Consider the following 111,260-nt stretch of genomic DNA (forward strand, 5'->3'; position numbering starts at 1 on the left):
CTTTGAGATTGGTCAACCGTGCAGATCGGCCAGCCGTGCGGGCTGGATCGTGCCCCTTCCTTGCATGACGGCAAACGCTTCGGCAAGGTTCAGCCGCCAAGGCGCCGCTCCAGGCGTCCTCCGCCGACATTCTCATGCCCTTTTGCGAGTTCGAACCGCGATGTGCCCGTCCGACAGTCCCCCCGAACGTCACGACCCCGGCCATGAGCAGGCCGTCTCGCTGCTCGCGCCGGCCGACAATCCCGTGCTGGTCGAGGTGACGCGTGGCACCATGGTGGAAAGCCGGCATCGCGGTGCTTTCGCGGTCTGCGATACCGAGGGCCGGGTGCTGCTTTCGGCCGGCGACGTGGAGCGCACGATCTACCCGCGCTCGGCGATCAAGCCGCTGCAGGCGCTGGCGCTGGTCGAAACCGGCGCCGCGGAGTCCTTCGCCGTCAGCGATGCCGAGGTCGCGCTGGCCTGCGCCAGCCACGACGGCGAGCCGCTGCACGCCGAGGCCGCGCAGCACTGGCTGCAGCGCATCGGCTTGTCGGTCGCGGATCTGGAATGCGGTGCCCATTGGCCTTACCATGAGCCGAGTCTGCGGACGCTGGCGGCTCACGGCGGAACCCCGACGGCCGCGCACAACAACTGCTCTGGCAAACACAGCGGTTTCCTGAGCTTGGCCCAGCATCTTCGCGCACCGACGGCCGGTTACATCCGCTTCGAACATCCGGTGCAGCAGAGCGTTCTGGGAATCCTCGAAATGATGACCGGCCTCGATCTGCGCGATGCGCCACGGGGGATCGACGGCTGCGGCATCCCGCAGTACGGCATGCCGCTGGGCAACCTGGCGCTGGCCTTCGCCCGCTTCGCCGAGCCCAACGATCAGCCGGAGCGGCGCCAGGCCGCCTGCGCCCGGATCCGCCGGTCGATGGCCGAACACCCGGTCATGGTGGCGGGACACGAGCGCTTCTGCACCAAGGTGATCGCGGCCACGCAGGGCCGCGCCCTGGTCAAGACAGGCGCCGAAGGGGTCTTCGCCGCGGCGGTTCCGGAGCTGGGGCTGGGTGTGGCCGTCAAGATCGACGACGGCCAGAAACGGGCCAGCGAAGTCGTGATGGCCGGCCTGTTGAATCGCCTGGGCCTGCTCGACGAGGGTGCAAGACAGGTGCTGGCCCCCTTGCTGGAGCCGCCCCTGGTCAACCGGCGCGGCGAAACGGTCGGCGTCATCCGCTTGGCCCCCGAGGCGATCACGTAGGCCACAGCGACCGAATACCCAGAAGCAACGACAGGAAAAGCAAAAACATGAAACGGGAGACAGCCATGCGCGCCCTGGTCTGCAGCGCCATCGACGGCGCGTCCGTCGCACCCGGCGACCTTCCCAGGCCGCAGCCGGGTCCGGGCGAGGTTCTGGTGAAGGTGGCCGCCGCCGGCGTCAACTTCGCCGACACACTGATCGTGCGCGGCCAGTATCAGGAGAAGCCGGAGTTGCCCTTCGCCCCAGGCCTGGAACTATCCGGCGTCGTCGAGGCTACGGGCGACGGCGTGACGGAGCCGGCGTCGGGTCGAAGGATCATGGCGCTGACCGGCCTCGGTGCCTTCGCCGAATATGCCGTCGCCAAGCAGAGCGACGCCTTCCCTCTGCCCGAGGAGATGGACTTCGATACCGCGGCCGGTTTTGCCGTGACCTACGGCACGGCGCACGGGGCGCTGCGCTGGCACGCGGATCTGCAACCCGGCGAGACCCTGATGGTTCACGGCGCGGCCGGCGGAGTCGGCCTGGCGGCCGTCGAGTGCGGCAAGGCCATGGGCGCCCGCGTGATCGCCTCGGCTGGCAGTCCCGAAAAGCTGAAGGTGGCCAGCGACCACGGCGCCGACGCGACGATCGACTATCGCCAGGAGGACGTGAAGACCCGCATGCGCGAGCTGACCGAGGGCCGTGGCGTCGACGTGGTCTTCGATCCCGTCGGCGGCCAGGTCTTCGACGCCTCCCTGCGGGCCACGGCCTGGGGCGGCCGGCTGGTGGTCATCGGCTTCGCCGCCGGCGAGGTACAGCAGATCCCGGCCAACATCCTCTTGGTCAAGAACATCTCGGTCCATGGCATGTACTGGGGCTCGAACCGGAAGATGGCGCCGCAACGGCTGGCCGAGCAGTTCGCGGAGCTGTTCGACTGGTACAAGGCCGGCCGGATCAAACCCTACATCAGCCACGCCTATGCGCTGGACGAGGGCGCGCAGGCCTTGGCCGACCTGCGGGCGCGCAAGACCGCGGGCAAGGTCGTGATCCGCCCGTGAGCGACGCCCGCGACCGCGCCGGACGTCGCAAGGGCGATCCCGTCGCGGCGCAGTACGAAGCCTATCCCTATCCGGCCCGCGATCCCGCCGAGGAAGCCAAGCGCCTGATCGCGGGCTCGCCCAGCCGGCTGCTGGAGATCCGCCACTACCTCCGGGCCGGCGCGGCGCTGCCTCAGGGCTTCCGCGCCCTGGTCGCCGGCGGCGGCACAGGCGACGGCACCGTCATGCTCGCGCAGCAACTGGCCGACGCCGGCCTGGCGGACGCCGAAGTGATCTACCTCGACCTCTCCAAGGCCTCGCGCGCGATCTGCGAGGCGCGTGTGCGCGAGCGCGGCCTGACCAACGTCGGCTTCCACAGCGGCGCCATCGAGGACCTGGCACGCCTCGACCTCGGGCAGTTCGACTACATCGACTGCTGCGGCGTGCTGCATCACCTGGCGAGCCCGGCCGAGGGCCTGCGCCGGCTCACCGAAGCCCTGACGCCCTCGGGCGGACTTGGCGTGATGGTCTACGGCCGCTTCGGCCGCAGCGGCGTCTACGAGCTGCAGGGGGCGCTGCGGCACCTCGGACAAGGTCTCGATCTGCTGGCGCGGGTGAAACTCGCCAAAACCCTGCTGCCGAAGCTGCCGGCAACCAACCGTTTCCGGCGTAACCCGAACCTGGGCGATCACAAGCGCAGCGACGCGGAGCTGGTCGACCTGCTGCTGCACGAACGGGATATCGCCTACAGCGTGCCGGAACTGGCGGCGCTCGTCGCGGAGGCCGGCCTTGAGATCGCCGCCTGGATCGAGCCGCTGCGCTACGATCCGGCGACCTATCTACCAGACGAGTTGCAGGACCGGCTCGAGGGGCTAAACCCCTTGGAACGCGCCACCTTGGCCGAGCAACTGGCTGGAAACCTCAAGACACATACGTTGTACCTCAGCCGTCGTACGCGTACGGCCGCGCAGCCGCATCCGGAGGCCTTACCAGCCTGGGTGGAGTGGGACGGCGCCGCCGTTGCCGCCATGGTCAGACGCGAAGGCGCGCTGGCCGGCAGCTTCGACGGTTTGCCGCTGCGCCTGCCCTTGCCGGCCCGCGCCGCCGCCTTCGCCGAGCTCTGCGACGGCCGGCGCAGTCTGGCCGAGATCCAGGCAGCTCTGCAGGCACGCTTCCGCGACCTGCCGGCCGCCCGGCTGGAGCGCGAGATCGCGGCCTGTCTGGAGGTCTTCGGCGGCGTCAACCGCCTGCTGCTGATGGCACGGTCGTGACGACGCCGGTTCTCTACGGTGCCGACTACAGCGTCTATACGCGTATCGCGCGGCTGGCCTTCGCCGAAAAGGGAGTGGCCTACGACTTCGAAACCCTCGACATCTTCGCCAAGGAGACGGCGCCGCCCGCCTGGTACGGTACGCTCCACCCCTTCGCCAAGATCCCGGCGCTGCGCCATGGCGAGCTACAGCTCTACGAGACCCAGGCCATTCTGCGCTACATCGATGCCGCCTTCGCCGGCCCGGCCCTGACACCCGATGCCCCGCCGGATATCGGGCGGATGGCCCAGGTCATGAGCGTCGCCGACAGCTACGCCTACCCCCGGCTGGTCTGGGGTATCCTGGTGCCCGAGCGCAAGGGACGGAGCCTTGCACCCGGCACGCTCGAAGCCGGGGCGCTCTGCCTGACCGCCCTCGACACGCTGCTGGCCGAACCCTTTTTCCTGGGCGAAGCCCTGACCCTGGCGGACCTGCACGTCGCGCCGATGCTGATCTACCTGGCTCTCGCCCCCAGCGGCCCGGCGCTGTTGAGCCGACAGAAGCGCTTGCAGTCCTGGTTGGCGCGCCTGCAGGAGCGCGAAAGCTTGCGAACCACTCGCTATCCGGCGGAAGACGTCGATGGCGCCTGACAGTCTTCTCAGGCCATCAGGTGGCCCTGGCGAATCGATCCATGCGGCGGGCCAGGGAAACGTCCTTTTCCGTCAGGCCGCCGGCATCGTGGGTCGAGAGCGTCACCTCGACCCGGTTGTAGACATTGAACCATTCAGGGTGATGATCGGCGCTCTCGGCCGCCAAGGCGACCCGCGTCATCCAGCCGAAAGCGGCGTTGAAATCCTTGAATTTGAAGGTCTTGGCAATGGCGTCCCGGCCCTCGACCTCCACCCAACCCTCGAGATCGGCCAGCGCTCCCGCGCGCGCCTCTCCCTGCAGCTTCATCGTCATTTCCCCGTGACTCCCCTTGCAGTTCGCGCAAATGCCGTTATGTCTGCCGCGCTATGCCGCGCATACAAATCCTAAGCCGTCCGGCAGGATGGCCGGCCGTCGCAAGGATCGGCACGATCCACCGGACCGCCGGCACCGTCCGATCCCTTCCCGTCCGACCTCTGGACTTGGCGGCGCTTGGCCCCCGGGTCAAGCCGCGCTAGGTTCCGATCCCATGAGTCTCGCCATCATGACCAGAAACGCCCAACTGCAGGCGACTTCGACGCCGCCGAGCCTCGCCGACCTGGAGGCGATGGCGCGCGAGCAGCTTGCCGCGGTCCCGCCCGAACTGCGCCAGCACCTGGGCGACCTGGTTATCCGCGTCGACGATTTTCCCGACGAGGAGACCATGGAGGAGATGGATCTGGAGTCGCCCTTCGACCTGCTGGGCCTCTACCGCGGTGTCGACCTGCTGCAGCGCTCGGTCGGCGACCAGCCTCAGGCGCTCGACATGATCTATCTCTACCGGCGGCCTTTGCTGGACTACTGGTGCGAGACCGAAGAAGACCTGACGCGTATCGTGCGCCATGTGCTGATCCATGAGATCGGCCATCACTTCGGCTTCTCCGATGACGACATGGAGCGCATCGAGCAGGGCGCCTAGGCCCTTTCTCGCTCCGCCGTCCCCCGCTCCCTCAGACGCTTCTCGCCCGCGTTTCCCGATAGAGCACGTAGAGACCGCTGCCGACCAGCAAGGCCGCACCGGCCCAGACCCAGGCATCCGGCAGCTCGCGCCAGATCAGCCAGCCGAGCAGGGTGGACCAGAGCAGCGCCGAGTAGTCGAAGGGCGCCAGCACGGCGGCCGGCGCGCTGCGGAAAGCCAGGGTGATCCAGTAGATCGACACCCCGCCGAGCAGTCCCATCAGCGCGAAGACGGCCATGTCGCCCCAGCTCGGCGTGACCCAGGCGAAGGGCAGGCTCACGCCCGCGACAATCGCGATGATCAGCGCATTCCAAAAGACGATGGCGGCATTGGTATCGCTGCGCGCCAGAACCCGCGTCGTGATCATCGCCAACGCGTAGCAAACCCCGGCCGCCAGGGGCAGAACCGCCGCCCATTGAAAGGCTTCCGAGCCCGGTCGCAGAATGATCATGGCGCCCAGGAAGCCAACGGAAACGGCGGTCCAGCGCCGCCAGCCGACCGTTTCGCCCAGCAGCGGAACAGATAGAGCCGTCACCACCAGCGGCGCGACGAAAGCGATCGCCGTCGCCTCCGCCAGGCCGAGGTAGCGCAGGCTGGTGAAGAAGGCGAAGATCGCGCCCATGCCGGCCAGGGCGCGTACCCCCTGCATCCTGAGATTGCCGGAGCGCAGACTCGGCCAGCCGCCCTCGGCCCAGACCAGCACCAGCGCCGGCAGCAGGCCGAAAGCCATACGGAAGAAGACGATCTGGTTGATCGGGTAGTCGCCGCTGAGCCACTTGGCGCAGGCGTCCATGCCGACCATGCCGACCATGCCCAGCAGCATCATCCCGATACCGAAGCCGATGCGCGAGGAGACCGCCTGGGGCGCGGCAGTTTGCATGCCTGTTCCGCTTTGTCTCTGGGTGAAGGAGCAAGTCGACGCGCCGGCACGCTTGCATAGCGCAAAAACGCGGCTTACCAGAAGGGATGGATTTCACGTCGAGTCGTTCCGTTCCGCAACCGGAAAGGTCGGATAGGGCGTCAGCGGACAGGCGCGGCGAAGCTGCCGCCACGCGCCGGCCCGGCGCGACGCGCGGCCGGCTTCTGGCGCTGCTGGCCAATCTGGGGCCCAGTTCCGCGACACGCCTGGGCGAGGTTCTGGGCGTCAGCGACATGGCAGCCCGGCAGCACCTGCATGGCCTCGCCGCCGAAGGACTGACGAGCTTCGACCTGGCCCGCGGCGGCGTCGGCCGCCCGACCAAGCTCTGGAGCCTGACGCCGAGGGCCGAGGAATTGGCGGCCGGGGACGCCGCGGACGGCCATGCCCAGTTGGCCGCCGAGCTGCTGGCGAGCCTCGAGGCGGCGCTGGGCACCGAGGGTGCGGCGGACGTCCTCACCCTGCGGGACAAGCGGCTCGCCAAGCTCTACGCCCGGACGATCGACCGCAAAGCCCCGCTGCGGACCCGGCTCGAAGCCCTGGCCAGGCGCCGGACGGCGGAGGGCTACCAGGCCTCCCTGGAGGTCTCGCCGGACGGCTGGTACCTGCTGGTGGAAGCACACTGCCCGATCCGCGCCGCGGCCAGTGCCTGTTCCGCGCTCTGCGATGGCGAGACCAGACTGTTCAAGAAGGCGCTGGGCAAGGACGTCACGGTCGAACGCCGCGAACACCGCCTGTCCGGCGACCGCCGCTGCAGCTTCGCCGTTCGCCGGACCTGACGAGCCCGAAGCGCACAGCCCGCGGCTCAGTCTATCCGCGGCAGGCGGCCCGCAGCTTCCGCAGCGCCGCTGGAAAGCCCGCCAAGTCGAAGACCGCCGTCGCCCGGTTCGTGCGAAAAGGCGTCGCCTGAACCGTCAGACGGTCCTGCCCTTCGAGCTCGCCGAGGAAAAGCCCGGCCGCGCGGCCGGTCCAGAACCCCAGGCTGCGGCGGTCGTTGGCGACCGCGAAGTCGCGCCGACGCGCAGCGCCGTCGCCGAGCCGGTAGATCATCGTGGCGCCGCCGGCATGCTCCGAGAAGTAGGCGCCGCCGAAGTGCACCCAGACCTGCATCTCCTCCCCGCGACAGGCGAGATGCAGCGAAGCCCGGACCAGCTCGCCGAAGCGGTCCTCGAAGGGCGCCACCGCGTCGAGGACCATTTCGACCTCGCGCCGGTCGTCCAAGGCGGAGATCGTCTCGGACAAAGCCCAGCGCGGCGTTTCCTGCCCCGGCGCCCGATAGACGGAGTCATAGCAGGCCAGTCGAGCGGCATCGTCCGGAATGCCGGCGCAGTCCGTGGAGGCTACGGCAGGTAGGGGCAGGACCGCCGCAACGAGCGAAGAGAGAACACAGGCGCGTATAAACATCGGGCTCCAAGGGTATCCCCCGGAGCCCGCTTTGAAAGTCTTTTCGCGCCGGCCGGGGCTCAGGCCCGCTGCAGCGTCCCCTCGTTGATCGGATGTTCCAGGCGCTCGACCATCTCCTTCGGGACGACCTGCCAGAACTTGTCGCGTTCCAGCGCCCAATCGATCAGAAGGCGTTCGGCGAAGCGCGACTGGGTCTCGCGCACATGCTCGGCGACCAGATCGCGCAGCAGGGTTTCGTAGTGCTCCGTCTCGACCCGCTGATAGATCACGGACTCGGGGTTGACCTGCTGCGGGAACTGGCCCTCGGGATCGTAGACGAAGGCCATGCCTCCGGTCATGCCGGCGCCGAAGTTGAACCCGACCGGCCCCAATAGCACGGCGGTACCGCCAGTCATGTACTCGCAGCCGTTGGAGCCGCAGCCCTCGACCACCGCCACGGCGCCGGAATTGCGCACGCAGAAGCGCTCACCCGCCTGGCCCGCGGCGAAGAGGGTGCCGCCGGTCGCGCCGTAGAGAACGGTGTTGCCGATGATGGTGTTCTCGTTGGTCGCCAGGGGCGACTTGGTCATCGGCCGGACCGAGATGGTACCGCCCGACAGGCCCTTGCCGACGTAGTCGTTGGCATCGCCGAACACTTCCAGCTTAAGGCCCTGCACCGCCCAGGCGCCAAGCGACTGGCCGGCCGAGCCGCGCAAGCGCACGGTGATGTGCCCCGGCTTCAGTCCGCTCATGCCGAATTTGCGCACGATGTAGCTGGACAGCTTTGTCCCGATCGCCCGCTGGGTGTTCCGGATCGCGTACTGGAGCTGCATCTTCTCGCCGTCTTCGAAGAGCGCGCGGGCATCGGCGATCATCTGGGCGTCCAGAGATTCCGGAACCTCGTTGCGGCCTTCCAGAGTGCAGTAGACCGCCAGGCCGCCGCTGTCGGCGCGCGCCAGCAGCGGGTTGAGGTCCAGGTCGTCCAGGTGCGGCGCACCGCGGCTGACCTGGGCCAACAGATCCTTGCGGCCGATCACCTCGTTCAACGAACGCACGCCCAACTCTGCCAGGATCTCACGCACCTCCTCCGCCACGAAGGAGAAGAGGTTGACCACCTTCTCCGGCGTGCCGGTGAAGCGGTCGCGCAGACGGTCGTCCTGGGTGCAGACACCGACCGGGCAGGTGTTGGAGTGGCACTGCCGCACCATGATGCAGCCCATGGCGACCAGCGAAGCGGTCCCGACGCCGTACTCCTCGGCGCCGAGAATGGCGGCGATCACCACGTCGCGGCCGGTCTTGAGCCCGCCGTCGGTGCGCAGCTTCACACGGTGCCGCAAGCGGTTGAGCGTGAGCACCTGATGGACCTCGGACAGGCCCATCTCCCAGGGCACGCCAGCGTACTTGATCGAGGTCTGCGGGCTGGCGCCGGTACCGCCGTTGTGGCCGGAGATCAGGATCACGTCGGCATTGGCCTTGGCCACGCCGGCCGCAATGGTGCCGACGCCGGAGCGCGCGACCAGCTTCACGCAAACCTTGGCATCCGGGTTGATCTGCTTGAGATCGTAGATCAGTTGCGCCAGGTCTTCGATCGAGTAGATGTCGTGGTGCGGCGGCGGGCTGATCAGCATCACCCCCGGCGTCGCATGCCGCAGCTTGGCGATCATCTCGGTGACCTTGAAGCCGGGGAGCTGGCCGCCCTCGCCGGGCTTGGCCCCCTGCGCCACCTTGATCTCGATTTCGCGGCACTGGTTGAGGTACTCGGCCGTCACACCGAAGCGGCCCGAGGCGACCTGCTTGATCGCCGAGTTCTCATTGTCGCCGTTGGCGTGCGGCGTGAAGCGGCTGGGGTCCTCGCCGCCCTCGCCGCTGTCGGATTTCGCGCCGATGCGGTTCATGGCGATGTTGAGGGTGCCGTGTGCCTCGGGCGAGAGCGCACCGAGGGACATGCCGGGCGTCACGAAGCGCTTGCGGATCGCGGTGATCGATTCGACCTCGTCGACGGAGATCGCCTGGCTGGGGTCGACCTTGAACCCCAGGAGGTCGCGCAGGGAGGAGGGCGGCAGTTTGGCGTTGCCTTCCGAGAACTTCTTGTAGGTCGAGTAGCTGTCGGTGGCGACGGCCGCCTGCAGGGTGTGGATCAGCCCCGCCTCCCAGGCGTGCTGCTCGCCGCCGCGCCGGTAGCGGTAGAAACCGCCGACCGGCAGCGCGATCACGTCCTCGTCCCAGGCCTTGCGATGCAGCTCCAGCACCTTCTGCTGGACCCCCGAGAGTCCGATGCCCGAGAGGCGGCTCGGCATGCCGGGCAGGAACTCGTCGACCAGGGTGCGCGACAGGCCGACGGCCTCGAAGTTGGAGCCGCCGCGATAGGAGGAGATGACGGAAATGCCCATCTTGGACATCACCTTGAGCAGGCCGTCGTCGACCGCCTGGACGTAACGGCGGATCGCCTCCTCCAGCGACATCTCGCCGAACAGGCCGCGGGTGTGGCGGTCGGCGATCGACTCCTGGGCCAGATAGGCGTTGACCGTCGTGGCCCCGACCCCGATCAGCACCGCGTAGTAGTGCACGTCGATGCACTCGCCGGCGCGCACGTTGATCGAGCTGAAGGTGCGCAGGCCCTCGCGCATCAGGTGGGTGTGCACCGCGCCGGTGGCCAGGATCATGGGAATCGGCGCCCGGTCCGACGCGACATCCCGGTCCGAGAGGACAAGGTGCGCCGCGCCGCCGCGCACCGCGTCCTCGGCCGCGCGCTGAACGCGCTCCAGCGCCTCGCGCAGGGCCGTCTCGCCGCCGTTCGCTTCGAAGGTGCAGTCGATGTCGACCATCGCCTCGCCCAGGTGCGTGCGCAGCGCCGCGAAGCGGGCATTGCTGAGGACCGGCGAGTCGAGCTGGACGATGGAGCACTGCTCGGCCCGCTCCGCGAGGATGTTCCCGAGATTGCCGAGGCGGGTCTTCAGGGTCATCACCCGTCGCTCGCGCAGGGAGTCGATCGGCGGATTGGTGACCTGGCTGAAATTCTGCCGGAAGAAGTGGTGCAGACCGCGATAGCGGTCGGACAGCACCGCCAGGGGCGTATCGTCCCCCATAGAGCCGATGGCTTCCTTGCCGGTCTCGACCATGGGATGGAGGATCAGCTCCAGGTCTTCCATCGAGAGGCCGTAGCCGTACTGCCGGCGGCGCAGCTCCGTTCTGTCGAGACCGGGGGCCTCCGCGCCGACCTCGAAGGCCGTGTCGGCCTCGACGATGCCGCTGACCCATTCGCCCCAGGGGCGCCGCGCGGCCTGCGCGTCCTTCAGCTCGCGGTCGGTGTAGAAGCGGCCCTTTTCCAGGTCCACGGCCAGCATCTCGCCGGGGCCGAGCCGGCCCTTTTCGACGATGGTCGCCTCGTCCAACTTGACCATGCCGGTCTCGGAACCGGCGAACAGCAGTCCATCGTCGGTGATGGTGTAGCGCAAAGGACGCAGGCCGTTGCGGTCCATGCCGGCCAGCACCCAGCGGCCGCCGTAACCGCAGATCGCCGCGGGGCCGTCCCAGGGCTCCATGACGGAATTGCAGTAGCTGTAGAGATCCTTCCAGGCCTGCGGCATCGGGCTGTCCGGGCTCCAAGCCTCCGGGATCAGCATGGTCTTGACCATCGGCAGGTCGCGGTCGCCGCGCACCATCAGTTCGGCCACGGCATCCAGCGCCGCCGAGTCCGAGCTGCCGGACTGCACCACAGGCTTGAGGTCGTCGACATGCGCACCGAAGGCGTCGCTGGCCATGCGGCATTCGTGCGCCTTGGTCCAGTTCACGTTGCCGCGCAGGGTGTTGATCTCGCCGTTATGGGCGATCACGCGGAAGGGCTGGGCCAGGCGCCAAGTCGGGAAGGTGTTGGTCGAATAGCGCTGATGGAAGATCGCGAAGTTCGACTCGAAGCGCATGTCCCGCAGGTCGGGATAGAAGATCGATACCTGCTCCGCCAGGAACATGCCCTTGTAGATGATGGAGCGGCCCGACAGCGAGCAGATGTAGAGGTCCTTGATCGATTCCGCTTCGGCCGCCTTTTCGATCCGCCGACGGATGATGTAGAGGTCGATCTCGAAGCGCTGCGGATCGACGCCCTTCGCGTTGGCGATCATGATCTGCTCGATCTCGGGACGGGTGGCGTTGGCCTTTTCCCCGATCACGCTCGTATCGACCGGCACCTGACGCCAGCCGTAGATCGAATAGCCGAAATGCAGGATCTCGCGCTCGACCAGAACGCGGCAGCGCTCCTGCGCGCCGTAGTCGGTGCGCGGCAGGAAGATCATGCCGACGCCGATCTGGCCTGCATCGGGCCGATGGCCCGTCAGCTCGATGTGCTCGCGGAAGAAGGCCTGCGGGATCTGCACGTGAATGCCCGCACCGTCGCCGGTCTTGCCGTCGGCATCGACCGCGCCCCGGTGCCAGACCGCCTTCAATGCCTCGATGGCCTTCTCCACTACGTCGCGTCGTGGCTTGCCGTCGATCGAGGCGACCAGACCGACGCCGCAGGCATCGTGCTCGTCGGCTGGATCGTAGAGGCCGGTCTCTGCCAGCAGGGCGGCTTCGGGAGTCTGAGCGTCGAGAGGCATCTCATCGATCCTGAAAAGTCGGGTTTGCTTCGAAAAACCTACTCGGCGGCCACGGCCGCCGCGCCGAGGGCGCCGCTGGCGGCCTTGGACTGCAGGTAGCCGTCAATCTGGTCGGCGGCATCGCGGCCGTCGCGAATGGCCCAGACCACCAGGGAGGCGCCGCGCACGATGTCGCCGGCGGCGAAGACGCCGTCGAGCGAGGTCATCATGTTCTTGTAGCTGACCTTCAAGGTACCCCAGCGGGTGGTTTCCAGCGCTTCGGCCTCGAACTGGCCCGGCAGGTCTTCCGGATCAAAGCCCAGCGCCTTGATCACCAGGTCTGCCTCCACCGTGTAGGCGCTGTCCGGCAGCACCTGCGGGGCCTGTCGCCCGGTGGCATCGGCGACGCCGAGATGGACGCGGCTGGCGCGCACGCCGGAGACGGTCTCGTCGCCCAAGAAGGCCTCCGGCGCCGAGAGCCAGACGAATTCCACGCCTTCCTCCTCCGCATTGGCGACCTCGCGCTGCGAGCCAGGCATGTTGGTGCGATTGCGGCGGTAGAGGCACTTCACCGAGGTGGCGCCCTGGCGCACCGCCGTACGCACGCAGTCCATCGCCGTGTCGCCGCCGCCGATGACCACCACACGCTTGCCCTCCGCGTTGAGGGTACCGTCGTCGAAGGCCGGAACCTCGTCGCCTAGGCCATTGCGGTTGGAGGCCGTGAGGTAGTCCATCGCCGGCTGGATGTTCCCCAATCCCGAGCCGGGCGCCTGCAGGTCGCGCGCCTTATAGACGCCGGTGGCGACCAGCACCGCATCGTGCTGGATGCGCAGCTCGTCCAGGGTGGCGTCGCGGCCGACCTCGAAATTCAGCTTGAAGGTGACCCCGGCCTCGGCGATCAGGCGCGCCCGGCGCTCGACCACCTCCTTTTCCAGCTTGAAGTTCGGGATGCCGTAGATCATCAGGCCGCCGATCCGGTCGTAGCGGTCGTAGATCGTGACCTGGTAGCCCTTGCGCCGCAGCTCCTCGGCCGCGGCGAGGCCGGCGGGTCCGGCGCCGACGATGCCGACCGACTGATCGCGCTCGCGCGTCGGCCTGACCGCCTTAACCCAGCCCTTCTCCCAGGCCGTGTCGGTGATGTACTTCTCGACCGCACCGATCGTCACCGTTCCGTGGCCCGACTGCTCGATGACGCAGTTGCCTTCGCAGAGACGGTCCTGCGGGCAGATGCGGCCGCAGATCTCCGGGAAGTTGTTGGTCGCCTGGCTGACCTCGTAGGCCTCTTCCAGACGGCCTTCGGCGGTCAGCATCAGCCAGTCGGGGATGTTGTTGTGCACCGGACAATGCACCTGGCAGAAGGGCACGCCGCACTGACTGCAACGCGCCGCCTGCTGCGCCGCCGCGGCCGGATCGAATTCCTGATAGATCTCGTCGAAGTCCGCGCGGCGGGTCTCGACGCCGCGCTTGTGAGGCGTCTTCTGCTCCGTGGTCACGAACTTCAGCATCTGGTTCGGCATGGCCGAGCCCTCTCCCCTTCGAGGATCGTTAAAAATCACGGGCGGACGGCTGCCGCCCTTTCCTTTGTTCGGCGCCGCGGCCGCACCCGCAGCCGGCGCGCTCAGACGCAAAAGCGCGGGCCGCGACGGACGGCTTCGCAAGGGCAGGTCGTCTCGACGTGCGTGCCCACGGATGCGCCCGTGTTACGGTCCGCGCTTTAGACCCCTCCGGTCTCGAAATGCGAACGTGACCAGCGGTTCTCGTCGCGCAGCTATCGAGCGCATTTCCGCGCTCTCGGCTTATATATCTCACCTGGAGGTCGGGGGAAAGCTCATTTTCCGTTAAAAGGTCATATATGCTGACCTTTATTCGGTGGAGCGCTCCGGAAATGCTGCGCCGCACATAGTCTGGGCGCGAGCTTCTCCGCTTATAGTTCCAAATCGGGATTAAATTTCCGGCAGCGGCGACACCGCGGCACTTGCTATCACAGTCGTCACCAAGGGGGGCGCCGAACGCGCGAACCTCGCGCCGGGGAGATCTTCGTCCGTGCCGCTTCTGCTGCTCGCCATCCTGGCCGTCGTCCAGGGTATTACCGAATTCCTGCCGATCTCCTCCTCCGGCCATCTGGTGCTGGTCTGGGAGATCTTCGACCAGACCGAAGCCGCCGGCGTGCGTGCCGCCGAAACGGAGCGCCTGGATCTGGACGTCGCCGTACATGTCGGCACGCTCGCCGCCGTCTGCCTCTATTTCTGGCGCGATATCTGGCGCATGGCGATCGGCCTGCTTCGTCTGCTGACCGGCCGGCGCGACCCGGGCGCGCGCCTGGCGGGACTGGTACTGCTCGCCTCCCTGCCGATCATCCCTGCCGGCTTCTTTGGCAAGGACCTGGTGCTGATCTACTTCCGCGACATCGCGGTGATCGGCTGGACCACCCTGGGCTTTGGGATTCTGCTCGGCCTCGCCGACCGCTTCGGCATGCTGATCAACCGGATCGAGCACATGGGTTGGCTGCAGGCGCTGATGATCGGCTTGGCCCAGGTGCTGGCCCTGGTTCCGGGCACCAGCCGGTCGGGCATCACCATGACGGCGGCGCGCTTTCTCGGCTTCGAGCGCTCGGAGGCGGCACGCTTTTCGCTGCTGCTGGCGATCCCGGCGATCGCCGGGGCCGGCACCCTGGCCGGGCTCGACCTCTATGAGAGCGGCGACCTGTCGCTCGGCCGCGACGCCGCCATCGCCGCCGGCCTGGCCTTCGTCGCCGCGCTGATCGCCATCGCCGCGATGATGGCCTGGCTGCGCCACGCCAGCTTCGCACCCTTCGTCATCTACCGGATCCTGCTGGGCGCGCTGCTGCTCGCCCTGGTCTACGGCGGCGTGATCTAGCCTTCCGGCGTCTGCGCCACGAAGCGGCCGCCGGGACGGTAACGCTCCAGATAGGTCGGGATGATCACCTCCACCGAGTGCGGTGTCTCGATGCCCAGGTCGGCCAAGGTCAAGGCATTGGGCGCCACGACGTTGTCGTGCTCCAGTAGCTTGACCTGGTCGCGGGTCAGCGGCGGATCGGGCAGTTGCTGCAAAAGGCTGCCCTGGACGTAAGCCAGAGCCCAGGGCACCGGAATCAGCAGACGGCGGCGGCGAATGGTCTTGAGCAGCAGCTGCAACAACGCCTTGAAGCTGTAGACGTGCGGGCCGCCCAGCTCGAAGGTCTTGCCGCGCGCGTCCTCCCGCTCCAGCCCGGCCACCACCGCATCGGCGACGTCGCCGACATAGACCGGCTGGAATCGCGTCGCGCCGCCGCCGATCAGGGGCAGCGCCGGGGTCAGCCGCGCCATGGCGGCGAAGCGGTTGAAGAAGCCGTCTTCCGGGCCGAACACGATCGAGGGCCGCAGGATCACGGCTTGGGGAACCTCGGTCCGCACGGCCGCTTCGCCCAATCCCTTGGTGCGGGCGTAGTCGGCCTCGGCGTCCGGGTCGGCGCCGATGGCCGACATCTGCACGAAACGGGTGATGCCCTCCGCGGCAGCCACCTCGGCGATCCGCTGGGCGCCGAGGTGCTGCAGCGCCTCGAAAGTCTGCGAACCGCCCTCGGCCAGGATACCGACGAGGTTGACGACGGCATCGGCGCCCTGGATCGCCGCGGTGACTTCCGCATCGCTCTGCAAACGCGCCCGCAGGGGCACGATCTGCCCGACGTTGCCGAGCGGCCTCAGGAACTGCGCCTGTCGCGGGTGGCGCACCGCCACGCGAACCGTCCAGCCCCGGTCGGCCAAGCGTGCGACGACGTAGCGACCGATGAAACCGGACCCGCCGAAGATGGTCACCGTCTGGCCTGCCATGGTCCGTACCCTCTCCTCACCTTAGCGATCGTCGGCGGGAATCGCCGCCAGGGTCCTTCAGGAGCCCTACCGTGAAACTCCGAAGAGCGCTCATAGCACCGCCGAGCTTGCGTTGACAGCCCGCGACCACCCTATATCTTCGCCTCACCCTTCCCTTGGCAAGCCGCCGCGCCGTCGCAACCCCCTGCAGGCAGCACGGCGGGCCGGCCCGACAGCGCGGACTCGGACTTCATGACGCAAATCACGCTGCACCACGGCGACCTGCCGGACGACCTCGATCTTGGGTCGGTCGTGGCCGTCGACACCGAAACCATGGGCCTGAGGGTTCCGCGCGACCGCCTCTGCCTGGTGCAGCTCTCGTCCGGCGACGGCACGGCCCATCTCGTGCAGTTGAACGACGGCCGCTACGCCGCTCCCAACCTCCAGCGTCTGCTCGGCGACCCGAAAGTGCTGAAGCTGTTCCATTTCGCCCGCTTCGATCTGGCGGTGCTGAAGCACTGGCTGAAGGTCGAGTGCCAGCCGATTTACTGCACCAAGATCGCCAGCAAGCTGGTGCGGACCTTCACGGACCGGCACGGTCTGAAAGATCTCTGTCAGGAGATGCTCGGCGTCTCCCTGTCGAAGCAGCAGCAGTCGAGCGACTGGGGCGCCGCGGAGCTGACCCAGCAGCAACGCGCCTATGCCGCCGCCGACGTCCTGCACCTCCATGGCCTCAAGCAGGCGCTCGACGTCATGCTAGCCCGCGAGAAGCGGGCCGCCTACGCGCAAGCCTGTTTCGACTTCCTGCCGACCCGCGCGGCGCTCGATCTCGCGGGTTGGGACCAGGTGGACATCTTCGCGCACTCTTGAGAGACGGCTTGAAAGGCGTAAACACGCCTCCCTTGTGAGCGTGATGCGAAGGGGTTCGGGAGATACCCCTGTGACACATTAGGGGCCCTTTCGTCCGGTTTGGCTGGCTTCGGTCACGATCGGAAGCGTAAATACGTACTATGGCCATGGCGCAGAGCAGTTCAGAGCAAGCCGGTTCGAAGCCCGTCGAAGGACGGTCACGGCGAAGACGCGTCGCGCCGCCGCGCCTGTCCGGGCGCAGCGCCTACAGCATTTTCGTCAACGCCATGAAGCTGCTGCTGCCCACCGTCGCGGTCGGGCTGGTGCTGCTGATCGCGATTTGGCCGCAGATCGAACGGACTGGGGGCTTCCGCCTCGACGCCATCGAGACCTTCGGCGACACCCCGGTGCCGGAAGAAGCGACGATGATCAATCCGCGCTACGAGGGCATCGACGAAAATCGCCGGCCCTTCATGATCACCGCTGATGTCGCCCGGCAGCTCGATCCGGGCGAAGAGGAGACGATCGACATGCGGCAGCCGGCCGCCGATCTCTTCGACGACGTCGGCAAGTGGCTGGCGATCACCGCCGACCACGGTGTCTATGAACGCGGTCAGGAGGTGCTGTTGCTCGACGGCAACGTGAACATCTTCCACGACGACGGCTACGAACTGCAGACCGACCAGGCGGTGGTCGATCTGGCCGCGGATCTTGCGACCAGCAGCATGCCGACCTTCGGCCAGGGCAGCTTCGGCACGATCACCTCCGAGGGTCTGCGTGTGGAGGAGCGGGGCGCCCGCGTCTTCTTCACCGGACGGGCGCACATGGTGCTCTACCCCAGTGATCAGGATCCTGAGGCAGGAACCGATACCGGAACCAATCCGGCGCCCCAGGACAGCACTCCGTGAAGATGCTGCCGATCCCAACCGCCATCCTGTTGGTCACCGTCCTGCTGACGGCACCGGCCTGGGCCCAAAGCCTGGGCGGACTGGCAACCGGCAGCGGCGCGCCGCTGGAGATTTTCGCCGATCAGGGCATCGAATGGCTGCGGTCCGAACAGAAGTACGTCGCCCGTGGCAACGCCCTCGCCCGCCAGGGCGATACGCAGGTGGCGGCCGACGTCCTGACCGCTTTCTACCGGGACAGCGAAGATCAGCCCGAGACCGGGTCCCCGACCCAAGGCGGCGGCGACATCTATCGCATTCTCGCCGAAGGCAACGTCGTGATCACTTCCCCGAACCAGACGGCCTATGCCGATCGCGGCGTCTACTTTGTCGACGACCAGATCGCCGTGCTGCAGGGGAACGACCTGCGACTGGAAACGGAAAACGAAGTGGTGACCGCCCGGGACAGCCTGGAATACTGGGAAAACTTCCAGGGCACGCCCATCGCGGTGGCGCGCGGCGACGCCTCCGTCCTGACCGACGGGCGGCAGATCGAGGCCGACGAACTGGTGGCGACACTGCGGCCGAACGAGGAAGGGCGGAACGAGATCGCGCAAATCGACGCCTTCGGCGACGTGGAAATCTCCAGCCCCGAAGAATACGCCCGTGGCGATCAGGGCGTTTACTATGTTAAGGAAGAGCGAGCTATCCTGGCTGGCAGCGTGCGGATCACGCAGGGTGAGACGCAACTGAACGGCCAGCGCGCGGAGGTCGATCTTGCAACCGGCGTCAGCCGTTTGCTGCCGACGGCAGGTGGACGTGTCGAAGGCATTCTGATGCCGCGCGAAAACGGCGGCCCATCGCTGCCGCCACAGCCCGGAAACGGCGATGGAACTTCCGAGGCATCGCCGTCCGAAAGGGAGGACGGAGCGCAGTGAGCGAGCCCTTAGACCCAGACCACGGCGGCGAACAGACCGGACAGGCTCCGGAGGCAGCCGGCACGCCTTCGGCAAGCTCCAGTTGGACGCCAAAACTGGTGGCGGACAATCGAGGCCTGGCTGCGGTTTCGGTCGGCAAAGCCTTCAAGAAACGCCCGGTCCTCCGCGACGTCACGGTGGCCGTCGAACGCGGCGAAGCGGTCGGACTGCTCGGTCCCAACGGCGCCGGCAAGACCACCTGCTTCTATATCGTCATGGGCCTGCTGCAGCCCGATACCGGCTACGTCATGCTGGACGGGCACGACATCACCGACCTGCCGATGTATCGCCGGGCCCGCCTGGGAATCGGCTATCTGCCGCAAGAAGCCTCCATCTTCCGCGGCCTGAGCGTGGAACAGAACATTCGCGGCGTGCTGGAGGCCGTGGAACGCGATCGCGACAAGCGCGAACACCGGCTCGAAGAGCTGCTGAACGAGTTCGGTATCGGCCATCTCCGCCGGGCCCCGGCGACCGCGCTGTCCGGCGGCGAGCGGCGGCGCTGCGAGATCGCGCGCGCGCTGGCCAGCCAGCCCAACTTCATTCTGCTCGACGAGCCGCTGGCCGGCATCGACCCGATTGCGGTCAACGACATCCGCGAACTGGTCAGTCACTTGCGAGACCGCGGAATCGGCGTGTTGATCACCGATCACAACGTCCGCGAGACCCTGGAGATCGTCGATCGCGCCTACATCATTCACGACGGCCGTGTGCTGATGGAAGGCCTGCCGGAAGAGATCGTGGCGCACCAGGACGTGCGCCGAGTTTACCTGGGCGAAAGGTTTAGTTTGTAACGCTTTTTGTATGTCCGTCAGCCAACGCCTCGAGGTCCGCCAGAGCCAATCTCTGGTAATGACGCCGCAGCTGCAGCAAGCCATCAAGCTGCTGCAGCTGTCGAACCTCGAACTGTCGGACTACGTCGCGAGCGAAATCGAGCAGAATCCGTTGCTGCGTGCCGACGAACGCGGCCCCGCGAGCGAGGAAGGCGACTGGCGCGAGCGCTCCGCACCGGATCAGAGCGAACGCTCCGCCGACCCTCAGGGTCCGGCGGAGGCGCCGGATAGCGCAGCCACAGCAGCGAGCGACGTCCTGACCGGCGAGCGCGATGCGCCGCTCGACGCGGAGACGACCTACGACGACCTGGGTCCGGCGGACGGCGCGGCCGGCCCGCTGGGCGACACGGCCGGCCTGACCCGGTCGCGTGGCGGCGAGACCGGCGAGTTCACCGACTTCGAGCAACGGCTCGGACAGGCCGAGAGCCTGCGCGACCGCCTGGTCGCCCAACTGCAACTCAGCCTTACCGAAGACGGCGACCGCCTGATCGGCCTGACGCTGATCGACAGCCTCACGGAGTCCGGCTATCTCGGGATCTCGCTCGCCGAGGCCGCCGCGCAGCTCTCTGTCGCCGAAAGCGAGGTCGAGCGGGTGTTGCGGGTCCTGCAGGGCTTCGAACCCACGGGACTCTTCGCGAGAACGCTTCGGGAGTGCCTCGCGCTGCAGCTCGCAGAACGCGACCGGCTGGACCCCTTGATGTCTCGCCTGCTGGAACATCTGGAGATGATCGCGGACGGCGAGACCGCGAAACTGCGGAAACTGCTTGGCTGCGACGCCGAGGACTTCACCGACATGATGGCGGAAATCCGTAGCCTCGATCCGCGCCCGGGAAGCGGCCTGGACAGCGGGCCGGCCGAAGCCGTGGTGCCCGACGTGCTGATGCGGGCCCTGCCGGGCGGCGCCTGGTCGCTGGAACTGAATCCGGACACTTTGCCGCGTGTCCTGGTCGATCGGGCTTACTACACCCGCGTCGCCGGGTCCTGCCGGCGCAAGCAGGACAAGGACTACCTCTCCGAACAGCTTCAGTCCGCGAACTGGCTGGTCAAGGCGCTGCATCAGCGAGCGACCACCATCATCAAGGTGGCCGCGGAACTCGTGCGCCAACAGGACGGCTTCTTCCGGCACGGGGTCAGCCATCTGAAGCCCCTGATCCTGCGCGACGTCGCCGAGGCGATCGAACTGCACGAATCGACGGTCAGCCGGGTCACGGCGAACAAGTTCATTGCCACGCCGCGCGGCACCTTTGAGCTGAAATACTTCTTCACCACGGCCGTCTCGGGGGCGAACGGGACCGAAGTTTCCGCCGAGTCGGTGCGTCACCGAATCCGCGCGATGATCGAGGACGAATCGCCCAAGAAGATTCTTTCGGACGACACCATCGTCGATCATCTCCGCGGCGAAGGCATAGATATCGCCCGTAGAACGGTCGCCAAATACCGGGAATCCATGCGTATTCCGTCATCGGTGCAGCGGCGCAGGCAGAAGGCCATGATGGCTTTCTGAACGGTCGCGGGACCGGGGACGCTTGCAGCCGCAGCGGAGCGCCCCGATATAACCCCGACGGGAAAGGGGTACAGCACCCGCCCAGTTCTATTGACGCCCGTTTGGGCCGTCATTATGGTCCGCGCCTCCGCTGGGGGCAGGTGGTGTTTTCCGGCCGTTAAGCAAGTTTCGGCCGCTCGTGAGCCTCCGAGCAATGACGACATAGGGTTGCCAGTGGACCGCGAGATAAACCTGTCGGTCAAAGGTCGACAGCTTGACCTCGGCGATGCTCTGCGTGAGCACGTGGCCGAAAAGCTCGATGGTGTGTTCGAAAAGTACTTCGGAGACGCAATCGAGGTGGTCGTGACGCTGTCGCGTGAGGGTCACCTGTACCGCAGTCTCGTCCAGGCACATGTCGGGCGTGGCATCCAGATGCAGGCCTCGGCCGACGCCGGCGAGATCTACGCCGCCTTCGACGCTTCGGCGGACCGCTTGGCGAAACGTCTGCGCCGCTACAAAAGGCGGCTGCGCGACCATCATAAGGGAACGCCCCAGCTTGCCGGGATCCCGGCGCTGCAATACGTGCTGGCGGCCCCGGAAGACGACGAGGATGAAGAACCGGCCGGCGGCGACGATGCCGCTCCGCCGATTATCGCCGAGATGGAAGGCGAGGTGCCGGAACTGACGGTGGGCGAGGCGCTGATGCGTCTCGACCTGTCGGAGGAACCGGCGCTGATGTTCCGCAACCGGGCCCATGGCGGGCTCAACATGATCTATCGCCGGCGTGACGGAAACGTCGGCTGGGTCGACCCGCGAGGCAACCGCGGCGCCTGAAGCGCCGACGGCCCACGCCATGTCGAGCCCGTGTCGATCGAGGGTTGTCGAACGATGAATTTGAGCGAGTTGCTGACCCCGCAGGCCGTGATCCCGAGCCTGAAGGTCAACAGTAAGAAACAGGTGCTGCAGGAGCTCTCCAAGAAGGCGAGCGAACTGACGGACCAGCCTGAACGGGCGATCTTCGAGGTGCTGACCGAGCGGGAACGCTTAGGAACGACCGGCGTCGGTCATGGCATCGCCATTCCACACGGCAAGCTGGCAGCGCTGGACCGGCTTTACGGCGTCTTCGCGCGGCTCGAGACGCCGGTGGATTTCGACGCGATCGACGAGCAGCCGGTCGACCTGGTCTTCCTGCTGCTGGCCCCGGAAACGGCCGGCGCGGATCACCTGAAAGCCCTGGCCCGCGTCTCGCGGCTCCTGCGCGACCGCGCAAGCTGCGAGAAGCTGCGCGGCACCGACTCGGCCGACGCCGTCTACGCCCTGCTGACCGAATCGGCCGCCAGCCACGCGGCTTGAGACCGCTACTTGGCTAGATCGGTGACGAGCTGCGGATCGATCCGTTCGTCGAACCAGTTGATCCGCCAGTCGAGATGGGCGCCGGTCGAACGGCCCGTGGAGCCGACAGTGCCGATCCGGTCGCCTTGCGCCACCCGATCGCCGACGGCAACCTCCAGACCCGCCAGATGCAGGAAGGTCGAGCTGACGCCGTGCCCGTGGTCCAGCACGATGGTCCCGCCGGTGTAGTAGAGATCCACCTCGGCGAGGCGGACGATCCCGCCGGCCGGCGACAAGACCGGCGTTCCCTCCGGCGCCGCGATGTCGATGCCGTAGTGGGGCTGGCGCGGCTGGCCGTTGAGGATGCGCTGACTGCCATAGATGCCGGTCACGATGCCCGCGACGGGTTGGCGAAAGGCTGCGGCGAAATCGGGGAGTTGCGTGTCGTGCGCGCGGGCTTCGGCCACCAGAGCCGCATCGCGCCGGATGCGGTCCCACACCGCTTCGGGCGGCGTCACCAGAGTCTGCGGCAGCCCGTCGATCCGCTGGACTTCGTAGTCGCGCTGCACGACCGTCAAACTCACGGTCTCCTCCGCCCCCTCGGGACGGCGAACCGTCAGGGTCGCGCTCGGCGCGGCATCGCGGCCGAAGCCGAGCACGAAGCGTCCCTCGGGACCGACGCGCACGCTGCGGCCCTCGAGACGGACCTGGCTGCCCGGCACGGTCTGCCCATACAGCAGGCCGCCTTGGATCGCGCCGCCAGACAGCTCGAGTGCCGCCGCCGGCGCGGAGAGCGCGAGCAGGAACAGGAGAAACAGCGGGCCGATCACAGCAACTCTCCCTGGGCCGACTTTGGGCTCGCTTTCGGGGGCGCTTTCGATTGCCGTTTGGTCTTGGGCGGGCCGCCACCGCTCTCCCCGCCCGTGCCGGCAACGGCCGCCAGACGCCCGTCCCGGAACTCCAGCTCCAAGGCCTGACCATCGCCGATCTGGGCCGCCCGGGTCAGGACCGCCCCTTCCGCATCCCGAACCGCCACGAAGCCGCGCTCCAGGGCCGAGTGGTAGCTGTAGCTCTCCAACAGGCGTCCCAACTCGCGCAAGGCAGAATCCGCCTCGCGTTGCCGCCCTTCGGTCGCACGGGCAAGCCGGCGGGCCACTTCCAGGCCCTGGAGAACCTGCCGCCGCTGCGGCACCTGCCGGGCGGCTAGGGCCGGCAGCCGGACGGCTGCCTCGGCCAGCTCGCGGCCGCTCCGGCGAACCTGGGCCGCCAGCGCCGTTTCCAGCCGCTCCTGCCGATCCGCCAGAAGCTCGCCGGCACGGCGGAGCTGTTGGCGCGGGTCGGGCAAGCGCGCGGCGAAGCCGATCACTGCCTGTCCCCGCTGCCGCAAGAGTGCGCGGGCGGCCAGATCGAGACGCTCGATTCGCTCGTCGAGCCGCTGGCTCAGCTCGCCGACCAGGCGCACCGGGTCGGGCAGTCCCCGGCCCAGGCCCTCCACCTCGTTGCGGCGATGGGTCAGCAGCCGGCCGGCGGCGCCGGTGACGCGGCGTTCCAGGTCCTGAAGCTGGTCCAGCAGATCGCCGCGCACCGGCACGGCGATCTCGGCCGCTGCCGTCGGCGTCGGCGCGCGCCGGTCGCTGGCGAAGTCGATCAGCGTGGTGTCGGTCTCATGACCGACCGCCGAGATCAGTGGGATCCGCGACTCGGCCGCCGCGCGCACCACGACTTCCTCGTTGAAAGCCCAGAGGTCTTCCAGAGAGCCACCGCCACGCGCCACGATCAGCAGGTCCGGTCGCGCAACGGCGCCGCCGGCTTCGAGCGCGTTGAAACCCCGAATGGCAGCAGCAACTTGCTCCGCTGCGCCCTCGCCCTGGACCAGGACCGGCCAGACCAGCACGTGCCTCGGGAAGCGTTCGGCCAGGCGATGCAGGATATCGCGGATCACCGCCCCGGTCGGCGAGGTGACCACGCCGATCACCCCCGGCAAGAAAGGCAGCGGGCGCTTGCGGTCCTCGTCGAACAAACCTTCGTCGGCCAGCGCCTTGCGCCGCTGTTCCAGCAGCTTGAGCAGCGCGCCCTCGCCTGCAATCTCCAGGGAGTCGATCACGATCTGATACTTGGAGCGGCCCGGATAGCTGGTGATCCGCCCGCTGGCGATAACCTCCAGACCATCCTCCGGCACCAGCGACAGCCGCCCGGCCTGGCCCCGCCAGCAGACGGCGTCCAGCACCGCGTCGCTGTCCTTCAGCGCCATGTAGAGATGGCCACTGGCCGCTCGTTTGAAGCCTGAGATCTCGCCGCGCACCCGCACCCGTTCGAAGCTGCCCTCGAGGGTGCGCTTGATCGCCTGGCTGACCTCCGAGACGGAAAACTCGGGCAGGTTGCTCGGACGGGCGGTGGAGGTGCTGGAATACTCGCTCATGGTCGGGGCCCATGCTACAGGAGCCGCGCGGTGCCGTGAAAGGCACAGGAGCACGGGATCGCTTCGAAATCGAACACACCTTGGGGAGGTCAGCGGCGCATGAAGGTTCTGGTTGTCGGAGGCGGCGGGCGCGAACACGCGCTTTGCTGGGCGATCGCGGGCTCGCCGCTGCTCGATAAGCTCTACTGCGCACCGGGCAACGCCGGCATCGCGCAGGTTGCCGACTGCGTCGACATCGCCGTCGACGATCTGGACGCGCTGGAGGACTTCGCGAAGCTGCAGGACCTCGACCTGGTGGTGGTCGGTCCCGAGGCGCCGCTGGTCGCCGGACTCGTGAACCGGCTGGAGTCCGCCGGCATCCGGGCCTTCGGGCCGCGCAGCGAAGCGGCGGCGTTGGAGGGCTCGAAGGGCTTCATGAAGGACCTCTGCGCCCGCCACGATATTCCGACAGCGGCCTATGCGCGCTTCGACGAGGTCGAGGCGGCCAAGGTCTATCTGCGGGAACGGGGTGCGCCGATCGTGGTCAAGGCCGACGGCCTGGCCGCCGGCAAGGGCGTCACCGTCGCCCAGACTCTGGCGGAGGCCGAAGCCGCGGTCGAGGCGGCGCTCTCCGACGGCGTTTTCGGCGAGGCTGGCGCGGAAGTGGTGATCGAGGAGGTTCTGGAGGGGGAGGAAGCCAGCTTCTTCGCGCTCTGCGACGGCATCACCGCCCTTCCGCTGGCGAGCGCTCAGGATCACAAACGCGCCCATGACGGCGACCTCGGGCCGAACACCGGCGGCATGGGCGCCTACTCCCCGGCCCCCCTGATCACGCCGGAACTGGCCGAGCGGATCATGGCCGAGATCGTGCAGCCCACCGTCGCCGCCATGAAGGCCGAGGGGCGGCAGTATAAGGGGGTGCTCTACGCCGGCATCATGGTCGCCCCGGACGGCACGCCGAAGCTGCTGGAGTACAACGTGCGCTTCGGCGACCCGGAGTGCCAGGTCCTGATGCTGCGCCTGATGAGCGATCTGCTGCCCGCCCTGGTCGCCACCTGCGACGGCCTGCTGCAGGCCTTCGACCTGCGCTGGTACGAGCGGACCGCCCTGACGGTCGTGCTCGCCGCCGAAGGTTATCCCGGCGCCTACGACAAGGGCAGCGAGATCAAGGGCCTGGAGACGCTGAAGGGCGACCCGGATCTCGAAGTCTTCCACGCCGGCACGCGGCAGGATCCCGACGGCAGCCTGCGCGCCGCCGGCGGGCGGGTGCTGAACGTCACGGCCCTGGGCGACGACGTGGCCGCCGCCCGCGACAAAGCCTATGCCGCCGTCGACAAGATCGACTGGCCGGGTGGCTTCTGCCGCCGAGACATCGGATGGCGGGCGCTGAAGCGCTAGGGATGGCAGGCACTGAAGCGCTGGGGGCTGGCGGGCGCTGAAGCGCTGGGGAGCGCCGAAGCGTTGGGGAAACCAACAGCCAGGCTACTGGAGGGCGTCAGCCCATATAGCGCGCCCAGGCGCTGGCCTTGTGCTTCGGCTCGATGATCTGAGGGTGCAGGATCTCCGCCAACAGTTCGGCCGACTCGACCAGGCGTGGGCCGGGGCGGTTGAAGAACTGGTTGCCGTCGGTCACGTAGACCTCGCCCCTCTGCACGGCGCTGAGCGCCTGCCAGCGCGGGTCGGCATCCAGCGTCGCCATTTCCTGCCGGGTGCGCTCCAGATCGAAGCCACAAGGCAGCATGATCAGGACCTGCGGATCGGCCGCCTGAAGCTGGGCCCAGTCCAGGTAGCCGGAGTGTTCTCCGGGCTTGGAAAGGATATCTCGACCACCAGCCGCCGCCACGATCTCGGGCATCCAGTTACCGGCGTCCATGATCGGATCGAGCCACTCGATGCAGCCGACCGTCGGCCGCTTCCGGGCGGACAAGCGCTCCTCCAGCTTGCGCAGACGGCCCTGCAGATGGTCGATCAGGGCTTCCCCGCGCAGCGGTTCGCCGAGCGACTCGGCGACGCGCCGGATGTCGGACCAGACGTGATCCAGCCGGCTGGGCTTGAGCGAGACCAGGTCGGTCCCCGTCCCGATCCAATCGCAGACCGCGGCCTCCACGTCCGACAGGCTGACGGCGCAGACCTCGCAGAGATCCTGGGTCACGATCAGGTCGGGCCGCAGCTCGCGCAGAGCCTCAGCCTCGATGTCGTAGACCGCCAAGGCATCGGTCAGGATGTCGCGCACCGCCCGGTCGATCTCACCGCTCGATGCCGCCGTATCGAGGCGCGCGCGGGTCAACTTCGGCAGGGCCGTGACCTCCGGCGGAAAGTCGCACTCATGGCTACGGCCGACCAGACGGTCGCCACAGCCCAGGGCGCAGATGATTTCGGTCGAACTGGCGATCAGCGAGACGACGCGTTTCGGGGCCGGATAAGGAGGGATGTCCTGGGACGCGGAAGAGTGAGTCATGGCTCAATTCTAGCAAACCGGACGCGGCGGTGCGATTGCAGGCTTGGCGTCGCGCGCTATTTACCTGCAGGACGTCACGCCATCGACCGGAAACGAGCCGCTCATGCCCCGAATTGCCCCGCTGTTCGTTGTCTTGCTGCTGCTGGTTTCGCCGGCGGCGCAGGCCGAGAGCGCCCATGACTTCGCTTTTCAGTCGATCGAGGGCGACCCGCTGCCCTTGAGCGATTTCGCCGGCAAGGCGGTGCTGCTGGTCAACACCGCCTCCTTCTGCGGCTTCACGCCCCAATACGAGCAGCTCCAGGCGGTCTGGGAAGACTATCGCGCGCGGGGCCTCGTGGTGCTGGGCGTCCCCTCCGACGACTTCGGCGGCCAGGAATACGGCGACAACGCCGAGATCAAGGAGTTCTGCGACGTGAACTTCGGCATCGACTTTCCCATGACCGAAAAACAGGACGTCAAGGGCCCGGGCGCTCATCCGCTCTACACCTGGATCAGCGGGCAGCTGGAGCGCAACGCGGAACCGCGCTGGAACTTCCACAAGTTCCTGATCGCCCCCGACGGCCGCGTCGTCGAGGGCTTCTCCACGACCACGCGCCCCGACGCCGCGCCGGTGATCGCCGCCATCGAAGCGGTACTGCCGGCCGACTAGATCCCCGCCAATCGGGTCAATGGCCTCTATCGCTAGAGGATCGAGGCCAGGGAGGTTTCGCGGATCGCCTCCAGCGTGGTCGTCGGCGTGATCGCCTCGGGATCGACCTTCAGGTGCAGCAGCGCCGGACCGCCGCAGGCCAGTGCCGACTCGAAGGCCGGCCCGAACTGTTCCGTGACCTCGACCGTCCAGGCCTCCAGGCCGTAGCTGCGGGCCAGCGCGGCGAAATCCGGATTGTTCAAGGACGTCGCGCTGACCCGACCGGGATAGTCGCGCTCCTGGTGCATGCGGATGGTCCCGTACATGCCGTTGTCCAGCACCAGGAAGACGACGGCGAGGTCGTACTGCGCCGCCGTCGCCAGCTCCTGCCCGGTCATCAGGAAACAGCCGTCGCCGGCCAGCGCCACCACGGGCCGCTCGGGGTGGGTCAGCTTGGCGGCGACCGCAGCCGGCACGCCGTAGCCCATCGAGCCGCTGGTCGGCGCCAGCTGGGTCCGCCAGCGGCGCCAGCGGTGAAAGCGATGGGCCCAGGAGGTGTAGTTGCCCGCGCCGTTGCAGAGGATGGCGTCGGGCGGCAGGACGCGGCGCAGGTCGGCGAAGATCTCGCCCAGTTGCAGCGGTCCCTCGAGTTTGCCGGGTGTCGCGAAGGCCTCGAAGGCTGCGCGCGCCGCCAGGGTCTCGGCGCTCCAGACGGTGGCCGTTATCGCCGGACGTGCCGCCAGCGCCTCGACCGCCCGCGCCGGCGACGCGCAGATCGCAAGGCTCGGGCGATAGACACGTCCCAGTTCCTCGGGATCGGGATGGATATGCACCAGCGTTTGATCCGGCAGCGGCGCCTTCAGCAGCTCGTAGCCCTGCGTGGTCATCTCCCCCAGGCGCGGACCGAGAGCGATCACCAGGTCGCTGGCTTCGATCCGCCGACGCAGGTCCGGCGCCAGACCGATCCCGACATGGCCGACATAGCTGGGATGGTCGTTGTCGATGTAGTCCTGGCAGCGGAAGGACACGCCCACCGGCAAGGCGTTGGCCGCGGCCCAGCGCTCCAGCGTCGCCTTGGCCGCCTCCGACCAGCCGCCGCCACCGACCAGCACGAAGGGGCGCTGGGCCTGCCGCAGCAAGGCCTCCAGGGCATCGAGGTCGAGTGGATCGACACCGGCCGCGGTCGGTACAACAGCTGGCATGTCGGGGGCGGTCGCGCGCTCGACCAGCATGTCCTCGGGCAGCGCCAGAGCCACCGGACCGGGCCGGCCCGAGGTCGCGACCGAAAAGGCGCGCGCGATGAACTCGGGTATCCGGGCCGGGTCGTCGATCTCCGCCGTCCATTTGGTCAGCGGCCCGAGCAGGTGGGTATAGTCGACCTCCTGAAAGCCCTCGCGGCCGCGCAGACCGCGCGACACCTGCCCGATGAAGAGGATCATCGGCGTCGAGTCCTGAAAGGCGATATGCAGACCCGCACTGGCGTTGGTGGCACCCGGACCGCGGGTGACGAAGGCGAGGCCGGGCCGGCCGGTCAGCTTGCCCTCTGCCTCGGCCATGATCGCCGCACCGCTCTCGTGCCGGGTCACGACGAACTGCAGGTCGGGCCGGTCGACCAGCGCGTCGAGCACCGCCAGATAGCTTTCGCCCGGCACGCCGTAGGCCCGGCGCGCACCGTGGATCAAGAGTTGATCGACCAGAATCTCGGCGCCGCTGCGCGCCATAAGCACTCTCCCTAAACTTTGCCGTTCCGCAGCGCCACGATCTGCGCGCGCGCCAAGGCGTCGACCCGCTCGTTCTCGTCGTGGCCGCTATGGCCTTTGACCCATTTCCACTCCACCCGATGGCGCTGAAGCGCGGCATCCAGGCGCTCCCAGAGATCCTGGTTCTTGACCGGCTTCTTGGCGGCGGTCTTCCAACCACGCCGCTTCCACCCGGGCAACCACTCCGTGATGCCCTTCATGACATACTGGCTATCGGTGGTCAGCACCACCGCGCTCGGCCGCTTGAGTGCCTCCAGGCCGTGGATTGCGGCCAGCATCTCCATGCGGTTGTTGGTGGTCTCCGCCTCGCCGCCCGCGAGTTCACGCTCATGACCGTTCCAGCGCAGGATCGCCCCCCAACCGCCGGGGCCGGGGTTTCCGGAGCAGGCCCCATCGGTGAAGAGTTCGACCTTCCGATCGCCCGCGTCGTCGCTCACGCCAACTCCAGTCCATAGGCGCCGGGCCCGCGCACCTCGGCATGAAAGCGGAGCTTCTTATAATACTCCAGCGGGTCCTTCGGCTTCACGAAGGCACCGGGCGGGTGGTTCAGCCAGTCGTAGAGTCGCGTCAAGAGGAAGCGCATGGCCGCGCCGCGCGCCAGCACCGGCAGCGCCTCCAGCTCCGCCCGGCTGACGTCGCGCTCGCCGGCGTAGCTGCGCAGCAGACAGCGCGCCTTGGTCGCGTTGAAGGCGCCGTCCGGCTCGAAACACCAGGCATTGAGGCAGATCGCCAGGTCGTAGGCCAGCAGGTCGTTGCAGGCGAAGTAGAAGTCGATCAGGCCGGTCAGCTTCTCGTGCCGGAAGAAGACGTTGTCGGGAAAGAGGTCGGCGTGGATCACCCCCGCCGGCAGGTCCGACGGCCAGTTCGCCTCCAGGAAAGCCAGTTCGGCCTCCAGGTCCTCCGTCAGGCCGGGCCGCACCTCCTGGGCACGGCCGGCGCAGGACAGAAACAGAGGCCGCCAGGCCTCGACCGAGAGTGCGTTGGGCCGCCGCAGCGCGAAGTCGCCGCCGGCGATGTGCAGGCGCGCCAAGGCGGCCCCCAGCTCGCGGCAGTGCTCCGGATGGATGCGGCGGGGCCAGAGCCCTTCCAGGAAGGAGATGATCACCGCCCGCCGGCCGGCCAGCTCGCGCAGAGCCCGACCGTCGCGAGCCTGGACCGGCAGAGGACAGGCGATCCCGCGCGCGGCCAGATGCTCCATCAGACCGAGGAAGTAGGGCAGATCCTTGGGATCGACCCGCTTCTCGTAGAGCGTGAGGATGAAGTTGCCCCGCTCCGTGGTCAGCAGGAAATTGGAGTTCTCGACTCCCTCGGCGATGCCCTTGAAGGCCAGCACCTCGCCGAGGTCGTACTCGGCAAGGAAAGCCTGGAGTTCTTCGTCGGAGACTTCGGTATAGACCGCCATGCGCACCCGCTGCGCCGAGCCGAAACAGACGCCGAAAAGGTGAAAGACTGATTTGTAACGCTCCGCATCAATGCCACGCTCGAAGAGCGAGCGAAAGAGGGTCGAGCATCTGCTACCCTGCTAGTATCTTGTGTACAAGATATTGCTATGCAAATATCTGCCATATCAAACGCCGAGGCCCTGTGATGGATCGCATCGAAGACTGCATCAGCTTTCTGATCGGCAAAGCGCAGCAGCAGGTTGCCCGCCGCGCGCGAGACAAACTTGCCCCTTTCGGCATCACCCCGGTTCAATACGCCGTTCTGCACGCGCTCTGGCAGCAGGATGGGCAAAGCGGTGCGGAGTTGGGCGCAAGACTTGCGATCGACAGCGCGACCATTACGGGGATCATGGACAGGTTGGAAGCCGCGGAACTGATCGCCCGGCGCCCGGACGAGGCAGGCGACAGGCGGATCAACCGCGCCGCTCTCACCGACCGGGCCCAACAGCTGCGATCCCCTCTCGACCGAGCCATGGACGAGCTGAATGCCGAAGTCGTCGCGGAGCTGGGCCGGCAGGACGCCACCCTGCTCTGGGCCGGGCTGCAACGCCTCGGTCGAGTTGGCGTGGAGGAGAGCGCGTCCAACAAAACAGGGCGTAGAAATCAAGCCGGACGCTGAAAGGAGACAGTCATGTTCGATACGAAAATCGCCTTTGTCGTCCGTGACGATCTGGCCGTCTGGCAAAAGCTGAACGTGACGGCATTTCTCTCGACCGGTGTCGTTGGGGCGGACACGGCCCTGCTGGGCGAACGCTACGAGGACGCCGCCGGTAACTCCTATAACCGCTTGGCCAGGCAGCCCATGATCGTGCTAAGCGCCGATGCGGCGACGATCAAAACGATCTATCGGCGCGCTTTGGAACGGAACGCTCACGTGTCTCTTTACATCGAGGACATGTTCAAGACGGGCCACGACGCCGCCAACAGGGCCGCGGTCAAGCGATACGAGCCGAACGAGATGAGCGTCGTCGGCTTGGCGCTCCACGAGGATAAAAAGGTCGTCGACAAGATCACCAAGGGCGCGAAGATGCATTCATAGGCGGATCACGATCATGCGCGTTCATTTGGTCCATGCTCACCCGGAGCCGGCTTCCTTCGTCGCGGCAATGCGCGACGTGATCCAAGAGCAGCTCCGTGTGCGCGGCGACCAAGTCACCGTCTCGGACCTCTACGCTCAGGGCTTTAATCCTGTTCTCTTGGCGAGCGACTTCGGCGCTCGCCGCAGTTCCGGCCATCTCAATTACGCGCTGGAGCAAAGGGCCGGATATGAGACAGGAACACTTTCAGCCGACATCGCGCAAGAAGTCGAGATGGTCCTTGCGGCGGACGTACTCGCCTTCACCTTTCCCATCTTCTGGTTCAGCGTTCCGGCAATTCTCAAGGGTTGGATCGAGCGGGTCTTTTTGTCCGGCCCCTTTTACGGCGGCAAGCGCATCTACGGTCGGGGTGGCCTCGCCGGCAAGCGGGCCTTCGCGGCGCTGAGCCTGGGTGGACGCGAGCATATGTTCGGTCCGGACGCGATCCACGGCGATCTGGAAACCGGTCTGCTGCGTCACTTCTTCCAAGGCACGCTGGGCTACGTCGGCCTCACGGTGCACCGACCGTTCGTTGCCTATCACACGCCTTATCTGCGGGACGCGCAGCGCAGAACTCTGCTCGAGGACCTGCGAGCGTACGTCCGCTGTCTCGACGAGCAGCCTCATTTCACCATGCCGAATCTAGACGACTTCGACGCGGTCTTCGCCAGAAGACCTATGGAGAAATCGCACTAAACCGTGATCCTAGGCCGCGCCCTGCCGGGAGCGCTGGTCGCCGTCGTCGGTCAGCAGCATGCGCGGCAGCTTGAAGTGGACGTTCTCGGTCACCGTTTCCGAGAGCCGGATGTTGACCTCGCGGCGCTCCTTGAAGGCTTCGATGACCTCCTGAACCAGCACCTCCGGCGCGCTGGCACCGGCGGTCAGACCGACATGCGTCACCCCCTCCAGCTCGGCCCAGGGGATGTCGGCGGCCCGCTGAACCAGGAAGGCCTTGGGGCAACCGCTCTTCTCCGCCACTTCGACGAGACGCTGGGAGTTGGAGGAATTGGGGGCCCCGACCACCAGCAGCACCTCGCAGCGGTGGGCGATGTCCTTCACGGCCTGCTGCCGGTTGGTGGTGGCGTAGCAGATATCTTCCTTCTTCGGCCCGCGAATCTCGGGGAATCGTCGCTTCAAAGCCTCCACCACCGCGGCCGTGTCGTCGACCGACAGGGTCGTCTGGGTGATGTAGGCCAGATTATTCGGGTTCCGCACCTCCAGAGCCTCGACGTCGGAGACCTCCTCCACGAGCTGGATCGCGCCATCCGGAAGCTGACCCATGGTGCCGACCACCTCCGGATGGCCGGCGTGGCCGATCATCAGGATATGGTGGCCGTCCTTGAAATGACGCTCGGCCTCGACATGGACCTTGCTGACCAGCGGACAGGTTGCGTCGACGTAGATCAGGCTGCGGCGCTCCGCCTCGGCGGGGACCGCCTTGGGCACGCCATGCGCCGAAAAGATCACAGGCGCGTCGTTGGGAACCTCGTCCAGTTCCTCGACGAAGACCGCGCCCTTGGCTTCCAGCCCCTCGACGACGAAGCGGTTGTGCACGATCTCGTGGCGCACGTAGACGGGGGCGCCGAACTTCTCCAGCGCCCGCTCCACGATCTCGATCGCACGTTCGACCCCGGCGCAGAAGCCGCGCGGCGTGGCCAACTCGATCGTCACCGCTGCGTCCGGCGTGGCGGGCTTATCCATTCCTGCTCTCTCCCGTCCCTATGCGTTCGGCGATATGCGTTCGACGATGTCCGATCCATCCAACGCCGCCCGCCCTCACCGGCCTCTCGCAGCGACGTTGCGCTCGGGGGTCCGCCCGCGCTATCCATCCTGGCCTAGCATAAGACCGCAAAGCGAGAAAAGCGACATGGCCGAACAGCCGATTCCGGCCCAGAAAGCCCCTTATCAGGCCAAGGTTAAGGCCGGCCGTACCTACTACTGGTGCGTCTGCGGGCGCTCTGCCAATCAGCCCTACTGCGACGGCGCGCACAAGGATACCGGCCTGGAGCCGCTCGGCTGGAAATGCGAGTCGGACGGGGAGGTCTGGTTCTGCGGCTGCAAGCAGACGGCGACGAAGCCCTTCTGCGACGGGACGCACGCCAAGCTGTGAGACGCCTCACCGCACTTCTCGCGCTTCTCCCGCTCGCGGCCTGCGGCAGCCTCGACGGCCTGTTCGCGGGCGAAGACGGCCCGGTGATCGTCTGCCCGCGGATTCTGCCGGTGGTCGAGGCGGAGCAGATGACCCGCTTCGTGGCCGACGGCCGCGATCTGACCGAGGTCGACTTCCGCGCCCGCCTCGCCGATGTGCGCGCCGAGTGCGTCGCCGACGAGGAGGAGATCGAACTGACGCTTCAGGTCATGCTCTCCGCCAGCCGCGGCCCGGCCAACGCCGAGGGTGCGGCCGGCTTCAGCTACTTCGTCGCCGTGGCCACCCGCGACGAGCAGATCCTGGCCCGCGACGAATACCAGGTCGGCATTCCCTTCGAGGGCAACCGCACGACCGTCGGCCTGCTGGACGAGGTGGACGTCGAAATCCCCTTGGCCGAGGGCCAGACCGGGCGCGAGTACCGCGTTTTCCTGGGCCTGGCGCTGACCCCTGACGAGTTGGAATGGAACCGTCAGAACCGCTAGACGGCTGCGGCGACAGACGTCGCCGAGGCGACTTCGAGGGTGTTCCAATTGACTTCCCGGGCTCGATCCTTACTCTCCCTCCTGCGTCGTTAGAGCCTCGCCTGGGAGAGATCGGGCCGCCCGTCATTACGGTCGCGGACCCGACGCCGAAGGAGCAACCGCCCCGGAATCTCTCAGGCAAACGGACCGGGCGAGTCTGACACGGCGCCTCTGGAGAGCGGGTCTGCCCTGTAAGACGGGGGCGGGCCCCACCGAAGGGGTAAAGCCGCCGAGCTTTCGCGCGAGGCGGCCAATCTCTCAGGTTCGGTGACAGAGGGGGCTTCGAACCGCCGGCCACAGAGGCCGGTGGACCTTTCGAGGCTCCTGAAGGATTCGTACCGAACCCGATGACCGATCCTGTTGCGACCGTCACTCAGGAGAGAGCCGAGGCTCTCCCGACACCCCTTCTCGCGCTGCATCGGGAGCTTGGCGGCAAGCTGGTCGATTTCGCTGGCTATCTGCTGCCGGTGCAGTATCCGGCCGGTATCATGGCCGAACACAAGCTCTGCCGGGACTCGGCCGCGCTGTTCGACGTTTCCCATATGGGACAGGTCGAGCTGACCGGAGAGGACGCCGACATCGCCCTGGAACGCCTGGTTCCGGGCGAGCTGCGGAAACTCGGAGTCGGACGGCAGCGCTACGGCTTCTTCACCAACGAGGCCGGCGGGATCCTGGACGACCTGATCGTCGCGCGCTTGCCCGACCGGCTCTTCATCGTGGTCAACGCGGCCTGCAAGACCGCCGATATCGCGTACCTGCGCGCCAACCTGCCGGGCATCTCGGTCACGGAGCTGACCGACCGGGCGCTGATCGCCCTGCAAGGCCCCCAGGCGGTGCAGGCGCTGACCCGCCATGCGCCCGCAGCGGCCGGGCTGAGCTTCCTGTCCATCGCCGAGATGGATCTGGCCGGCGTGCCGGCGCTGATCAGCCGTTCGGGCTACAGCGGCGAGGACGGCTTCGAAATCTCCTTGCCGGCCGACCGGGCCGAGGCGGTGACCCGCGAGCTGCTGGCCGAGCCGGAGGTCGCACCGGCCGGGCTGGGCGCACGCGATTCCCTGCGGCTGGAGGCCGGGCTCTGTCTCTACGGCCACGATCTGACACCGGAGACCACGCCGGTCGAGGCCGGCCTGACCTGGGCCATCGGCAAGCGGCGTCGCGCCGAGGGCGGCTTTCCGGGCGCGGAGATGATCCAGCGCCAACTGGCCGAAGGTCCGCCGCGCCGCCGCGTTGGTCTCAGGCCCGAGGGCCGCGCGCCGGTTCGCGAGGGCGCCAGGCTGTCCGACGGCGAGGGCCAGTTCGCCGGCGTCGTGACCAGTGGCGGCTTCGGCCCGACGGTCGGCGGCCCGGTCGCCATGGGCTACGTCACGACCGCTCTGGCCGCGCCGGGCAACAAGCTTTTCGCAGAGGTCAGGGGCAAGCAGCTTCCGGTCACGGTGGCCGGGCTGCCCTTCGTGCAACAGCGTTACGCAAAGTAATCGGGATCGAGAGGGGGCAAGTCATGAGCGAAACGAAATACACCGGCGACCACGAATGGGTGCGCGTCGAGGGGGAAGCCGCCACGGTCGGCATCACCAACTACGCGCAGGAGCAGCTCGGCGACGTCGTTTTCGTCGATCTGCCCGAGGCCGGCGCGACCCTGGAGCAGGGCGCCGAGGCCGCAACCGTCGAATCCGTGAAGGCCGCCAGCGAGGTCTATGCCGCCGTTTCCGGCGAGGTGATCGAGATCAACGAGGCCCTGACCGACGAACCGGGCCTGGTGAACAGCGCTCCCGAAGGCGACGGTTGGTTCTTCAAGCTGAAGCTCGGCGACCCGGCGGAGCTCGGCGAACTGATGGATGCCGCCGCTTACAAGGACTACTGCGCCGGGCTCGACTGAGCCGGCAGCTTCCCTCTTTCTCCGTCACGAGGATCACGCCTTGCAGGATCAAGCCCAGTCGAGCCGCCAAAGCGCCCGCCCCTCCCTCAGCCAGCTGGAGCAGCGCGACGACTTCGTCCGCCGCCACATCGGGCCGGGTGAACCGCAGATCGCCAAGATGCTGTCCGACCTGGGCCTCGACAGCCTGGAGGCGCTGATCGACAAGGCGGTGCCGAGCCAGATCCGCATGGAGCGGCCGCTCGAGCTGCCACCGGTGCTGAGCGAGCGGGAAGCGCTGCATCGCCTGCGCGAGATGGCCGACCGCAACAAAGTCCTCACCTCGATGATCGGCATGGGCTACTACGGCACCGTCACGCCGGGCGTGATCCAGCGCAACATCCTGGAGAACCCGGCCTGGTACACGGCCTACACGCCCTACCAGGCGGAAGTCAGCCAAGGCCGGCTCGAGGCACTGTTGAACTACCAGCAGATGGTCATCGACCTGACCGGGCTGGAAATCGCCAACGCCTCGCTGCTGGACGAGGCGACGGCGGCGGCGGAAGCCATGACCCTGGCGCGCCGGGTTGCCAAAGCCAAGGGCAGCACCTTCTTCGTCGACCGGGATTGCCACCCGCAGACCCGCGCCGTGGTGCAGACCCGCGCCGAGCCGCTGGGCATCGAGGTGATCGTCGGCGATCCGCTGAGCGACCTGCCCGACACCGGGCTGTTCGGCCTGCTGCTGCAGTATCCCGGCTCCAGCGGGGAGATCCGCGACTACCGCCCGGCGGTCGAGGCGGTCCATGCCCAGAAGGGCCTGGCCATCGCCGCCACCGACCTGCTGGCGCTGACCCTGCTGACCCCGCCGGGGGACTGGGGCGCCGACGTCTGCATCGGCTCGGCCCAGCGCTTCGGCGTGCCGATGGGCTACGGCGGCCCCCACGCCGCCTTCATGGCGACCAAGGACGCCTACAAGCGCCAGACGCCGGGCCGCATCATCGGCGTGTCGGTGGACCGCTTCGGCCGGCCGGCGCTGCGCATGGCCCTGCAGACCCGCGAGCAGCATATCCGGCGGGAGAAGGCGACCAGCAACATCTGCACGGCGCAGGTGCTGCTGGCGGTGATCGCCGGCATGTACGCCGTCTACCACGGTCCCGACGGCCTCACGACCATCGCCCGCCGCGTCCACCGCTTCACCGCGATCCTGGCCGAGGGCCTGCGCCGCCTGGGCTGCGAGATCGAGACGGAAAGCTACTTCGACACGCTGCGGATCAAGGTCCCGAACCGCGCGCAGACCCTGCTGATGCGCGCACGCGACGCCAAGATGAACTTGCGCGAGGTCGACGCCCACACCCTGGGCATCTCCCTGGACGAGACCACGCGGCGGGAGGAGATCGAGGCGCTCTGGCGGGTCTTCGCCGCCGATGCCGACGTCCGCCTGGACATCGAGGAACTGGACGCCGCCGTCGAGGATGCCTTACCGGGGGTGCTAAGCCGCAAGTCCTCCTTCCTCGACCACGAGGTCTTCCACCTCTACCACGGCGAGACGGAGATGCTGCGCTACCTGCGGCGCCTGGCCGAGAAGGACATAGCCCTGGACCGGGCGATGATCCCGCTCGGCTCCTGCACCATGAAGCTGAACGCCAGCGCCGAGATGATGCCGGTGACCTGGCGCAACTTCGCGCACATCCATCCCTTCGCCCCGCTCGACCAGACCCAGGGCTATCAGCAGCTCTTCGAGGAGCTGGAGGCCTGGCTCTGCGAGATCACCGGCTTCGACGCCGTCTCCCTGCAGCCCAACGCCGGCAGCCAGGGCGAGTACGCCGGCCTGCTGACCATCCGCAAGTACCACCGCAGCCGGGGCGAGCCGGAGCGCGACGTCTGCCTGATACCGACCTCGGCGCACGGCACCAATCCGGCCAGCGCGGTGATGGCAGGCATGCGGGTCGTCCTGGTCGACTGCGACGAGAGCGGCAACATCGACCTGACGGACCTGAAGGCCAAGGCGAGCGAGCATGGCGCGCGGCTGGCGGCCCTGATGGTCACCTACCCCTCGACCCATGGCGTCTTCGAGGCGGCGATCAAGGAGATCTGCCAGGCGGTCCACGACCATGGCGGACAGGTCTACATGGACGGCGCCAACCTCAACGCCCTGGTCGGCATCGCGCGCCCGGCGGAGATCGGCGCCGACGTCAGCCACATGAACCTGCACAAGACCTTCTGCATTCCGCATGGCGGCGGCGGCCCGGGCATGGGGCCGATCGGCGTCAAGAGCCACCTGGCCCCCTTCCTGCCGGATCATCCCGTGGTCGCCGGGGTCAATCCGGCGGCGGGCGAGGCGGGTACCATCGGCACGGTCTCGGCGGCGCCCTGGGGTTCGTCCTCGATCCTGCCGATCTCCTGGGCCTATATCGCCATGATGGGCGGACCGGGCCTGACCCGCGCCACCCAGCTCGCGATCCTGAGCGCCAACTACATGGCCAAACAGCTCTCGGCCGCCTATCCGGTGCTCTACAGCGGGCCGGACGGTCTGGTCGCGCATGAGTGCATCATCGACACCCGCGTCCTGAAGGACGAGGCCGGCATCACCGTGGACGACGTAGCCAAGCGTCTGATCGACTTCGGCTTCCACGCCCCGACCATGTCCTGGCCGGTCGCCGGCACCATGATGATCGAGCCGACCGAATCCGAGGCGATGCGCGAGCTGGACCGCTTCTGCCAGGCCATGCTGGCGATCAAGGCGGAGGCCGACGCGGTGGCCGCCGGGCGGCTGCCGGCCGAGGACAACCCGCTGGTCAACGCGCCGCATCCCCTGGCCGAGGTCACGGCGGCGGGCTGGGCCCACCCCTACAGCCGCGCCCAGGCGGCCTTTCCGGTCGACTCGCTGAAGCAGGACAAGTACTGGGCGCCGGTCGGCCGCGTCGACAACGCCCATGGCGACCGCCACCTGGTCTGCACCTGCCCGCCGCTGGAGGCCTACAAGGAAGCGGCCGAGTAGCGTGACGAGCGTTGTAGCGCGAAGACCGGTCAGTTCAGCTTCTTGACCACGCGGACGACCCCCGGGTCGTCGGCGTGGCGCGAGAGGGTGAAGCCCAGCTCCTGGTTCATCTGCAGCATGCGCTCGTTCTCGGAGAGGACGTCGCCCCAGACCTCGCCGATGCCGCGCTCCTCGGCGTAGGCCAGGATGCGCCGCATCAGCAGGTAGCCGAGTCCTCGGCCCTTCAGTTCAGAGCGCACGGAGACGGCGTATTCGGCGCGGGCGTTGTCGGGATCGGCGGCGACGCGCACCACGCCCCAGATCTCGCCGGGCTGGTCGGCCGGCTCGGCGACCAGCGCCATTTCGCGGTTGTAGTCGATCTGGGTCAGCCGCGCCGCCGACTCGTGGTCCAGCGCCTTCATGTAGTGGAAGAAGCGCATGTGCACGTCGTCCGCCGTCATCTTGCTGTAGGTCTCGACCAACGCGGCCTCGTCCTCCGGCCGCACGGGGCGCAGCTTGACCGCCGTGCCGTCGCGCATCTCGCCATCCTGCTCCAGGTGCTTCGGATAGGGCCGGATCGCCAGCCGCCAGGCGGGGCGGCGCGAGGCGTCGGGCGCCGCCTGCACCTTGACCCGCGCGTCCAGCGCCAGCACGCCTTCGGCGTCGGCGAGCAGCGGGTTGATGTCGATCTCCACGATTTCCTGAAAATCGGCGGCCAAGCGGGCGAGGTCGATCAGGGCGCGGGCGATGGCGTCCTGATCGGCCGCCGGCTGGTCGCGGTAGCCCTGCAGCAGGCCGTGGATCCGGGTCTCGCCGATCATCGCGCGGGCCAGGGTCATGTTCAGCGGCGGAAGAGCCAGCGCCTTGTCCTTGATGACCTCGACCGCCGTGCCGCCCGCGCCGAACAGCACGACCGGGCCGAACTGCAGGTCCTCGACGATGCCCAGGATCAACTCGTGAGCGCCGGGCCGCCGCGCCATCTGCTGCACGGTAAAGCCGGTGATGCGGGCGTCGGGCTGGGCCTCCTGGCAGCGGCGCAGCATGCGGGCCGTCTCGCGCTGCAACTGTTCGGCGCTCTCGATGTCCAGCTTGACGCCGCCGACGTCGGACTTGTGGGTGATGTCGGGCGAGAGGATCTTCAGCGCCACCGGAAAGCCCAGCTCCTCCGCCGCGGCCAGCGCCGTCTCGGCGTCGGCCACCTCGCGGGTCTGCACGGTGGGAATGCCGTAGGCGGCCAGGACCCGCTTGGCCTCCGGCTCGGTCAGCCACTCCCGGCCCTCCACCAGGGCACCCTCCAGCAGGCTCCGCACGGTGTCCTGGTCCGGATCGACGTGGGCCGGCACCGAATCCGGCGTCTCCATCAGCAGTTCCTGGTTCCGGCGGTAGCGGACCAGATGCATGAAGGCGCGCACGGCCTGTTCTGGCGTTGGATAGCTCGGCAGGGCTTTTTCGGCGAAGAGCCGCCGCGCCGCCTGCGGCGCGTTCTCGCCCAGCCAGGCGGTGAAGACCGGCTTGCGGCGCCCCCCGGCCTCCTCGATCGCCTTGACCACGGAGGTCGCGGCGTCCAGCGGATCGGCGACCGCGACCGGGCAGTTCATCACCAGCACCGCGTCGACCTGCCGGTCGGCCAGCAGGCCGGCCAGCGCCGCCTCGTAGCGCTCGCCCGGCGCATCGCCGATGATGTCGACCGGGTTGCCCCGGCTCCAGGTCTCCGGCAGGACGCCGTCCAGGAGGGTCAGGGTGTCCGGCGACAGCTCGGCCAGCTTGCCGCCGCCCTCGATCAGGGCGTCGGTGGCGAGCACGCCGAGCCCGCCGCCGTTGGTCAGGATCGCCAGGCGCTCGCCCACCGTGCGGGCCTGGCGCGCGCTGTTGGACAGGGTCTCGGCGGCGTCGAACAGCTCCTCCAGGGTATAGACCCGCAGCATGCCGGCCCGCTTGAAGGCCGCGTCGTAGACGGCGTCGGAGCCGGCCAGGGCGCCGGTGTGGCTGGCCGCCGCCTTCATGCCCTCGGCGTGGCGGCCGCCCTTGATCACGATCACCGGCTTGGCCCGCGCCGCCGCCCGCGCCGCCGACATGAATTTGCGGGCGTGGGTCACGGCCTCGACGTAGAGCAGGATCGCGCGGGTGTCGCGGTCGTTGGCCAGGTAGTCCAGCAGGTCGCCGAAGTCCACGTCGGCCATGTCGCCGAGCGAGACCACCTTGGAAAAGCCGATGCCGCGCGGCGTCGCCCAGTCCAGCATGGCCGTGACCATGGCGCCCGACTGGGTGAGGAAGGCGAGATTGCCGCTCTTCGCGCCGATATGGGCGAAGCTGGCGTTGAGCCCCAGCGGCGGCACCATCATGCCGACGCAGTTCGGTCCGACCAGCCGCAGGGTGTGGGGCTGCGCCGCGTCCAGCACCGCCTGCCGGCGCCGGTGCCCCTCCTCGTCGCCGCCCTCGCCGAAGCCGGCGGTGATCACCACGCAGGCCTTGGTGCCGCGCGCGCCCAGCTCGCCGACCAGTCCGGCCACCGTGTCGGGCGGCGTGCAGATCACCGCCAGGTCCGGCGCGAAGGGCAGCCCCGCCACATCGGGATAGGCCAGCACGCCCTCGACCGCCTCGGCCTTGGGATTGACCGGCATGACCGGCCCGGCGAAGCCGCTGTGGAAGAGGTTGCGGGCCACGACCTGCCCCACCGACTTCTCGCGGTTGCTCGCCCCGATCAGCGCGATCGAGCGCGGGGCGAAAAGCTTGTCGAGATGGCGGACGGACATGAAGGCTCCTTGGGCTCCGGGAAAAACATGCTGCATTGCAGCACGAAAAGCACGGAGCTTAAACTGGGAGTGTTACGGGCGTTTTGCGAGAGGTCGGATCGAGCGTGGGATCTTCGTCGGCCGAAGATCTACCCGGCAGGCTCCGTGGCGTTTTGCGTGCCGCTCGGCGGCTTCCGGATCGGATAGAGCCGCGCGAGATGCCAGAGCAGCAGCAGGGCCGGAATCGCCAGCAGGGTTGTGGCGAGGAAGAAACCCGGCCAGCCGAGCCATTCGGCGAACCAGCCCGCGTTGGCGGCCAGCACCGTGCGGCCGAAGGCCATCAGCGAGGTCAGCAGCGCGTACTGGGTCGCCGTGAAGGCCAGGTTGCAGAGCGACGAGAGGTAGGCGACGAAGGCCGCCGAGCCCAACCCGCCAGTGAAGTTGTCCGCCCCCACCGCAATCGCCAGGGCCCGCAGGTCATGCCCCTGGGTGGCCAGCCAGGCGAAGATCAGGTTGGTCGCGGCCTGCAGCACGCCGCCGATCGCCAGGGCCGGCAGGATGCCGAGCCGCGCCACCAGCAGACCGCCGGCGAATACGCCCAGCATGGTCATGACCACGCCGAAGACCTTGGTCACGCTGGCGATCTCCACCCCGGAAAAGCCCAGGTCGAAGTAGAAGGGGTTGGCCATCGCCCCGGCCACCGCGTCGCCGTACTTGTAGAGCAGCACGAAGGCCAGGATCACCAGCCAGCCGCGCCGTTTGGTGAAGTCGGTCAGGGGATCGACCGCCGCGTGGCGCAGCCAGGCCGCCGGCTGTTTCGGCGGCGGCGGGCGGCGGTTGACCGGCTCCGCCCCGATCAGGGTGCCCAGGATGCCGATGCCGATCAGCCCGGCCATGATCGCGTAGACCCAGGACCAGGCGATGAAGTCGGCCAGGGCCAGCGCGCCCGCGCCCGCGGCCAGCAGCCCGACCCGGTAGCCCGCCTGGGTCATGGCGGCGCCGGCCCCCTGCTCGTGGTCTGCCAGGATCTCGATCCGGTAGGCGTCGATCACGATGTCCTGGCTGGCCGAGAGGAAGGCCATCAGCACCGCCGCCAGCGCCAGGAAGCCGAGCGACTGCGCCGGATCGCCCTGCCCCACCAGCACGATGGAGCCGATCAGCAGAAGCTGGATCAGCAGCAGCCAGCCCCGGCGCAGGCCGAACCAGCGGGTCAGGAACGGCAGGCGCACATGGTCGAGCAGCGGCGCCCAGACGAATTTCAGGCTGTAGGGCGTGGCGACGGTCAGCAGCCCGCCGATGGCCGCCAGCCCGACATCGGCCTCGCGCAGCCAGAAGGACAGGGTGGAAAAGCCCAGCAGCAGCGGCAGCCCGCTGGAAAAGCCCATCAGGAAGATGACGAGCTGACGCCGCGTGCGGTACACGGCTAGGGCCTCGCGCCACCCGCGGGTATCGACGGAAAAGAGTGCGGCCATCGGCGGAGGTTCTAGACTGAAGGCCGGGTTCGGGCCAAACCCCAATGTCGGTTGTCGGAACAAACGGCGGAGTTGTGGCCAAACGGCGAAGTCCGGACTCGCAACCGGACGCCGGGATAGAAACTAGGGAGGATGACGCCGCCGTGTTCGTGCTGGGCCTGACCGGCTCCATCGGCATGGGCAAGTCCACGGCGGCCGCCTTGCTGCGCCGCCTGGGCCTGCCGGTGCATGATGCCGACGCCGCCGTGCATCGCCTGCTGGCCGCCGGCGGCGCGGCCGTGGCCCCGGTGCTGGCGGCCTTTCCAGACGTCGCGGCGCCGGACGGCGGCATCGACCGCCGGGCGCTGGGCGCTCAGGTCTTCCGCGACGGCGCCGCGCTGAAGCGGCTGGAGACGCTCCTGCACCCCCTGGTGCGGGCGGAGGCGCTGCGCTTCCTGGCCCGGCAGCAGCGCCTCGACGCCGCGGTCGCGATCCTCGACATTCCACTGCTCTACGAGACCGGCGGGGAAGCCCTCTGCGACGCGGTGGTCGTGGTCACCGCCCCGGCCTGGCTGCAGGCCCAGCGGGTGCTGCGCCGGCCCGGCATGACGCCGGAGACCTTCGCCGCCATCAAGGCCAAGCAGTTGCCCGACGCCGAGAAGCGCCGCCGCGCCGACGTCCTGGTCCAGACCGGCCTGGGCAAGGCCGATACCTTGCGGCGACTCCGCGGCATTGCGAGACTTGCCGCCACCTATCGGGGCCGCGCCTGGCCGCCCGAAAGCGGGCTGCGCGCGGGGCGCGTGACCGCCGGAGGTCCCGTCGCCGGCCGGCGGCCCATGAAGCCGAATCGAGAGGCCTGAGAGAATGCGCGAGATCGTGCTGGATACCGAGACCACGGGCCTCGACCCGCTGCAGGGCCACCGGGTCATCGAGCTGGCGGCGCTGGAGCTGGTCAACCACATGGCGACCGGCCGCTCCTGGCGCGAGTACATCGACCCCGAGCGCGAGGTGGAGGAGGACGCGCGCCGCGTCCATGGCATCGACAACGCCTTCCTGGAGGGCAAGCCGAAGTTCGCGGCGGTGGCCGAGGGCTTCCTGGAGTTCCTGGGCGATGCCGCCATCGTCGCCCACAACGCCGCCTTCGACCTGGGCTTCCTGAAGGCCGAGCTGCTGCGCCTGGGCAAGCCCGAGCTGCCCAACCCCGTGATCGACACCCTGGCGATGGCGCGCCAGCGCTTCCCCGGCTCTCCCAACTCCCTCGACGCCCTCTGCCGCCGCTTCGAGATCGACAACTCCTCGCGGAGCTACCACGGCGCCCTGCTGGACTGCGAACTGCTGGCCGAGGTCTACCTGGAACTCAAGGGCGGCCGCCAACCCGGCCTCAGCCTCGCCGACGAGCGCGCCGGCAGCCGCCAAGGCGGCGGACCTACGCTGGTGTCACTCGACAGCGCCGGTACGAAGCCGCGCCGCGAGCCGCGCCCCCACGCCGCCACGGCAGAGGAGCTGGAGGCGCACAAGGCGATGCTGGAAGGGATCAAGGACCCGCTATGGGGGCGAGGGTAGAAGTTCACGTCGGCGTGAGAGCGAAACCACGCGCCAACTCTAAGAGCTCAGCTGCCGGATAGCCGCCCAGTCCAAGGCATCTTCCAGGCGGTCGTCGCCCCAGAAGAGTTCCTCGCCGACGACGAAGGAGGGCGCGCCGAAGAGGCCCTTGGTCTTGGCGTCCTCGACAGAGTCTCGGAGACGCAGCTTGTTGACCTCGGCGTTGGCCTGCGTGGTCGCGTCGGCCGGGGCGCCCGCCTGGTCCGCAAGCTTGCCGAGCAGGCCTTCGTCGGAGATGTCGGCGCCCTCGACGAATTGAGCCTGGAAGACGCTGCGGCAGAAAGCCTGCCCCCAGTCCGCGTCCAGGCCGATCAGCGCGAGGCGGGCGGCCTTGAGGCCGTTCTGCGGGAAGGGCACCGAGTCTCCCGGCGCGCGGCGTCTGAAGGGAATGCCGAACTTGGCGGCGCGGCGTTCCATGTCCCGCCACATGTAGGCACCCTTCCCCGGATAGAGGTTGAAGGGCGAGGTAGTCAAACCTTGCTCCGCGAAGATCGGCCCCAACAGCAGGGGACGCCAGGCGACGGAAACGCCCCGGTCGCGGGCCAGATCGCTCAGCCGCATCACCGAGAGGTAGGAATAGGTCGAGGCGAACTCGAACCAGAACTCCATCTTCGGCGCCAAGTCCCCCTCCCGATCCCGCGCGTTCGACCTAACTATCGTCCGGCGCGACTATAGCCGGTCGCGCAGCTTAGCCAGACGCCGAATCTGCCGGACCTGCCCTACTCCCACTCCATCTGCTCGAACACGCGCCCCGCATTCCGGGTCGCCAACTGCTCGAAGGTGTCCAGGTGGGCGAAGGCGGCCTGGTCGACGTAGTAGGCCTCTTTCAGGCTGCCGCCGGCGTCGATCAGTGTGCGGATCTCGCCGCGCAGGTGGACCAGGTAGTCCTTCGTGTAGCGGCGCACCTGGTCCATGTTGGTCGGGTGGCCGTGGCCGGGGATGACGTAGGTCGCCTCCAGCGCCTCGAAGCCCTCCCAGCTGTCCAGCCAGGCGGCGGTGTCCGTGTCCTCGAAGATCGGCAGCAGGCGTTCGTGGAAGGCCATGTCGCCGGAGATGACCAGGCTCTGCTCCGGCAGCCAGACGACGATGTCGCCGGGCGCGTGGGCCGGCCCCAGGTTCTTCACCTCGACCCGAAAGCGGCCCATCTCGATGACTTTCTCGTCCTCGAAGGTCTCGGTCGGACCCTGCAGGTCGGTGCCCTCCGCCTTGTCGCGGTTGTAGTCCTGCATACGCGCCAGGATGTCGCCGCCATGGGCTTCGAACTCGGCGGCGGCGTAGCTCTGCGCCAGGATCGGCACCTGCTGCCCGGCCCAGTAGCTGTTGCCCAGCATGGCGTGGCCCTGGCCGTTCTCGTTGATCACCAGCCGCACCGGCTCGTCGGTGATCTGCCTGATCTCCTCATGCAGCGCCTCGGCGAGCTGGGCGCAGGCGCCGGCGTTGATCACGATCACGCCCGCGCCGGTGACGAGGAAGGAGAGGTTGTTGTTGTGCCCCGAGTTCTCGTAGGTCGGCGGCGCGGTGGCGCCGATCGCCGACCAGACGTGGGGAATCACCTCCACCGGCTTCTGATAGAGGACGGACTGCGGATACTGATCGGCGATCTGCTCGCTGGCCGCGGCCGGGGCGGCGGTCAGAAGAGACGCGGCCAGGAGGGAGACAGCAAGGGGCAGCACGGTTCTGGCGGTCGGGATTTGGAGCTGGATCGGGGCGGACATCGGCGGCTTCCTCGGCAGGGGGCGGGACGAGACCGGTCCGGCGTTCCCGGCCTCTCGACGGGCGATCTCGGGAGGTGAAAGCCGCCGGCCCCACCATCATATCTAGAAATCGGAATGTGAAAAGGCTTGGCGCGCCCGGTTCTGGTGCAAGCGTTCTGGTGCGGAGCCCGCAGCTCCGAAACGCCGCTGCGCGGCCCCTCAGCATGACGGGCCGCGTTTGAGAGCCCTCTTCGTCCCGAGCCTGTCGAAGGGTGGTCCCGCGATAGAAAGCGGGCCGCGCGATGCCTCCAGGCCGCGCACAGCGACACCTCCGCAAGGAGATTAACGTTAAGGTTAATTTTTTGACGGATAAGAATGGCAACCCGAGCGGCACCGGGGGGATCTCCGCTTTCCCCCGGCCCGCGATCTCCAACCCGAGCCAGCCATTCAGGCCCAGCCATCTTGTCCCTGCCCTCCGCCCGGCCCACAGTAGGGTCGGGACGCGATCACGGTCGCGGCGGGACCTCCTGGCGGTCACGGAGGCTCGCGACAACAGGGGCGCACGCGCGCCGAGACGAGAGCATGACCACTCTGTCGGTCCGTCACACGACGGTCTATCGCTATGCACGGCCCGTCCGCTTCGGCGAGCATCGCCTGATGTTCCGGCCGCGCGACAGCCACGACCTGCGGCTGGTCGACACCGCCCTGACCATCTCGCCGAACGCCGAGGTGCGCTGGCTGCACGACGTCTTCTCGAACTCCATCGCCATCGCCAGCTTCACCAAGCCGGCCGCCGAACTGCGTTTCGACTCGCGCATCACGGTCGAGCATTACGGCCTGGAGGGCGTGCCGGAGTTCCCGCTGGAGCCCTACGCCCGCACCTACCCCTTCAGCTATTCCTCGCAGGAGGTGCCGGACCTGGGGCGCACCATCGAGCGGCACTATCCCGATCCGGAGGGCAAGATCGACGCCTGGGTCAAAGGGTTCTTTCACGGGCGCAGCTCGCTCGACACCCAGGTGCTGCTGACCGAGATGAACCAGGCCATCGGCGCCCAGTTCGGCTACCAGCGGCGCTACGCCCTGGGCACCCAGACGCCGGTGGAAACGCTGGAGCTGGGCAGCGGGTCCTGCCGCGATCTGGCGCTCTTCATGATGTCGGCGGCGCGCAGCCTGGGCTTCGCCGCGCGCTTCGTCACCGGCTACCTCTACGATCCCGCCCTGGACCGCCAAGGCACGTCGCGCGCCGGCGGACCCGGCCCCTGCCAGCCGGCGCCGCAAACTCCGCCGGCCGGGCCGGTCCCGGGCGAGCCGACGGCGCTCGCCGAGGCGACGCCGCAACCGCTGCCGATCGAGCCGGCGATCCGCGGCGCCGGCGACACTCACGCTTGGGTCCAGATCTACCTGCCCGGCGCCGGCTGGGTGGAGTTCGACCCGACCAACGGCCTGATCGGCGGCAGCCGCCTGATCCGCGTCGGCGTGGCCCGCGACCCCAATCAGGCGATCCCCCTGCAGGGAACCTACAGCGGCGCGCCCGACGACTTCCTGGAGATGTCCGTCGAGGTTGAGGTCACCCGCGTCGAGAGCCAGCCACCGCAACGCGCGGTGGGGTGAACGCGCGGTGGGGTAAGGAGGGGATGCCGCACGCTTGACCGGCCGATCGGGGGCGGCCCTTCGGCAAGCTCAGGATGAAGCGCCGGGTGTGTGTTGAACCGGCGGCACCCCTCATCCTTCATGGAGAGTGGACCGAACGGACGACTCGCCCTTCATGCTGAGCCCGTCGAACCACGAAGGGCACGGCCCGCAAGGACCGTACCGGCGCTGACACAGAATAGATGGGGCCTGAAAAGGCGACGACCCGCCGGGGGTCGGGACCGGCGGGTCGTCTTCCAGCCTGCTTTGGGGGGCATAAGAGGCCGGCTGGGAGCCTCGACAGAGAGGGGAAGTCTCCGTGACTAGGAATATGGTTCTGGAAAGTGGCTCGTACAGGCCCGAATTAAGGCGATAATGTGTTTTCTGGGCAACAGTCGACAAAAAAATGCGATCTTCGCCTATCTATCTGATTTAAAATACTTTTCCGCCAAGAAATAGACCTCATCGCTCTCTCCCAGGATGAAATCGGCGCCCTCGCCGTCGGCGAAAAGGGCGGTGACGGCCAGATTCGCCTCGGTCATCATTCGGCCCAGTTCGGCGATGGTGAAGACCCAGTGGCTCGCATCGCGGACCATCCGCTCCTCACCGCGCGCCAGGCTGTAGCGGGTGTCGAGGCGGCCGGCCAATGGCAGATAGCGGTTCTCCACCGTCACCGCCACGTCGCCGATCTGCAGCTCCACCCGGGGCGCTAGACCGGGCAGCAGGCACTCAGCCGCCATGGCCGAATGCAGCAGCAGGCGGCCACCGGGCCTTAGCGCGCGTCCGAAGCCCTCCAGCACCGAGCGGCAGCCGTCCGGCGGAAAGTAGCCGAAAGAGTTGCCGAGGCAGACCGCGCCTGGAAACAGGCCTTCGAAGGGAAGCGCACGCAGGTCGAGCTGCCGCAGGTCAAGCTCCAGGCCGCTCGCGGCGGCGGCCGTCCGGAGCTCCTCCAGAGCCTCGTTGCTGAGATCGATCGCGGTGGGCGCATAGCCGCGCGCCGCCAGCTCCAGGGCATGGCGTCCGGTGCCGCAGGGCGCGTCCAGAACGGCGTCGCCCTCGTCCAGGTCCAGCAGGTCGGCGGCCAGATCCACCTCGGCGGCGACGCGGGTATCGGGCACGGCCTGGCGCCACATCTCGACCGCCAGACCGGTGAAGAAGCTGCGATACCACTCGGGATCGGGCGGGCCGGGTGTCTCTAAACCGGCAGCGCCGGGCGTCTCCCGGTCAGTCACGACGGCGGCGGCCGGGCAACGGCGCGAAACCGTCACTCATAGCTGCGGGCGTCCTCGATCACCTTACCGTCGTTGGGCAGCTCGCCGGGATGCAGCAGGGTAACCTCTCCGCGCAGCTTGCAGACCGACTGCAGCGTCTCGCCCAGCTTTTCCGGCAAGCCTTCGTAGGAGGTCGTGACCTCGCAGCGCAGGGTCATGCGGTCGGCCTCGCCCTGGCGGTCGACCACCAGCCGGGCCTTGGCGACCTGGGGGTGGCGGGCGACCACGGCAGCCACCTGTTCGGGATGGACGAACAGGCCCTTGATCTTGGCGGTCTGGTCGGCCCGGCCCATCCAGCCCTTGATCCGCAGATTGGTCCGGCCGCAGGCGCTCTGCCCCGGCAGCAGCGCCGAGAGGTCGCCGGTCGCTAGACGGATCATGGGATAGGCCGGGTTGAAGCTGGTCGCCACCACCTCGCCGACCTCGCCCTCCGCAACGGGATCGCCGGTGCCGGGGCGTACGATCTCCAGGAGCACGCCCTCGTCGACCACCATGCCCTCGTTCGGGCCGCCCGGTCCGCCGGTCTCGTAGGCGACCAGCCCCAGCTCGGCGGTTGCATAGCACTGCCGCACGGCGACGCCGCGCTCGGCGTACTCCTGGCGCAGGGAGGGGAAGAGCGCGCCGCCGGAGACCATGGCCTTGGTGATCGAACTCAGGTCGAGGCTTTGTTCGGCGCCCTTGTCGAGCAGCACCTTCAGATAGTCGGGGGTGCCGCACCAAGCCTGGGGCCGCAGGTGGGCGATGGCCTGCACCTGCTGCTCGGTATTGCCGACTCCGGCCGGAATCACGGCGCAGCCCAGCGCCCGGATGCCCCAGTCCATGATCCAGCCGCCGGGGGTCATGTGATAGGCGAAGCAGTTGTGCACGACCTCGCCGGGCCGGAAGCCGGCGGCGAAGAGCGCGCGCGCGATCCGCCCGTAGTCGCTGTCGCGCGCCTCCATCTCGAAGATCGGTCCCGGCGAGACGAAGATCCGCCCGGCCTCGCCCGGCCCGGCGGCGTTCAGTCCACCGAAGGGCGGCAGCGTCTTCTGCAGTTCGATCAGGTCGTGCTTGCGGGTGACCGGCAAGCGCGCCAGGGCCGTCCGGTCGGTCAGGGTGGCCGGGTCCACCCCCTCCAGCCGCTCGGCCCAGCCGCTCGCCAAGGTCTTGAGGCGCTGGACCTGATCGCGCAGGGCCGCGAAGAGCGCCACATCGCGCGCCTCGGGCGCACGGGTCTCCAACTCGTCGAAGTGGGTGGGCGCGCCCGTCATGCTGTCACGAAATCCTTATGTCTGCGCCGCGGGTCTTAGCTCAGCCAGCGCTTGCGGCGCTTGTAGTGCTTGACGTCACGGTAGCTCTTGCGGCCGGTGGCGGAAAGCCCGAGGTAGAATTCCTTGACGTCCTCGTTCTCGCGCAGCTTGTCGGCGGGGCCGTCCATCACCACGCGTCCGTTTTCCAGGATGTAGCCGTATTTGGCATAGCGCAGGGCCACGTTGGTGTTCTGCTCGGCCAGCAGGATGGTGACGCCCTCCTGCTCGTTGATCTGTTTGACGATCTCGAAGATCTGCTCGACCAGCTGCGGCGCCAGCCCCATCGAGGGCTCGTCCAGCAGCACCACCTTGGGCCGGCTCATCAGCGCCCGGCCGATGGCGGTCATCTGCTGTTCGCCGCCGGAGGTGTAGCCCGCCTGGCTGCCGCGCCGGTCCTTCAGGCGCGGAAAGTAGTCGTAGACCATCTCCAGGTCGCGCTGGATGCCGGCGCGGTCGCCGCCGCGCGTGTAGGCACCGGTCAGCAGGTTCTCCTCGACGGTCAGGTGCTCGAAGCAGTGGCGCCCCTCCATCACCTGGATGACGCCGCGCTTGACCAGATCGTTCGGCGTCATGTCCTGGATGTTCTGGCCCTCCAGCTCGATCGTGCCCTTGGTCACCTCGCCGCGCTCGGCGCGCAACAGGCTGGAGATCGACTTGAGGGTCGTGGTCTTGCCGGCGCCGTTGGCCCCCAGCAAGGCGACGATCCCGCCCTTCGGCACCGCCAGGGACACGCCTTTCAACACCAGGATGACGTGGTCGTAGATGACCTCGATGTTGTTGACCGACATCAGGGGCGCTTCGGCGGAGACGGCCGCCTGCGGGGCACCTTCGGCAGCTAGGCTGGGTTGCGACATGACGGCTGATTCCCTTGTCGGCCTCTAGAGATCCCCTGCGAGACGACCCCCCCGCCGCCGGGCGGCGACAGGGGGGTTCGCTCAGAAACGGCAAGGCCCGCTTGCTGCGAAGCCTGCCTTGCGCGGGCTCACTCGCAGGTGCGCGGGGTGATGCCCTTCTCGGCGGCATAGGCCAGAGCATCGGCCTTGTAGGCCTCCTTCAGCGGCCCGCGGCGCGGCATGTACCAGTCGGAAATGATGTTCCAACTCTCGCCGTCCCACTGCTGAACGAAGGCCTGGCCGCCGCCCTCGTGGTCCTCGCAGGTGATCGCCACCGGCTTGGTGAAGCCGTCCATGCCGAGCGACGCCAGCGTCTCCTCGGTCAGGGTCAGCGCCTCCCAACCGTCGCGGATCTGCTCGCCGGTCAGGGTCTCGCCTTCGCCGTGAATCGCTTGGGCGGCCCGGATCGCCTCGACCTGCATGGCCATCAGGAAGATACCGCGGTTGTAGAGGACCTGGCCCCAGGCGGCCTCGCGCGCCGCCTCGGCATCGCCGCCGTAGACATACTCGACGACGTCCTGCAGCACCTCGTAGTCCTCGCCCGGCGCATGGAAGCTCAGGGCCTTGTAGCCGCTGGCGTCGGCCCCAGCCGGAATCACGTCGGGCTCGGACCCGGACCACCAGATGCCGATGAAGCGGTCCATGGGGTAGCCGACGGCCGCCGCTTCCTTCACGGCGGTCGAGTTCATCACGCCCCAGCCCCACATGGCGACCCAGTCCGGACGGATCTGACGGCCGATCTGCAGCCAGGTGGCCTTCTGCTCCAGGCCGGGGTGAGCGACCGGGAAGAGGAACAGTTCGAAGCCTTCTTCCTCAGCCAGCCGCTCGAGCGTGGCGATCGGCTCCTTGCCGTAGGCGCTGTCATGGTAGACCAGCGCGATCTTCTTCCCCTCCAGGCTGCCGCCTTCCTGATCGGCGATGTACTGGGTAATGACGTCGGCGCCCGACCAGTAGGTCAGCGGGGCGCTGAAGACATAGGGGAAGACCGGGCCGTAGGCGGCGGAGGTGCGGCCGTAACCGGAGGTGAAGAGTGGGATCTTGTCCTGCGTCGCCCGGTCGATCAGCGCGTAGGTGATGCCCGTCGACAGCGGCTGGATGCCGGCGGCGGTGTCCCGCTTCAGGCGCTCGTAGCACTCAACGCCGCGGTCGTTGTTATAGCCGGTGTCGCACTCTTCCCAGACCAGCTTGACACCGCCGACGCCGCCGTCGCGCTCGTTGATCAGGGTCAGATAGTCCTCCCAGCCCTGGGCGATGGGAATGCCGTTCGGGGCGTAGGGACCGGACTTGTAGACCAGCAGGGGAATGTACTGCTCCTGCGCCTCGGCCGGCGCCGGAACGGTCGCCGCCGTGGTCAGAAGCGCCGCACCTGCAGCGGCGATACAAAGGGACTTGAACCGCATCTCAATTGCCTCCCTGGAGTTTGGTTCGATCTTTGGTCTTGGATCCCCTTGCGGCCGGTTGCGGCCAGGGACCTGGAAATCAGGCTAGCAGCTTGCTCGGGCACTCGCCACGCCGCAGCGCCCAGCCGTTAGTAGGGGAATGGCCAGAGTCTCAGCTTCTCCTTCGCGAGGTTCCAGAGCCTGGCCAGACCGTGCGGCTCGACGATCAGAAAGAACACGATCAGCGCGCCGAAAATCATGAATTCGATGTGCGCGACCAGCGCCACGGAGATGGTGGGGTCGACCGCCAGCATCCCGTTGCTCAGCGCCAGCGGCAGCAGCACGATGAAGGCCGCGCCCAGGAAGGACCCGAGGATCGAGCCCAGCCCGCCGATGATGATCATGAAGAGCACCTGGAAAGAGCGGTTGATCTCGAAAGCCAGGGCCTCGACCGAGCCGGTGTAGCAGAAGGCCCAGAGCGCCCCCGATATCCCGATGAAGAAGGAGCTGACGGCGAAGGCCGAGAGCTTGGCGAACATCGGGCGGATGCCGATGATCTCCGCCGCGATGTCCATGTCGCGGATCGCCATCCAGGTGCGTCCGATGCGGCTGCGCACCAGGTTCTTGGCAAGCAGCGCGAGCAGCGCCACGAAGACCAGCAGAAAGAGGTACTTGGCCTCCGGCGTTCCGGAGGTGCCGGTGACCACCACGCCGGGGATCACCTCGCGCGGTGGCGCCGAGATAACGCCGGAGGGGCTGTAGTTGGTCCACCAGCCGAACTTGTTGAACATCCAGACCAGGAAGAACTGCGCGGCCAGGGTGGCGACCGCCAGGTAGAAGCCCTTGATGCGCAGCGAGGGGATGCCGAACAGAATGCCGACGAAAGCGGTGCCGAGGCCCGAGAGCAGGAAGATCGCGACGATGTGGATCTCGGGGAAAGCGATGGTCAGCTTGTAGGCGAAGAAGGCGCCGCAGGCCATGAAGCCGCCGGTGCCGAGCGAGAGCTGTCCGCAGTAGCCGGTCAGGATGTTCAGCCCGATCGCCGCCAGCGAAAAGACCAGGAAGGGCACCAGGATCGAGTTGAGCATGTACTCGCTGGCCAGCATCGGCACGGCGAAGGCCGCGAAGGCCAGCAGCAGCAGAACCCCCCACTTGTCCTGGGCGATCGGAAAGAGGGATTGGTCCGCGGCGTAGCTCGTCTTGAACTGGCCGGCTTCACGGTAAAGCATAGCGGTCTAGACCCTCTCGATGATCTTTTCGCCGAAGAGTCCCTGCGGCCGGAACAGCAGGAAGACCATGGCAAGCATGTAGGCGAACCAGTCCTGGATGGCGCCGCCGATGGCGGAGCCGACGAAATTCTCGGCGACCTGCTCGCCGGCGCCGATGATCAGGCCGCCGATGATGGCGCCGGGGATCGAGGTGAAGCCGCCGAGGATCAGGACCGGCAGCGCCTTCAGCGCGATCAACGCGAGAGTGAACTGCACCCCCAGCTTGCCGCCCCACATGATGCCGGCGACCAGCGCCACGATTCCCGCGACCGACCAGACGATGGCCCAGATGGTCTTGAGCGGAATGCCGACGGACAGCGCCGCCTGGTGGTCGTCGGCCACGGCGCGCAGAGCGCGGCCCGTGCGGGTGTACTGGAAGAACACCGCCAGCACGGCCACCAGCAAGGCGGCGCAGAGCGCGGCGATCACGTCGAAGGCGTTGACCAGCAGGCCGCCGTCGAAGACGCCGGGCAGCAGGAAGATGGGGTCCTTCGGAATCCCGATGTCCAGCACCTTGACGTCCGACCCCCAGAGCGTCTGCCCGAAGCCGTCCATGAAGTAGAAGATACCGATGGTCGCCATGAAGAGGATGATGTGCGGCTGGTTGACCAGCGGGCGCAGCACCACGCGCTCGACGGCGATGGCCACCAGCACCATGACCCCGGCGGTCAGCACGAAGGCGATGATCCAGTGCAGGCCCATCTCCATCAGGCCGACCATGGTGAGCGCGCCGAAAAGGACGAAGGAGCCCTGGGCGAAGTTGAAGATGCCCGAGGCCTTGAAGATCAGCACGAAGCCCAGCGCGACCAGCGAGTACATCACGCCCTGCAGCAGGCCGTTCAGGATGACCTCGAAGTAGAAGGTCCAGGTGAAGAAGCTGATCAGTCCGGCCGCCGCCAGCCCCTGATGAAAGTATCCCAGGGCGGCGATGATGACCGGGACGGACAGGACCCAGATGGCGATCGTTCGGAGGTTCATGGTCTGCTTCTAAGTCCTCTTGGCCCGCGCTGGCGGCTGACCGCAGTCTAGTGGCTGACGCCCAGGTAGGCGTCGATCACGGCCTGATTGCCGCGCACGTCGTCGGGCGTCCCGTCGGCCAGCTTGCGGCCGTAGTCGAGCACCACCACCCGGTCGGAGATGTCCATGACCACACCCATGTCGTGTTCGATCAGCGCGATGGTCGTGCCGAACTCGTCGTTCACGTCCAGGACGAAGCGGCACATGTCCTCCTTCTCCTCGACGTTCATGCCGGCCATCGGCTCGTCCAGCAGCAGCAGCTCCGGCTCCATCGCCAGGGCGCGGGCCAGTTCGACGCGCTTCTGCAGGCCGTAGGGCAGGCGGCCCACAGGGGTCTTGCGGATCGCCTGGATCTCCAGGAAGTCGATGATTCGCTCGCAGAAGGCGCGATGCTCGCTCTCCTCGCGCTGGTTCGGGCCCCAGTAGAGCGCCTGCAGGAAGATGTTGGATTTCATCTTGAGCAGGCGGCCGGTCATGATGTTGTCGAGCGTCGACATGCCCTTGAAGAGCGCGATGTTCTGAAAGGTGCGCGCGATTCCGGTGCTGGCCGCCTCGTGCGGACGCATCGCCTTGCGCGCGCGCCCCCGGTACATGATCGAGCCTTCCTGGGGCGTGTAGAAGCCGTTGATCACGTTCAGCATCGACGACTTGCCGGCTCCGTTCGGGCCGATGATCGCGCGGATCTCGCCCTTCTTGATGTCGAAGGAGATGTCGGTCAGCGCCTTCACGCCACCGAACCGCAGCGTGATGTTCTTGACCTCCAGCAGCGTCTCCGAGAACTGCCGGTCGGCGGCCGGAGCGGCGGCGGCGAGACCGGCGGCGGGCTCGGCGGTTGCAGTTTGCGAGGCGTCTGGCATCGGCAGGCGGCATCCAGGTTGATGGAGTGGGGACGTTCGGCGCCGAGGCGCTACTCGGCGGCGGCCTTCTGTGCAGTCGGCGCGGCGGCGACCGGAAAGGTCTCGGCCTGCAGGATCTTCAGGTTGGCTTCGATCTTGCCCTTGCGGCCGTCCTCGAAGGTCACCTCGGTAGAGGCGAAGATCTCGTCCTGGCCACTGTAGAGCGCGTCGATCAACTGGCCGAACTTCTCGGCGATGATCCGGCGGCGCACCTTGCGCGTGCGGGTCATCTCCCCGTCGTCGGGATCCAGTTCCTTGTGCAGGATCAGGAACTGCTTGATCTGGGTATGGCCCAGATGGCTGTCGCTCGAGAGGTCGCGGTTCACCGATTCGACATGGGCACGGATGATGTCGCGTACCTGAGGGTGCTGCGACAGCTCGATGTAGCTGGCGTAGGCGATGTTGTTGCGCTCCGCCCAGCTCCCGAGCGCGGTCAGGTCGATGTTGATGAAGGCGGTGGCGTGGTCGCGCTCATGGCCGAAGGTCACGGCCTCTTTGATGTTCGGGAAGAACTTCAGTTTGTTTTCCAGGTACTTGGGCGCAAAGATCCTGCCGTCCGTCATGCGGCCGACATCCTTCGCGCGGTCGATGATCCGCAGGTGTCCCCGGTCGTCGAAAAAGCCGGCGTCGCCGGTGTGGACCCAGCCGTCAGGCGTCTTGGTCTCGGCGGTCGCCTCGGCGTTCTTGTAGTACTCCAGGAACACGCCGGGACCGCGGAACAGCACCTCGCCGTCCTCGGCGATCTTCACGTCGACGCCGGGCGCGGGTTTGCCGACCGTGTCGGCATAGATCTCGCCGTCCGGCTGGATCGTGACGAAGACGCTGGCCTCTGTCGAACCGTAGAGCTGCTTCAGATTCACGCCCAGCGAGCGATAGAAATCGAAGATATCCGGGCCGATCGCTTCACCGGCGGTATAAGCCAGGCGCACGCGGGTCAGGCCGAGGGTGTTCTTCAGGGGCCCGTAGATCAGCAACTCGCCGAGTCCGTAGAGCAGACGGTCGCCGAAGGGCACTTGCTGCTTGTTCAGGATCTTGATCCCGACCCGCTTCGCGACGCCCATGAAGTAGTGGAACATCTTGCGCTTCGGGCTGCTGGCATCCTCCATCCGGACCATGACGGTGGTCAGGATGTTCTCGAAGATGCGGGGCGGCGCGAAGAAGTAGGTTGGCCCCAGCTCACGCAGGTCGTGCATCACCGTGGCGCCCGACTCGGGGCAGGAGACGCAGAAGCCGGCGGCATAGCTCTGCGCGTAGGAGAAGATGTGGTCGCCGACCCAGGCCATGGGCAGGTAGGCCAGCATGTCTTCCTTGTCGGTCAGGCCTTCGAACTCGGCGCCGTTGCGGGCCGACTGCAGCACGTTGTCGAAGCTCAGGACCACGCCCTTGGGGTTGCCGGTGGTGCCCGAGGTGTAGGCCATGATCGAGACGTCGGAGCCCTTGGCCTTCTTCGCCTCCTCGACGAAGAACTGCGGGTGGCGCCGGGCGAAATCGCGCCCTTCGGCCAGCAGCGCATCGTAGTGATGCAGGAAATCCTGGGTGTAGTTCCGCAGGCCGCGCTCGTCGTCGTAGACGATCTGCTTCAGGGTCGTCGTGCGCTCCATCACCTCAAGCAGCTTGTCGACCTGCTCCTGGTCCTCGACCAGCGCGAAGCCGACCTCGGCATGGTCCAGCACGAAGGCCATCTCGGCGGCCACGGAATCCTGATAGAGCGGCACCGGCACCCCGCCCAGGGCCTGCACGGCGCACATCGACCAGTAGAGACGCGGGCGGTTGTCGCCGACGATGGCCATGCGGTCGCCGCGCCGGAAGCCGCGCTGATGCAGGCCGCAGGCCAGCGCCTCGATCTCCTCGCGCGCTTCCCTCCAGGTGTTGGTCAGCCAGATGCCGTAGTCCTTCTCGCGCATCGCGGGCGCGTCGGGACGAACCTCGGCATGGTGCAGCAGCAGCTTCGGAAAAGTGTCGAGCTCAGTGCTCATCCTGGCCTCCAAGCTTGAGAGACCCGAAAGGCACCGGTCGGACTCGTAGCGTTTGAGGGTGGAGCCTCTTGCTCCCCGTCCCCGTCCGGCTCCCGAACGATGCTCTTTCCAGGTCCCGCGGCTTCTTGACCATCCGGTAGGTGCCTGAGAGCCCTGCGACTCTCGGCCCGCCGACCGCGTTGACCCGACCTCCCGAGCTATGCGTTTTCTTTCTACTTTACGTACCGCCAAGGCGGTCGCTAGCACTAAAGGCGAAAAGGTCGGATACCGTCAAGGCCCCAGCGATGACAGCACCGAAAGCAACGAGCCGCGCGCCGAGCGCCGAGGACGGATATTTGGCGGCCGCCGGCGATCGCCTTGCGATTCGCCGGCTAGCACAACCGGAAGACATCCCCCGGCAAACGACGGGAGGCACCGCAGCGCCGACCCTTCTGTTCCTGCATGAAGCCCTGGGGTCGATCGGACAGTGGAAGGACTTTCCCGAGGCGCTGGTCGCCGCCACCGGCCTGCCGGGTTTGGTCTACGACCGGCGCGGCCACGGAAATTCGGAGCCGTTGACCCCGGAGCCGCTCACTCTGCCGCGCCCCAAGGACTACCATCAGACCGAGGCCGCAAAGATTCTGCCGGCGCTGCTCGATGCCGCCGGAATCGAGCGGGCGATCCTGGTCGGCCATTCCGACGGCGGCACCATCGCGCTGCTCGCCGCCGCGGCCCTGCCCCGGCGGATCGCCGCCGTGGTCAGCGAGGCCGCCCACGTCTTCATCGAGGAGATCTCGCGCCAGGGCATCCGCAACGCCCAGGCCGCCTGGCAGCGCGGCGAACTGGGCGGCCTGGAGCGCTACCACGGCGACAAGACGCCGAACCTCATGCGCGCCTGGGCCGAAACCTGGCTGAACCCCGTTTTCGACGACTGGTCGACCGAGGTCGAGCTGGCCGGCGTGACCTGCCCGGTACTGGCCATTCAGGGCGTCGACGACCACTACGGCAGCCCGGAGCAGGTCGCCCGCATCTGCGCCGGCGTCGCCGGCCCGGCCGAGCCCCTGCTGCTGCCCGACTGCGGCCACACCCCCCACCGCGAGCAGCGCGACTGGGTGCTGAGGGCGATCCGCGATTTCCTCGCGGAGCACGCGCTGCTGCCCAGGTAACTGCCCTCGCGATAGCTGGCCCGACACATCGCCGTCTGGACAGACGGATTCGAATCCATACATTAGCGGCACGTTCGAATGAGCGGTTTCCCGCGTACATGGTCGCTACCGGTCGCGGGGCGCTCCGCACGACGAAGGCGGTTCGCCCTCACTCTCTAGGGGAGATCCGGCCGTAGTCCGGCTGCGGGGCGTCCGCCGTCGGCCTGTCTGCGCATGCGCCCCGGGGCACGACAGCCCCCAAGAGGCGCCGGATAAGCGATTGGGAGATCGAAAGCCGTGAAACTCGGGAAGGACAGCCTGAACACCCGCCGCCAACTGACGGTGGGGGGCAAGAGCTACGACTACTACAGCCTGGCGGAGGCGGAGGCGCAGATCGGCGATATCAGCCGCTTGCCCTTCTCGCTGAAGGTGCTGCTGGAAAACCTGCTGCGCTACGAGGACGGCCAGAGCGTCACCGTCGACGACGTCAAGGCCCTGGTCCAGTGGGTCGCCGACCGCAGAAGCGACAAGGAGATCGCCTATCGCCCGGCCCGCGTCCTGATGCAGGACTTTACCGGCGTACCGGCGGTCGTCGATCTGGCGGCCATGCGCGAGGCCATGACCAAGCTGGGCGGCGATCCGGAGAAGATCAACCCGCTGAGCCCGGTCGATCTGGTGATCGACCATTCGGTGATGGTCGATGCCTTCGGCGGGCCCGGATCCTTCGCCAAGAACGTCGACCTGGAGTTCCAGCGCAACGGCGAGCGCTACGAGTTTCTGCGCTGGGGCCAGGGCGCCTTCCAGAACTTCCGCGTTGTCCCGCCGGGAACCGGCATCTGCCATCAGGTGAACCTGGAGTACCTGGCCCAGGTCGTCTGGACGAGCGAGGTCGACGGCAAGACCGTGGCCTATCCTGACACGCTGGTCGGCACCGACAGCCACACCACCATGGTCAACGGCCTCTCGGTGCTCGGCTGGGGCGTCGGCGGGATCGAAGCCGAGGCGGCGATGCTCGGCCAGCCGGTCTCCATGCTGATCCCCGAAGTGATCGGCATGAAGCTGACCGGCGAGTTGAAGGAGGGCACCACCGCGACCGACCTGGTGCTGACGGTCACCGAAATGCTGCGCAAGAAGGGCGTCGTGGGCAAGTTCGTCGAGTTCTACGGCGACGGCCTGAAACATCTGACCCTGGCCGACCGCGCCACCCTCGGCAACATGTCGCCGGAGTTCGGCAGCACCTGCGCGATCTTCCCGATCGACCGGGAAACGCTGCGCTATCTGGAGTTCACCGGCCGCGACCCGGAGCGCGTGGCCCTGGTCGAAGCCTACGCCAAGGCGCAGGGCATGTGGCTGGACGAGAGCCGGCCGGACCCGGTCTTCACCGATAGCCTCGAGCTCGAGCTCTCCAGCGTCGAACCCTCGCTGGCCGGGCCGAAGCGCCCGCAGGACCGCGTGCCGCTCTCGACCGCCGCCAACGCCTTCGCGAACCACCTCGGGACGGAACTGACCGGCGATGCCGCTGCGTCCGCGGACAAGGGGATCCCGGTCGAAGGCAGCGACTACGACCTGAACCACGGCGACGTGGTGATCGCGGCCATCACCTCCTGCACCAACACCTCCAACCCCAGCGTCATGATGGCGGCGGGCCTGGTCGCCAAGAAGGCGCACGAGCTGGGCCTGACGGTGAAGCCCTGGGTCAAGACCTCGCTGGCCCCCGGCTCCCAGGTGGTGACCGACTACCTGGAGGCCTCGGGCCTGCAGACACACCTCGACGCCCTGGGCTTCGACCTGGTGGGCTACGGCTGCACCACCTGCATCGGCAACTCCGGGCCCTTGCCCGAACCGGTCGCCAAGGCGGTCGAGGAGGGCGACCTTCTGGTCTGCTCCGTGCTGTCGGGCAACCGCAACTTCGAGGGCCGGATCAACCCGCACTGCAAGGCCAACTACCTGGCCTCGCCGCCGCTGGTGGTCGCCTACGCCCTGGCCGGCTCGCTGAACGTCGATCTCTTCAAGGACCCGCTCGGCGAAGGTAAGGACGGTCAGCCGGTCTATCTGAAGGATGTCTGGCCGACCAACCACGAGATCCAGGAACTGCTGCTCTCCAGCCTGACGCCGGAGATGTTCCGCGGCCGCTACGCCGACGTCTTCAAGGGTCCGGAGGAGTGGCAGAAGATCAAGACCAGCGAAGGCGAGACCTTCACCTGGAGCCTGGGATCCACCTACGTCGCCTATCCGCCCTTCTTCGACGACGTAGCCCCCGAGCCGGCGCCGATCGAGGACGTCTCGGGGGCCCACCTGCTGGCCGTCCTGGGCGATTCGGTGACCACCGACCACATCTCGCCGGCCGGCGCGATCAAGCGCGAGAGCCCGGCGGGCGACCACCTGCTGGAGCATCAGGTGCCGCAGAAGGACTTCAACTCCTACGGCGCGCGCCGCGGCAACCACCGCATCATGATGCGGGGCACCTTCGCCAACATCCGCATCCGCAACGAAATGGTGCCGGGGGTCGAGGGCGGCTTCACCAAGCACCTGCCCGGCGGCGAGGTCATGGCGATCTACGACGCCGCCATGAAGTATCAGGAGGAGGGCGTGCCGCTGGTGGTGGTCGCCGGCAAGGAGTACGGCACCGGCTCCTCGCGCGACTGGGCGGCCAAGGGCACCCGTCTGCTGGGCGTCAAGGCCGTGATCGCCGAGTCCTTCGAGCGCATTCACCGCTCCAACCTCGTCGGCATGGGCGTGCTGCCGCTGCAGTTCCAGCAGGGCACCGACCGCAAGTCGCTGAAGCTGACGGGCGCCGAGACTTTCGATCTGCACGGCCTGTCGGAAAACCTGGCGCCGCGCGTCGAGGTGCCCTGCACCATCCACCGCCCGGACGGCAGCAGCGAGGAAATCTCCCTGCTCTGCCGGATCGATACCGCCGACGAGCTGGCCTACTACCGCAACGGCGGCATCCTGCACTACGTGTTGCGCAACCTGATGGCGGAAGATCGGGTCGCGGCCGAGTAGACCTTGGGATCGTCGAGGTACGGCCGGTTTCGGAAAGGGGGGCGTCACAGTCCCCCTTTTTTCTTGGCAAGCCGCTAAGCCGCTTCCTGCGCCGCGCCCCGTCGTCCGAAGCGTTCCGACAGGGTTTCGATGCGCCGGAGGTAGGCGTCGAGCTGGGCCATGGTCTTCGACTTGTCGGCGCTGTCGTCGCGCAGCCAGATCCGCAGGGTGGCCAGATAGATGCCGACCAGTCCCTGCACGCGCAGCAGGCCGCGCCAGCCTTCCGTCGACACGCTCGCGGCCTCGAGCATCCAGCTCATGGAGCGCGACAACTGCGGCAGGCCGCCCAGGGCCGAAACCGGGTCGGACCAGAGATCGGCGAGAATGTTGCCGACCGGGTCGCGATAGGGCTCCAGCGCATCGAAGCGGCGCATCATGACGTCGAACAGCCGGTCGCGCGCCGGGCTGTCCTCCAGCCCCTCCAGATCCTCGGAGAGAACCAGCCCGTCGATCCGGCGGGAGAAGGCGGCCAAGATCGCGCCCTTGGTCGGGAAGACGGGATAGATCTCCGACAGCTTCAGGCCGGCCTCTTCCGCGATCTCCGCCAGGGCGATGTCGGCCCAGCTTCGGGTTGCCGCCAGCGTCAGCGCCGCCTCGAGGGTGGCCGGCGCGACATCGCGCGGCGGTGCCGCCTTCGCGGAGGTCCGTTTTCCGGTCCCGCTTTTCGTCGCGGCGCTCTTGGAGCGCGTGCCACTGGCTTTGCTACTGGTCTTCTTGGCTACAGCCATTGCTTTGCCTCACGGAATCTGTCGCTTCATCGGTTGCGTCGCTCCAGAGTTAGGGCGAAAGGTCAGGCGCTCCCACCTCTCTTGATGTCGCCTCGGAGTCCAGCGGTCAGTTTGAGCAGCGCCGCCGGGGTCAGGGCGAAGACCGCATTGGGCGTGCCCGCCGCGGCCCAGATCTCGGGAAGCCGCAAGAGGTCCTCGTCGATCACGGCGATCGGCGCCACCTCATGACCGACCGGCGGAACGCCGCCGATGGCGTAGCCGGTCATCGCTCGCACGAAGGCGGCGTCGGCCTTTTCCAGCCCTTCGCCGATCAGCGCCGCCACCTTGGGCTCCTCGACACGGTTGGCGCCACTGGCCACGACCAGAATCGAACGTCCGCTTGCCGCGCCTTTGAAGATCAGCGATTTGGCGATCTGGGCAACGCTGCAGCCGATGGCCGCCGCCGCCTCTTCCGCCGTCCGGGTCGACTGCGGAAACTCCCGAACCTCCGCCTCCAGACCCGCCGCCGCCAGGGCGGCCTGAACGCGCGTTGCGGCAACCTTCAGCGTCATGGCCGAACGGTCACGATGCGAGTTCGCGACTGCGCCGCGCCGCCGCCGCGATGGCTTTGGTCATCAGGGGCTGCAAACCCTCCTCGGCCATCAGCACCTTCAGGGCCTCCAGCGTGGTGCCGCCGGGACTGGTGACGTTCTCGCGCAGGGTCGCCGGCGGCAGGTCGGAGCGGTGGACGAGTTCCCCCGATCCCGCGACGGTGACCCGCGCCAGGCGTTCGGCCAGGTCGGCGGGCAGGCCCGCCGCGATCCCGGCCTTGGCCAGCACCTCGATCAAGAGGAAGACGTAGGCCGGTCCACCGCCGGACAGGGCGGTGACGGGGTCCATCAGCGCCTCGTCCTCGATCCAGGCCGTCTCGCCCGCGGCGGCCATCAGTTCGGCGCAGAGCGCGCGCTGCTTCCCGCCGACGCGCGCGTTGGCATAGAGCACCGACATGCCGCGGCCGACGGCGGCCGGCGTGTTCGGCATGGCCCGAACGAGCGCCGCGTCGGGCGTCAGCAGGGCGGCCAAGCCGTCCACCGTCTTTCCGGCGGCGATCGAGAGAAACACGGTGTCCGGTCCGACCAGCCGGGCCAGCGGCGGCAGAGCCTCCGCCATCATCTGCGGCTTGACGGCCAGCAACACGACCTTGGGCCGCAGGCCGTCGGGAACCTCCGCCGGAGCGCCGAGATGGCGGACGCCCCGGGCGGTGAAATCGGCGACCGCCGCCGCCTGCGGCTCGATCACCGTGACCTGCGCGGCGGGCAGGCCACGGTCGAGCCAACCGGCGAGCAGGGCGCCGCCCATCTTGCCGCAACCGAGCAGCAGCAGCGGCCCTTCCAAAGACATTCCAAAAACTCCGCGTCAAAGCGCCGGGACCCGAGACAGGCCTCGTCGAAGCGGCTAGAGCGTCTCGTGATCGGCGGACCCGCAAAGCGAGTCCGACTGATCCCTGTCCGGTCTAGGCCTCGCCGACAGTATCCATCATTGCGGCGGCCATCGCCTCCTCGACTTTCTGGCCGCCCCAGATCACCAGTTGCAGCGCCGGGAACAGGCGCTCGCATTCCCCCACGGCTGTATCCATCATGTCCTCGAGCTGTTCGACCGAAACGCCCGAAACCCCGCGCAACGGTATGGTGTGGCGGAACAGCAGCAGTCCTTCCTCCCCCGTGAAGTCGAAGTGGCCGAGCCAAAGCCGTTCGTTGGCGGCGGCCAACAGCTCGAGCACGACGGCACGGCGCGTGTCCTGCACCTTCACATCCAGTTGGCAGGAAAAGTACATGGCGCAGCTATCCGGCTGCCAGATCACGCAGAGATGATAGTCGGCCCACTGTCCTTGAACCTGAACGATCATCTCCTGGTCGCTGGAGCGGTCGTGCGCCCAGTCGTTGGCGTTGACCAGTTCTTCCAGCAGATCGAGGGGATTGTTGGTGACGAAGGCTTCCTGTGCCGTGAGGTCCATGGCGAAGCGATCTCCCAAGTTGCCGCACCGCCGACGCTTGCCGACGGTAGCAGGGCGTGACGACTCACCTAGATCTCGTGGTAACAACGAGATATCGGGCAAGTATTCCGTGGCACCTACCATATTTAGGCTGCCAAACGCCCCTCGCGTCGCGCAAGAGAGCCGCAAACGAAAAGTATCCACAGGCAAAAAGTTTCACAGGACCGCAATCCGGTGTCGGATCACCTCGAGGCTTCAGCCTCCAAGGAATTCTCGCCCGAACAAGCCCGGCCGTACTCACGACGACTCTCTCGACAGCGCCGCAGGTTCGGTCTACCTATGCGCAACGTCTTGCGGATGTCGATCCGCGCGGCGTCTGCGCCCGTAGCTCAGCTGGATAGAGCGCTTCCCTCCGGAGGAAGAGGTCGGGAGTTCGAATCTTCCCGGGCGCGCCATTCCCTTTCGCAGCGCGAACCTTCCCCTCCACCACGCGCCGCAAGCTGAACTTCTCCCGATCACCACCCGATAACCGCAACGCGGCCAAATCCGGCTTTGGCTCTGGCCTCGGCCGATGTCCGTGTTCAGGCTGCCTCGACCCACGAGACCAGCCATTCGAAAAGGTATCCCGCCGCGAGGGACCCCAGAAGGGCGAGACCGAGGTAGAGCAGGAAGGGTTTCAGCTTGAGAAGCGGTGCGATGGCCAGGGCCCCCCAGATGCTGACGACACCGCCTGAAATCAGAAAGGCCATCGCCGCTCCCTCCGACATTCCCTTGTCGATCAAGCCTCTGGTCAGGGGCAAGGCCGCGTAGCCGTCGATGTAGGCCGGGGCGCCCACAAAGACCGCCGCGGGGATCGCCCACCACTGATCTTCCCCGACGTAGGCCGCGAGCGAGCCGGGCATGAGCATTGCGTTCAGAGCGTATTCGGCGGCAAATGCGGGGATCAGGCAGATGAGGATCAGCCTGGCGGTCGCCCGGAACTGCCCGGCGAAGGACTGGCGGCGGTCTGCCGTCTTCCAGACCCAGGGATCGAAAGGCTCGTCCACTGTGCAGCGGGCCGCACTCAATTGGCGGGCCAAACCCGTGTCTCGCAGCGCATGACGGGCCCAGGACCGCTTGGCGACCAGGGCCGTCGCCGCTCCGCCGAAAACGCCGATGCCCACCGCTGCGACCGTCTTGCCGCCGGCGAAGGCGGCTCCGAGCGTCGCAGCCGTCGTCGCCAGCATGGCGGGGTCGGTGATCGGCGAGGACAGCCAGAAGGCCATGATCGGCGCGAGCGGCACGCCTGCGGCCAGGAGGCCGGCCATCAGCGGCAGAACGGTGACGCCGCAAACCGGCGTGACGGCGCCGATCAGGGAGGCCGCCAGCACCGCCCTCAGCGTTCGCCCCTCGAAGACCCGGGCGATATGGGCATCCGCGCGACTTGCGATGATCCAAGCGGCCAGAAGAATGCCCGGAATAACGATGGGCGCAACGACGAGAAGGCCCCAGAGGACGAATACCGCCGCCTCGAACGCATGATCCGGCCAGGAGAGGACGACCGGAACGAGCAGGACCAGGCCCGATCCCCAAAGGATCGGAGATCTGCGCGGGCGCTTTTTGGCTGTGGCAACGTCGGTCATGGAAGTCTCCTCCGACCTTGCACCCTAGCCACAGCCAAAACATATATGAAACGAATGGTTTTAATTTCTGATATCTGAAATTTAAATGGAAAACTTGGACAGCGATCTTCTGCGAACCTTCGTTTCCGTCGCGGAAGCGGGCAGCGTCACGACCGGCGCGACCCGGATCCATAGATCGCAATCGGCAACGAGCCTTCAGATCAAACGGCTGGAGGCGGTCCTCGGGCAGGCGGTCTTCAAGCGGCACGGTCGCGGCGTGGTGCTGACCGAAACGGGCCGGCGGTTGCTCCCGATCGCACAGGAGGTCACCGCCCGCCTGGACGCGGCGCTTCACGACCTGTCGCAAGAAGTCGTCAGAGGCAAGTTGCGGCTCGGGATCCCCGACGATCACGGCAGGGCGAGGCTTGCGCGGATCGTTGCCGCGTTCGTGCGCCTGCACCCACAGGTCGAGCTGGACGTGACCTGCGCTTTGAGTACCGGGTTTCCCGAAGCCCTTGAAAGGGGCGATCTGGACTTGGCGGTCTATGAGGTGGAACGCCCGATCTCCGACGAAGAGGTCCTGTTCGAGGATCCGACTTGCTGGGTTTCGTCAAACCTCCTGGATTTCGCGGACGCCGAACCCACACCGGTCGCGCTGTTCGACCATGCCTGTTGGTGGCATGACGCGGCCCTGAAATCCCTGGATGCGCGGGGCAAGCCCTACCGTATCGTCTATTCCAGCCAGAGCGTGTCGGGCGTGATCGCCGCGGTCGAAGCCGGCATCGCCATCGGACTGATCGGGCGGTCGTCCTTGCACCGTGGCCTTTCGATTGTTGCCAACGAATTCGGATTTGGACCCACACCGACGTCAAAACTGGTTTTGGCTCAAAAAGACGCTCGGAGCAGCGAACCCATGGCGGCCATGAAAGCGGCCATCCGTTCCGCCTTTCAGACTGCGGCTGGCACGGCGGGCAGCCGAGAAAACGCGGCGAAAGTCTAGCTCGGGCTCAACACCGATGGCCGGCGCCGACCCTTAAGCAAGGTTCGGCCGCGGACCCGGTCTCCATCAAATCGCCAAAAAGTCCGGAGAGTTTGGACTTTCGTAATCCAACGCGGCCATAGTGCGCGCCGCTGGCAGAAGCTCTGAATATCGGGATGGCGGCTCCTCTCCGTCGGTGACGGAGCGACCACCTGGCGCGAGTAAAGTGGGAAAGGCTGGATGAAGCAGTTGTTGGTGGAGGCTGCGCCGCTGATGGATCAGGTGGTGGATCGCTGGCGTAGGGCGAGTGTGCCCGGAAAGATCGGCCAGGGCATCGTTCTGCTTGCCCTGACCTGGGTTCTGCTTGTCCTGCTCTATCAGATCAAGTGCGCGCTCGGCATCGACGTCTTCGCCGACGGCGGCGTCCACGACGTGATCCGCGCGGTCAAGCGCCAGGTCAAGTCGCTGTTGCTCGGCTAGGCCGAACGAGGGCTGACGGCCCGCGAGCGCTGCACACATCCGGATGCGTCTATGCCAAGATGAGTGTCCGCCAGCGAGTCGCGGCAGAGAGGCCCGTCACGACACACCGACCGCATGGCATCGGCGCCGCAAACTCCATGTCGCCCAGCTTGGTCCTCAGCTTGACCGAAACCCTCGATCAGACACCCGCCGCGAACCGCCTGACCCAGGAGGTGACCCGGGGCGTCGCCCGGCTGTTTGACGCCATGGGCTTCGCCAGCCTGCCGGAGGTGCCGCTGGCCAACGGACGCCGGCTGGACCTCCTCGCGCTCGGCGAAGGCGGCACGCTCTGGGCGGTCGAGATCAAGACCAGCGTCGCAGACTTTCGCGGCGACCGGAAATGGCCGGATTACCTGGAGTTCTGCGAACGCCTCTACTTCGCTGTGCCCTTGGACTTTCCCAGGGACATCCTGCCGATGGAGCAGGGTCTGATCGTCGCCGACGCCTATGACGCCCGCATCCTGAGAGACCCCGGCGACCGCAAGCTACCGGCCGCGCGGCGCAAGGCCTTGACCCTGCGCTTCGCCCGGCTGGCGGCAAAACGCCTGCTGCACGGCCAGCCGGGCCACAATCAGGTGAGCTAACGCAAGAACAAGATGAGCTAACCTGAGCCCTCGGTCTCGACCCGTCCCTTCCAGGGCAGGAAGGCCGGTACCCGGCGGCGATAGGCACGGTAAGCCTCGCCGTAGAGCCGGACCAGCTTGCGTTCCTCGAACCAGGTTCCGATTAGAAAGTAGGCCGAGGCCCAGAGCGCGGTGGCCAGGGCAAAGGGACCATCGACCAAGCCCCAGAGCAGCAGGAAGGCCGCGCTGTAGAGAGGGTGGCGGACATAGCGGTGCAGACCCGCCACGACCAGCGGTTCAGGCACCTCGGCCGCGCCGGGCACGGTCCGATTCCGCAGATACCAAAGCCCGCCGAAGCGGCCGAGATCGTAGTCCCTGAGCGCGACCAAGCCAACCAGCAGACCGGCGGCAACGGCCGCCCACTGCAGGCCGACCAGCCAGTCGGGCCGACCGAAGGAGACGACACCGTCCGCAAGCCAGCGTCCGAAGCCCCAGACGGCCCCAAGGTGGACAAGAGCGATGACGTTGTAGCCGAGCCGCGCGGCGGGCCCGAGCAGCCGCCCGAGCCAGGCGGCCCCGGCGCCATGGGCAAGCAGGCTGTGCAGCAGGCCGAAGCTCAGCCAGGCCAGGCCGTAGAGCAGCTGCGCCTGCGCGCTCAGCGCCCGTCTTCCCAGCCCGAGTCGGCGCTTTCCAGCTTCTCCAGCGTGCGCGTGGTCGAGTGGCCGTCCTTCAGTTCGGCGAGCAGGACCTTGCCCCCGCGCGCCTTGACCAGATCGGCCCCGACCACCTGCGCTTCGCTGTAGTCGGCCCCCTTGACCAACAGATCCGGTCCCACCGCCCCGATCAGGTCGTAGGGCGTGTCTTCGCCGAAGATCACCACCCGATCCACATCGGCCAGGGACGCCAGTACGGCGGCGCGCGCGGCCTCGTCCTGCACCGGCCGTGCCGCACCCTTCAGGCGCCGCACCGAGGCGTCGCTGTTCAGACCGACGATCAGGCGGTCGCAGGCGGCGCGCGCCTGGCGCAGCAGATGCAGGTGACCGGGATGCAGAATATCGAAACAGCCGTTCGTGAAACCGACCGTGAGCCCCTGAACCTGCCAGGTTCCGGCCTGCGCGGCGGCGGCGGAGCGGTCGGCGATCTTGGCCTCCGCCCCCAGCAGGCGCGCCTTCTGGCCCGCGCGCAGCAACTCGTCGGAAAAGGCCACCGCGGTCCCGCGCTTGGCGACGACAACGCCGGCGGCGATGTTGGCGAGCCCGGCCGCCGCCGATGCCGACAGCCCGCCGGCCAGGCCGGCGCCGAAGGCGGCGACCACGGTGTCCCCGGCCCCCGAAACGTCGAAGACTTCCTGCGCCTCCGCAGGCAGATGCACGACCTGGGCAACCCCGCCCTCGCCATCGCCCAGGACCAGGGTCATGCCCTGCTCGCTGCGGGTCGCCAGCACGGCCCCGAGGTCGGCTTCCGCGATCACCCGCGCGGCCGCGGCAACCACCTCGGCATCGCTGCCGGTCGGCAGCCCGGAGGCGTCCGCCAGCTCACGGCGGTTCGGCGTGACGAAATCGGCCCCGGCATAGCGGCTGTAGTCGCGGCCCTTGGGATCGACGACGACGGGCAGGCCCGCCGTCCGCGCGGCCCCGATCAGGCGGCGCAAAACCGGCGCTTGCAGAACACCCTTGCCGTAGTCGGAAAGCAACAGCGCGCCGGCCTGCTTCAGCAGATCGAGCGCGAAGCTCTCCAGGGTTTCCAGGGTCTGGTCGCGCGGCAGGCCGCCGGCATCCCAATCGGCGCGGAGCAGTTGCTGGCCACCGCTCAGCATCCGTTGCTTGACCGTGGTGGCGACGGTCTTGTCCTGGATCAGGTGGGCGCCGCCGCCCAAGGCCTCGCCGACCAGATACTGCACTTCGCGCCCCTGGGCGTCGTCGCCGATCACCCCGCAGAACAGAGGATCGGCCCCCAGGGCAACCAGATTGCGAAGAACGTTGCCGGCGCCGCCGAGCGCGGTTTCTTCCCTCAGAACGCGCAGCACCGGGATCGGCGCCTCGGGCGAGATCCGCTCCACGGCACCGGTCAGATAGCGGTCGAGCATGACGTCGCCGACCGCCAGCACCTTTACGCCGGCAATCGCCTGCAGCTCTGCGGCCAGATCCGTCATAGCGGCGAGACAGTCCTGAGAAAAGAGTAGGGTCCAGTCGTTTGGCTACGGCAAAGCCGCCACGCTGGCAAGCCAATCTGCGGGGTTTGAGGCTGGCGACGGCAAGGACTGCCCCGGTTCAGGCCTGCAGGAAGCGGCGCTCGGCCCCCTCCAGCACCAGCGCGGTCAAGCGCCCGCCATAGACGGCGCCGGTATCGATACCGATCCGATTGTCCCGCTCGACCGGCGACCTGTCCGGCGTATGGCCATGCACCACGATCTTCCCGAAATCCACCTTCGACTGCAGGAAGGGGTAACGGATCCAGATCAGGTCTTCAGCACTCTGCGCCTCCAAGGCGACACCGGGGCGAATCCCGGCGTGGGCGAAGAAGTAGTCGCCCTCCCCGTGACTGATCGCGAGCCCCTGGAAAAAAGTTCTGTGCCGCTGCGGCAGCGCCGCCACGAACCGGCGGTGGAGACCGTGCAGCCACTCTTCATCGTCCGGATCGTCCTGCTCTGCATCGATACCGTAACTGGCGAGCGTGGCCTTGCCGCCGTTGACCAGCCAGGTCGCGCCGGCATCCGGAGCGATCAGAAAATCGAGCAGCAAGGCTTCGTGGTTGCCCTTCAGGGTCACCGCCTCGAAACCTTCCGGCGGTCCGGCGATCAGATGCTCGACGACCGCGGCCGAGTCCTGACCTCGGTCGACATAGTCGCCGAGATAGACGAGCAGACGGCGACCGGGCGCGCCTGACGCCGCGTCCGCGACGATCTGTGACTGCAGATCGCGCAACTGATCGATCTGGCCGTGAATGTCGCCGATCGCGTAGACCCGCGTACCGTCGGGTACGGCGGCAGATGGACGCTCGCGGCGCCCCTCGCCTCTACTCCAGAGCTTGGCAATGGACATGAACAGCCCTTCGATCGCACAGGCCTTTCAAGATGGGGCGTGCGGGCCGTGCGAAAAAGGGCGGAGGCGGAAACAAGAAAGGTAGGGGCAACGCTGCGGAACGACCGTGCCTCCGGAGCGACCAGACAGGACGTCGTCCCTACTGAGCGGCCGTGGCTTCCCAGTGCTGGCGGCCGCCCTTGTTGTCCAAGTAGCTGACCAGGGCGGCGACGACGCCACGGTCGTAGCGGGCGCCCATGTCCGCGAGCAGCTCTCCAAGGGCCTCGTCGACCGGCAGACCGGCCCGGTGGGCCCGCGCGCTGACCATGGCAACGAAGGCGTTGGCCACGGCAAGAATCCGGGCGGTGGGGAGAATGCTCTCGCCCTGGAGGCCCTGTTCGCCCTTGCCGTCGATACGCTCCTGGACCTGCTGGAGGGTTTCCACCACCGGCCCGTCGAAGGCGACGCCGGATAGCAGCTCGGCACTCGAATTCATGCAGGCGCGAATCTTGGCACGCTCGGCGTCGCTCAGAGCTCCTTCGCGGGTCAGCAGCTCCTCCGGCACCAGGATTTTGCCGATGTTCATCAGCAAGCCGGCGACCCGCGCGGTCTCGACCTCGGTCTCATCCAGGCCCATCTCGCGGGCGAGGCGCTGACTCAGGTCGCCGACCAGATGAGAATGATCCGCGGCATAGGGGTCGCGTCGGTCGACCACGCTGACCAGCGTCATGATCAAAGCGTCGAGCGTGGACTCACGGCGTGCCCGTTCGCGCAGTTCGGCCGTGACGTCTCGCTCGACGACCAGGACGCCGCGTGGCAGGTCGACGCTGGGGGGCACCGGCACATGATCGGCGAGGTAGATCCGGCGCCCGCCCTCGACCGCCGAATCGCCTTCGATGCGCCAGACGTCGCTGACCGACTGACCGTCTTCGAGCGCCCGCTCCGACAGCGCCAGGGTGCGCGCGGCGGCGGCCGAGCCGACCAGGGCGGTGAGCGACTTGCCGATCATCTCCTCGGCCGCCATCTCGGCCCGCTCGGCAGCGCGCTTGTTGGCGAAGCGAACCTGACCCTCGTCCAGAATCATGATCGCCGTCGGCTGACTGTCGGTCACCACCTGCAGCAGATGGCGCTGTCGTGTCAGCTCAGCGGCGGCGGCGGCATAGAGGCGCGCCGCATCGCTCGCGCGGCGCGAGGCGCCATGACGCCAAACCACCAGAAGAGCGGCGGCCGCAAAGCCCAGGCCAAGCAGCAGCACGAGCAGGAGGCGGTTGGCGCGAGCATCGATGCCCGCGAGGGCAATGGCACTGTCGACCTTCGTCACAAGCAGCCAGTCGGTACCGGCAACCGTCCGGCCGGTTGCCAGAACCGGGTTACCCGCATAGTCCTCGCTTTCGAGGAACGCACCGGGCTGACTGAGAGCATCGGCCGCAGCCAGGCCCGAGGTGGCACGGTCGAGCCGGCGGCCAAGGGCCGGCGTGCCGTCGGCCAGCGGCGACAGGTATTCGATCGAGGCGCCCTGCGGCCGAACCAGCAGAACCTCCAGGCCCTCGACCCGAACGCCCGGTTGGCGCAGCCGCTCGAAGAGCGCAGGCACGGCTGGACGTCGACCCACGACCAGGCCGACCGCACCTTCGCCCAGACCGGCTTGCAGCGCGGGAACCGGCGCGGCCAGGGTGAGCAGCATCCCGGCCGCGGGGTCGGCTTGAAGCTCCAGAAAGGAGATATCGGGCATTTCCGAAACGCTGGGCGCCGCGATGCTGGGCGTCGCGAAGCGCGCGGTCGAGACCAGGGGGCGGCCCCGAGTGTCCAGAACAGCGAGGCCGACCTGGTTCGGCAACTCGATGTTGGCCCGCAGATCCTCGACCAACGACGTCGTTTCGAAGCCGCCGCGCTGAGCGGTCAGAGCGAGCAGGCTGTCCAAATACTGCAACTGGCCGGCTGAGTCGGTCACCTCGGCAAGGTCGCCTTCGACCAGTGCGAGTTCGGTAAGCAGAAGCTGCACGCTGGCATTTCCGGCCAAGGCCGAGATCTCGCGCCTTTGGCCCGAGACCCACTGCGCGACGTCGGCGGCCCGGCTGTCGGCGATCAAGCCGAGACGATCCTGCCAGGCGCGGAGATCACGCGCGCGCTCCGTCTCGACAAAGCTCATGATGGCCACGACACCGAGCGCACCAGCCAGCAGGATGCCCCCGGCCAAGGCAGGTAGGCGCCAATCCTTCCACCAGGCAGCCTCTGCCTGCGCCGGTTCCAGATCTGAGGTGTTTGGAGTCTTGACGGCGTTTGTCACTGGGCCAGGCGTTCTTGCACTGCGGGAATGGTGAGCGGGCTCGCGGCCGGGACGATGCAAACGAGAGACACACCGACCGAACAACCGCCCGTCGCTTAACCACGTTATGACGCTCCTACTTAAGGGAGTATTAAGCGGAGATCCCCTAGTTTCCCCGGCAAGAGCCGACCTTTGCGGTCCGCGGTCCGCCAATCTGCGTGCGCTTCGGACGCCTTTGGATATCGGGAGTTTAGGGATGCCCCGTCACATCACCAGGCGCCACCTCGTCTCGACCGCACTGCTTGCGGGCCTGGCCGCCGTCGGCGCCGGCGTCCCCGGTATCGCCCAGGCCTCGGGCTATCCGTCGCTGTTCGGCACCCGGGAGGCGCGCTCCGACAACATCGCCATGTTCCCCAAGTGGCGCGGCACGCTGGAGCGCTACTTCGAGGAAGCCGACCTTGCGAAGGACTGCATCCCCGGCCAGATCAGCCAGTGCCTGCTGAACGACTGGCAAACCTTTCTCGACGGCCAAAAGGGCCTGGATCCCAAGGCCCAGCTCAGCGCGGTCAATGCGCAGATGAACAGCCACCGCTACATCCTGGACCCGCCCAACTGGGGAGTGCCCGATTACTGGGCGACCCCGCTTCAATTCATGGAGAAGAACGGCGATTGCGAGGACTATGCGATCGCGAAATTCATGTCGCTGCGCGCCCTGGGCTGGCCCAACGAAGCCATGCGCATCGTGGTTCTGAAGGACCTGAACCTGCGGCTCATGCATGCCGTCCTGGTCGTGTATCACCAAAGCCGCGCGTATGTGTTGGACAACCAGATCGACCAGGTGATGCCAGCGGAAAAGATTCGCCACTATCGTCCGGTCTACTCGGTCAACGAAGAGTCCTGGTGGCTGCACCGCTCCTGATGCGCTCCTGATTTCCCAAGATCGGCAAATCGCCAAGATCAGCGGATGGCCGGCGCCGGCCTGCACCCGCCTGCCGGGAAAACGGCAGCCGTTTCGCGGCTGCAATCCCAGAGCGAGTGAGCGCTGCCGATCCTACCGATTGCTCTTCCAGGTCGCATGACCCACAATCTCTCTTGACCCCTGGGGGCACTGGGCGCATATGCATGCTGCGTTGCAGCATAATCCAGCGGAGGTCAGGCAGGGCCCGTTGGGGAGCAAGGCCCGGTATCCCGCGCTGCCACGGTCTCCGGGCCATCAGTGAAAGATGCGTTCACCCGAGATTGGGAGCCGACAGCCATGGCCAAATCCAGCAATCCTTTTGAATACGACTTCAGCGCTATGACCGACGTCACCAAGATGTTCGAGCAGTACAAGATGCCGGGCATCGAAATGGACAAGCTGGTCGACGCGCAGCGTAAGAACATCGAGGCAATCACCTCGGCCAACAGATTGGCCTTCGAGGGGATGCAGGCGATCATGCAGCGTCAAGGCGAGATCCTGCGCCAGTCGATGTCTGAGGCCTCCAAGGTCATGCAGGACATGGCTGCCGCGGGCACGCCCGAGGATCGCATGGCCAAACAGGCCGACGTCATGAAGAAGGCTTTCGAAACGGCACTGTCGAACGTCAAGGAACTGGCCGAGATGAGCGCCAAGTCCAACACCGAGGCGATGGAAACCATCAACAAGCGTGTGACCGAAAGCCTGGATGAGGTTCGCGAAGCGGTTCAGACCGCCGCCAAGCAGACCAAGGGCGGCAAGTAAGCTCCGGCCCTCTATATGCCGGCAAGACCGACGGCCTCGTTCATCCCGAACGGGGCCGTTCGCCTATCGGCGCCTCGCGAACTGCGCAAAGTCTCCGGTTCCGAGAGGCTCGAAGCCCTGTGCCTGGCGGCGAGCGGCGAGCGCTTGGCGGCGGGCTTCAGCCGAGCAGTGCCTCTTCCGCCGCTTCGCAAATCTCCTTCAAGGTGAAGGGCTTCACCACGACGCGGGCGATCAGCTCGTCGAGATTGTGGGCGCGCTGCTTCTCGGCCGAATAGCCGGTCATAAGCAGGATCGGCAGATCAGGGCTGTCGCGCGCCACCCGCAAGGCGAGACCGATACCATCGAGACCCGGCATCACGATATCGGTGATCAGCAGGTCGAACTCGCGCGATTCGCCGAGTGCCTCCAAGGCCTGCAGTCCGTCCTCGACCGCCGTTACCTCGTGGCCGCGGTGCGCCAAGGCACTCGTCACGAAGCTGCGCACCGCAGCGTCGTCTTCAGCGAGAAGAATATGAGGCACGATGCCGGCCTCCCCGATCTCGAGCGGGCCGTGCGTTCACTGCAGCAAACGCACGGACACGTCGCTCGCCGCCTGTGGCCAGGGGCCCTTGGTCATGAAGTCGCGGGCCTCGCCAGGGGCAAGCGGCCCGCCGCCCACCTCGACGGCCCAACTGTCGATTTGCCTGCCCTCGGCATTGAGCAGGATCACGGCGAGCTGCGGCACCGGCAAGGGCGCCTCGGTCGCATTGATCACCTGACCGCTGAGCGTGACCGTCGGCCCCGTGTCTTCGGTCTGGATCGCACGCCGCCAGTCGAGCACGAAGTCAGGGCTGGTCACCTGGACAGGGATACCCAGAAGCTCATAGAGCCGGGCCGTCTCCGGCACCTGGGCGACCACCTGATCCCGATAGTACCAACCGCCGCCGACCAAACCTGCAATAAGCCCAAAGAACAGCAGCCAACCGAGTAATAGGCCCCAACGCGGCCCGGCCTCGGGCTGCGAGACCGGCTGCGGGCGACGCGGCAGCCGGACGCTGTCGGGCGGAGCAGCGCCGCGGATCAGACCGCTGCCCTCTTCCGACTCCAACGCGGACGATACCGCCTCGGAAACCGCCGCTTTGGAGGGTCCCGCCGGGGGCACATCCGTCGTTGCCGTTTCAGCGCTAGCAGGCTCCGGCTCGGAGGGTACATCGCTGGCGGCCGCCGCAACGGACTCGGGTTGCGCCTGAGGTTCGGACTGGGACGTGACCGCATCGTCAGGGAAGGCAGCCCAAGTGTGGCTGCACGCGCCGCAGCGAACTTTCCGGCCGCTTGGGCCTACGGCACCGTCCGCTACACGAAAGAGCGTCCCGCACTTCGGACAAGCTAATTCCATAGAAACGCTGCCCCGTCCCACTGCTTCACTGTAACGCGGGTTCGTCGGCCCATTGTCTTTGGACCGTCATCTTGGTGCGTCACCTTATACGCGGGTGGCAAAGAGCCGTGCAAGCAGCCGTCTTTCCTGGCCTCTGGGCTGTGTTTCAGACCGATAGCGCGCTAGGCTGGACCGATAGTGTCCGCGAGTAGGCAAACAATTGGACCGGTGACCCTGGCATCTTCGCCGCCGTCTTTACGCTCGTCTGGACGCATGTCATGGTCGAATCGGTTGGTCCGCCGATTCCCGCTTTCGCGAACAGGGGCAGGTTCTTGATCCGGCTCGAGGAGGTTACGCTGCGCTACGGCGAGGGGCCGGAAGTGCTGCGCCGGGTCTCTTGCCATCTGGAGCCTGGATCCTTCCACTATCTCTTGGGGGCCAGCGGCGCGGGTAAATCCTCACTGCTGAAACTCCTTTACCTCGCTCAGGTCCCGAGCGAGGGACGGCTGTCGCTGTTCGGACGCGATGTGGCCCAGTTGACCCGGCGCGACCGAGCGCTGCTGCGCAGACGGATCGGAGTCGTCTTTCAGGACTTCCGGCTGATCGCGCATCTCTCGGCCTTCGAAAATGTCGCCCTGCCGCTCCGGATTGCCGGCGAACCGGAAGCACGGGTCAAAAGCCAAGTGCGGGAGCTGATGGACTGGGTCGGCCTGGAGGACGCCATCGACGCACTGCCGCCGACCCTCTCGGGCGGGCAGCAGCAACGCGTCGCCATCGCGCGGGCGGTGATCGGGCGGCCCAGTCTTCTGCTGGCCGACGAACCGACCGGCAACGTCGACGACCGGATCGCCGTGCGCCTGCTCTATCTGTTCCGCGAGCTGAATCGAACCGGCACCACCGTGATGCTGGCCACCCACAACGAGTCGCTGGCCGCACGGATGCCGCAGCCGCAGTTGCGTCTTGCCAGCGGACTGGTCAGCACTGAGCCCGCCCCGACGCCGGCGGCGGCGGAGCCGGTCGGGGAGTAAAGCGGATGCGTCTCGGTTTCCTCTTCTCCCGCGGCGAGGTGCCCCTGGCACGCGATGCCTCCGCGCGCTTCCTGCCCTGGCTGATCGCCTTCATGGTCTATCTGGCCGGGCTGGCCCTTCTGGCCGCCGTAGCGATGGACGAGGTCGCCGCGCGCTGGCAGGGCGATCTCGAAGGACGCCTGACCGTGCAGGTTCCTCCCCCGTCCGACCCCAGCGACGCAGCCGCCCGGCAGGAACGGCTCGACCGCGTCGTGCAAGCGCTCCTGATCACCCCCGCCGTATCGGAAGTCGAGGTACTTTCGCGCGCCCAGACGGCAGCCCTGCTGGAGCCCTGGCTGGGCGAGGCCGCGGCGGCGCCGGAACTGCCGGCCCCCGATCTGGTCGCGGTCACCCTGCGGAGCGCACTTCCGGAGCTCGGGGATCTGCCGCAGCGGCTGGCGACCGAAGTGCCCGGGACCGCCATCGACGATCACCAACGCTGGCTGGCGCGGCTGTTCGCCCTCGCCGGATCGATCGAAGCCCTGGCCCTGCTGGTGGTCGCCTTGGTCGGTGTCGCGGCGGTCGCCACGGTGATCTTCGTGACCCGCACCGGCCTGGCCATTCACCGTCAGGTCATCGAACTGCTGCATGTGATGGGCGCGCGCGACCTCTACGTCGCCGAACAGTTCCAGGGGCACGCCCTGCGTCTGGGTCTGGCCGGCGGTATCGGCGGCGCCTTTGCGGCCGCGCTGACCGTGCTTGGCATCGGCTGGCTGCTGCGCGGCGAGCAATCGGTGGTCCTGCCGGGGATCGAGTTGAGTCCCTGGCAATGGTCGCTGCTGGCAATCCTGCCGCTGACCACCGGACTGGTGGCGATGCTGACGGCACGCTGGACGGTGCTGCGCACGCTCGCGAAACTGCCGTGAGGAAGCGGACCCTTCGCCGCTCCGCAACGCGGAATCGCTCCGACTTTGGGACCAGGCGCCTGGAAAGCGGGCGCTTGGAAACAGGACGGCGGCGGCGGCGTGTCTTTACGCTTGCATCCCTGGCGCTGGGGGTACTGCTGGCCGCCTCGATCGGCGGCTTCATCTGGTTCGTCGGCGAGATGCCGACAGCCGTGCGGGACACCGAGAGGCCGACCGACGCCATCGTGGTGCTGACCGGCGGCAGCGGCCGGCTGACGGCCGGCCTCGAGCTTCTGGCGGCTGAAAAAGCCGAAAAACTCTTCGTCTCCGGAGTCTACCACAGCGTCGAAGTCGATGAGTTGTTGCGCCTGGCCCGTAATGCTCCGCAGGAGCTGGCCTGCTGCATCGTGCTGGGCTACGACGCCGACGATACGCGCGGCAACGCGACCGAAACGGCGGACTGGATGGCGGCGCAGAACTACGACTCGCTGCGGCTGGTCACCGCCGTCTACCACATGCCGCGCAGCCTATTGGAGTTCCGCCGCCGCCTGCCGGACGCCGAGATCCTGCCGCATCCGGTCTTTCCAGAGGGCTTCCGGCGGGACGACTGGTGGGCCTGGCCGCGCAGCTTCGGACTGGCGGTCAGCGAGTACGTGAAGTACCTGGCCGCCCTGGCGCGCGGCCCCTTCGGTGGTTAGGGCCGCTTGACCATGGCGGCGCTGCGCTCGCTCCTCGTCACACTGATCTGGCTGGCAAGCTGCCTGGTGATCTGCATCCTGCTGTCCTGGACGCTGCTCGGGCCACCTTCCTGGTCGCGGCCGGTCAGCCGCCTGATAGTGCGCTGGACATTTTGGCTGCTGCGGGTCGGCCTGGGAATCACCTACGAGATTCGCGGCACCCTGCCCGACCGGCCGGTGCTGGTCGCCGCCAAGCACCAGAGCGCCTGGGAGACCTTCGGCTTCTGCCTGTTCTTCGAGAATCCCTGCTACGTGCTGAAGCAGGAGCTGACCTGGATCCCCCTGTTCGGCTGGTACCTTAAGAAACAGCGCATGGTCGCGATCGACCGCGCCGGCGGGGCAAAGGCGCTTCGCTCTCTGCTTGCCCACGCCCGCGAACGCCTGGCCGAAGGCCGGCCACTGATCATCTTTCCGGAAGGGACCCGCGTGCCGCCGGGCGAAACCCGATCCTATCATCCGGGCGTGGCGGCGCTCTACCAGTCCCTGGAGATCCCCTGCGTGCCGGTGGCGCTCAATTCCGGGCTGGTCTGGCCGAAGCCGCTGCTCGGCAAGCGGCCCGGCCGCATCGTGCTGGAGGTTCTGCCGGAGATTCCGCCGGGCCTCGACCGCAAGGCGTTCGTCGCCCGTCTGTCCGGGGAAATCGAGGCCGCCAGTACAGACCTGCTGGCGGAAGGCCGGGCCGCTCAGGGCCGCTAGCCGTTCACACCCTGTTCTTGATGCAGTGCTATCGTGGCCTTACCCTCAACCTCGGCACCTGATCACACGGCCTGCAGGGAAGACGATGACGGGCGCAACCGATCTTCCGACCCAGATCTGGGATATGAAGTACCGGCTGAAGGACGAGTCCGGGCAGCCGATCGACGGCACGCGCGAGGAGAGCTGGCGTCGCGTCGCCACCGCGCTGGCGGCGGTCGAGGCGCAGCCGGACCTTTGGAGCCAGCGCTTCTTCGCGGCCATGTCCGACCATCGCTTCCTGCCGGCGGGACGGATCATCGCCGGCGCCGGGACCGAGCGCGCCGTCACGCTCTTCAACTGCTTCGTCATGGGCGAGATTCCCGACTCCATGGGCGGCATCTTCGCGCACCTGCGCGAGGCGGCGCTGACGCTGCAGCAGGGCGGTGGAATCGGCTACGACTTCTCGAGCCTGCGGCCGCGCGGCGCCCGTGTGAAGGGGGTGGGCGCAGATGCCTCCGGCCCCCTGAGCTTCATGGACGTCTGGGATGCCATGTGCCGTACCATCATGTCGGCGGGCCATCGGCGCGGCGCCATGATGGGGACCCTGCGCTGCGACCATCCGGATATCGAGGCCTTCGTCCAGGCCAAGTCGGAAGCGGGACGGCTCACCAACTTCAATCTTTCGGTGCTGGTGACCGATGCCTTCATGGCCGCGGTGGAGGCCGACGCCGACTGGCCCCTGATCTTCGCCGGCAAGACCTATGGGACGCTGCGGGCACGCGCGCTCTGGAACCGCATCATGCGCGCCACCTACGAGGCCAGCGAGCCAGGCGTGATCTTCATCGACCGCATCAACCGCCTGAACCCGCTCGCCTACTGCGAGGAGATCCACGCCACCAATCCCTGCGGCGAGCAGCCCCTGCCGCCCTACGGCGCCTGTCTGCTGGGCTCCATCAACCTAGCTCAACTGGTCCGCCGTCCCTTCACCGCGACGGCCGGGTTGGACCTGGAGGCGCTGGACGACTTGACCGCGCTGGCGGTGCGCGCGCTCGACAACGCCATCGACATCTCCCGGTTCCCACTCGAGCACCAGCGCCGGGAAGCGGAGGCCAAACGGCGAATCGGACTGGGTATCACCGGGCTGGCCGACGCGCTGATCATGTGCGGCCTGACCTACGGCAGCCGCGAAGCCGTCACGGCGACCGAGACCTGGATGGCCCGGCTGCAACGCGCCGCCTATCTGGCCTCCAGCGCGCTCGCGGCGGAAAAGGGCAGCTTTCCCCTGTTCGACGCCGAGGCCTATCTCGCGACCGAAGGCGCCCGACGCCTGCCCGAGGAGGTGCGCCAAGCCATCGCCGCGACGGGCTTGCGCAACGGTCTGCTCACCTCCGTCGCGCCGACCGGAACGATCTCGATCCTGGCCGACAACGTCTCCAGCGGGCTGGAGCCGGTCTTCGCCTTCGAGTACAGCCGCAAGGTACTGCTGCCCGACGGCAGCCACGATACCCAGATGGTGACGGACCTGGCCATGCGCCGCTTCCGCGCGCTCAAGGGCGACACGCAGCCCCTGCCGCCCGCCTTCGTCGATGCCCAGAACCTCGATCCCGCCGCGCATCTGGTAATGCAAGCTGCCGTGCAGCGCTACATCGACAGCTCGGTCTCCAAGACCATCAACCTGCCCGAGGACATCGGCTTCGAGGCCTTCAAGGACGTCTACCGCCAGGCTTACGACCTGGGCTGCAAGGGCTGCACCACCTACCGCCCCAGTTCGCTGCGCGGCGCCGTGTTGGAGACGCCGGCGGGAGATGCGGCGGAAGACGGGGCCGGAGCCTCGGCGCCTCCCTCGCAAACGACAGCCGCGGTTCGCGAGGGAGGCGTCGCTCAGCTGGAGCCCGGCTCGGTCGTCTACATGACCAGACCGCTGGACCGGCCGGCGGCGCTGCCCGGCCGCACCTACAAGCTGACCTGGCCGGAGAGCGATCACGCCATCTACATCACCCTCAACGACGTGGTGCAGGACGGCCGCCGCCGCCCCTTCGAGATCTTCATCAACTCCAAGAACATGGAGCACTACGCCTGGACCGTGGCCTTGACGCGGATGATTTCGGCGGTGTTCCGGCGCGGTGGCGACGTGGCCTTCGTGGTCGAGGAACTGAAGGCGGTCTTCGACCCGCGCGGCGGCGCCTGGATGCAAGGCCGCTACGTACCTTCCCTGCTGGCCGCCATCGGCGAGGTGATCGAGGAGCACATGATCGCCATCGGTTTTCTGCCCGAACCCGTGCGGTTGGCAAAGCCGCGCCGTCCCGCGGTCAACGCCGAGGATCCGACCGGAACCGGCGAGTCGGCGGAACAGCTCGAGCGGGTCGACCAGTGCCCGAAATGCGGCGGCCTCGGCCTGGTACACCAGGAAGGCTGTGACCTCTGTACCCTCTGCGGCTATTCGCGCTGCCTCTAGGACCCTGTTTTATGGCCTCGGAACACATGGCTGGCAGACGGCTCTGCCGCAGTTGCCGCGCGCCCTTGGAGGAGGATCAGGAGACCTGCCCCTCCTGCCACACCCACAACCCGATTCCCAAGCCCTGGTACGTCCCAATCGTCGGCGGCGCCATCGTCGCCTTGATCTTCTACCTGCTGGTCGACTTCGGCGACGTCTTCCGCGTACTGGGATTGAACTAAAGTCAGTCGCAGAGCCGCCGTACTTCGCGCATCAGACGTCCAAGACGACGGTCGTGGATGCCGAGAGCCTGCAGGTGATCGATCGTGTTCTGAAGGTAGTCGCTGCAAGGGCCCCTCTGACCGGTGCCCTGCACGATCAGTCCGGCGATCTGAGTCATCGGCAGCTTGCCGGTGTACTGGGGATGGGTCTGATCGACGACGAAGCCGGCCGCCTTCACCGGACCTTCGGGCGTGCGGCAGTCGAGCCAGCGCGGGATATAGACGCCGGTCATCATCTCCCGCTCCCAGAGGTAATCCATCACGGCCTCGGCTTCGGCCGCCGGCGCACGGAAGACCATGCCGTGGCAGCAACCGCCACGGTCGAGCCCCAGCACCAGACCCGGCCGCTCCGGCGTACCGCGGTAGCGGTGCGAATAGATGCAGAAGCGGCGATGATAGCCGTAGAGCAGCGCCTGGCGCACCTCCAGGTGCGGGAAGCCCGGATGCCACATCAGCGAGCCGTAGCCGTAGACCCAGAAGTCTTCGCCGGGCGGCGGTACCAGACGTTCGCGCTCGACAGGCTCCTGGTAGAGCCGGCGCAGCGCTTCGGGAGAGGGTGTCTGGGCGGGTCGGAGGTCGTCGGCCATGGCTAACGGCTAAGGTAGGGAACCGCCCATCGCCGTTCAAACGTCATGGCCGTCCGAAGTCTTTTGACGCCCCGGGGGGGGAGCGCCGCGTCACTCGGCCTTCGGCTCGCGAGGATCGAAAGAACCGGCCTGATGCTGTTCCACCACGCCGCGGCGCGCTTCCCGGGTGCGGCTGAACAGGTCCTCGAGCACCTCACCCTCGCCCCAGCGGATGGCCCGCTGCAGGGCGGTCAGGTCCTCGGAGAAGCGCTGCAGCATCTCCAGAACCGATTCGCGGTTGTTGAGGAAGACGTCGCGCCACATCACCGGATCGGAGGCGGCGATGCGGGTGAAGTCGCGAAACCCGCCGGCGGAATACTTGATCGCCTCCTGCTTGGTCGACTCTTCCAGCCCCATCGCCGTGTGCACGATGGTATAGGCGATCAGGTGCGGCAGGTGGCTGGTGATGGCCAGAACCTGGTCATGATGACCCGGCTCCAGGATATCGACGGTGGAGCCCATCTCGCGCCAAAGCCACGCGACCCGCTCGACCGCCCCGGCATCCGTCCCCGGGGGCGGAGTCAACAGGCAATAGCGCTGCTCGAAGAGTTCGGCGAACCCGGCCTCGGGGCCCGATTGTTCGGTTCCGGCAATGGGATGGCCGGGAACGAAGTAGACACCCTCGGGCAGACAGGGGCCGATGTCGCGGATCGCCGCCTGCTTGACCGATCCCACGTCCGTGACGATGGCGCCGGCGGCCAGATCGGCCTGCATGGCCTCGGCCACGGCGGCGTAGGCCCCGACCGGGGTGGCCAGCACCACCAGGTCGCAGCCGGCAACCGCAGCCGCCGGATCCGCGAAGACTTCGTCGCAGAGACCGAGTTGCAACACCTTGGCGCGCGTTTCCGCCGAGCGGGCGCAGCCGACGATATGCTCCGCCAGGCCGAAGCGGCGCATCGCCAGCGCCATCGAGGAGCCGATCAGACCCACGCCGATCAGCGCCACCCGGCGGAAGGGCCGCTCGTCCGACACCACGCTTGCCGCTGCGGTCACTGGGGATCGTCCTTCACTGGGGATAATCCTTCAGGGCCGCGACCACCGCGCGCATCTCGGCCTCGGTGCCGACGGTGACGCGCAGATGCCCCGGCAGGCCGTAGGCGGCCATGGCGCGGACGAGGATTCCTCTGGTCTTCAGAAAGGCCGCCGCCGCCGGGGCATCGGCGAAGGGCACCAACAGGAAGTTGCCCTCGCTCGGTTCCGCACGAATGTTGAGCCGGGCCAGTTGCTCGGCGAACCAGGTTCGCCAGGTGGAGTTCTGCTCGGCCGAGTGGCGCAGGTGCTCCTGATCGCCTAAGGCGGCAACCGCCGCGACCTGAGCGGGAAGGGACACGTTGAAGGGGCCGCGCAGGCGATTGAGGACGTCGGCCACCTCCGCCGGCGCGTAGGCCCAGCCGAGGCGCAGCGCCGCCAGGCCGTAGATCTTGGAGAAGGTGCGGGTCACGACGACGCGCTCGGTCTCCTCGACCAGCTTCAAGCCGTCACTGTAATCCGCCGCCTGCACGTACTCCACATAGGCCGTGTCGAGCACCAGCAGGGCCTGCTCCGGGAGTCCGTCCAGCAGGCGCCGGATTTCCCTGTCGGGCAGATAGCTGCCGGTCGGATTGTTGGGATTGGCCAGGAAAACCAGCCGCGTCTTGTCACTGGCATGGGCCAGCAGCGCATCGACGTCAGCCGTCAGGTTGCGCTCGGGCGCGGCGACCGCCGTGGCGCCGGCCGTCTTGGCCGCGATCGGGTACATCAGGAAGCCGTGTCGGCTGTAAAGCACCTCGTCGCCCGGCCCGGCATAGGCGCGCACGAGCAAGGAAATCAACTCGTCGGAGCCGTTCCCGCAGACGATCCGCGCCGCGTCCAGGCCATGCAACTCGGCCAGCGTGTCGCGCAGGGCAGTAGAACCGCCGTCGGGATAGCGATGCAGACCGCCGGCGACCTCGGCATAAGCTTCGACCGCCTTGCGGCTTGGCCCAAAGGGATTCTCGTTGGCGGCCAGCCGAATCGGCTCGGTTACGCCGGGAATCCTGGCTTCGCCGCCGACGTAGGGCTCCACGTCGAAGATCCCCGGACGCGGCGCGAAGCGGCGGGTGGCGATACTCATTGCCGGCCTCTGGAGCCACGGCCGGAGTCGGCCATCTCGGCCTCGGTCAAAGGCACCGGGTAGCATCCGATCACCCAGATACGGCTGACGCGCTCGCCGGCGCTCTCGGCCAAATCCAGGAGCGGCTGCGCTTCCGGACCGTCCAGGTAGCCTTCGACTTCCGCCAGGCAGTAGCAGTAGGACGCGCCGTCGGCATCGGTCCAGGTCGCCGTCTCGCGCACGGTCAGGCCCGCCTTGACCAAGAGATCCTTGAAGGCGGAACGACTCATGCGGTCCTGAATCTCCACCACCAGGAAGCTGCGATCCGCGCCGCTGGGTTCGGTCGGGCCGAGCGCCACGACCAGCGCTTCGCTGTCGCCGCCGCGGTCGCGCGGCCAGGCCGCGAAGGGCAGGCGGGAGACGATGCGCGGAACGTCGGCGCCCTCGCGGGCCAGGTGACGCCACCAGGGGTCGCGGGAATCGCTTTGAATCGGCGGCAGCACCCCCAGCGTGGCCTTGCCGCTGGCCACTTCGTTCAGGACCCGGACGCTGGAGCCCTGCTCCGACAAGGGTGTCAGCACGCCGAAGGATTCGCGCGCCAGATCGCGCAGGTACTCGGCCTCCTCACCGGTGTAGATCGAGAGGCTGAAGACCCCCTGCTGCGCAGCCGAATCGGCAATGATCTCGCGCCACAAACGCAGCAACACGGCCTTGGGCAGGCTGCCTCGGTGCCGAGCGACGAGACTGCGCATGATGGCCGCCTCCCGCCCAGGACGGATCAGCGGTTGATTGCGCTGCTTGGCCTTGCCGATCTGCTGCGAGATTTCCGTGCGACGGATCAGAAGTTCGTGCAGTTCCGCGTCGATCTCGTCGATCTCGCGGCGCAAATCGTCCAGTTTGGCTGTGGTGACAGACATCGCGGCAGCTCAAGACAGTGGTGGCTGAGCGCCCGTAGTCGGCCGGGGCGCAGCATCAAATCGGCTTGGTGGACAAGGCCCGACGGACGATGCCATCGGACGGGCGCCTAGTGATAGTCGGTGACCGAACGGAAATCAAAGCCAAGATCGCCACAGCCCGGCGACCCCGGTGCAGGCATGCGGTGAGGGCATGGCACGGTCGCCGCCGACTCGGTCGATGCCGCCTCCGGTGCCGTTGACTTCATCGCGCCAAGGTTCCTTATTGAGTCAAGCTTTCTCGCGCAAACCCCTCTAGCGGCATAAAGGCCGCCTCCGGAAAGACCCCTATGTCCCTGCTCGCCACCAGCAGCCACCAGGAGCGGATCGAGCAGCTGCCCGGCCACCGGGCCGTCCTCGCGAGGGATCGGCCGTTGCGCCTGAGCAGCGGGGCGGACCTCAGCCCCGTGACCGTCGCCTACCAGACCTACGGCCGACTGAACGCGGCGAAAACCAACGCCGTTCTGGTCTGCCACGCCCTGACCGGCGACCAGTTCGCCGCCGATACCCATCCCGTGACCGGCAAGGCCGGCTGGTGGTCGCTGATGGTCGGGTCCGGCAAGGTGCTGGACAGCGACCGTCTGTTCATCATCTGCGCCAACGTGCTGGGCGGCTGTTTGGGCACGACCGGCCCGGCCGACCTCAATCCCGAAACCGGCGAGCCCTGGGGGCTCGACTTCCCGGTCGTCACCATGACCGACATGGTGGAGGCCCAGCGGCTGCTGCTCGACCATCTGGGCATCGACAAGCTGCTGGCGGTGATCGGCGGTTCCATGGGCGGCATGCAGGTGCTCGAATGGGCCGCCAAGTACCCGGAGCGGGTCGGCGCGGCCATCCCGCTTGCCACCGCCCCGCACCACACCGCCCAGAACATCGCCTTTCACGAGATCGGCCGTCAGGCCATCATGGCCGACCCGGATTGGCAGGGCGGCGCCTACTTCCGCTCCGGCAAGAAGCCGCGGCGCGGCTTGGCCGTGGCCCGCATGACCGCCCACGTCACCTACCTCTCGGAACCGGCGCTGCATCGGAAGTTCGGCCGCCGCCTGCAGGACCGCAAGGGCCTCTCCTTCGGTTTCGACGCGGACTTCCAGGTCGAAAGCTATCTGCGCCATCAGGGCAAGTCCTTCGTCGACCGCTTCGACGCCAATTCCTACCTCTACATCACCCGCGCCATGGACTACTTCGATCTGGCGGCGGACTACGGCGGCAAGCTGGCGGCCGCCTTCACCGAGTCGCCGGTGCGCTTCTGCGTCGCCTCCTTCACCTCCGACTGGCTCTTCCCGACCGCCGAGGCAAAGCGGGTGGTGCATGCGCTGAACGCGGCGGCGGCGGACGTCAGTTTCGTGGAGATCGACAGCGACAAGGGCCACGATGCCTTCCTGCTGAACGAGCCGGAACTGCATGCCACGCTGCACGGCTTCCTCTCCGCCCAATGCGAACGGAACGGCATCCCGACCGCGCCCCTGGCCCCGATCGACGACACGGAGATCGGCGAAACGGAGGAACGCGTCACATGAGCCCGCTCGACAGCCCGGCCCTGCGCGCTAAACAGGCGGGCAAGCGGGCCGGCCTCCAGAGCGGCGGTCAGGCCGGCATGCGCGCCGATCTGCAGCTGATCGCCGACATGATCGAGCCCAGCAGCCGGGTGCTTGACGTCGGCTGCGGCGACGGACAGCTCCTCCATCATCTCGTGGAGCGGAAAAGCGTGACGGGGCGCGGACTGGAGCTCTCGCAAGAGGGCGTCAACGCCATGGTCAGCAACGGCCTCTCGGTCGTGCAGGGCGACGCCGACACCGACCTGATCGACTTTCCGGACCGCGCCTTCGATTACGTCGTGCTGAGCCAGACGCTCCAGGCGACGCGGGACCCGCGCTTCGTGCTGGAACAGCTGGTGCGCATCGGCCGCCACGCCATCGTCTCCTTCCCCAACTTCGGCTACTGGCGGATTCGCCTGCGCCTGCTGTTCGGCGGGCGCATGCCGGTCACCGAGTCCCTGCCCGACCGCTGGTTCGAGACGCCGAACATCCACCTCTGCACGCTGTTGGACTTCCTGGAGCTCTGCCGTGCCTGCGACATTGTGGTGGAGCGGGGCCTGACGCTCGACAAACGCGGGGAGGCGCAATCGATCACGGGCCGCCCGCGCGCCAATCTCTTCGCCACCGACGGACTGTTCCTGCTCCGCCAGGGCTAGGGACAGAGCTTTCCTAAGCGGGAAATCCGGGCGGCGCCGGAGCGCCCTCGGCCGTCAGGGCCAACGCCTTGAACAGCCGCCCCATCTGATCCGGGGCGGTGAGGCGCCGAAGTGCGATGTCGATGTCCGCCGCCTGCTGCGGCGTCGCCTTGGCCTTCAGGGTTTGCGCACGTGCCTCGATGCCAAGTGCCTGGAGCAGCCGGCCCTGATCGACCGGGCCGTGAGCGGTCGCGCCGCTGGCGGTGGCCAAGGCCTCGAAATCGACATGCGCGGTCAGGTCGGCCCGGCCCGGCTCGGAGAGAGGGTCGGTTGTTTTATGGCGGGCCAAGGCTTGAAAGGTCTCGCCGGCCGTACTCGGATGGTAGCCGTAGTCGACCGCCAGAGCCGCACCGCCATGAGTTCGGAGACGCCTGCCGATCTCTCCGGTAATGGTCTCGCCCGCCGTGCAGGTCTCGACCAGGGCGCCTACGGGCGCGGCCTGCTTAGCCGGCGTGAGGCCGGGCGGGTGGCCCGGAAGGGGCGTGCTGAGCCCCCACCGCAGGCGCTCCGCCTCATCCAAGCCGACCCGCCGTTCCGCCCAGCCCTCAGGCGTCTTGAGGTACTGCCGGATCGGCAGCGCATCGAAGAACTCGTTGGCGAGCAGGAAGATCGGCGCTTCGGGAAGATCGTCGAGACTGTCCGCCCAACGCACGACCCGGCCGGCCAAGGCCCGCTCCTGGACCGCACGCAAGCCCGGGCTGGCCTCGATCAGCACCACCTCGGCCGCCTCCAGGAAGGCGGGCAGCAGAGCAAGCGCGCGCAGCGCGTCCGCCATCAAAGTACCGCGCCCCGGTCCCAGTTCGATCAGCAGGCAGCGCGCGGGCCGACCCTGCGCCTGCCAGCAGGCACCGGCCCAGAGTCCCAGAAGCTCGCCGAACATCTGGCTGATCTCCGGCGCGGTGGTGAAGTGGCCCTCACGGCCCAGGGGATCCGCGCGGGTGTAGACGCCCTCGGCCGGATCGAACAGGCAGGCCGTCATGTATTCCGCGACGGACAGCGAACCCTGGGTGCGAATCCGCCGGGCCAGCCGCCGGCCGAGCGGCGTCACCGGGCCGGGGCCGACCGCCGCGACCAGAAGATCAGGGCAAGGCCGCCCAGCACCATGGGCAGGGACAGCAGTTGGCCCATGGTCGCACCGGCAAAGAGGAACCCGAGATAGGCGTCCGGCTGACGGAACAGCTCGCCGACGATCCGCGCCGATCCGTAACCGACCAGGAACCAGCCGCTCAGGTAGCCCTTGTGCTTCAGCCCGCCGCTCTTCACCAGGGCGAACAGCAACAGGAAGAGCAGCAAGCCCTCCAGGCTCGCCTGATAGAGCTGGCTCGGGTGGCGCGGCTCCGGCCCGCCGCCGGGAAAGATCATGCCCCAGGAGACGTCGGTGACCCGGCCGTAGAGTTCTCCATTGGCGAAGTTGGCGAGACGCCCGAGAAAGATGCCGATCGGCGCGGCGCAACCGATCATGTCGGTCAGATGGAGAAAGCTGCCGGCCCGCTTGCGCATGTAAAGCCACATGGCCGCGATCACGCCCAGCAAGCCGCCGTGGAAGGCCATGCCGCCCTGCCAAAGTGCCAGCGCACTCAAGGGGTTATCGGCGAATTGGCCCGGCTGGTAGAAGAGGACGTAGCCGATCCGGCCGCCCAGCACGACGCCCAGCGTCGCCCAGACCAGGAAGTCGTCCATGTCCTCCTTGGACAGACCCGAGGGCGACTTTTCGGTCAGCCAGCGTGCGTAGCGCCAAGCCAGCAGGAGACCGACGATATAGCTCAGCGCGTACCAGCGAATCTGAAAGAAGCCGAGATCGAGCGCCACAGGATCGATGTTCGGAAAAGCAATCGCGGCGAGCAGAGGCTGCAGGTCGGACATGGGGCGCTCGCTTCCGCTTAGCGATAGGGGTCGTCGGTGAGCAGGTGGTCGCGCAGGTAACTGGCGATCCCCGCCTCCAACGTCGTGAAGGGCTTGTCGTAGCCGGCCTGGCGCAACCGCTCGAGCCGCGCTTCCGTGAAGTACTGGTAGCTGTCCCGGATCGCCTCCGGCGTCGGCACGTAGTCGATCCGCTCCGGCCTGTCCATGGCGGCGAAGACCCCGCGCGCCAGGTCGAGGAAGCTGCGGGCCCGACCGCTTCCGACATTGAACAGGCCGCTCGCCCGGCCGTTGTCGTAGAGCCAGAGCATCACGGCGACGCAGTCGCCGACCCAGACGAAGTCGCGTTGCTGCCCGCCGTCGGCGTAGTCGGGGTGATGGGACTGGAACAGCCGTGCGCCGCCGCTTTCGCGAATTTGCCGGAAGAGGTGCCAGGCGACGGAGGCCTGAGCGCCCTTGTGGTACTCGTTGGGACCGTAAACGTTGAAGAACTTCAGCCCCGCCCACTGCGGCGGCGCCTCTCCGGCTTCGGCCCGGCGCACCGCCCAGCGGTCGAAGGCCTGCTTCGACCAGCCGTAGCCGTTCAGCGGCCTGAGCCGAGCCAGATGGTCCGGGCTGCCGTCGTCGTCGAAGCCCTGCCGCCCATCGCCGTAGGTCGCCGCCGAAGAGGCGTAGATGAAGGGTGCGTGTACCTCCCGGCACCAGCGCCACAACCGTTGCGACAAGGTGAAGTTGGTCTGCGCCAACAGATCGCCGTCGGTTTCCGTCGTGGAGGAGACCGCGCCCATATGAAAGACGGCATCGGGCGAGAACTCGCCAAGCTCCAGGGCGCTCAGCAGCTCTTCCGGCGGCAGGATGGCCTCGATCTCCGCCTTGGCGAGATTGCGCCACTTCTCCTCATGGCCCAGCCAATCGGCCACGACCACGCGCTCGCCACGCGCCGCCAGGGCCGACACCAAGTTCGAACCGATGAAACCGGCGCCGCCGGTGACCAGAATCATGAAGCGCCTTGTAGCGCCTTGCGCCCTTGATCGCCAGGGGCCTGAGGCGCACCTTCATGACAGCCACCGGTTCAGCAATCCGAAGGAAGGCAGAGGCCCCATGCAGACGCAAAACAAAGTGATCGACGACCTGGCGCGCCTGGCCAGCAGTGCGCTCGGGGTTGCCACCGGCATGCGTCACGAAGCCGAGGCCCAGTTCCGGCGCCAGTTCGAGCGTATCCTGGCCGACATGGATCTGGTGACCCGCGAGGACTATGAAGTCACCAAGGCGATCGCCGAGACGGCCCGCGCCGAACAGGAGGCCCTGGCCGAGCGCGTCGCCCAGTTGGAAGCGAAGCTGGCCGAGTTGAGCCCGGCGAGGAAAGCTGCCTCGAAGCCAGTGCGCAAGTCCACGGCCAAGACCGGGACGAAGACGGAAGACTAGATGATATAATGATCAGCCGGCCTCGCTTTGCGAGCCCGGCCATGATGTTGGGTCTGGTCTAGATCCAGATAGCGGGCGCCTGTTTCTTGTGATCGGCGGAACCGCAAAGCGGTTCCTAGGATGGCGACAAGCTCTAACCCGACGGCTGCGGGCGACGGCGCTTCAGACGGCTGACGTTGATGCCGAGCAGGACCAGGACGAGAGCGATCCAGGCGGCCTCGCGCGGCAGCTCGCCGAGGAACAGCCAGGCCCAGAAGACGCCGAAGACCGGCACCAGGTAGGACACCTGGCTCATGTAGACGGCGCCGGTATCCTTGATCAGTTGAAAGCGCAGCAGATAGGCGAAGCCGGAGGAGACCAGGCCGAGAAAGATCAGCGCGGCCAAGGCCTCGGCGCTCGGCCGGATCTGCCATGGCGGATCCAGCAGGAGCGCGACCGGCAGCAGGTAGAGGGCGGCGCTCAGCAGGACGCTGCCGGCGGAGACCCGCGGGTCCAGATGCGACAGCCCGCGGGTCAGTAGGCCCGAGAGGGCATAGGAGAACGAGGCCCCGAGCACCGCGAGCTGACCCAGCAGGGTCGCCCGGCCGCTGAGAAAGCCCTCCAGTCCCACCAACGTGGCAATACCGGCGAAGCCCAGACTCATCCCGACAAGCTTCGGCAGGGTCAGGCGGTCGTCGGAGGTGAAGGCATGGTTGAGCAGCAAAGCCGCGAAGGGGCCGAGCCCCATGAGGATCGCCGCCATGCTCGCCTGGATGTGCTGCTGCCCCCAGGAAATCAGCAGGAACGGCAGACTGGCACCGAACAGACCGATGATCGTCAGCAGGACCCAGTCGCGCGGCGCGCGCGGCAGCCGCAGACCGGCCGCGAAGGCGAAGGCCAGCAGCAGGACGGCGGCCAGCACGATCCGAAAGACGGCGATGATCAGGGGGCTGAAGGACTGTAGCGCCACCTCGATGCACATGAAGGCCGATCCCCAGATGGCGCCGAGCGCGACCAGCTTGGCGGCGTCTCGAGAGGTGGCAACGCGGATCGGCGTCACGGCTCTTCCGCCGCCAGATCTTCCGCCAGCCGACGTTCGGCTTCGCGGTCGGCCTCCGAGGGCAAGGGTTCGGCGGGATCGAAGATCCAGGCGGCGACGTCGGTCGTCGGCACGACCCGCTGCAGATCGCGGAACAGCAAATGCCAGCCTTCGGGATAGTAGGCCAGGGTTCGCGCGCTCTCCTCCGGCAGATCCCGCCAGGCCTGCAGGGTCGGAGCTTTCGGCACCAGTTCGTCGTTGGCGCCGTAGAGCAACAGCACCGGCAGGCGCACGCGCGGCGCGGCGGCCAGACCGGCGTCCATCAGGTCGACCAGCCCGGCGATCGCGTCGATCCGCGTTTCCTTGATCACCAGGGGATCCCGGCCGAGCGCGAGCAGTGCCTCTCTGTTGTCGGACGGGCTGATCTCGAAGCCCGCTCCACTCGGCGTGAACCAGGGGAAGAAGGTCCGGCCGACCCAAAGAGCCGTGCGTTGGTACCAGGGCTGAGTGCCGCGCGCCCAAACCGCCGGGGCGGCCAGGATCAGCCCATCGGCGGGCAGCGCCTCGGCCTCGCCCGCCGCCGCCAGCACCACGGCGCCGCCCATGGACTCGCCCAGCAGGTACAAGGGCACGCCGGGATGGCGGGCCCGCAGCGTCGTCGCCGCCGTCCGCAGATCCCGGGTCAGTGCCGCGACCCCCGGCCAGAGCCCGCGGGACGGCGCACCGCCGAACCCGCGTTGATCGTAGGCGTAGACGGCGATCCCCAGCGCCGCCCAAGCCGGGGCAGGCTGCCGCCAGGCGTTGCCGTAGTCGTTGAAGCCATGCAACGCGAGCAGCAGCGCCCGAGGCTCTTGCGGGTTAGGCGCCCAGGCGCGCAGAGGCAGCGCCAAGCCGTCATCCGTCACGAAGCGGCCGGTCTGCGGGCTCGCGACCTCCAGCCGAGGTTCGGTCGGACCGGGGCCGGGCGGCGCAACGCGCGCGCAGGCGGCCAGGCTCAGGCAGAGCAGGAGAAACGGGACGAGACGAAGCAAGGCACCGCCGGAACGCGAAACCCGCATGGGTCGGCCCTACTTGGCCACGGCGGCCGTCGCGCCGCTTTCGTCATGGGCGCCGCGGGTGAGCTGCAGGAAGATGTCTTCCAGATCCGCTTCGTCGGTGCGGATATCCTGAACGCGCAGATCAGTCTTGGCGAGCGCATCCAGAATGTCGGCCACCGGACTCTGGCTGGTCTGGTAGCGGAAGACCAGCCGGTCGGTCCCGACGAGATCCGGCTGAAAGCGTTTCAACGCTTCCGGGACGGCCGTCACGGGCGCGGATAGTTGGACCTGCAGTTCCTTGCTGTCGAGCCGGCGCAGCAGCTCCGAGGTTGCCTCGCAGGCGATCACCTTGCCGTGGTTGATGATGGCGATGGTGTCACAGAGCTCCTCGGCTTCCTCCAGGTAGTGGGTGGTCAGCAGAATGGTGGTGCCGAGCGCGTTGAGGTCGCGCACCCGGCTCCAGAGCTGCTGACGCAGCTCGATGTCGACCCCTGCGGTCGGTTCGTCGAGCACAAGCACCGGCGGATTGTGCACCATCGCCTTGGCCACCATCAGCCGGCGGCGCATGCCGCCCGAGAGCGTCCGGGTGTAGGCCTGCGCCTTGTCCGCCAGACCCAGGATTTCCAGGATCTCCATCGTGATCCGCTCGCGCGGCGGCACGCCGTAGAGGCCAGCTTGCAACTCCAGAAGCTCGCGCGGCGTGAAGAAGGGATCGATATTGAGTTCCTGCGGCACGACGCCGATCGCCGCGCGTGACTGACGCGGCCGGCGGTCGATGTCGTAGCCCCAGATCTTCGCCGTCCCCTCGCTCTTGTTCACGAGGCCGGCCAGGATGTTGATCAGCGTCGATTTTCCGGCGCCATTCGGCCCCAGCAGGCCGAAGAGGCTGCCGCGCGGGATCGAGAGATGAACATTGTCCAGCGCCCGCTTAGGCCCGGCCTTGCCGGCACCGCGATAGGTCTTGCCCAGGCCGAAGACCTCGACCGCGTTGTCGGGTAAATCGTCGGGCAAGGCGGTCTGCGGATCGGGAGACGAGGCAGCGGGCATGGCAACTGGCGTCCGGGAATGGTCTGGTCTGATGGGGGTAGCGCACTCTACCTAGCCCGCCGAACCGCGAATTGCCAGTCCGCCGTCTGCCGGCGGCAATCCGATAAGGAAAGCGGGTTCGGGTTTTCCAGCCCCCTCACCGGCGTTGAACCTTGGCGTTCGCGCGCTATAGTCGCCGCCGTTCGATTGCGACCAGCCCCACCCAGCCATAGCGGGAGTCCTGCAGCCTCATGGCCAGCGACCAGACGGCGCCCGAGCCGACCGAAATTTTCCATGTCGAGACGGAAACCGTGGCTTGCGACGGCGGCGACGGCCCACTGGGTCACCCGCGCGTCTGGCTGAACATGGAGGGAAAGGGCCAGATCGACTGTCCCTACTGCGGCCGCCGCTTCATCCTGAAACACGCCTAAGGCGGTAAAGACCTTTGAGGCGATTGGGCTTTCGCCTCAGTGCAGCGTCGTCTCGGCTTGACCGGCGCGGGCGGCAGCCAGGGCACGGATGCGGCGCACCATGGAGAAGAGGCCGTTGCTGCGGCTCGGACTCAGATGCCCGGCCAGGTCGAGGCGGTCGAGCGCGCCGCGGGCATCGAACTCCAGGATTTCCTGAGGCGTGCGGCCATTGAAAAGGGTCAGCAGCACAGCCACCAACCCCTTGACGATATGCGCATCGCTGTCGCCGCGGAACTGCAGGGCGCCGGTCCGCTCCGGATCCTCGCCGGCCAGCAGCCAGACCTGACTGACGCAGCCCTCGACCTTGAACTCGGGCGCTTTCTCGGCGTCCCCGAGCGGCGTCAGCTCCTTGCCGAGGTCGATGATGTAGCGGTAACGGTCCTCCCAGTCCTCGAAGAACTCGAAGGTTTCGGCCAGTTCGTCCAGCCTGGGATCGGTGACGCTCTGCTCGCTCATGATCCTGAAATAGAGGCCGCGCCGGTTTCAGTCCAGGTCTATTCGGCCAGTTAACTTAGCCGGACGGACGAGCCCTGCGCCTCACTCCTGCCGCTGCACCACGACATGACCGTCCTGCACGGTAACCCGGTCGCCGGTCAACGCGTTCAGCATCTTCTCGACGAAGCTCTGCGGGATGTCGCGGGTGATGAAGACCAGCTTTGTTTGCGGCGTCTCCGGCCAGTCGTCGAGCCAGACGACCGGGTGGAAGACGTGCTGCACGCCATGCACCACCGCCGGCGTGTCCGCGTATTCGGCGACCTGAACCAGACCCTTGACCCGCAGCAGATCCTCACCGCGATTGGCGATCAGCAACTCCAGAAAGAGGTTGAAGGCTTCGGCCGGGATCGGCTTGTCCCGAACCACGCAGTAGGCCCGGATGTGATCGTCATGGCGATTCACGTCGTGGGCATGGCCCTCATGAGTGTGGTCATGCCCGTGTTGCGGGTCGTGCCCATCATGGTCGTGACTCTCCTGCTGCGCCGCCAGATAGGACTCTTCGCGCAGCCAGGCCGCCACGTTCGGACTCTTGGTCTTGGGGTCCCAAAGGCCGAGGTCGAACAGCTTGTCCGCCGCGATCTCGCCGGAGACCGCGCGTTCCAGCCGCGCGCCGGGGTTCATGTCCTTGATCCGCGCCCAAAGCGCCGCCGCGTCCGCGTCGGGCAGGTCGGTCTTGGTCACCACGATGCGGTCGGCCATGGCAGCCTGCTTCACCGCCTCCCGGTGCGCATCGAGCGTCGCCATGCCGTTGACCGCGTCCAGGGTCGTGACGACGCCGTCGAGGCGGTAGCGGTTCACCAGGCGCGGGTCGTTGACCAGTGTGTGCACGACCGGCGCGGGATCGGCGAGACCCGTGGTTTCGACCACCACCCGCGCGAAGGGCGGCAGCTCGCCGGCGGCGCTGCGTCGCTGCAGATCGCCCAGGGTTTCGATCAGGTCGCCGCGCACGGTGCAGCAAAGGCAGCCGCTGTCCAGCTCCACGATCGTCTCCTCGGCCGAGGTCATCAGCAGGTGGTCCAGCCCGACCTCTCCGAACTCGTTGATCACCACGGCGGTGCCGGCCATCGCCGGGTCCTGCAGCAAACGGCTGAGCAGCGTGGTCTTGCCGCTGCCGAGGAAGCCGGTCAGCACGGTAACGGGCAGGAGGTCCATGGAAAGTCCCTAGAAGCGAGATTGACCGGACGCCGACGTCGGCCCGGCCCGATGCCTGCCCGACTATCTGAGCGCCGCCGGCAGCCGGCGCAAGGCCCGGAGCACGATCGTCACAGGCGAAGGCGCTCTTGCTTTCCGTCCCGGCCCGGGCAGACTGCCCCCCGCCTGAAGCGAAGGAGCGGAACCGTGGCGACCGTCAAACTGGTGGAATACGAGGAAGCCGGACCCGAGGTGCGGGCCGTCTACGACGATATCATGGCGACCCGAAAGTCCGACTGGATCAACAACTTCTGGAAGGCCCTGGCCGTCGATCCGGCCCTGCTCCGACGCACCTGGGACTCCGTCAAGCAGGTCATGGCGCCGGGCGTTCTGGACCCTCTGACGAAGGAGATGATCTACGTTGCGGTGAGCGCGACCAACGGCTGCGACTACTGCATCAACTCTCACACCGCCGCGGCGCGCGCCAAGGGAATGACCGACCCCATGCTCGCCGAAGTCCTGGCCGTCGTCGGCATGGCGAACGAGACCAACCGCCTGGTTCAGGGTTTCCAGGTCGAATTGGACGCCGCCTTCGCCAAAGGCGGACGGAAGGACTGAACAGACCCATGACGACCCTGGAGCAAACCGGCGAGGCGAAGCGGTTGGCGGCCACCCTGGCGGGCGGCATCGCCGTTCTGCTCTGGTCGCTGCTCGCGCTCTTCACCACCTGGGCCTCGGGCATCCCGCCCTTTCAGCTCGTCTCCCTCTGTTTCAGCGTCGCGGCGCTGATCGGCTTCGGCGTCATGGCCCGCAAGGGTCGGGCCGGCTGGCGCAGCTTGCGGCAGCCGGCCGGCGCCTGGGCATTGGGCACCTTCGGGCTCTTCGGTTACCACTTCTTCTACTTCATGGCGCTGGGCAATGCGCCCGCCGTCGAGGCCGGACTGATCGCCTATCTCTGGCCGCTGTTGATCGTCGTCTTTTCGGCCCTGCTGCCCGGAGAGCGCCTGCGCTGGTTCCATCTGGCCGGGGCGCTGTTGGCCCTTGCCGGCGCCGCCCTGCTGGTCACCAAGGGCCAGGGCCTCACCTTCGACGCGCGCTACAGCCTGGGCTATCTCGCGGCCATCGCCTGCGCGCTGACCTGGTCCACCTACTCGGTGGCCAACCGCCGCTTCGGCAGCGTGCCGACCGAGACGGTGGCCGGCTTCTGCGCCGCCGCCGCCCTGCTCGGCTTCATCAGCCACGGTCTGTTCGAGACCTGGGTGACGCCGACGATCGGCCAGTGGGGCGCGATCCTGCTGCTCGGCCTCGGCCCGGTCGGCGCCGCCTTCTTCGTTTGGGACTACGGCACCAAACACGGCCACATCCAGGCGCTCGGGGCCTTCGCCTATGCCGCGCCGCTGCTCTCCACACTGCTGCTGATCGCCTTCGGCCAGGCGACGGCGACCTGGAGCGTCGCCCTGGCCTGCGTGCTGATCGTCGGCGGCGCCGTCCTGGCCTCCCTCGACCTGCTGCGGCGGCGGTGAGGCGGGCCGCGCTTCACCCTGAGCTTGTCGAAAGGCGACGGCCAGCCGCCGGCAGGCGTCTCCAGCGCTAACTCGCCGCTCTCACCCACCCCGTGGCGTCGGTCGCCAGTCCGGTGGCGCCAGTTCGAAGCCGGCCAAGTCGAAGGCGGGGGAGACCGTGCAGCCGACAAGGGTCCAGGCACCGAGGCTCTCGGCTGTCTGCCAGGCGCCCGCCGGCACCACGCGCAGCGGCCGCTGGCGGGCCGCGAGGTCGGGGCCCAGATAACTGGCGCTGGCGTCGTGGCCGTTCTCGCTGATCGTCAAAACCAGAGGCGACCCGGCATACCAGTGCCAGATCTCAACCGCATCGACCCGGTGCCAGGCGCTGACCTCGCCCGCCTGCAGCAGAAAATAGATGGCCGTGGCGGCACCCCGCGCTCCATCCGGCGGGCTGTCGCGATAGACTTCGACGTAGTGGCCGCCCTCGGGGTGTGGCTGCATGCCGAGGGTGGCAACGATCTGCTCGGCTGTCATCAGAAGGCGTCCTTGCGCGCCCGGACCTCGGCGAAGACGGTGACGGGATCGGCGCCGACCAGACCGATTTGAGCGGCCAGCTCCGGTGCATCGGCCCGCAGGAAGGGGTTTGTGGCTAGCTCCTCGCCCAAGGTCGAGGGGACCGTCGGCGTACCGGCGGCACGCAGACGGTCGATCTCCCCCGACCGCGCCTTGAGCCGGGCGTTCGCCCCGTCGACCGTCAGCGCGAAGCGGGCGTTGGCCTGGGTATACTCGTGAGCGCAGTAGACCCGGGCGCTTGGCGGCAGAGCCTTCAGCTTGGACAGAGAATTCCACATCTGCTGCGGCGTGCCTTCGAACAGCCGGCCGCAGCCCAATGCGAAGAGGGTATCGCCGCAGAAGAGGGCGTCGCTCTCGGCGAACCAGTAGGCGATATGGCCGCGTGTATGGCCCGGCACGAAGAAAACCTCGGCCTGCGCTTCGCCGAGACGGTAGCTGTCGCCCTCGTCGACCTCCACGTCGATGCCGGGGATGCGGCCCCGGTCGGCCTTGGGACCAACGATGGTACAGCCGGTGGCGCGCTGGATCTCCAGATTGCCGCCGACATGGTCGCCGTGGTGATGGGTGTTGAGAATGTGAGTAATCCGCCAGCCCAGGCGCTCGGCCGCGGCCAGGATCGGCGGCGCCACGGCCGGATCGACCACTGCCGTGGCGCCGCTGACGCGGCAGCGCGCCAGGTAGACATAGTTGTCGTTCAGCACAGGAATCTGATGAACATCGAGTTGAGACATCGCCTGCGGCCTCACTTGTTCCTAAATACACGTGGGCATAGTACCCAAGAGCAGAGTATCCGAGCCTGTCCCTCGGACCCGCCCCGGCCGCCAAGCTAACACTGGAGCCAAGCGGGTCAAACGGAAGCCTGAGGCACGGGTATCGCACGACAGAGGGGCACCGGACCGGACCGCGATGTGGCAAGACGTGATCGATCTGCACGGATTCTATCAGACCCGGACCGGCCAGGTGGCGCGCCATCTGATTCGTCACTCGGTACGCCAGATGTGGCCCGACGTACAGGGTCAGGCGCTGCTTGGCCTCGGCTTCGCCAGCCCCTACCTGCGCCAGTTCCGGCAGGAGGCGGAGCGTGTGCTCGCCTTCATGCCGGCGCCCCAGGGCGTGATGCATTGGCCCGCCGAAGGCCCCTACGTGACCTCCCTGGTGGACGAGACCGAGTTGCCGCTGCAGGACTATTCGGTGGACCGGGTTCTGATCGTCCACGGCATCGAGAACTCCGATTATCTGAAGCATATGCTGAGCGAGGTCTGGCGGGTGCTGACCGGACAGGGACGGCTGCTGGTGGTGGTACCCAACCGCCGCAGTATCTGGGCCAGGCTGGAGCGCACGCCGCTTGGCCACGGGCACCCTTATAGCCCGACTCAGCTCAAACGCCTGCTGCGGGACAACCTCTTCGTTCCCCAGCGCCATCAGCACGCCCTCTTCATTCCGCCCACGCGCTCGCAGACGCTGCTGCGCTCGGCCACCGCCTGGGAGCGGGCAGGCCAGCGCTGGTTTCCGCAGATCGGCGGCGTGAATCTGATCGAGGCAAGCAAGCAGCTCTACGCCCCGACACCGCTGCGGGCCGCGGAACGCAGCCGCCGCAGCGTCCTGGTCGGCGTTCCCCAGGTCGCGGCGACCTTCGCTCCCGCGAAACGCACAAGCAGCTGACGGATCTTTACGGCCATCCTTCCTCGGAACAGCCTGAAAACAGCCTCGCGTGGCGCAAGGCGCGGGACCCGGATTGACTCCACCACCCTTTGAATACAGTATTCTGAATAGGCCATTCGAGGATACAATGAAGCCGATTTCGACCCAGCCGCAGCTTGCCGACCAAGTCTATACGGCGCTGCTGGATGCCATAGGCAGCGGCCAGTTGACGCCCGGCTTGCCGCTGGTTCAGGAACGCTTGGCTGCGGAGCTGAACGTCTCGCGCCAGCCGGTTGTCCAAGCCTTGCTGCTTCTGAAAACGCAAGGATTCGTTGAAGCAACGGGACGACGCGGACTTCAGGTTGCGCGCCTGAATCCTCAAGCGGCCCGCCGGGTCTATGCCGTACGTGGTGCACTGGACCGACTCGCTGCGCGTGCGGCCGCCCAGGCCGTCGCCGAAGACAATGCGGCACGGCAGCGTACAGACGTACGCCTGCAGGCTCTCATAGAAAATGGCCGCCGCGCCATCGCATACGGCAAAGACGTACAGGGCACGAGCAGGCAAGCGGTGGGTATGCAGAAGACGGACGTGCAGGCTTCAATGCCCGCATTGATCGAGGCGGACATCGCCTTCCACCAGGCGATCTACGACCTGGCCGACAATCCATTGATTGCCCAGTCGGCCGAAGTGCATTGGTTTCACATCCGGCGGATCATGGGCGCGGTGCTGCGCGATCACGAACAGCGCGACACCGTCTGGCGCGAGCATGAGGGGATCGCCGAGAGCATCCTGTCGGGAGACGTGGAGCGGGCCGGCCGGTTGGCCGAGGCCCATGTCGAGAAGGCGGCCGAGATGCTGATCGGTCGCCTGGAAGACCGTATGGCGCTCACCGCGTGAACGTCGGAGCCGAAAGGCGGTCGGGCAAGGAGCGGCAGATGCGGGCCCGTTCCCGCCAAAAAGGGCCAACGAAGGCAACCCGACCAAGACTAACGAACCCGCCGGAGGACACGCCATGAGACTCACCGCCGAACAGCTCGAGACCTTCGACCGCGAGGGTTACCTGTTCCTGCCGAACGTCTTCTCGCCGGAGGAGATCGGCCTGCTGCGCGAAGAGGCACGGAACATCTACGCCACCGACCGCGAGGAGGTCTGGCGCGAGTCCTCCGGCGTCGCCCGCACCGCCTTTGCCGCCCATACCTACAACGAAGCCTTCCGGCGCCTCGGCGCGCATCCGCGGCTGGTCGAGCCGGTCACGCAGTTGCTGGACGGTCCGGTCTACATGCATCAGTTCAAGATCAACGCCAAGGCCGCTTTCGACGGCGAGGTCTGGCAGTGGCACCAGGACTTCGGCACCTGGCACCGCGACGACGAGATGCCTGAACCGCGCGCGATGAACATCGCCCTCTTCCTGGACGAGGTGACGCCGGTCAATGGCCCGCTGATGTTCATTCCCCGCAGCCACAAGGAGGGCACTCAGGCCGCCGGTCACGACCTGGAGACCACCTCCTACCCGCTCTGGACCCTCGACCGCGCGACCGTCACCCGCCTGGCCGAGCAGGGCGGGATCGTCGCGCCGACCGGCGCCGCCGGCTCCCTGTTGATGTTCCACGCCAACCTGGTGCATGCCAGCCCGTCGAACATCAGCCCCTGGGACCGCACGATCGTCTATCTCTCGCTTTGTCACGTGGAGAACCACATCCGCAAGTTCACCCGCAAGGACTGGATCGCCCACCGCGACTTCACGCCGATCCAGCCTCTGGCCGACAGTTGCCTGAGCGAGATGGCCGGCAAGCACGCGGCGGCGGAGTAAGCTCATGAATCTCGCCATGCTCGCCGCCGCCCGCGCCGACACCGGCAAGGGCCCCGTCAAGGTCGGCCTGATCGGGGCCGGGAAGTTCGGTTCCATGTTCCTCAGTCAGGCGCCGACCACGGCCGGACTCTCCGTCACCGTCATCGCCGACCTGGCGCCGCCCCGCGCCAAGGCCGCCTGCGCCGCCGTCGGCTGGACGGAGGAGCGCAGGAGCGCCACCGCCTTCGTGGAGTCCGGCCTGGAGCTGATCGCCCGCGACGACGTCGAGGTGGTGGTCGATGCCACCGGCCACCCGGCCGCCGGCATCGCCCATGCGCTGGCCGCCGCCGAGCAGGGCAAGCATATCGTCATGGTCAACGTCGAGGCCGACGTACTGGCGGGTCCGCTGCTGGCGGAAACCTGCAGACATGCCGGCGTCGTCTACTCCATGGCCTACGGCGATCAGCCGGCCTTGACCTGCGAACTGGTCGACTGGGCGCGCGCCTGCGGCTTTTCCGTCGCCGCCGCCGGCAAGGGCACCAAGTACCTGCCGAGCTATCATGCCTCCACGCCCGAGACCGTGTGGCCGCACTACGGCCTCACGCCGGAGCAGGCTGCGGCGGCGGGCATGAACCCGCAGATGTTCAACTCCTTCCTCGATGGCACCAAGTCGGGCATCGAGATGGCGGCCATCGCCAACGGCACCGGGCTGACGCCCGCACCCGAGGGCTTGGCCTTTCCGCCCTGCGGCGTCGACGATCTGGCCCAGGTGCTGCGTCCCCGCGACGCCGGCGGCCAGCTGCAACACTCTGGGCAAGTGGAGGTGGTCTCCAGCCTGGAGCGCGACGGCCGCCCGGTCTTCCGGGACCTGCGCTGGGGCGTCTACGTGGTGCTGGAGGCGCCCAACGACTATGCCGCCGCCTGCTTCCGCCAGTACGGAATGAACACCGACGACAGCGGACGCTACGCCGCCATGTACAAGCCCTTCCACCTGATCGGGCTGGAGCTGAACGTCTCGATCCTCTCCGCCGCCCTGCGCGGCGAGGCCACCGGCCAGGCGACCGGTTTTCGCGGCGACGTCGCCGCGACCGCCAAGCGCGCACTCAAGGCCGGCGAGACACTGGACGGCGAAGGCGGTTACTGCGTCTGGGGCAAACTGCTGCCCGCCGGCGCCTCCCTGGCCCAGGGCGCGCTGCCCATCGGGCTCGCCCACGGTGTGACGCTGACGCGCGACATCCCGGAAGGCGGCGTCGTCGGCTGGGCCGATGTGCAGGTCGAGGAGACGTCCCAGGCCGTACAGGTGCGCCGCGAGATGGAGCGGCGCTTCGCCCCCGCGGAGGCGAAGGCGGCGGAGTAAGACTAAGCCACCATCTCCTCGCCAGCGGCCCAGCGGGCGAAGCTCTCGAACGCGAGACCGCCCGTCGCGGTCGCGGCCAGGCGCTCGCCCATCAAGGCGCCGAACTTGAACATATGTCCGGTGCAGCCGGTGATGGCGGTCAGGCAACCCTCGCGGTGGGTCAGGAACCGCTCCCGGTCGTGGCTGACGGCATAGGGACAGGTCTTGTAGCCGACGACACGGTAGTCGGCCCCGTCGGTCAGGATCTCACGAAAGGGGGCGAGGAGCGCCTCGGCCTCCTGGTAGCTGCCCGCCTCCAGGGCATCGGGGTCGCAGGCCCGGCGCGCGGCGACGGCACCCAGTTTGAGGCGCGTACCGGCGACCGGCGGGCAACCGTAGCTGTCGAGCGCGGTCGGGAACTGCAGGATGGCCGGTGCGTCCGCCCAGGCCGCCGCCTGGCTCTTGGGCGGCGTCAGAAAGACCACGAATTGGCGTTGCGGCGTCTGACGTTCCGCCAGGGCCGGCACCAGCTTGCCGGTCCAGGCACCCGCCGCGACCACGATGGCGTCGCCCAACGCGATCTGCCCGTCAGCCAGACGGACCGCCCCGGCTTCGGGGTCGATATCGATCGCTCGCGTCTCGGGAAAGAGGTCGACGCCCTCGCGCCGCAGCCAACCGGCCAGGTGCCCGATGATCTTGTCGGCAAGTAGAATGCCGCCGGGCCGCGAGAGCAGTCCCCAAGCGCCGTCCGGAATTCGGAAGTAGGGGCAGAGCTCGCCGAGCTGCAGGGCATCGAGCCGTTCATGGTCGAGCTTCAGATCGCGCAGGGTCGCCAAGGACGCAGCCCAGTGGTCGCCCTCCTCCTGCGGCTGCAGCGAGATGCCGAGCGCAGCGGTCTCGACATAGTGCTGCCGGCCGAGATCGGCCCAGAGCCGATTCCAGGCGCCGTAAGCGTCACTCACCATGCGGGTGTAACCGCGCTCCGCGCCGTAGGGCGCGCGGATCAGCCGGTGCTGATCGTGGGAGGCGCCGCCGGGATTGGGCAGCGGCCCCGCCTCGAACAGCAGCGGCTCGTGCCCGGCCTTGGCCAACGCCCAGGCCGTCGAGAGGCCGACGACGCCGCCTCCGATTACAAGAACGCGTAAAGGCTTCGCTCCCTCCGTCATGCCCGCTCGACCGTCAACTGCGCCGCGGCCAGATCCTCGAGCGCGCTGCCGGTCGACTTGAACAGCGTGATCTGATCGTAGAAGCGCCGGCCGGCCCGCTCGCCACGGGTCAGCTCGAAGAGATCGGCGGCCAGGTCCGCCGGGTCGAAAGCGCCCGCTGCGATCGCCTGCAGGAGATCGCCGCCCTCGGACAGCGCGCCCTCGCGCGTGTCGACGAAGACCCGCGCGCGGCGGAAGACCTCAGAGTCGGTTTCCCGCATCTCGGGACGGAAGGCCCCGACCAGGTCGAGATGCTGTCCGGGGGACAGCCAGTCGCCACGCACCAGAGGTTCGTTCGACAGCGTGGCGCAAGAGACGACGTCGGCGCCCCGCACGGCGCCTTCCAGGTCGTCGGTGGCGTCCACAGCGACGTTCTTGAGTTTGATCGACTTGGCCAGCCGTTGCGCCTTGGCCGGCGTCCGGCCCCAGACCAGGATCTCGCGGATCGAGCGCACCGCGGCATGCGCCGCGATCAGGTGCGGCGCCAGTGCCCCGGTCCCGATCATCAGCAACTTGGAACTGTCGGGTCGCGAGAGATAGGCCGACGCAAGAGCGGAGGCGGCCGCCGTGCGGCGCAGGGTCAGCATGGGCCCGTCGATCAGCGCCGAGGGTGCCCCATTGCGGCCGTCGATCAGCAGATAGGCCCCCATCACCGAGGGCAAACCGCGCCCGCCGTTGCCCGGCGTCACGGTGACGATCTTGACCCCCACGTAGCGACCGGGCTGCCAGGCCGGCATCAGAAGCAGAGTCTGCGCCGGTTCGCCGGTGATCGGGATTTCATGGTGATGGCGCAGCGGCGCCTCCGCACCGCGCCGGAAGACATCGCGAAGCCGACCGACCAGGGTTTCGAAATCCAACGCCGCCTGCACCTCGGCGGCGGAGATGACACGCATCAGCGTTCGCCGGTGGGCGCCGCCAGTTGGGATTGCCCGCGCGGCGGCGAGAGGCCCGGGACAGCGGCCGGAGTCATCGCGGGCGTCACCTGCCTGCGCTCGGCTTCGGTCTTCCTGGCCTTCATGCCGTCGACCTCGCGCTCCAACTCACGCACGCGTTTATGTTCGCGGCGCTTCTCGCGACGCGTCCGCCCGGCCTTCATCCAAGCCAGGAACCAACCGATCAGCACGCCCAGAGCCAAAGGCACCAGAGTCAGCAGAAACAGCGGCACCGGCAGGCGGTCGACCACCAGGTCGACCGTCACGGCCTCGTAGTTCAGGATGGCGAAGAGCACGCAGGCGGCGGCAAAGACCAGCAACACCAGCGAGACGATCAGACGAATCAAGGGCATGGCGGCTCCGGTTGACTGCGGCCGGTCGACAAATGGCGCAAGCCCCTAGTCAACCGGTATTCAGCCGGTCGCGCAACTGCTTGCCTGTCTTGAAAAAGGGAACCGACTTCTGTTCCACCTCGACCTGCTCGCCGGTGCGCGGGTTGCGTCCGGTCCGGGCATCCCGGTGCTTGACCGAAAAGGCGCCGAAGCCGCGCAGCTCGACCCGGTCGCCGCGGGCGAGCGCAGCCGTGATTTCATCGAACACGGTCGAGACGATCCGTTCGACATCGCGGTGCGTCAGATGCGGATTCACCTCCGCCAGACGCTGGATCAGCTCTGATTTGGTCATCTGGCCTGCCCCCCGACTTGGCCGCACCACGGTCCGGTAGATCCGCCTGCTCGCCGACTCACACTCCCATGCAACGCAATCCCAGAGGACCGCCGCATCGCTTACCTGTCGTCTTTGAACGGGTTTCGCACAAAAAGGGTGCCAGACCCGGCGTAGGGAATCAAGGAAACCTTGTCTGAACAAAGAGATAGCCTACCGCTGCGTGAAGGCGGGCAGGCCTCCGAAGTGCGGAGGACAGGGCGCCCGAGACCGAATGGAACCTGCGGTGGCGCAAAAGAAGAAGCCCGGAGGCGAAAAGAAAAGGCCCGGCCCGCAAGCGATCGCGGACCGGGCCTTGTCATGAGAACAGGAGAGGCGACGACCTACTTCTGTTCGTCGCTTTCCTCGGTCTGGTCTCCGCCGTCGGTCTCTTCCGGCGCATCGCCCTCGGTCTTGGAGGACCCCACCTGAGCGGCTTGGTCCTTGGCCTTGGTCAAGGCCGCACCCAGGATATCGCCGAGGCTGGCACCGGAATCGGTGGAGCCGTACTCGGCCATGGCCTTCTTCTCTTCCTCGACCTGCAGCTGCTTGATCGAGAGAGAGATCTTGCGGGTCTTACGATCGATCTGAGTGACCTTGGCATCGACCTTTTCGCCGACGGCGAAGCGGTCGGGCCGCTGATCGCCGCGGTCGCGGGCCAGGTCCGACTTGCGGATGAAGCCGGTCGCCCCGTCGGAAATCGCCACTTCGATGCCGCCGTCGGTCACCTCGGTCACCGTGCAGGTCACGACCTCGCCCTTCTTCAGGCCCTCCATCGCGGACTCGAAGGGATCGGAGGCAAGTTGCTTGATGCCCAGGCTGATCCGCTCCTTCTCGATGTCGACATCGAGAACCTTGACGTCGACGGTCTGACCCTTGCTGTAGTCCTTGACCGCCTCGTCGCCGGACTTCTCCCAATCGAGGTCGGAGAGGTGGACCATGCCGTCGATCTCGCCGGGCAGGCCGACGAAGAGGCCGAACTCGGTGATGTTCTTGACCTCGCCGGACAGGGTCGTACCGATCGGGTGCTTCTCGACGAAGTCATCCCAAGGATTGGACTGGACCTGCTTGAGCCCGAGTGAGATGCGGCGCTTGTTCTCGTCCACGTCCAGGATCATCACCTCGACCTCCTGGGAGGTGGAGACGATCTTGCCCGGATGGACGTTCTTCTTGGTCCAGCTCATCTCGGAGACGTGGACCAGGCCCTCGATGCCCGGCTCCAGCTCCACGAAGGCGCCGTAGTCGGTGATGTTCGTGACACGGCCGGTAAAGGCGGTCCCGACCGGGTACTTCGCCGAAACGCCTTCCCAGGGATCGGCCTCGAGCTGCTTCATGCCGAGGCTGATGCGCTGAGTTTCCGGATTGAAGCGGATCACCTGCACCTGCACCTGCTGGCCGATGGACAGCGCCTCGGTCGGATGGTTGATCCGGCGCCAGGAGATATCGGTGACGTGCAGTAGGCCGTCGACACCGCCGAGGTCCACGAAGGCGCCGTAATCGGTGATGTTCTTGACCACGCCGGTCAGTACCTGGCCTTCCTTCAGGCTCTCCATCAGCTCCTTGCGCTGATCGGCCCGATCCTCCTCCAGCACCGCGCGGCGCGAAACGACGATGTTGCCGCGCGAGCGGTCCATCTTGAGGATCTGGAAGGGTTCAGGCTTGTGCATCAGCGGCGTGACGTCGCGCACCGGGCGGATGTCGACCTGACTACCGGGCAGGAAGGCGGTGGCGCCCGACAGGTCGACCGTAAAGCCGCCCTTGACCCGTCCGTAGATATGACCGGTCACGCGCTCGGCCTTTTCGAAGGCCTTCTCCAGCAGGTTCCAGGCTTCCTCGCGACGGGCCTTGTCGCGGCTCAGCATGACCTCGCCGTGGCGATCTTCCATGCGCTCAAGGAACACCTCGACGTCGGCGCCGGGCTGGATCTCGCCCTCCTCGCCCGCCTTGGCGAATTCCTTCAGCGCGACACGGCCTTCCGACTTGAGGCCGACGTCGATAATCACGTTGTCGCCTTCGATGGCAATCACGCGGCCCCGGAGCACCGAGCCCTCGAGGGTCGATCCGCCAAGCTGCTCATCGAGCAAGGCGGCGAAATTCTCTTGCGGCGCAGTGGCGCTCGCTTGGATATCGGACATGCGGTTCGTCTTCCTTTCGTATCGTTCGCTATCCAGGCCGACCGGTTTTCTCCGGCGGTCTTCCCGACCGCAGAACGGGCTTGCCGCCTGTCCTGAACCGGGCTTGCTGAAACCTTCACTCTGCCTTGGCGGCCGCCAGCGTTTCGGCGACGATGCGTTGGGCCGCCCGAAAGGCCGCCTCGATGTCGAGCTCGCTGGTATCGAGCAGGACCGCGTCGTCCGCTGGCTTCAGAGGCGCGGTCGACCGCACGCTGTCGCGCGCATCCCGCTCCCGGATCTCCGCCAAAACCTGCGGGTATATAGAGGGCTCGCCGCGGTCGATCAACTCCCGATGCCGCCGCTCGGCCCGGACTTCCGGGCTGGCGACGACATAGATCTTAACGTCCGCGTCCGGACAGACCACCGTTCCGATGTCGCGGCCATCGAGCACGGCGCCGGCCCGGCCCTCCGGCGGTTGGGCCGCGAAGCCGCGCTGGAACTCCAGAAGTGCGCGGCGGACCCGCGGCTGCGCGGCGACCACGGAGGCGGCCGAGCCGACCGCCTGACTGCGCAGATCCGGGCGCTGCAGATCGGCCGGCGCGAGCGTCTCGGCGGCGGTCGCGGCCGCCTCCCGATCTTCCGGATCGCCAGCCTCCGCCAGCAGCTTGGCGGCAACGGCCCGGTAGAGCCCGCCGGTATCCAGATAGGCCAGATCGAAGGCGGCGGCGAGACGGCGGGCGAGCGTGCCCTTGCCGGAGGCCGCGGGCCCGTCCAAGGCAATCACCAGGGTCATGCGGCCTCGCTCTCCTCGATTTCGGCGCCCAGGCCCCGCAACAGCGACGCAAAGCCGGGAAAGGATGTCTCGATGGTGCGGCCGTCGTCGATCGTCACCGGCGCCTGTGCCGCCAGACCCAGCACCAGGAAGGCCATGGCGATCCGGTGATCCAGGTCCGCGGCGATCTCGGCCCCGCCCGGCACCGTCCCCGGCCCGCGCCCCAGCACGGTCAGGCTATCCTCGGTCTCCTCGACGGCGACGCCGCAGGCGGCCAGACCGCGCGCCACGGCGGCCAGACGGTCGCTTTCCTTGACCCGCAGTTCGCCGAGACCGCGGAAAACGCTGGTGCCCTGGGCGTAAGCCGCCGCGACGGCGAGCACAGGATATTCGTCGATCATCGCGGGCGCGCGCCCGGGCGGCACTTCGACCCCCTTCAGCGCGCTGGTCCGAACCCGCAGATCGGCGACCGGCTCGCCCGCCAACTCGCGCCGGTTCTCCAACGTCAGGTCGGCACCCATCTCGGCCAGCGTCTCGAAGAGACCGGCCCGTAGAGGGTTCACGCCGACGGCCGGCAGCGTCAGCTCCGACCGGTCGCAGATCAGACCCGCGACCAGAGGAAAGGCCGCCGAGGAGGGATCGCCCGGCACCGCGACCGGCGTTGCCGTCAGTTCCGGCTGGCCCAGCAGCGTGACCGCCCGTCCCTCCGGCCCGTCCTCGACCCGGAGTTCGGCACCGAAGGCCCGCAACATGCGCTCGCTATGGTCGCGCGTCGGCTCGGGTTCGATCGCGATCGTCTCGCCGGGCGCCGACAGGCCGGCCAGCAGCACCGCCGACTTGACCTGGGCCGAGGCCACCGGCAGGCGATAGACCTGCGG

General features: G+C 67.5%; 107 protein-coding genes, 1 tRNA gene, 1 pseudogene and 2 riboswitches (1 of these 111 only partly in view). Of the genes and pseudogenes, 51 read left to right on the top strand and 58 right to left on the bottom strand.

All coding sequences use genetic code 11. The features are described 5' to 3' along the window. The first annotated feature begins 160 nt into the window (after positions 1-160). From DBZ32_RS00540 to DBZ32_RS00555, 4 genes are read left to right on the top strand one after another with little or no spacing between them, the layout of a single operon-like run. A complete protein-coding gene (locus tag DBZ32_RS00540; protein ID WP_119165175.1) occupies positions 161-1,240 on the top strand; it encodes an asparaginase in 1,080 nt (359 codons plus the stop codon). A 47-nt stretch (positions 1,241-1,287) separates the two neighbouring features. After that, complete coding sequence (locus DBZ32_RS00545; protein ID WP_235829934.1) at positions 1,288-2,277, top strand: NADPH:quinone oxidoreductase family protein; 990 nt, start codon at positions 1,288-1,290, stop codon at positions 2,275-2,277. Then, positions 2,274-3,527: a methyltransferase gene (locus tag DBZ32_RS00550; RefSeq protein WP_119165176.1), complete on the top strand. Its 1,254-nt coding sequence runs from the start codon at positions 2,274-2,276 to the stop codon at positions 3,525-3,527. Before DBZ32_RS00545 ends, DBZ32_RS00550 begins: the two co-directional genes overlap by 4 nt. Next, positions 3,524-4,156 (top strand): glutathione S-transferase family protein, encoded by a 633-nt coding sequence (locus DBZ32_RS00555; RefSeq protein ID WP_162906496.1) that lies wholly within the window; start codon positions 3,524-3,526, stop codon positions 4,154-4,156. Before DBZ32_RS00550 ends, DBZ32_RS00555 begins: the two co-directional genes overlap by 4 nt. Before the next feature lie 16 nt (positions 4,157-4,172). Here the strand turns inward: DBZ32_RS00555 and DBZ32_RS00560 are convergent, their stop codons facing one another. Beyond that, positions 4,173-4,502, bottom strand: a complete 330-nt coding sequence (locus tag DBZ32_RS00560) for a 4a-hydroxytetrahydrobiopterin dehydratase (protein ID WP_268877927.1) — start codon at positions 4,500-4,502, stop codon at positions 4,173-4,175. A 196-nt stretch (positions 4,503-4,698) separates the two neighbouring features. Between DBZ32_RS00560 and DBZ32_RS00565 the strand changes: the two genes are divergently transcribed. Next, the gene (locus DBZ32_RS00565) at positions 4,699-5,112 is read left to right on the top strand and encodes a metallopeptidase family protein (protein WP_235829935.1); all 414 of its coding nucleotides are present in this window, start codon (positions 4,699-4,701) and stop codon (positions 5,110-5,112) included. A 31-nt stretch (positions 5,113-5,143) separates the two neighbouring features. Here the strand turns inward: DBZ32_RS00565 and DBZ32_RS00570 are convergent, their stop codons facing one another. Next, positions 5,144-6,031: a DMT family transporter gene (locus tag DBZ32_RS00570; protein WP_119165179.1), complete on the bottom strand. Its 888-nt coding sequence runs from the start codon at positions 6,029-6,031 to the stop codon at positions 5,144-5,146. An 86-nt stretch (positions 6,032-6,117) separates the two neighbouring features. Between DBZ32_RS00570 and DBZ32_RS00575 the strand changes: the two genes are divergently transcribed. Next, positions 6,118-6,846: a helix-turn-helix transcriptional regulator gene (locus tag DBZ32_RS00575; RefSeq protein ID WP_119165180.1), complete on the top strand. Its 729-nt coding sequence runs from the start codon at positions 6,118-6,120 to the stop codon at positions 6,844-6,846. Positions 6,847-6,877: 31 nt separating this feature from the next. Here the strand turns inward: DBZ32_RS00575 and DBZ32_RS00580 are convergent, their stop codons facing one another. From DBZ32_RS00580 to DBZ32_RS00590, 3 genes are read right to left on the bottom strand one after another with little or no spacing between them, the layout of a single operon-like run. Then, positions 6,878-7,471, bottom strand: a complete 594-nt coding sequence (locus tag DBZ32_RS00580) for a hypothetical protein (RefSeq protein WP_119165181.1) — start codon at positions 7,469-7,471, stop codon at positions 6,878-6,880. A gap of 59 nt (positions 7,472-7,530) precedes the next feature. Then, positions 7,531-12,042, bottom strand: coding sequence for a glutamate synthase large subunit (gltB, locus tag DBZ32_RS00585; RefSeq protein WP_119165182.1), 4,512 nt, complete (start codon positions 12,040-12,042; stop codon positions 7,531-7,533). 38 nt (positions 12,043-12,080) lie between these two features. Next, positions 12,081-13,538: an NAD(P)-dependent oxidoreductase gene (locus tag DBZ32_RS00590; protein ID WP_119165183.1), complete on the bottom strand. Its 1,458-nt coding sequence runs from the start codon at positions 13,536-13,538 to the stop codon at positions 12,081-12,083. Positions 13,539-14,064: 526 nt separating this feature from the next. Here DBZ32_RS00590 and DBZ32_RS00595 point away from each other — a divergent pair. Then, a complete protein-coding gene (locus DBZ32_RS00595; protein WP_119165184.1) occupies positions 14,065-14,898 on the top strand; it encodes an undecaprenyl-diphosphate phosphatase in 834 nt (277 codons plus the stop codon). On the opposite strand, the gene DBZ32_RS00600 is transcribed toward DBZ32_RS00595, so the two are convergent. Further along, positions 14,895-15,851 (bottom strand): complex I NDUFA9 subunit family protein, encoded by a 957-nt coding sequence (locus DBZ32_RS00600; protein ID WP_119165185.1) that lies wholly within the window; start codon positions 15,849-15,851, stop codon positions 14,895-14,897. The two genes, DBZ32_RS00595 and DBZ32_RS00600, sit on opposite strands and share 4 nt — an antisense overlap. 231 nt (positions 15,852-16,082) lie before the next feature. On the opposite strand from DBZ32_RS00600, the gene DBZ32_RS00605 reads away from it, so the two are divergent. The 7 genes from DBZ32_RS00605 to ptsN all read left to right on the top strand — a co-directional run bounded on the left by DBZ32_RS00605 (position 16,083) and on the right by ptsN (position 22,206). After that, the gene (locus DBZ32_RS00605) at positions 16,083-16,700 is read left to right on the top strand and encodes a ribonuclease D (RefSeq protein ID WP_119165186.1); all 618 of its coding nucleotides are present in this window, start codon (positions 16,083-16,085) and stop codon (positions 16,698-16,700) included. 146 nt (positions 16,701-16,846) lie between these two features. Next, positions 16,847-17,587: an LPS export ABC transporter periplasmic protein LptC gene (lptC, locus tag DBZ32_RS00610; RefSeq protein WP_162906497.1), complete on the top strand. Its 741-nt coding sequence runs from the start codon at positions 16,847-16,849 to the stop codon at positions 17,585-17,587. A 2-nt stretch (positions 17,588-17,589) separates the two neighbouring features. Continuing rightward, complete coding sequence (locus DBZ32_RS00615; protein WP_119165188.1) at positions 17,590-18,501, top strand: LptA/OstA family protein; 912 nt, start codon at positions 17,590-17,592, stop codon at positions 18,499-18,501. 95 nt (positions 18,502-18,596) lie between these two features. Beyond that, complete coding sequence (gene lptB, locus DBZ32_RS00620; protein WP_235829946.1) at positions 18,597-19,331, top strand: LPS export ABC transporter ATP-binding protein; 735 nt, start codon at positions 18,597-18,599, stop codon at positions 19,329-19,331. Positions 19,332-19,341: 10 nt separating this feature from the next. Beyond that, positions 19,342-20,874: an RNA polymerase factor sigma-54 gene (gene rpoN, locus DBZ32_RS00625; RefSeq protein ID WP_119165190.1), complete on the top strand. Its 1,533-nt coding sequence runs from the start codon at positions 19,342-19,344 to the stop codon at positions 20,872-20,874. A gap of 213 nt (positions 20,875-21,087) precedes the next feature. Beyond that, positions 21,088-21,687: a ribosome hibernation-promoting factor, HPF/YfiA family gene (hpf, locus tag DBZ32_RS00630; RefSeq protein ID WP_235829936.1), complete on the top strand. Its 600-nt coding sequence runs from the start codon at positions 21,088-21,090 to the stop codon at positions 21,685-21,687. Positions 21,688-21,741: 54 nt separating this feature from the next. Then, entirely contained in the window at positions 21,742-22,206 is a 465-nt protein-coding gene (gene ptsN, locus DBZ32_RS00635; RefSeq protein ID WP_119165191.1) for a PTS IIA-like nitrogen regulatory protein PtsN, read from the top strand. A gap of 5 nt (positions 22,207-22,211) precedes the next feature. Here ptsN and DBZ32_RS00640 read toward each other — a convergent pair whose 3' ends face one another. Both DBZ32_RS00640 and xseA read right to left on the bottom strand, forming a co-directional pair. Beyond that, positions 22,212-23,015, bottom strand: a complete 804-nt coding sequence (locus tag DBZ32_RS00640) for a M23 family metallopeptidase (RefSeq protein ID WP_119165192.1) — start codon at positions 23,013-23,015, stop codon at positions 22,212-22,214. Next, positions 23,012-24,604 (bottom strand): exodeoxyribonuclease VII large subunit, encoded by a 1,593-nt coding sequence (gene xseA, locus DBZ32_RS00645; protein WP_119165193.1) that lies wholly within the window; start codon positions 24,602-24,604, stop codon positions 23,012-23,014. Before xseA ends, DBZ32_RS00640 begins: the two co-directional genes overlap by 4 nt. A 99-nt stretch (positions 24,605-24,703) precedes the next feature. Here xseA and purD point away from each other — a divergent pair, with 99 nt between their 5' ends. Then, entirely contained in the window at positions 24,704-25,981 is a 1,278-nt protein-coding gene (gene purD / locus DBZ32_RS00650) for a phosphoribosylamine--glycine ligase (protein WP_119165194.1), read from the top strand. A gap of 97 nt (positions 25,982-26,078) precedes the next feature. On the opposite strand, the gene DBZ32_RS00655 is transcribed toward purD, so the two are convergent. Next, complete coding sequence (locus tag DBZ32_RS00655) at positions 26,079-27,041, bottom strand: cobalamin-binding protein (RefSeq protein ID WP_119165195.1); 963 nt, start codon at positions 27,039-27,041, stop codon at positions 26,079-26,081. 103 nt (positions 27,042-27,144) lie between these two features. Between DBZ32_RS00655 and DBZ32_RS00660 the strand changes: the two genes are divergently transcribed. Next, positions 27,145-27,690 carry a glutathione peroxidase gene (locus tag DBZ32_RS00660; RefSeq protein WP_119165196.1) on the top strand — a complete coding sequence of 182 codons (546 nt, stop codon included), beginning with the start codon at positions 27,145-27,147 and terminating at the stop codon, positions 27,688-27,690. A gap of 32 nt (positions 27,691-27,722) precedes the next feature. Here DBZ32_RS00660 and DBZ32_RS00665 read toward each other — a convergent pair whose 3' ends face one another. Genes DBZ32_RS00665 through DBZ32_RS00675 form a run of 3 tightly spaced genes read right to left on the bottom strand, consistent with a single transcriptional unit; the run spans position 27,723 to position 30,831 of the window. Beyond that, a complete protein-coding gene (locus DBZ32_RS00665; protein WP_119165197.1) occupies positions 27,723-29,390 on the bottom strand; it encodes a thiamine pyrophosphate-binding protein in 1,668 nt (555 codons plus the stop codon). A gap of 11 nt (positions 29,391-29,401) precedes the next feature. Then, positions 29,402-29,866, bottom strand: coding sequence for a ribonuclease HI (rnhA, locus tag DBZ32_RS00670; protein WP_119165198.1), 465 nt, complete (start codon positions 29,864-29,866; stop codon positions 29,402-29,404). Further along, entirely contained in the window at positions 29,863-30,831 is a 969-nt protein-coding gene (locus tag DBZ32_RS00675; protein WP_119165199.1) for a homoserine kinase, read from the bottom strand. Before DBZ32_RS00675 ends, rnhA begins: the two co-directional genes overlap by 4 nt. 185 nt (positions 30,832-31,016) lie before the next feature. Here DBZ32_RS00675 and DBZ32_RS00680 point away from each other — a divergent pair, with 185 nt between their 5' ends. From DBZ32_RS00680 to DBZ32_RS00690, 3 genes are read left to right on the top strand one after another with little or no spacing between them, the layout of a single operon-like run. Beyond that, positions 31,017-31,490 (top strand): MarR family winged helix-turn-helix transcriptional regulator, encoded by a 474-nt coding sequence (locus tag DBZ32_RS00680; RefSeq protein WP_119165200.1) that lies wholly within the window; start codon positions 31,017-31,019, stop codon positions 31,488-31,490. A 12-nt stretch (positions 31,491-31,502) separates the two neighbouring features. Beyond that, entirely contained in the window at positions 31,503-31,910 is a 408-nt protein-coding gene (locus DBZ32_RS00685) for a DUF2000 family protein (protein ID WP_119165201.1), read from the top strand. A 13-nt stretch (positions 31,911-31,923) separates the two neighbouring features. Continuing rightward, positions 31,924-32,643: an NAD(P)H-dependent oxidoreductase gene (locus DBZ32_RS00690; protein ID WP_119165202.1), complete on the top strand. Its 720-nt coding sequence runs from the start codon at positions 31,924-31,926 to the stop codon at positions 32,641-32,643. Between the two features lie 9 nt (positions 32,644-32,652). Here DBZ32_RS00690 and ispH read toward each other — a convergent pair whose 3' ends face one another. Further along, positions 32,653-33,648, bottom strand: coding sequence for a 4-hydroxy-3-methylbut-2-enyl diphosphate reductase (ispH, locus tag DBZ32_RS00695; protein WP_119165203.1), 996 nt, complete (start codon positions 33,646-33,648; stop codon positions 32,653-32,655). A 166-nt stretch (positions 33,649-33,814) separates the two neighbouring features. Here ispH and DBZ32_RS00700 point away from each other — a divergent pair, with 166 nt between their 5' ends. The 5 genes from DBZ32_RS00700 to gcvP all read left to right on the top strand — a co-directional run bounded on the left by DBZ32_RS00700 (position 33,815) and on the right by gcvP (position 39,467). Then, a complete protein-coding gene (locus tag DBZ32_RS00700) occupies positions 33,815-34,057 on the top strand; it encodes a CDGSH iron-sulfur domain-containing protein (RefSeq protein ID WP_119165204.1) in 243 nt (80 codons plus the stop codon). Further along, complete coding sequence (locus tag DBZ32_RS00705) at positions 34,054-34,578, top strand: hypothetical protein (RefSeq protein WP_119165205.1); 525 nt, start codon at positions 34,054-34,056, stop codon at positions 34,576-34,578. The genes DBZ32_RS00700 and DBZ32_RS00705 overlap by 4 nt, the downstream gene beginning before the upstream one ends. 92 nt (positions 34,579-34,670) lie before the next feature. Then, positions 34,671-34,777: riboswitch (glycine riboswitch) on the top strand. Between the two features lies 1 nt (position 34,778). After that, positions 34,779-34,901, top strand: a riboswitch (glycine riboswitch). Positions 34,902-34,964: 63 nt separating this feature from the next. Next, positions 34,965-36,092 (top strand): glycine cleavage system aminomethyltransferase GcvT, encoded by a 1,128-nt coding sequence (gene gcvT, locus DBZ32_RS00710; protein WP_119165206.1) that lies wholly within the window; start codon positions 34,965-34,967, stop codon positions 36,090-36,092. A 23-nt stretch (positions 36,093-36,115) separates the two neighbouring features. After that, entirely contained in the window at positions 36,116-36,493 is a 378-nt protein-coding gene (gcvH, locus tag DBZ32_RS00715; RefSeq protein ID WP_119165207.1) for a glycine cleavage system protein GcvH, read from the top strand. 40 nt (positions 36,494-36,533) lie between these two features. Further along, positions 36,534-39,467 carry an aminomethyl-transferring glycine dehydrogenase gene (gene gcvP, locus DBZ32_RS00720; protein WP_235829937.1) on the top strand — a complete coding sequence of 978 codons (2,934 nt, stop codon included), beginning with the start codon at positions 36,534-36,536 and terminating at the stop codon, positions 39,465-39,467. Between the two features lie 29 nt (positions 39,468-39,496). Here the strand turns inward: gcvP and DBZ32_RS00725 are convergent, their stop codons facing one another. Both DBZ32_RS00725 and DBZ32_RS00730 read right to left on the bottom strand, forming a co-directional pair. Further along, positions 39,497-42,199, bottom strand: coding sequence for a bifunctional acetate--CoA ligase family protein/GNAT family N-acetyltransferase (locus tag DBZ32_RS00725; protein ID WP_119165209.1), 2,703 nt, complete (start codon positions 42,197-42,199; stop codon positions 39,497-39,499). A gap of 128 nt (positions 42,200-42,327) precedes the next feature. Beyond that, complete coding sequence (locus tag DBZ32_RS00730) at positions 42,328-43,650, bottom strand: AmpG family muropeptide MFS transporter (protein ID WP_119165210.1); 1,323 nt, start codon at positions 43,648-43,650, stop codon at positions 42,328-42,330. A 143-nt stretch (positions 43,651-43,793) separates the two neighbouring features. Here DBZ32_RS00730 and coaE point away from each other — a divergent pair, with 143 nt between their 5' ends. Both coaE and dnaQ read left to right on the top strand, forming a co-directional pair. Further along, positions 43,794-44,489: a dephospho-CoA kinase gene (gene coaE, locus DBZ32_RS00735; protein WP_119165211.1), complete on the top strand. Its 696-nt coding sequence runs from the start codon at positions 43,794-43,796 to the stop codon at positions 44,487-44,489. Between the two features lie 4 nt (positions 44,490-44,493). Then, the gene (gene dnaQ, locus DBZ32_RS00740) at positions 44,494-45,192 is read left to right on the top strand and encodes a DNA polymerase III subunit epsilon (RefSeq protein WP_119165212.1); all 699 of its coding nucleotides are present in this window, start codon (positions 44,494-44,496) and stop codon (positions 45,190-45,192) included. A 39-nt stretch (positions 45,193-45,231) separates the two neighbouring features. Here the strand turns inward: dnaQ and DBZ32_RS00745 are convergent, their stop codons facing one another. Both DBZ32_RS00745 and DBZ32_RS00750 read right to left on the bottom strand, forming a co-directional pair. Further along, positions 45,232-45,852: a 2-hydroxychromene-2-carboxylate isomerase gene (locus DBZ32_RS00745; protein ID WP_208539057.1), complete on the bottom strand. Its 621-nt coding sequence runs from the start codon at positions 45,850-45,852 to the stop codon at positions 45,232-45,234. Between the two features lie 98 nt (positions 45,853-45,950). Further along, positions 45,951-46,946, bottom strand: a complete 996-nt coding sequence (locus tag DBZ32_RS00750) for an MBL fold metallo-hydrolase (protein ID WP_119165214.1) — start codon at positions 46,944-46,946, stop codon at positions 45,951-45,953. Positions 46,947-47,507: 561 nt separating this feature from the next. On the opposite strand from DBZ32_RS00750, the gene DBZ32_RS00755 reads away from it, so the two are divergent. Further along, positions 47,508-48,536 (top strand): transglutaminase family protein, encoded by a 1,029-nt coding sequence (locus DBZ32_RS00755; protein ID WP_119165215.1) that lies wholly within the window; start codon positions 47,508-47,510, stop codon positions 48,534-48,536. A gap of 437 nt (positions 48,537-48,973) precedes the next feature. On the opposite strand, the gene DBZ32_RS00760 is transcribed toward DBZ32_RS00755, so the two are convergent. From DBZ32_RS00760 to DBZ32_RS00795, 8 genes are all read right to left on the bottom strand, one after another. Then, complete coding sequence (locus DBZ32_RS00760; protein WP_208539058.1) at positions 48,974-49,786, bottom strand: class I SAM-dependent methyltransferase; 813 nt, start codon at positions 49,784-49,786, stop codon at positions 48,974-48,976. 32 nt (positions 49,787-49,818) lie between these two features. Continuing rightward, on the bottom strand, positions 49,819-51,075 hold the full coding sequence (locus DBZ32_RS00765) for a phenylacetate--CoA ligase family protein (RefSeq protein WP_119165217.1): 1,257 nt from the start codon (positions 51,073-51,075) through the stop codon (positions 49,819-49,821). A gap of 35 nt (positions 51,076-51,110) precedes the next feature. Then, on the bottom strand, positions 51,111-51,968 hold the full coding sequence (locus DBZ32_RS00770) for an ABC transporter ATP-binding protein (RefSeq protein WP_119165218.1): 858 nt from the start codon (positions 51,966-51,968) through the stop codon (positions 51,111-51,113). Between the two features lie 128 nt (positions 51,969-52,096). Continuing rightward, positions 52,097-53,407 carry an ABC transporter substrate-binding protein gene (locus DBZ32_RS00775; protein WP_119165219.1) on the bottom strand — a complete coding sequence of 437 codons (1,311 nt, stop codon included), beginning with the start codon at positions 53,405-53,407 and terminating at the stop codon, positions 52,097-52,099. Positions 53,408-53,535: 128 nt separating this feature from the next. After that, positions 53,536-54,615, bottom strand: a complete 1,080-nt coding sequence (locus tag DBZ32_RS00780; RefSeq protein ID WP_119165220.1) for a branched-chain amino acid ABC transporter permease — start codon at positions 54,613-54,615, stop codon at positions 53,536-53,538. A 6-nt stretch (positions 54,616-54,621) separates the two neighbouring features. After that, positions 54,622-55,632 (bottom strand): branched-chain amino acid ABC transporter permease, encoded by a 1,011-nt coding sequence (locus DBZ32_RS00785; RefSeq protein WP_119165221.1) that lies wholly within the window; start codon positions 55,630-55,632, stop codon positions 54,622-54,624. Positions 55,633-55,679: 47 nt separating this feature from the next. Continuing rightward, complete coding sequence (locus DBZ32_RS00790; protein ID WP_119165222.1) at positions 55,680-56,528, bottom strand: ABC transporter ATP-binding protein; 849 nt, start codon at positions 56,526-56,528, stop codon at positions 55,680-55,682. A 50-nt stretch (positions 56,529-56,578) separates the two neighbouring features. Further along, positions 56,579-58,543, bottom strand: coding sequence for an AMP-dependent synthetase/ligase (locus tag DBZ32_RS00795; protein ID WP_119165223.1), 1,965 nt, complete (start codon positions 58,541-58,543; stop codon positions 56,579-56,581). Positions 58,544-58,827: 284 nt separating this feature from the next. On the opposite strand from DBZ32_RS00795, the gene DBZ32_RS00800 reads away from it, so the two are divergent. Together DBZ32_RS00800 and acnA are read left to right on the top strand one after the other, a co-directional pair. Then, positions 58,828-59,688, top strand: coding sequence for an alpha/beta fold hydrolase (locus DBZ32_RS00800; protein WP_119165224.1), 861 nt, complete (start codon positions 58,828-58,830; stop codon positions 59,686-59,688). 276 nt (positions 59,689-59,964) lie between these two features. After that, entirely contained in the window at positions 59,965-62,673 is a 2,709-nt protein-coding gene (gene acnA, locus DBZ32_RS00805) for an aconitate hydratase AcnA (protein ID WP_119165225.1), read from the top strand. Between the two features lie 74 nt (positions 62,674-62,747). Here acnA and DBZ32_RS00810 read toward each other — a convergent pair whose 3' ends face one another. From DBZ32_RS00810 to DBZ32_RS00825, 4 genes are all read right to left on the bottom strand, one after another. Beyond that, positions 62,748-63,440, bottom strand: coding sequence for a TetR family transcriptional regulator (locus DBZ32_RS00810; protein WP_119165226.1), 693 nt, complete (start codon positions 63,438-63,440; stop codon positions 62,748-62,750). Positions 63,441-63,502: 62 nt separating this feature from the next. After that, a complete protein-coding gene (locus DBZ32_RS00815) occupies positions 63,503-63,991 on the bottom strand; it encodes a YbaK/EbsC family protein (protein ID WP_119165227.1) in 489 nt (162 codons plus the stop codon). Between the two features lie 10 nt (positions 63,992-64,001). Next, entirely contained in the window at positions 64,002-64,820 is an 819-nt protein-coding gene (proC, locus tag DBZ32_RS00820) for a pyrroline-5-carboxylate reductase (RefSeq protein ID WP_119165228.1), read from the bottom strand. Positions 64,821-64,932: 112 nt separating this feature from the next. Further along, positions 64,933-65,433, bottom strand: a complete 501-nt coding sequence (locus tag DBZ32_RS00825) for a type III secretion system chaperone family protein (RefSeq protein ID WP_119165229.1) — start codon at positions 65,431-65,433, stop codon at positions 64,933-64,935. 357 nt (positions 65,434-65,790) lie between these two features. On the opposite strand from DBZ32_RS00825, the gene DBZ32_RS00830 reads away from it, so the two are divergent. Further along, positions 65,791-65,867, top strand: a tRNA-Arg gene (locus tag DBZ32_RS00830). A 126-nt stretch (positions 65,868-65,993) separates the two neighbouring features. Here DBZ32_RS00830 and DBZ32_RS00835 read toward each other — a convergent pair. Then, complete coding sequence (locus tag DBZ32_RS00835) at positions 65,994-67,034, bottom strand: permease (RefSeq protein WP_119165230.1); 1,041 nt, start codon at positions 67,032-67,034, stop codon at positions 65,994-65,996. An 85-nt stretch (positions 67,035-67,119) separates the two neighbouring features. On the opposite strand from DBZ32_RS00835, the gene DBZ32_RS00840 reads away from it, so the two are divergent. From DBZ32_RS00840 to DBZ32_RS00850, 3 genes are all read left to right on the top strand, one after another. After that, on the top strand, positions 67,120-68,013 hold the full coding sequence (locus tag DBZ32_RS00840; protein ID WP_119165231.1) for a LysR family transcriptional regulator: 894 nt from the start codon (positions 67,120-67,122) through the stop codon (positions 68,011-68,013). A 219-nt stretch (positions 68,014-68,232) separates the two neighbouring features. Then, a complete protein-coding gene (locus DBZ32_RS00845) occupies positions 68,233-68,472 on the top strand; it encodes a hypothetical protein (protein ID WP_119165232.1) in 240 nt (79 codons plus the stop codon). Between the two features lie 137 nt (positions 68,473-68,609). Next, entirely contained in the window at positions 68,610-69,095 is a 486-nt protein-coding gene (locus tag DBZ32_RS00850) for an MmcB family DNA repair protein (protein WP_119165233.1), read from the top strand. Between the two features lie 17 nt (positions 69,096-69,112). On the opposite strand, the gene DBZ32_RS22355 is transcribed toward DBZ32_RS00850, so the two are convergent. The 4 genes from DBZ32_RS22355 to DBZ32_RS00870 form a co-directional block, all read right to left on the bottom strand. Further along, positions 69,113-69,463 (bottom strand): methyltransferase family protein, encoded by a 351-nt coding sequence (locus tag DBZ32_RS22355; RefSeq protein ID WP_235829938.1) that lies wholly within the window; start codon positions 69,461-69,463, stop codon positions 69,113-69,115. Positions 69,464-69,729: 266 nt separating this feature from the next. Then, positions 69,730-71,226, bottom strand: coding sequence for a D-glycero-beta-D-manno-heptose 1-phosphate adenylyltransferase (rfaE2, locus tag DBZ32_RS00860; RefSeq protein ID WP_119165235.1), 1,497 nt, complete (start codon positions 71,224-71,226; stop codon positions 69,730-69,732). Between the two features lie 118 nt (positions 71,227-71,344). Then, complete coding sequence (locus tag DBZ32_RS00865) at positions 71,345-72,115, bottom strand: metallophosphoesterase family protein (protein ID WP_119165236.1); 771 nt, start codon at positions 72,113-72,115, stop codon at positions 71,345-71,347. A gap of 139 nt (positions 72,116-72,254) precedes the next feature. Next, positions 72,255-74,381 (bottom strand): HD domain-containing phosphohydrolase, encoded by a 2,127-nt coding sequence (locus DBZ32_RS00870; protein ID WP_119165237.1) that lies wholly within the window; start codon positions 74,379-74,381, stop codon positions 72,255-72,257. A 235-nt stretch (positions 74,382-74,616) separates the two neighbouring features. On the opposite strand from DBZ32_RS00870, the gene DBZ32_RS00875 reads away from it, so the two are divergent. Then, positions 74,617-75,279, top strand: a complete 663-nt coding sequence (locus DBZ32_RS00875) for a transglutaminase-like cysteine peptidase (RefSeq protein ID WP_162906498.1) — start codon at positions 74,617-74,619, stop codon at positions 75,277-75,279. A 336-nt stretch (positions 75,280-75,615) separates the two neighbouring features. Beyond that, positions 75,616-76,080: a phasin family protein gene (locus DBZ32_RS00880; protein ID WP_119165239.1), complete on the top strand. Its 465-nt coding sequence runs from the start codon at positions 75,616-75,618 to the stop codon at positions 76,078-76,080. A 157-nt stretch (positions 76,081-76,237) separates the two neighbouring features. On the opposite strand, the gene DBZ32_RS00885 is transcribed toward DBZ32_RS00880, so the two are convergent. The 3 genes and pseudogenes from DBZ32_RS00885 to DBZ32_RS22770 form a co-directional block, all read right to left on the bottom strand. Then, positions 76,238-76,600, bottom strand: a complete 363-nt coding sequence (locus DBZ32_RS00885) for a response regulator (protein ID WP_119165240.1) — start codon at positions 76,598-76,600, stop codon at positions 76,238-76,240. 36 nt (positions 76,601-76,636) lie between these two features. Further along, positions 76,637-77,221: a DUF3426 domain-containing protein gene (locus tag DBZ32_RS00890; protein ID WP_162906484.1), complete on the bottom strand. Its 585-nt coding sequence runs from the start codon at positions 77,219-77,221 to the stop codon at positions 76,637-76,639. Positions 77,222-77,356: 135 nt separating this feature from the next. Beyond that, positions 77,357-77,455, bottom strand: a pseudogene (locus tag DBZ32_RS22770) (zinc-ribbon domain-containing protein); the annotation flags it as partial. 257 nt (positions 77,456-77,712) lie between these two features. Between DBZ32_RS22770 and ftsE the strand changes: the two are divergent. From ftsE to DBZ32_RS00920, 6 genes are all read left to right on the top strand, one after another. Continuing rightward, entirely contained in the window at positions 77,713-78,462 is a 750-nt protein-coding gene (gene ftsE / locus DBZ32_RS00895; protein WP_119165242.1) for a cell division ATP-binding protein FtsE, read from the top strand. 5 nt (positions 78,463-78,467) lie between these two features. Continuing rightward, positions 78,468-79,367 carry a cell division protein FtsX gene (locus DBZ32_RS00900; protein ID WP_119165243.1) on the top strand — a complete coding sequence of 300 codons (900 nt, stop codon included), beginning with the start codon at positions 78,468-78,470 and terminating at the stop codon, positions 79,365-79,367. 74 nt (positions 79,368-79,441) lie between these two features. Beyond that, positions 79,442-80,044: a YdcF family protein gene (locus DBZ32_RS00905; RefSeq protein WP_235829939.1), complete on the top strand. Its 603-nt coding sequence runs from the start codon at positions 79,442-79,444 to the stop codon at positions 80,042-80,044. Positions 80,045-80,056: 12 nt separating this feature from the next. After that, a complete protein-coding gene (locus DBZ32_RS00910; protein WP_119165244.1) occupies positions 80,057-80,779 on the top strand; it encodes a lysophospholipid acyltransferase family protein in 723 nt (240 codons plus the stop codon). Between the two features lie 85 nt (positions 80,780-80,864). After that, positions 80,865-83,213: an adenosylcobalamin-dependent ribonucleoside-diphosphate reductase gene (locus tag DBZ32_RS00915; RefSeq protein ID WP_119165245.1), complete on the top strand. Its 2,349-nt coding sequence runs from the start codon at positions 80,865-80,867 to the stop codon at positions 83,211-83,213. A gap of 11 nt (positions 83,214-83,224) precedes the next feature. Next, complete coding sequence (locus DBZ32_RS00920; protein ID WP_119165246.1) at positions 83,225-83,434, top strand: hypothetical protein; 210 nt, start codon at positions 83,225-83,227, stop codon at positions 83,432-83,434. 2 nt (positions 83,435-83,436) lie between these two features. Here DBZ32_RS00920 and DBZ32_RS00925 read toward each other — a convergent pair whose 3' ends face one another. From DBZ32_RS00925 to DBZ32_RS00940, 4 genes are all read right to left on the bottom strand, one after another. Then, positions 83,437-84,060 (bottom strand): gamma-glutamylcyclotransferase, encoded by a 624-nt coding sequence (locus DBZ32_RS00925; protein WP_119165247.1) that lies wholly within the window; start codon positions 84,058-84,060, stop codon positions 83,437-83,439. A gap of 90 nt (positions 84,061-84,150) precedes the next feature. Continuing rightward, the gene (locus DBZ32_RS00930; RefSeq protein WP_268877926.1) at positions 84,151-85,092 is read right to left on the bottom strand and encodes a prephenate/arogenate dehydrogenase family protein; all 942 of its coding nucleotides are present in this window, start codon (positions 85,090-85,092) and stop codon (positions 84,151-84,153) included. Positions 85,093-85,105: 13 nt separating this feature from the next. Beyond that, positions 85,106-86,191, bottom strand: coding sequence for a histidinol-phosphate transaminase (hisC, locus tag DBZ32_RS00935; protein WP_119165248.1), 1,086 nt, complete (start codon positions 86,189-86,191; stop codon positions 85,106-85,108). Continuing rightward, the gene (locus DBZ32_RS00940) at positions 86,188-87,087 is read right to left on the bottom strand and encodes a chorismate mutase (protein ID WP_119165249.1); all 900 of its coding nucleotides are present in this window, start codon (positions 87,085-87,087) and stop codon (positions 86,188-86,190) included. Before DBZ32_RS00940 ends, hisC begins: the two co-directional genes overlap by 4 nt. Positions 87,088-87,413: 326 nt before the next feature. On the opposite strand from DBZ32_RS00940, the gene metX reads away from it, so the two are divergent. Together metX and metW are read left to right on the top strand one after the other, a co-directional pair. Further along, a complete protein-coding gene (metX, locus tag DBZ32_RS00945) occupies positions 87,414-88,640 on the top strand; it encodes a homoserine O-acetyltransferase MetX (RefSeq protein WP_119165250.1) in 1,227 nt (408 codons plus the stop codon). Beyond that, positions 88,637-89,314, top strand: coding sequence for a methionine biosynthesis protein MetW (gene metW / locus DBZ32_RS00950; protein WP_208539060.1), 678 nt, complete (start codon positions 88,637-88,639; stop codon positions 89,312-89,314). The genes metX and metW overlap by 4 nt, the downstream gene beginning before the upstream one ends. 13 nt (positions 89,315-89,327) lie before the next feature. Here the strand turns inward: metW and DBZ32_RS00955 are convergent, their stop codons facing one another. The 3 genes from DBZ32_RS00955 to rfaD are packed head-to-tail and all read right to left on the bottom strand — an operon-like array spanning position 89,328 to position 92,214. After that, on the bottom strand, positions 89,328-90,401 hold the full coding sequence (locus tag DBZ32_RS00955; RefSeq protein WP_119165251.1) for a class I SAM-dependent methyltransferase: 1,074 nt from the start codon (positions 90,399-90,401) through the stop codon (positions 89,328-89,330). After that, entirely contained in the window at positions 90,398-91,198 is an 801-nt protein-coding gene (lgt, locus tag DBZ32_RS00960; RefSeq protein WP_119165353.1) for a prolipoprotein diacylglyceryl transferase, read from the bottom strand. The genes DBZ32_RS00955 and lgt overlap by 4 nt, the downstream gene beginning before the upstream one ends. Positions 91,199-91,233: 35 nt before the next feature. Beyond that, positions 91,234-92,214: an ADP-glyceromanno-heptose 6-epimerase gene (gene rfaD / locus DBZ32_RS00965; RefSeq protein WP_119165252.1), complete on the bottom strand. Its 981-nt coding sequence runs from the start codon at positions 92,212-92,214 to the stop codon at positions 91,234-91,236. A 100-nt stretch (positions 92,215-92,314) separates the two neighbouring features. On the opposite strand from rfaD, the gene DBZ32_RS00970 reads away from it, so the two are divergent. Further along, positions 92,315-92,638 (top strand): accessory factor UbiK family protein, encoded by a 324-nt coding sequence (locus tag DBZ32_RS00970; protein ID WP_119165253.1) that lies wholly within the window; start codon positions 92,315-92,317, stop codon positions 92,636-92,638. Positions 92,639-92,771: 133 nt separating this feature from the next. Here DBZ32_RS00970 and DBZ32_RS00975 read toward each other — a convergent pair whose 3' ends face one another. From DBZ32_RS00975 to DBZ32_RS00985, 3 genes are read right to left on the bottom strand one after another with little or no spacing between them, the layout of a single operon-like run. Continuing rightward, on the bottom strand, positions 92,772-93,677 hold the full coding sequence (locus DBZ32_RS00975; protein ID WP_119165254.1) for a DMT family transporter: 906 nt from the start codon (positions 93,675-93,677) through the stop codon (positions 92,772-92,774). After that, positions 93,674-94,714 (bottom strand): alpha/beta hydrolase, encoded by a 1,041-nt coding sequence (locus tag DBZ32_RS00980; protein ID WP_119165255.1) that lies wholly within the window; start codon positions 94,712-94,714, stop codon positions 93,674-93,676. Before DBZ32_RS00980 ends, DBZ32_RS00975 begins: the two co-directional genes overlap by 4 nt. A gap of 9 nt (positions 94,715-94,723) precedes the next feature. Further along, positions 94,724-95,740: an ABC transporter ATP-binding protein gene (locus tag DBZ32_RS00985; protein ID WP_119165256.1), complete on the bottom strand. Its 1,017-nt coding sequence runs from the start codon at positions 95,738-95,740 to the stop codon at positions 94,724-94,726. A 230-nt stretch (positions 95,741-95,970) separates the two neighbouring features. Between DBZ32_RS00985 and DBZ32_RS00990 the strand changes: the two genes are divergently transcribed. After that, the gene (locus tag DBZ32_RS00990) at positions 95,971-96,150 is read left to right on the top strand and encodes a zinc-finger domain-containing protein (protein WP_119165257.1); all 180 of its coding nucleotides are present in this window, start codon (positions 95,971-95,973) and stop codon (positions 96,148-96,150) included. A gap of 36 nt (positions 96,151-96,186) precedes the next feature. On the opposite strand, the gene DBZ32_RS00995 is transcribed toward DBZ32_RS00990, so the two are convergent. Together DBZ32_RS00995 and DBZ32_RS01000 are read right to left on the bottom strand one after the other, a co-directional pair. After that, the gene (locus DBZ32_RS00995; protein WP_119165258.1) at positions 96,187-96,645 is read right to left on the bottom strand and encodes a SufE family protein; all 459 of its coding nucleotides are present in this window, start codon (positions 96,643-96,645) and stop codon (positions 96,187-96,189) included. 81 nt (positions 96,646-96,726) lie between these two features. Then, entirely contained in the window at positions 96,727-97,836 is a 1,110-nt protein-coding gene (locus DBZ32_RS01000) for a CobW family GTP-binding protein (RefSeq protein WP_119165259.1), read from the bottom strand. A gap of 186 nt (positions 97,837-98,022) precedes the next feature. Here DBZ32_RS01000 and DBZ32_RS01005 point away from each other — a divergent pair, with 186 nt between their 5' ends. Both DBZ32_RS01005 and yddG read left to right on the top strand, forming a co-directional pair. After that, positions 98,023-98,433, top strand: a complete 411-nt coding sequence (locus DBZ32_RS01005; protein ID WP_119165260.1) for a carboxymuconolactone decarboxylase family protein — start codon at positions 98,023-98,025, stop codon at positions 98,431-98,433. A gap of 8 nt (positions 98,434-98,441) precedes the next feature. Further along, positions 98,442-99,338 (top strand): aromatic amino acid exporter YddG, encoded by an 897-nt coding sequence (gene yddG / locus DBZ32_RS01010; RefSeq protein WP_119165261.1) that lies wholly within the window; start codon positions 98,442-98,444, stop codon positions 99,336-99,338. Between the two features lie 81 nt (positions 99,339-99,419). Here yddG and DBZ32_RS01015 read toward each other — a convergent pair whose 3' ends face one another. Then, positions 99,420-99,851 carry a cupin domain-containing protein gene (locus tag DBZ32_RS01015; protein WP_119165262.1) on the bottom strand — a complete coding sequence of 144 codons (432 nt, stop codon included), beginning with the start codon at positions 99,849-99,851 and terminating at the stop codon, positions 99,420-99,422. Further along, the gene (gene gloB / locus DBZ32_RS01020; protein WP_119165263.1) at positions 99,851-100,621 is read right to left on the bottom strand and encodes a hydroxyacylglutathione hydrolase; all 771 of its coding nucleotides are present in this window, start codon (positions 100,619-100,621) and stop codon (positions 99,851-99,853) included. Before gloB ends, DBZ32_RS01015 begins: the two co-directional genes overlap by 1 nt. A 175-nt stretch (positions 100,622-100,796) precedes the next feature. On the opposite strand from gloB, the gene DBZ32_RS01025 reads away from it, so the two are divergent. The 4 genes from DBZ32_RS01025 to DBZ32_RS01040 all read left to right on the top strand — a co-directional run bounded on the left by DBZ32_RS01025 (position 100,797) and on the right by DBZ32_RS01040 (position 104,678). Continuing rightward, positions 100,797-101,552 carry a class I SAM-dependent methyltransferase gene (locus tag DBZ32_RS01025; protein ID WP_119165264.1) on the top strand — a complete coding sequence of 252 codons (756 nt, stop codon included), beginning with the start codon at positions 100,797-100,799 and terminating at the stop codon, positions 101,550-101,552. Between the two features lie 127 nt (positions 101,553-101,679). After that, entirely contained in the window at positions 101,680-102,429 is a 750-nt protein-coding gene (locus DBZ32_RS01030; RefSeq protein ID WP_119165265.1) for a GntR family transcriptional regulator, read from the top strand. A 115-nt stretch (positions 102,430-102,544) separates the two neighbouring features. Further along, positions 102,545-103,342 carry a phytanoyl-CoA dioxygenase family protein gene (locus tag DBZ32_RS01035; RefSeq protein WP_119165266.1) on the top strand — a complete coding sequence of 266 codons (798 nt, stop codon included), beginning with the start codon at positions 102,545-102,547 and terminating at the stop codon, positions 103,340-103,342. 4 nt (positions 103,343-103,346) lie between these two features. Then, on the top strand, positions 103,347-104,678 hold the full coding sequence (locus tag DBZ32_RS01040; RefSeq protein ID WP_119165267.1) for an NAD(P)H-dependent oxidoreductase: 1,332 nt from the start codon (positions 103,347-103,349) through the stop codon (positions 104,676-104,678). 2 nt (positions 104,679-104,680) lie between these two features. On the opposite strand, the gene DBZ32_RS01045 is transcribed toward DBZ32_RS01040, so the two are convergent. The 7 genes from DBZ32_RS01045 to aroA all read right to left on the bottom strand — a co-directional run. Next, entirely contained in the window at positions 104,681-105,823 is a 1,143-nt protein-coding gene (locus DBZ32_RS01045; RefSeq protein WP_119165268.1) for an FAD-dependent oxidoreductase, read from the bottom strand. Continuing rightward, positions 105,820-106,755, bottom strand: a complete 936-nt coding sequence (gene lhpI, locus DBZ32_RS01050; RefSeq protein WP_119165269.1) for a bifunctional Delta(1)-pyrroline-2-carboxylate/Delta(1)-piperideine-2-carboxylate reductase — start codon at positions 106,753-106,755, stop codon at positions 105,820-105,822. The genes DBZ32_RS01045 and lhpI overlap by 4 nt, the downstream gene beginning before the upstream one ends. Next, complete coding sequence (locus tag DBZ32_RS01055) at positions 106,755-107,147, bottom strand: lipopolysaccharide assembly protein LapA domain-containing protein (protein WP_119165270.1); 393 nt, start codon at positions 107,145-107,147, stop codon at positions 106,755-106,757. Before DBZ32_RS01055 ends, lhpI begins: the two co-directional genes overlap by 1 nt. 49 nt (positions 107,148-107,196) lie before the next feature. After that, positions 107,197-107,478 carry an integration host factor subunit beta gene (ihfB, locus tag DBZ32_RS01060; RefSeq protein WP_119165271.1) on the bottom strand — a complete coding sequence of 94 codons (282 nt, stop codon included), beginning with the start codon at positions 107,476-107,478 and terminating at the stop codon, positions 107,197-107,199. A 362-nt stretch (positions 107,479-107,840) separates the two neighbouring features. Beyond that, positions 107,841-109,667 (bottom strand): 30S ribosomal protein S1, encoded by a 1,827-nt coding sequence (gene rpsA / locus DBZ32_RS01065; protein ID WP_268877928.1) that lies wholly within the window; start codon positions 109,665-109,667, stop codon positions 107,841-107,843. Positions 109,668-109,746: 79 nt separating this feature from the next. Next, positions 109,747-110,403: a (d)CMP kinase gene (gene cmk, locus DBZ32_RS01070; RefSeq protein WP_119165273.1), complete on the bottom strand. Its 657-nt coding sequence runs from the start codon at positions 110,401-110,403 to the stop codon at positions 109,747-109,749. Next, positions 110,400-111,260, bottom strand: partial view of a 3-phosphoshikimate 1-carboxyvinyltransferase gene (aroA, locus tag DBZ32_RS01075; protein WP_119165354.1) — the 3' portion only. 492 nt of this gene lie beyond the right edge of the window; only the last 861 of its 1,353 coding nucleotides appear in the window; the start codon falls outside the window, past its right edge — the gene reads right to left on this strand; it ends in the stop codon at positions 110,400-110,402. Before aroA ends, cmk begins: the two co-directional genes overlap by 4 nt.

Origin of the sequence: Algihabitans albus (assembly GCF_003572205.1) — a bacterium.
Lineage (GTDB): Bacteria > Pseudomonadota > Alphaproteobacteria > Kiloniellales > DSM-21159 > Algihabitans > Algihabitans albus.

Coding starts and splice junctions, on each gene's coding strand:
- DBZ32_RS00680 (WP_119165200.1), top strand. CDS start 31,017: ATGGATCGCATCGAAGACTGCATCAGCTTTCTGATCGGCAAAGCGCAG.
- DBZ32_RS00730 (WP_119165210.1), bottom strand. CDS start 43,650: ATGGCCGCACTCTTTTCCGTCGATACCCGCGGGTGGCGCGAGGCCCTA.
- cmk (WP_119165273.1), bottom strand. CDS start 110,403: ATGACCCTGGTGATTGCCTTGGACGGGCCCGCGGCCTCCGGCAAGGGC.
- DBZ32_RS00775 (WP_119165219.1), bottom strand. CDS start 53,407: ATGCGGTTCAAGTCCCTTTGTATCGCCGCTGCAGGTGCGGCGCTTCTG.
- DBZ32_RS00570 (WP_119165179.1), bottom strand. CDS start 6,031: ATGCAAACTGCCGCGCCCCAGGCGGTCTCCTCGCGCATCGGCTTCGGT.
- DBZ32_RS00675 (WP_119165199.1), bottom strand. CDS start 30,831: ATGGCGGTCTATACCGAAGTCTCCGACGAAGAACTCCAGGCTTTCCTT.
- DBZ32_RS00875 (WP_162906498.1), top strand. CDS start 74,617: ATGCCCCGTCACATCACCAGGCGCCACCTCGTCTCGACCGCACTGCTT.
- ispH (WP_119165203.1), bottom strand. CDS start 33,648: ATGGATAAGCCCGCCACGCCGGACGCAGCGGTGACGATCGAGTTGGCC.
- DBZ32_RS00770 (WP_119165218.1), bottom strand. CDS start 51,968: ATGTCGCAACCCAGCCTAGCTGCCGAAGGTGCCCCGCAGGCGGCCGTC.
- rfaE2 (WP_119165235.1), bottom strand. CDS start 71,226: ATGACGGATCTGGCCGCAGAGCTGCAGGCGATTGCCGGCGTAAAGGTG.
- DBZ32_RS00995 (WP_119165258.1), bottom strand. CDS start 96,645: ATGAGCGAGCAGAGCGTCACCGATCCCAGGCTGGACGAACTGGCCGAA.
- DBZ32_RS00660 (WP_119165196.1), top strand. CDS start 27,145: ATGCCCCGAATTGCCCCGCTGTTCGTTGTCTTGCTGCTGCTGGTTTCG.
- metW (WP_208539060.1), top strand. CDS start 88,637: ATGAGCCCGCTCGACAGCCCGGCCCTGCGCGCTAAACAGGCGGGCAAG.
- ftsE (WP_119165242.1), top strand. CDS start 77,713: ATGGTCGAATCGGTTGGTCCGCCGATTCCCGCTTTCGCGAACAGGGGC.
- DBZ32_RS00985 (WP_119165256.1), bottom strand. CDS start 95,740: ATGCCCGCTGCCTCGTCTCCCGATCCGCAGACCGCCTTGCCCGACGAT.
- yddG (WP_119165261.1), top strand. CDS start 98,442: ATGACGACCCTGGAGCAAACCGGCGAGGCGAAGCGGTTGGCGGCCACC.
- DBZ32_RS00580 (WP_119165181.1), bottom strand. CDS start 7,471: ATGTTTATACGCGCCTGTGTTCTCTCTTCGCTCGTTGCGGCGGTCCTG.
- DBZ32_RS00700 (WP_119165204.1), top strand. CDS start 33,815: ATGGCCGAACAGCCGATTCCGGCCCAGAAAGCCCCTTATCAGGCCAAG.
- DBZ32_RS01045 (WP_119165268.1), bottom strand. CDS start 105,823: ATGACGGAGGGAGCGAAGCCTTTACGCGTTCTTGTAATCGGAGGCGGC.
- DBZ32_RS00545 (WP_235829934.1), top strand. CDS start 1,288: ATGAAACGGGAGACAGCCATGCGCGCCCTGGTCTGCAGCGCCATCGAC.
- DBZ32_RS00690 (WP_119165202.1), top strand. CDS start 31,924: ATGCGCGTTCATTTGGTCCATGCTCACCCGGAGCCGGCTTCCTTCGTC.
- DBZ32_RS00615 (WP_119165188.1), top strand. CDS start 17,590: ATGCTGCCGATCCCAACCGCCATCCTGTTGGTCACCGTCCTGCTGACG.
- ihfB (WP_119165271.1), bottom strand. CDS start 107,478: ATGACCAAATCAGAGCTGATCCAGCGTCTGGCGGAGGTGAATCCGCAT.
- DBZ32_RS00900 (WP_119165243.1), top strand. CDS start 78,468: ATGCGTCTCGGTTTCCTCTTCTCCCGCGGCGAGGTGCCCCTGGCACGC.
- DBZ32_RS00800 (WP_119165224.1), top strand. CDS start 58,828: ATGACAGCACCGAAAGCAACGAGCCGCGCGCCGAGCGCCGAGGACGGA.
- DBZ32_RS00725 (WP_119165209.1), bottom strand. CDS start 42,199: ATGTCCGTCCGCCATCTCGACAAGCTTTTCGCCCCGCGCTCGATCGCG.
- DBZ32_RS00665 (WP_119165197.1), bottom strand. CDS start 29,390: ATGGCGCGCAGCGGCGCCGAGATTCTGGTCGATCAACTCTTGATCCAC.
- DBZ32_RS00605 (WP_119165186.1), top strand. CDS start 16,083: ATGACGCAAATCACGCTGCACCACGGCGACCTGCCGGACGACCTCGAT.
- gcvH (WP_119165207.1), top strand. CDS start 36,116: ATGAGCGAAACGAAATACACCGGCGACCACGAATGGGTGCGCGTCGAG.
- DBZ32_RS00825 (WP_119165229.1), bottom strand. CDS start 65,433: ATGGACCTCACGGCACAGGAAGCCTTCGTCACCAACAATCCCCTCGAT.
- rfaD (WP_119165252.1), bottom strand. CDS start 92,214: ATGATTCTGGTCACCGGCGGCGCCGGTTTCATCGGTTCGAACTTGGTG.
- DBZ32_RS00845 (WP_119165232.1), top strand. CDS start 68,233: ATGAAGCAGTTGTTGGTGGAGGCTGCGCCGCTGATGGATCAGGTGGTG.
- DBZ32_RS00750 (WP_119165214.1), bottom strand. CDS start 46,946: ATGTCCGCCCCGATCCAGCTCCAAATCCCGACCGCCAGAACCGTGCTG.
- dnaQ (WP_119165212.1), top strand. CDS start 44,494: ATGCGCGAGATCGTGCTGGATACCGAGACCACGGGCCTCGACCCGCTG.
- DBZ32_RS00850 (WP_119165233.1), top strand. CDS start 68,610: ATGTCGCCCAGCTTGGTCCTCAGCTTGACCGAAACCCTCGATCAGACA.
- DBZ32_RS01035 (WP_119165266.1), top strand. CDS start 102,545: ATGAGACTCACCGCCGAACAGCTCGAGACCTTCGACCGCGAGGGTTAC.
- DBZ32_RS00865 (WP_119165236.1), bottom strand. CDS start 72,115: ATGTCCATTGCCAAGCTCTGGAGTAGAGGCGAGGGGCGCCGCGAGCGT.
- DBZ32_RS00540 (WP_119165175.1), top strand. CDS start 161: ATGTGCCCGTCCGACAGTCCCCCCGAACGTCACGACCCCGGCCATGAG.
- DBZ32_RS00880 (WP_119165239.1), top strand. CDS start 75,616: ATGGCCAAATCCAGCAATCCTTTTGAATACGACTTCAGCGCTATGACC.
- gltB (WP_119165182.1), bottom strand. CDS start 12,042: ATGCCTCTCGACGCTCAGACTCCCGAAGCCGCCCTGCTGGCAGAGACC.
- DBZ32_RS01025 (WP_119165264.1), top strand. CDS start 100,797: ATGTGGCAAGACGTGATCGATCTGCACGGATTCTATCAGACCCGGACC.
- DBZ32_RS00920 (WP_119165246.1), top strand. CDS start 83,225: ATGGCCTCGGAACACATGGCTGGCAGACGGCTCTGCCGCAGTTGCCGC.
- DBZ32_RS00565 (WP_235829935.1), top strand. CDS start 4,699: ATGACCAGAAACGCCCAACTGCAGGCGACTTCGACGCCGCCGAGCCTC.
- DBZ32_RS00785 (WP_119165221.1), bottom strand. CDS start 55,632: ATGAACCTCCGAACGATCGCCATCTGGGTCCTGTCCGTCCCGGTCATC.
- DBZ32_RS00970 (WP_119165253.1), top strand. CDS start 92,315: ATGCAGACGCAAAACAAAGTGATCGACGACCTGGCGCGCCTGGCCAGC.
- hisC (WP_119165248.1), bottom strand. CDS start 86,191: ATGAGTATCGCCACCCGCCGCTTCGCGCCGCGTCCGGGGATCTTCGAC.
- DBZ32_RS00980 (WP_119165255.1), bottom strand. CDS start 94,714: ATGCGGGTTTCGCGTTCCGGCGGTGCCTTGCTTCGTCTCGTCCCGTTT.
- DBZ32_RS00780 (WP_119165220.1), bottom strand. CDS start 54,615: ATGCTTTACCGTGAAGCCGGCCAGTTCAAGACGAGCTACGCCGCGGAC.
- ptsN (WP_119165191.1), top strand. CDS start 21,742: ATGAATTTGAGCGAGTTGCTGACCCCGCAGGCCGTGATCCCGAGCCTG.
- DBZ32_RS00575 (WP_119165180.1), top strand. CDS start 6,118: ATGGATTTCACGTCGAGTCGTTCCGTTCCGCAACCGGAAAGGTCGGAT.
- xseA (WP_119165193.1), bottom strand. CDS start 24,604: ATGAGCGAGTATTCCAGCACCTCCACCGCCCGTCCGAGCAACCTGCCC.
- DBZ32_RS00815 (WP_119165227.1), bottom strand. CDS start 63,991: ATGACGCTGAAGGTTGCCGCAACGCGCGTTCAGGCCGCCCTGGCGGCG.
- DBZ32_RS00915 (WP_119165245.1), top strand. CDS start 80,865: ATGACGGGCGCAACCGATCTTCCGACCCAGATCTGGGATATGAAGTAC.
- DBZ32_RS00795 (WP_119165223.1), bottom strand. CDS start 58,543: ATGAGCACTGAGCTCGACACTTTTCCGAAGCTGCTGCTGCACCATGCC.
- DBZ32_RS00810 (WP_119165226.1), bottom strand. CDS start 63,440: ATGGCTGTAGCCAAGAAGACCAGTAGCAAAGCCAGTGGCACGCGCTCC.
- lhpI (WP_119165269.1), bottom strand. CDS start 106,755: ATGCGTGTCATCTCCGCCGCCGAGGTGCAGGCGGCGTTGGATTTCGAA.
- proC (WP_119165228.1), bottom strand. CDS start 64,820: ATGTCTTTGGAAGGGCCGCTGCTGCTGCTCGGTTGCGGCAAGATGGGC.
- lptC (WP_162906497.1), top strand. CDS start 16,847: ATGGCGCAGAGCAGTTCAGAGCAAGCCGGTTCGAAGCCCGTCGAAGGA.
- DBZ32_RS00790 (WP_119165222.1), bottom strand. CDS start 56,528: ATGCCAGACGCCTCGCAAACTGCAACCGCCGAGCCCGCCGCCGGTCTC.
- DBZ32_RS00910 (WP_119165244.1), top strand. CDS start 80,057: ATGGCGGCGCTGCGCTCGCTCCTCGTCACACTGATCTGGCTGGCAAGC.
- DBZ32_RS00990 (WP_119165257.1), top strand. CDS start 95,971: ATGGCCAGCGACCAGACGGCGCCCGAGCCGACCGAAATTTTCCATGTC.
- DBZ32_RS00940 (WP_119165249.1), bottom strand. CDS start 87,087: ATGTCTGTCACCACAGCCAAACTGGACGATTTGCGCCGCGAGATCGAC.
- DBZ32_RS00755 (WP_119165215.1), top strand. CDS start 47,508: ATGACCACTCTGTCGGTCCGTCACACGACGGTCTATCGCTATGCACGG.
- rpoN (WP_119165190.1), top strand. CDS start 19,342: ATGTCCGTCAGCCAACGCCTCGAGGTCCGCCAGAGCCAATCTCTGGTA.
- DBZ32_RS00600 (WP_119165185.1), bottom strand. CDS start 15,851: ATGGCAGGCCAGACGGTGACCATCTTCGGCGGGTCCGGTTTCATCGGT.
- DBZ32_RS00925 (WP_119165247.1), bottom strand. CDS start 84,060: ATGGCCGACGACCTCCGACCCGCCCAGACACCCTCTCCCGAAGCGCTG.
- gloB (WP_119165263.1), bottom strand. CDS start 100,621: ATGTCTCAACTCGATGTTCATCAGATTCCTGTGCTGAACGACAACTAT.
- DBZ32_RS00655 (WP_119165195.1), bottom strand. CDS start 27,041: ATGACTCACTCTTCCGCGTCCCAGGACATCCCTCCTTATCCGGCCCCG.
- DBZ32_RS00685 (WP_119165201.1), top strand. CDS start 31,503: ATGTTCGATACGAAAATCGCCTTTGTCGTCCGTGACGATCTGGCCGTC.
- DBZ32_RS00835 (WP_119165230.1), bottom strand. CDS start 67,034: ATGACCGACGTTGCCACAGCCAAAAAGCGCCCGCGCAGATCTCCGATC.
- DBZ32_RS00765 (WP_119165217.1), bottom strand. CDS start 51,075: ATGACGGGCGCGCCCACCCACTTCGACGAGTTGGAGACCCGTGCGCCC.
- DBZ32_RS01015 (WP_119165262.1), bottom strand. CDS start 99,851: ATGACAGCCGAGCAGATCGTTGCCACCCTCGGCATGCAGCCACACCCC.
- DBZ32_RS01040 (WP_119165267.1), top strand. CDS start 103,347: ATGAATCTCGCCATGCTCGCCGCCGCCCGCGCCGACACCGGCAAGGGC.
- DBZ32_RS01030 (WP_119165265.1), top strand. CDS start 101,680: ATGAAGCCGATTTCGACCCAGCCGCAGCTTGCCGACCAAGTCTATACG.
- DBZ32_RS00590 (WP_119165183.1), bottom strand. CDS start 13,538: ATGCCGAACCAGATGCTGAAGTTCGTGACCACGGAGCAGAAGACGCCT.
- DBZ32_RS00840 (WP_119165231.1), top strand. CDS start 67,120: ATGGAAAACTTGGACAGCGATCTTCTGCGAACCTTCGTTTCCGTCGCG.
- purD (WP_119165194.1), top strand. CDS start 24,704: ATGAAGGTTCTGGTTGTCGGAGGCGGCGGGCGCGAACACGCGCTTTGC.
- gcvT (WP_119165206.1), top strand. CDS start 34,965: ATGACCGATCCTGTTGCGACCGTCACTCAGGAGAGAGCCGAGGCTCTC.
- DBZ32_RS01000 (WP_119165259.1), bottom strand. CDS start 97,836: ATGGACCTCCTGCCCGTTACCGTGCTGACCGGCTTCCTCGGCAGCGGC.
- DBZ32_RS01055 (WP_119165270.1), bottom strand. CDS start 107,147: ATGCCCTTGATTCGTCTGATCGTCTCGCTGGTGTTGCTGGTCTTTGCC.
- metX (WP_119165250.1), top strand. CDS start 87,414: ATGTCCCTGCTCGCCACCAGCAGCCACCAGGAGCGGATCGAGCAGCTG.